Genomic DNA, 115,343 nt, shown 5'->3' on the forward strand with positions numbered 1-115,343 from the left:
GTCGGCACCTCTGGACAGTCTTGGATTGGGCGGCGGCGGGGAAGACTCGGAGTCGGATGACTCGCTTCCACCCGCGGATCCTGACACGCTGGACGACGATCCCATGTTGGACGAAACGGATTCGGCGTTGATGACGGGGATCGTGTTGCAGTCACCCGGGCTGATCGGAAACGAAACACAACTGCAAATCGATGTCAGTCGTTTGCCCAGTTTGGAACAGGGTTCGATCGATCCTGAGTTGGCGATCAACACGGGAGTGGAATTGCTCGACCGGCCCAGCGACATCAAGACGATCAGCTACTTCGTGCAGATGGCCGGTTCGTACGGCGTGCCGGATAAACTGTACACGCTGGCGGCGAGCGATGAAAACGCGGCGGCTGTCGCGGCGAATTCCGCAACCGCAGGGGGAGGTCTGGTCCGTCGCCAATTGGATCGAGCCATTGGTGTTCAAGCCCTTTCCACCGGCGGGTCTTCCCGGTTGGAGCAAACGGGCGAAGTGATTGCACCAGAAGTTGTCGCGATCCAGTTCGAATACTACGACGGAATCGATTGGCTGCCGCAATACAGCACCGATGAAACCGGATACTTGCCACTCGCAATTCGCGTGCGATTGCAGCTCGCGTCGCCATCGAATGCTGATCAGGCGACACCCAATCCGGTCACCAACAGTTTGGCCGCCAGCGAAGGCCGCGTGTTCACCCATGTGATCTACCTGCCAATGTCGTTCCCAGAGGATGGGGAAGCACTGTTGGAAGAACAGGAAGCAGCCAGCACCGCGGAGGCTCCCGATGTCGTGGCAGAATGAAAAGAGATCAACGGAGGGTTCTCCTCGTGACGCATCGCCCCGCCAGAAAGGCTTCTTTTTGGTGTTGGTGTTGATCGTCATCGCGGTGGCAACCATGGCGGTCTATTCGTTCACCGATCTGATGATTGCGGCTGACGAAACGGCTTATCTTGCAGGGGACATGACGCAGGCTCGCGCCACGGTGGACTCGGGCATTGAGTCGGTACGATTGACGTTGGCTCAAACGCCTGCCATTCGAGAAGACTCAGGTGGTGTGTTTAACAACCCCAACTTGTTTCAGGGGGTGCCCGTCACCGATGGAACTCAAGGCAACCCGACCAGCAACTTTACCGTCATCGCACCCGGGCTGACCGACATGGGAACCTTGGGGGGCATTCGATATGGATTGCAAAACGAGTCCGCACGGTTGAACGTCAATGCGTTGATCGTGTTGGAAGAGAACTCCGATGCGATCAACATGCTGAGTGGGCTCTCGGGAGGCAGCGTGGATGCCGGTGGGATCTTGGGCGACGTGACTGGCGAGAGTGAAGAAAGTGTTTCGACCGAAAACATCGCGGTGACGTTGTTGATGACCTTGCCCGGGATGGATGAGTCCATCGCGAATGCGATTTTGGATTGGCTTGATGAAGACACCGAGCCACGAGAGAACGGCGCGGAGGACGAATATTACACCGCTTTGGCGACTCCTTACGCTGCCGCCAATGGGCCACTGCAATCGGTGGAAGAATTGCTGCTCGTGCGTGGTGTCACGCCGCAGTTGTTGTTCGGTGCGGACACCAATCGCAACGGTGTTTTGGATGCCGACGAGCAACAACGGTTTTCGGCCAGCATTGACACGCCAGGGGTGTTGGGCTGGGCCAGTTATCTGACGGTGCATGGTGCTGAGGCCAACAAAACCATGGACGGGGACTTTCGCGTCAACATCAACCAAGACGACCTCGAAGTTCTTTACGACGAGCTCTTGGCGGCTTTGGGTGACGACGTGTTGGCGTCATTCATCGTTGCTTATCGGATGGCCGGTCAATCTTCGCTAACGGAAACGATGGTGGCGACCGCGTCGGCACAAGGATTGGCGGCCCAGGGCATCGAAGCCGATGACGCCGCCAACGCCTCACGCGAAGAAGAAGGCACGGTGCTACCTTGGTCCGTCGACGCGTTGGATCAGTTTGATTTGACGGCGGGAGCGGAGGTGGAATTCAACCAGTTGTTGGATTTGATCGATGCGAAGGTGAGTCTGCAGCAGAACGACGAAACGATCACCTACACCTCTCCTCTGATTGGCGATCCAGCCATCCTGGCGGAGTTTCTGCCGTTCTTAATGGATCAACTGACCACTCAAGATTCCGATGTTCTGCCGGGGCGGATCAATCTGAACGAGTGTCCCGCTGAACTTCTGATGGGGATCCCCCTGGTCGACGTGGACACGATGACCGCGATCCTGGACGCTCGGGCTCAAGCCGCGGTCGGTGGCACCACGGATCGCAATCACGAAACTTGGCCCCTGACGGAGGGTTTAGTCACTGTGGACCAAATGCGTGCGTTGCTTCCGTTGGTCACGGCTCGTGGCGACGTCTTCCGTGCTCAGGTCATCGGTTACCACACCGGCACCGGTTTGTCCGCGCGTGGGGAAGCGATCATTGACGCGACGACGCCCAATCCAAGGGTGGTTCACTACCGCGATCTGACGCATCTCGGTCGAGGCTTCGATCTGTCCGTCTTGGGCGGAAACATCGTGGCTCCCAACAACAACTAAGTAGACTATTGCACCATGACTAAAAAAGTAGCCGTCGATTGGGATGAACAGCAGATTCGGATTGTGGTCGGAGAGGTCTCCGGCAAACAAACCCGAATCGTGGACGCTGCGCTTCTGCCGATTCAAACCGCAGGTGTCGCAGCCACTCTGAAGTCTTGGATTGCCGAGCGCAAGCTGGAAAAGTCTGAGTGCTTGGTCGCAGTCGGACGCGATTCGGCGGAGCTGCGGCAGATGGAGTTTCCGCCGGTTCCTGACGAAGAGCTGCCGGACATGGTGCGGTTTCAAGCGGTGCGATCGTTTGCGTCGGCCGGCGACAGCGCGACGGTCGACTACTTGCCCACATCGCGTGACGAAAAAGGCGTTCGTGCCATCGTGTCGGCAACCGGAGCCAATCGTCTCGATCCAATTCGAAAGGTGGTCGAGACCTCGGGGATGACCGTCGGCCGCATCGCTCTGCGTCCGATCGCGGCTGCCGCGCTGTATCAAATCATGTTGCACGACTCAGTCGCCAACTCGACTCGTTCGACGTTGGCATTGATTGACTTGGTCGGTGACGAGGCGGAAATCGTCTTGTTCCGCGGACGCGATGTCGCGTTTGTTCGTTCCGTTCGCTTGCCTTCGCAATCACCGGCACGAGTCAATGCGCTCGCCGGTGAGTTGCGGCGAAGCATGATTGCTTGCGGTGCATCCGGTTCCCCTTGTGACATTGCAATTTGGGGAACCGAACATCGACATAAAGAAGAATTGGATCAAGTCGCGGATCGTTTGGATCAAGGGCAAGATAAACCGTCTGAAAAACGCTTGATCAATCCGTTGCAAATCGTCGATTGCGATTCGTCGGTGGAGCCTTCGGTTGGCGACACGGTCGGTCGGCTGGCGCCGCTGGTCGGTTTGCTGGTGGCCGATGCGTCGCATAGCGATCGGTTGATTGATTTTGAAAACCCACGCGAATACATTCCGCCCACGACCAACCGCGGAAAGCTGGCTGCGATGATCGGCGTGCCCGCCGCATTGGTGATTGGCGTCGGTTGGTTGTTCTGGAGTCAGTTGGCATCTCGTGATGCGGATATCGAAGCGTTGGAAAAGGCCAATGCTTCCCTTCGCGAACAAGTGAAGGTTGCCGACGTCAGTGTCACTCGCACGGAACGCATCGATCAGTTCCTGGATGCCGATGTGAACTGGTTGGAAGAAATCGAACGCTTGGCGGGCGCCTTGCCACCTTCGGAAGAATTGATCCTGCAGCAGATCTCTGCCAACGCGGACATTCGCCAAGGCGGAGGACGCATGGTGGTCGCCGGTTTGGTGACTTCGCCAGATGTCATCGATGAGATGGAAACGTCGCTTCGTGACGAAACGCATCGCGTGGTTGGTGATGGTGCCAGCCAGATCGAAACGGAAGACGCCTACCGCTGGCAAATTCGCGAAACGATTTCGGTGGAATCCAGCAGCGTTCGGGCCGATCGTTACGAACGCATTGCCAAAGCGTCGGAGGAAGCGAACGCGACGGACACTTCGGAAGGAACCGACGAAGCCGCCGAGGGAACTTCGGCCGAGCCCGCTTCGTCCGCAGCGGAGTCAGGAAAGCAGTCAGCAGTGCCCGGCCAAGAAGAGCAGGCTAACAAGCAATCGTCCGGTGGATCCACCGACGTTCAATCGGAGGTGTCGGCATGAGTCAACGCGAACGTTTTCTAGCGATGGCCGTGGGCGGCTTGTTCATTGTCGTCGCTTTCCAATGGGGGTTCAGCAAGTATCGAAGCGCGGTCAAGTTTCGCGACAATCGACTGGCGGGTCTGCAGAACGAAGCCGATCAACTGAACGAAAAAATGCTGGCGGGCGCGTACGCCGACCGGCAGATGGGCGAGTACATGGTGCGTTCGTTGCCGGGCAATCCAGAAAAAGCCAAAAGCACTTATCAATCGTGGTTGCTAGGCACCGTTCGCGAAGCGGGGTTGATGGATGCTGGCGTGGACCCGGTCAGTGATGCACCGGTTGGCGATCTCTATCATCGCTACGGTTTTCGCGTTTCTGGCAAAACGACTCTGAAGGGTTTGGTCGGTTTGCTGCATGACTTCTACGCTCGGGACTATTTGCATCGTGTGCGTGAACTCAGTTTCGGCCCCTCGCGAGCCGGTGATTTGAACTTGGTCATGACCATCGACGTGATCTCGCTTGCCAATGTCGGCGACGACGTTGCCACTCCGGAGGAAGATTCTTGGCGGATTGCCAAGTCATTGGACGAAGTCGAATCATCGATTCTGAATCGCAATTTCTTTGAGCCGCCAAACCAACCGCCTGTTTACTCGGGCGATGAAACACTGGTGGCTGTCAAAGGCGAGAAGACCGAAGTCAAAATCAAAGCCAATGATCCCGAAGGCACCGGCCTCACATTCGAAATGGAAGGCGAGCTTCCCGAGTGGGCAACTTTCGATCCGGCCTCCGGCACGTTCACGTTCAACGCGCCGGCGGATCCCGAGCAAGACGGCGACGAGGCCGCCGCCGAATCAACCAGTTCTGCTGAACCGTTGAAGGTCACCGTTCGCGTCTCTGATTCCGGTTACCCAAAACGTCAGATTGAAAAGACGTTGGCTGTGCGATTGCAAGACCCACCGCCGCCGGCTGCTCCGGATCCATTGCCACCGAAGTTTGACGATGCGACTCAGACTTATCTGACCGCATTGGTTCAAGGTCGTGATGATTGGACCGCTTGGATGAACGTTCGCACTCGCGGCGAGACGTTGAAATTGCAAGTGGGTGATTCGTTCGAAATCGGATCCAAGAAGGGCGTGGTGAAGTCCGTCTCCGCCCGAGTGGTCTTGTTGGAAATTGACGGCAAGCAGTTCGAGCTGCGACCGGCGGGCAAATTGTCGGAAGCGGTGGAGTTGGAGTCTCCGGAGCAGCCCAAGGCTGACGCGGCGACCGAAGAGTCGCCGAGCGAATCCGATGGTGATCCGGGGAAGGATGAAGCGTCTGAGGTTGAGCCCGCCGAAGAGGAAGCCGCGGAGAATCCGCCAGCGGAACCCGTGGCGGAGACCGCTGCGGAGGAGGATTCAACCGAGCCTTCCGAACAATCGGAAGAAACCGCCGCGGACGAACCGGCGCCGGCTTCCACGACCGCCGATTGAGAGCAGTTCGGATTGACAATGGAAAGATCGAGCGATACGCTCGGTGCATCACCAGGGAAATCGTTCGCCCGGGCCGATTCGGTCCGGGCTGTTTTTTTATCTTTTCATCTCCAATCGTCTCATCGCCATGAATCCGCAAGACATTTTGCGTTACGTCGATTCGCTGCACCGCGACAAAAACATCGACCCCGAGCTGTTGTTCCAGGCGATCGAGTCCGCTTTGCAAAGCGCTGCCAAAAAGCAATACGGCGAAGAGTCCGATGTGATTGTTTCGATCAGCCGTGACAACGGAGCGATTGCGGCCACATTGGCGGGCGAGCCCTTGGGCGATGACCAAATTGGACGGATTGGTGCCCAGACCGCAAAGCAGGTCATCATCCAAAAAGTTCGCGAAGCAGAACGTGATGCGTTGATGCTGGAGTACCGCGATCAAATCGGTGAGATCGTCAGTGGAATGATTGGTCGCGCCGATGGCGGCGTGGCAACGGTGAACCTGGGCAATGTCGAAGCCATCTTGCCTCGCAGTGAACAGATTCCCGGTGAAAGTCTGCACGCCAACGAACGCGTGCGAGCCATCGTGTTCGAAGTGCGTCCATCGGGCGGTAACCGCGTGCGAGTCGTACTTTCACGTACCCGACCTCAATTCGTTCAGCGTTTGTTTGAGCAAGAGATTCCCGAACTGAATGACGGCGTCATCGCGATCAAATCCATTTCGCGTGAACCCGGCTATCGCAGCAAGGTCGCCGTCAGCAGCGACGACCAACAAGTCGACCCGATCAGCGTCTGTGTTGGCTACCGCGGCAGCCGCATCAAAGCGGTTCGTGAGGAATTAGCCGGTGAACACATCGACGTGGTTCGCTACGACAACGATCCAGAAGTCTTGATTCCCAACGCGTTGCAGCCTGCTGAAGTGGATCAGGTGTTGTTGTGTGACATGATCGGTCGCGCGATTGTGTTGGTCCAAGAAGATCAACTGTCGCTGGCAATCGGTCGTCGCGGGCAAAACGTGCGACTGGCCAGCAAGCTTTGCGGTTGGGACATCGAGATCATGACCAACGCGGAACTTGAAGAGCAAATCGAACGTGCCGTTGGTGGATTCAGTCAGATTCCAGGCATCACAGAAGAGATCGCTCAGTCTTTGGTCGAGCAGGGATACCTGTCGTATGACGACCTGTCGGTGATCGAGCCCGATCTGTTCATGGAAATGAGCGGGTTGAGCGAAGAAGAAGTTGACCGGATCGTGGAGACCGCCGAAGCGAAGGCGGAAGAGGCTGAACAAGCGGCTGCCGAAGAGCGTCGTGTCCGACGTGATCAAGAAAAATCGGATCAAGCGGCTCCCGCGAAAGAACCGGCTGAAGGCAACGCCGGTGGCGAAAAGGCACCGTTGGAAGAAGCCGTTGCCGAGGCGACGGGCACAGAAGCTGCTGCTGAATCGGAAGAAGCCGCCGCTGAGGAGCAACCAGTGGCCGACGAAGCTCCCGAAGCGGAGTCAGAAGAAACAACCGCCGAGGTGGCTGAGTCCGAGCCCACCGAAACGGAGGTGGTCGCGGAGACGGCTGAGTCGTCCGAGGCCGATGTGAACAAGCAGGATGGTTGAGTGCAGCCGTTTTCAAAAAGCGACCTTGTACGCTATCCTACGTGGGACTGAGGCAAAGTTGGTCTTTGCCACTCGTCCTTGGGACAATTTGAACGCTATGAAATTCCCCGTTGTTTTCAGCGAGTTCGGTGGTGATCCACCCGCTGGCGGTAGCAACGATGGAGGTCTTTTTATGCGATTTTGATGAACGAAACCACGAAGCCGCAGCCGCAAGGAATTGCCAGCGGACTTCACCTATCGAATTTGACAGGATCCCGACCCAGTGCCAGTACGCATTTACGCGCTCGCCAAAGAACTGAATCTCGACAGCAAAGAACTCGTTGATGCGGTAAAAAAAGCCGGCATCACCGGCAAAGGTTCCGCGCTGGCCAGTCTCTCCGATGAAGAGGCCCAGCAAGTGCGAGGTCATCTCGCCGGTTCCGCTGCGAAATCCGAGTCCAAGCCAAAAGCGGCTCAGCCAACCATGGAAAAACCCGCGGCTCCCGTCGCCCCCGTCCGAGATCTGGGCGGAGCGGCCGGTCGAAAGCCCGCTGCAATCAACGTTGGCCGTTCTTCCAAACCAACCGAAGCCAGCGAAAAACCCGCTCCCGTTGCTCCTGTCCGCGATGGCGGGCGACCAACAGGAAAACCTGGGCCCATCGTCCGCACGCCGAAATTGGCTCCGGCTCCCGAGGCGAAGGCCCCGGAAGCACCGCCGGCTGATAACTCGCCCAAGCCCGAAGTTCGATTGCCCAAACCAGGTGGTCTGAGTGGCGTCACGCCCGGATCCAGTGGTCGAGGCATTGGCATGGGTGCCAAGGTGGACGACGGTTCGGGCACATCGGATTCACCCGCCAAGTCATCACCCGCGGCGAAATCGGATGCTGGGGAACGCAAGGCACCCAAGGCTCCATTGCAAGCCAAGCGGGAACCTGCCGCCAGCGACGACACCGCGTCCGGCAACGACGGCGGAAACAAAGGCGGCGGTTTGGCCAGTCGCATCGCGAATCGGATGGGGAACAATTCCTCCGGACGCGTCGTGCCCAATACGCCCGGGACACCGATCGCTCCTGTCCGAAGTGATTCCGCGATGGGCGGTTCTGGCGGAAAAATGCGGTCTTTGGATCGTTCGCGAAATCGCGGCGATGACGCTGGCAAAGGTGGCGACGCGGGCAAAGGCAAGAAGCGTGAGCCGCGAATCAAAGTCAACCTGGCTCAACTGCCCAACGCGCCAAGCAAGCCAGCCGCGCCGACCGGTGGTTCCGGACCGGCGGCTCAAAAACCCGATATCAAGCTGACCCGTGATGTGATCGAAGGTCACAAGCAGGGGATGAAAGCTCCGTTGGCTCGTTTGGAGCAGGACGAGGCAGAGAAAAAGCTACGCGGCAAAAAGGGCGCGGAGGGGACTGGCAGTCTGGCCGGTCGTGGTCGCCGAGTCGATGAAGAAGACGACAAGCCAAAGAAGAAGGGCTTGGCGGGGATGGCCAGCGCACGTGCCGAGCGGCAGCGTGGCGGTGGTGGTCGTCGAAACATTGGGATGGATCGGAACGATCGTCAGCAAGGTTTCCGACGGTCTCGCCCGCGAATCCGTCGCAAAGGCGTCAACACGGCGGCACCTCGGAAAGACAAGGTGCAGTTGGAATTGCCATGTACCGTTCGTAGTTTCTGCGAAGCCGCTGGGATCAGCGTTGCTGACGTGATGCGAACGCTGATGGGCATGGGCATGATGCTGAACATCAATGCGGAAATCGATTTTGAAACCGCTGAGTTGTTGGCCGCCGAGCACGATCTGGACATCGAGCTGAAAGCAGCGGAATCGCTCGAGCAAGAGTTAATCACCGAGATCGAAGAAGCTGAAGATGAACCCGATAGCTTGGTCGCTCGTCCGCCCGTGGTGACGTTCTTAGGTCACGTTGACCACGGCAAGACAAGCCTCTTGGACTACTTGATCGGCATCAACGTCGTCAAAGGCGAAGCCGGCGGGATCACCCAGCACATCCGTGCTTACAAAATCGAAAAAGACGGTCGCGCCGTCACCTTCGTCGACACGCCCGGTCACGAAGCATTCACCGAAATGCGCGCTCGCGGTGCCAACGTCACCGACATCGCCGTTTTGGTGGTCGCCGCTGACGACGGGATCATGCCTCAAACCGAGGAAGCCATCAGTCACGCAAAAGCGGCTGAAGTGCCGATCGTCGTGGCGATGAACAAGATCGACCTGGAAGGCGTCGACCCGAACCGCGTGATGACTCAATTGACCGAGCATCAGCTCACGCCAAGTGAATGGGGCGGTGACGTCGAAATCGTTCGTACCAGTGCCACGCAAGGCACCGGCATGGACGAATTGCTCGAAACGTTGCTGACCATTGCGGAACTGAACGAATACAGTGCGAACCCGAATCGTTCGGCTCTCGGGGTTTGCTTGGAAGCCGAACAACAGGGCGACCGCGGTGTGGTCGCGAAGTTGGTTGTTCAAAACGGCACCCTTCGCGTCGGTGACATCTTGGTTTGCGGTCCTGCTCACGGTCGCGTCCGTGCGATGCAAGACACGTTGACCGGCGAGTCGATCACCGAAGCCGGGCCGAGCACGCCTGTCAGCCTGATGGGTTTGGACACGCCTCCTGGTGCGGGCGACCGTTTCCACGTGCTGAAAGACATTTCGCAAGCGCGCGAAATCGCCAGTGCACGGGAAGGGGAATCCAGCCGCCAAAGCTTGTCGGGGATCACCACGAAGGTCAGCTTCGACTCGTTCCAAGAAATGCTGGAAGACGGCAAGTTGGGCGAATCCGAAGACCGCGTGAAGTTGAACCTGATCATTCGTGCGGATGCTCGCGGATCGTTGGAAGCCATCGACAAAGAGCTCAGCAAGTTCGACCATCCCGAAGTCGAAATTCGCGTGCTGCAGCGAAGCGTTGGTGGAATCACCCTCGCCGATGCGACCCTGGCCAGTGCTTCCGATGCCGTCATCTTGGGCTTCAACGTGATTCCCGATGACAAGGCTCGTGCCTTGGCGGAAGAACGCTCTGTCGAGATTCGACGTTACGACGTGATTTATAAGTTGACCGACGATATTCGTGCGTTGATCGAAGGACGTTTGAAACCCGAAGAACGCGTCGTCGAATTGGGACGTGCTTTGGTCAAACAAGTCTTCACGATCAGTCGCGTGGGAACAATCGCGGGTTGCTACGTTGCTCAAGGCAGCATTCAACGCAATTGTCGAATTCGCGTCAGTCGAGATGGTCGCGTCATTGGCGATTACCAACTGGACACGCTGCGTCGCATCAAAGAAGACGTGAAAGAAGTGCCTCGCGGCATGGAATGCGGTATTCGATTGCAGGGCTTCAATGACATCAAACAAGACGATGTCTTGGAAGCTTACAAGATCGAAGAAGTCGCACGTAAACTCGATTGATTGTCGAGTCGGAGACCGGCGACGCGTGTTGTTCATGCGTTGTCGGTTGCCCATCGCTGAAGCATTCAGCAAAACCATGGAGGCGAGTCGCTATGGCTCACCCCTTTTCAATTCTGTTGCGATTGCACCCTCCTCTTTTCTTTCGAAGTCTGTCCTTTGTCCAGTCGACGTTTGCTCAAAGCCGCCGAAGCGATCCGCGAAGTGGTCGCCAATGCGATCGTGACCGAAGTTCGCGACCCGCGTGTTCGCGACGTCACCGTGATTGGTGTCGAGGTTTCGCCCGACATGCGCGAGGCTAAGGTCAAGGTCAGCGTGATGGGGGACGACTCGCAAAAGCAATTGTCCCTTCGTGGCCTAAAGAACTCCGCCGGTTTCTTGCAAAGCAAAATCGCGAATCGGTTGGACACTCGATACACGCCCAAGTTGCGGTTCGAAGTCGACAAAGGCCAGGAGAATGCGATGACGGTCAGCGAGATTCTTGCCCAGATTCGGCGAGAAAAAGAAGACGCTACCGATGATCGTGACCAAAATGATTCAGGCGAAGAAGCCTCTCCCCACTCAAACGATTGATTACCGCATTTAGATGTCAGCCACCAACCGCGCGAAACTGATCACAAAGCTGCAAACAGCTTTGAAGAAACATTACGACGTGCCACCGGCCACCCCGTCACGTCCTCTGCTCGAGCATGCGCTGTACGCATGTCTGTTGGAGGATTGTCCTGCTGATTTGGCCGACGAAGGTTTGGCGAAGCTCGAGCAAGATTACTTTGACTGGAACGAAGTCCGTGTCACGACGGTGACTGAACTGGCCGGTGTGCTGTCCAGTCTGCCTGATGCCAACAAAGCGGCTCAGCGATTGAAGTCGATTCTGCAGGCGATTTTTGAAGAGTTCTACAGCTTTGATTTGGATCACTTGAAGAAGGAAAATCTCGGCAAAGCCGTCGCGAAATTCGAGGGCATGGAACCCATGACCCCGTTTGTGTTGAGTTACATCATCCAACACGGATTGGGCGGTCACTCGATTCCGATCGACTATTCGGCAATGGTGGTGATGTTGGTCACCGGCATCGCGAGCCAGTCGGAAGCGGCGGATGGTCGCGTTCCAGGACTCGAACGAGCGGTTCCCAAAAGCAAGGGTGTCGAGTTTGCCGCCTTGCTGCATCAACCCGCCGTGGCGTTGACGATCGATCCAAAGGACAAGAACGCTCGCAGTTTCCTAGAAGCCGTTGCCAAAGGCAGCTCCAAAGAACTCGACGAATGGTTGAGCAGCAAAGAAGCCGCGATCCAACGGGTCAAAGCTCGTAAGAAAGAAGAACGCGAAGCCGCCAAGCAAGAGGCGGAAGCCGAAGCGGCTGCGGAAGAAGCTCAGGCCAAGTCAGCCGTGTTGGTCAAACGCAGCGCCAAGAAAGGAAGTCGCACGACCAAACCCGCGGTTCCACAGAAGTCGGCGGCCGAACAGGCGGCCGAATCGAAAGCTCGTTTGGAAGCGGAAGCGAAAAAAGCCGAAGCCAAGGCAGCCGGAAGCAAGGCCAAGAAGAAGGCGACCAAATCCACCAGCGATACCGCTGCAAAGAAAGAGACTGCAACGCCAAAGAAGTCTTCCAAAACAGCATCGAAGTCTTCCACCACAACGAAGTCGGCTGGAAAGAAGTCCAGCAAGACCTCCGCTGCGAAGAAGGCTCCTGCAAAAAAGTCGAGCGGCAACGCCAAGGCGAGCACTGCGAAACCTGCCGCACCAAAGAAGGCAGCCAAAAAGAAAGCCGCCCCAAAGAAGTCCAGTTCGTCCGGAGCAAGCAGCTCGTCGGCTGGAAAGAAAGCGACCAATCGTAAATTGACCAAACGGAAACCTCGCTGATCTCAATCTTGCTCCCTGTCGACCTTGGGGAGTGAGTCTTTTGAGCCAGGAATCAATCCATATTGGAAGGACGACTCTGATGGCAGGTCATAGTAAATGGGCAAACATCCAGCACCGCAAAGGACGCGTCGACGCTCAGCGGGGCAAGATGTGGAGCAAGCTTAGCAAGGCAATCATTGTCTCTGCGAAGATGGGTGGCGGCGATCCTGCGTCAAACATCCGGCTACGCAAAGCCATTGATGACGCCAAAGCAGTTTCAATGCCCAAAGACAACATCGAACGTGCGATCAAACGTGGCACGGGCGAACTCGAAGGCGCCGCCGTGGAGGAGATCCTCTACGAAGGTTATGGCCCTGGCGGCGTTGCCGTGATGTGCTTGGCACTGACCGACAATCGCAACCGCACCGCACCTGAACTGCGAACGCTATTCGGAAAGCACGGCGGTGAACTTGGGAAAACCGGATGCGTGTCGTACCTGTTCGAACGCAAAGGCATCTTCGTCTTCGGTGAGGACGCGGACGAAGAAAAGGTCACTGAGTTGGCATTGGAGAACGGTGCCGAAGACGTTGAAGCGGATGACGATGGCAAACTGCAAGTCACCAGCAGCCCGGAATCCTTCGGCGATCTGGAAGTGGCGTTTGATGAAGCCGGCATGTCGCCCGAAGTCAGCGAGGTGACGCAAGTCCCATCGACGAACGTCGATTTGGACGAAAGCACCTCCGGCAAGGTGTTGTCCTTGTTGGAAGCACTGGACGACCACGACGACATTCAAACGGTCAGCACGAACGCGAATTTCCCATCGGAGACGGTCTCGGAATAAACTCCGGTCGCTCGAAATGACTTTCCCAACGACGCCAGCACTCCACCACGGATGCTGGCGTTTTCGCGTCTGGTGAAGCAGTCGTTTGCGACGTAGGGGGGTGGATGGCCGGGAAAAATGCGCCACTCAAGCTGGATCGTCATATTTGGCGGAACCTCGGTAAATCGCGCGGGTTAGACTACCAAGCGTCGCTGCGCTTCAAATATCGCGTGCTGGTCAGCCAGTGCAATCGATCATGCGAGTGAGCCGGAATATCGCTCCGCTGGTTTGCTAGCCCATTGTGTGATGTGATTCCTCGCCGCTCGGTCGCTTGGCGACGCGCTCGCGAGATGAAAGACGCTGATCGACGTGCTTGTTCCTCATCGGTTGAAGTTTTGATGCCCGGTTCACCATCTGAAACTCTGGTTTCCGAATCGAAAACGGAGACGGCTGATTTTTCTCGGCCAAACTCATCCTTCGAGGGTCAAACCGACCACTCTCGAACGGCTCCCAGCGAAGGACTGGCAAGTGGTGCCAAAGGCGACGCGCCAACTTCGATTTCGCGTCTTCGCTTCCTCGTCAATCTCGTGGTCTCCGTCTCAATTCTCGGTCTGTCGGTCTACGGGTACACATTCCTGGGGGAACGCACTCGACCTCAGCGGAAGAAGCCGCCGAAGTCACCGTTCACGGTTGTGTCGACGAGTGACCTGCGGGAGCATCGGGGGCCCGTTCAGATCGACGTTAACGGTGTCGTGGTTCCGTTACGCGAATTGAGGTTGGCGACGGAAGTCGCGGGGCGGGCAGTCGAACTTTCTCGTAATGTTCGGGCTGGTCGTTCGGTCGCTTCCGGCGAAGTGTTGCTGAAGTTGGATGCGACCGAATACGAGTTGGAAGTGAAGCGTTTGAAGGCTTTGTCCAAGCAGGAAGCCGCGGAGGAGGACGCTGTTCGAGTCTCGATTGAGAACACGCGTGAATTGCAAACGCTGGCCGAGAAGCAACTGGAAATCGCGAATCAAGAAACAAAACGTGTTCGTGCCTTGGTCGATCAACGAGCGGCGTCTGCTTCCGAAGTCGACACGGCGAGGCGAGCGGAGTTGGCCGCCAACGCCGAGCTGGTCACTCTGCAAAACCAATTGCGTGAACAGGCCGCTCAGCTGCAACTTGTCATTGAAAAACGCCAGTTGACGGGCGTCTTGCTTGAACGTGCAGAGCTCGATCTTTCACGATGTGTCGTGCGCTCGCCGATCGATGGCCGCGTGGTCTCATCCGCAGTTGAGGAACAGTCTTTTGTTCCAATGGGGACCACGTTTGTCACCGTCGAGGACACTTCCGCGGTCGAGGTTCGTGCCAGCTTGACCGCTGATCAAATGTTTTGGATCTGGAACAGCCGTTCCACCGCTGATGATCCCATTCTCGACAGCGGTGAATCCTTCGAAACGTCATCGCCGGAAGGCCGCGAGAGCGGAGTCACGGTTCCCGCAATCGTTTCGTGTGAACTGGGAAATGAGCGACATCGTTGGTCGGCCGTGTTTGAAAGGCTAGACGGTGTCGGGATCGATCCAAACACGCGAACTTATCCGTGTCTGTTCCGAGTCGAAGCTCCTTTGTCCAAGTCGGATTCCGATCTGGAGCGTCCGTTGACGCGAGGCATGTTTGTCAACGTTTCTATTGAAACAAATCCCAATCGAAAGCTGCTTCGTGTGTCGGAGACTGCGGTTCGGCCTGGGAATCGTTTGTGGTTGAGCTTGGAAGGCAAACTGCGGATCGTTCCCGTGTCCGTGGTCAGCCGCATTGGCGATGAAGTGGTGGTTCAAATGCAAATTGCACGTGAGCATTTGGATGCCTTCGCGGAAGCAAAGATCATCGTGTCACCGATCAGTGACCCCGTGGAGGGAATGCCCGTCGGCTCCGCGACGGATGCTGCTGGCAGTGGCAAACGCGACGATGGTGTGGCAACGAAATCTGCCGCGAAACAGGATTCTGCTTCAGTGAATCCATTGGGCATTGCATCGCAGGTGGCGGGATGAAGTCCTTGATTGCGTGGTCGGTCAAGAACTGGCAGGCCATGAATGTGATCATGGTGGGAGTCTTGTTGTTGGGCGCGTTCAGCCTGATGCGGTTGCGACGCGACTTCTGGCCTGACTTCGAGCTCTATGTGCTGTCTGTTTCGGTCGAGTATCCAGGGGCCAGCCCGGACGAGATCGAAGAAGGCATCTTGGAAAAGATTGAAGAGTCTGTTCGAACCGTGGACGGCATCGAAGAGATGACGTCGCTGGCTCGAGAGGGCATGGGCACCGTTACGTTGGAACTGGATCCCGATGCGACGCAAGCGGATGCACAACAAGTGCTGACGGAGGTGACGACCTTGATTGGGCAAATTCCCAGCTTTCCGGAGCTGGCGGAAAAGCCCGACATTCGAATGAACACCAATTTCGTGACGGCGATCCGTGTGGCGGTGATGGGGCCAAAGGTTGCGGAGGTGTCCGACTTGGTTGCGGAGGATGCCGCGGCGGTCAGCTCGGTTTCAAATTCGACCGAAGACAATTTGGTTTCTGCGACGCGGCAGAGCGGCGACGAAGCTCGATCCGAATCCGCGCTGGCGCTTCGTCGCGTCGCCGAACAAATTCGCGAAGAAATTTTGGCGTTGCCTTCGGTTTCGGTGGCGGATTTGGTCGGCACTCCGGATTACCAAATCGACATTGAGATCCCCGAAGAGACGCTTCGCAAATACAACTTGTCGCTGAAAAGTGTTGCGGAGATCGTACGTGCCAACAACGTCGAGTTGCCCGGAGGAACTCTGCGGGGACGCTCGCAAGAAGTTCTGTTGCGAGGGAGTGACAAGAGTTCCGTCGGTTCGGGAATCGAAGAGATACCGCTGGTGAGCCAAGCCGATGGCGTGGTGTTGACCGTCGGCGATCTCGGTCGCGTACGTGATGAGTTTTCCGTCGAAGGCAGCATCAATGAGGTCAATGGGCGTCCTGCCGTCTTGGTTTCCGTCGAAACCACCAGTGCGGATGATTTGATCCAAGTATCGCAAGAAGTTCGCGAATTTGTTGAGCGTGGGAGTGATGCGTTGCCGGAAGGCTATTCACTCATCGCCATGCGAGATCGGTCCACCAGCGTGAAGAACCGTCTTGATCTGCTGAGCAAGAACGCTTGGATGGGGCTGGCGTTGGTGTTCATCGTCCTGGCGTTGTTCTTGGAGATGAGATTGGCGTGGTGGGTGATGTTGGGAATCCCCATCTCGCTATTGGGGGCATGCATCTACATGCACTACGGTGGTCAAACATTGAACATGACTTCGATGTTTGCTTTTCTCATTGCGTTGGGGATCGTGGTCGACGATGCCATTGTGGTGGGGGAGAACATTTATGCTCACCGAGAAATGGGAAAGAGTTATCGTCAGGCTGCCATCGACGGTGCTTACGAAGTCATGCCGTCGGTGATCACGGCGATCTTGACGACGGTGATCGCGTTTGCACCGATCATGTACATGGAAGGGCGAATCAAACGTTTGACGGTGGTTCTGCCGATGTGCGTGGGAGCCATGTTGATCATCTCCATGTTCGAGAGTTTGACCATACTGCCGTCTCACCTCTCACACAAACGCAGTCGTTTTCTCGATGCCTTGGCTTACATTTTGATGCCGCTGCGTCCGCTGGGATGGTTGCTCGAAAAGGCGAACGGTGGGATGTCGCGGCTGTTGACGCAAGTGATCGATCGGATTTACACGCCGACGCTACGTTGGTCGCTGCGGAATCCGTCGATTGTGCTTTCAACATTGGCTGGTTTGTTGATCTTGTCCGTTGGTGTCGTCCGTTCCGGCATGGTGCCATTTTTGTTGTTGCCCAAGATTGATTTTGGCTTCATCACGGTTCAGGTGACCTATCCCGATGGGACGCCGGTCGAAATCACCAATGCTGCGACCAAGCGTTTGGAAGACGCGATTTGGCGAGTCAACGAACGATCGATTGACGAGGGGCTGACGGTCGATAGTGGAGGCTTTGTTCAGGCGGTTCAGCGGACGGTCGGGTCTTCGGGCGATGAGGTCGGGTCCAGTGTCGCCAGTCATGTCGGTGGGTTGTTCATTCAATTGAACGATATCGGGCAACGAACGGTGAGCAGCGACGACATCGTTCGAATGTGGCGTGAAGAGGCCGGGCGGTTTCCAGGGGCCGAAGCCGTCGCTTTCGGTGCGACGCCACGCGGACCGGCATCTCTGCCGATCGAGATGCGACTGATGGCGTCCGGCGAAAACTTAGACGACTTGGACGCCGCGATTGAACGCTGCAAAGCCAAGTTGGCCGAGTATCCCTATGTTTCCGACATCGCCACCGATACTCGGCAAGGAAAGTGGGAATATCGGATGCGAGTTCGTGACGATGCCAAAGCGATGGGTGTGTCGCTCGCGGATGTTGCCGGAACGGTGCGGGCATCGTACTACGGAGAAGAAGTGATGCGTCTTCAGCGTGGACGACATGAAGTCCCCTTGCGGGTTCGCTACCCGCGAGAAGAACGCAATACATTGGTGAGCTTTCACGACATTCGCGTGCGTGGCGACGATCGCATGGAGCGACCGCTAGACGAAATTGTCGAGGTGGACGTGCAACGCGGCTATTCTGAGATCAGTCGTGTCAATCAGATGCGTAGTATCGCGGTGGTGGCGGATGTCGATGAGACACGTGGCAACGCTTTCAACGTCGTTGCGGACCTGAAGAACAATTTTGTTCCTATTTTTCAACAAGAGTTTCCCGGTGTGCAGTTGCAATGGGGAGGCCAGCAGGAGCAAACCGACGAAACGGTGAACAGTCTCACCCTTGGATTCATGTTTGTCTTGGGGGCGATGTTCTTGTTGCTGACGATTCAGTTCAACTCCAGTTGGCAAGCCATTTTGATTCTTTCCATCATTCCCTTTGGCTTCATTGGTGCAATCCTGGGGCACATTGTGATGGACATTGATCTTACTCTGTTCAGTATCTTTGGGATCGTGGCTTTGGCGGGAGTCGTGGTGAACGATTCCATTGTGTTGGTTGACTTCATCAATCGCCGTGTTGCCGATGGACTACCGCTCGACGAAGCCATCATTGATGGGGGGCGCCGGCGGTTTCGTGCCGTGCTACTGACCTCGGTGACAACTTGCGCGGGAATGATGCCGATTCTGCTGGAGCGTTCCAAGGAGGCTCAGGTGGTCTCACCGATGGCGACCAGTCTCACGTTTGGATTGGCACTGAGCACTTTGGTGGTCCTGGTGCTGGCCCCCGTGATGTATCTGGTCATTGCGAAGATATCTCCGTCGGCGGATGGAAACGCCGTTGCGGAGTCATGATCGGAAGCAACGGATTGTCATGCGTCCAGTTCAATGCGGGCCCAGTTCAATTCGGGCCCAGTTCAATTCGGGCCCAGTTCAATGTGGGCCCAGTTCAATGCGGGCCCGGTGATGGACTGTTCCCATCCGGTCGATCCATTTTGCATCCAGTGTTGGGTGGTGGCCTGTTGTGTCGGCGGTCACGACCAGAAACATGTTCTTGATCGGTTCGCCCCACTGTAGATCTGGATGAGGCACATTGAGTGACGGGATCACGCGATCGTGCAGCGGGCTGATGATGAATTGATGCAGGTCATAGCCGATGCGTTGTTTCATCGGATATTTCAAATGGCGTGAGACGTGGATATCGCCTCCGATCAAAACAACGCCACCGATTTCGTGTTCGCCAATGAAGTCAAAGATCGCCTCTCGCTCGTGCGCGTAAGTTTGCCAGTCGTCCTTTTCTTGGTTCTGTTTGTCATCCCAAATCATACCGGTCGCCAGCAGCTTGAAAGACGCTGTGGACTCCTTCAGACCATCACAAAGCCACTGCCACTGATTTTTCCCGAGGCAGGTTGGTTTGTCGTCAGCGACCGGGCTGCGTTCTGTTTGTGAAAAGTAACGCGGGTCGATCATGAAAACCTCGACCGGTCCACGCCGAAATTTTGTGTAGACGCCGTGTTCACCGTCGCCGAACTGCTTCTGAGCTCGGTATTCGGTAAACGCCTGGCGGATCAGGTGTTTGTTGGAAACTTTCCCATCTGTATCGTTGCCACCGAAATCATGATCGTCCCAAGTGCCCCAAATCGGCGTGGATGCACCGAGCAGAGCGAGCGTGGGAATGGAAAGAAATTCACGATGCCGTTTTCGATTGATGGCGAGTTCGCTGTTGTCGATGTACGGCGTGTCACCGAGCAGCATCAAGCCGTCTGGATTGGTGGAGGCAATTCGCGTCCAAATGTCGAAGAACTCAGTGCTTGAGGCGCATGACCCCATGGCCAACACCGTCTTCGCTGCTCGGTCCGTTGGTGGAGCGGTGCGAAACGACTGCGCCGGCGATTCCGAGATCGTTTGCTCACGAGTGGAAATCACGTAGGTGTGATCCGTGTCGGCTTCAAGACCATCAAACTGCCATTTGATGCAGAGGTCGTTCGTCGGAGAGGCGGTGGCGGTCGCCGATTGAGTGGATTGGTTCTGGCGATTCGTGATGGTGACGGTGTAGTCGCCGGCCACACCAGGTCGGTACCAAATGATCGCCGTCTCATGGTCAACGTGACCCAGCATGGGGCCGACGGGTTCACCGGGGGATTCGTCCGCGTTGGCATGAGGTTGATTGCCAATCAACAGCGGGGGCGCCACAGCACCCAATGCGATTGCTTCACGACGATTCAATTCGAGATGGCGGGTGGGCTTCTTTGGGCAATTCAAACTCATTGGTTCGCTCTCGCTGTTGTCGTCCTCGGTCAAATGGCTCGGTGGAGTTTACTCGTCCAAGAAGTCGACAAAAGACCGCGTGCGTGGGCGCCGCATCTTTGTGAGCGACGAACTTTGTTGCATCCGACCCGCGAAAGGCACCGCATTTCACAGGTGGAATTACATGGTGACGCGGGGACCGGTTGAGCCGCAAACCGATTGGGGTTTGTGAATGTTTGTTGAAGAAGTCCACCTGAATGCAGCCAAGCATTGAACGAGCGCATTGGCGTGCCGCACTGCCGTCGAAGAATTGCAAGAGTCCATGCAATCGACACCGGTCCCGGTTTGATGCGAAAAGAGTCGCAAGCGGATGGAAAATGATGCCAACGGTGCGATGTTCGTTTGGCAACGAAACGGTGTCGCACGATTTGGATGCCGGTCACAACGTTCAGACCAGGTCTGTTATAGAATCGGCGTTCTTGCATCGCGACGTCATTGGTCGCGCCGTGGCGAGCGTTTTCCAACAAGACGACTTGGTTCTTGGGTCACGTGTTCTTGGTTCACGAGAGAAAAATGTTTGATTCGCTGCCTCAAATCCTTGCAATCGTCGGAGCTGGTCTGGTCACCGGGCTGCTGTTTGCATTTTCGAACTTCGTCATGCGAGCCTTGGCGGACTTGCCGATGGAGCAAGGAATGAGAGCGATGCAATTGATCAACGAACGAATCATCAATCCGGTGTTTGTTATCTTTTTCTTAGGAACGCCACTGGCTTGCGTGCTGCTGTTGTGGCAATCCATTCGAGAGATCGAACAAGTCGGAGCGATGTTAACGCTCGCCGGTGCCGTTCTTTATCTCTTGGGACCTTTGGGGATCACGATGACGAAGAACGTTCCCTTGAACAATCAACTTGCTGGGACTGACGCCTGCAACGCTGATCCAGTGTGGATCGACTATCAAAGAAGCTGGCAGTTTTGGAATCATGTACGCACCGTTGCGGGGACCCTTGCGATTTTGTTGTTATCAATGGGCTTGGTGGCGTAGCGAAGGCGACAAGCGATTTGGAGGAGACTCTTTTGATGCTCACTCGTGGAATCACTGCGTTGACGGCAGTTCTGTGTTCAGGTGTCCTGCGTGCGGTCTGTGCCATGCGAAAGTCAATGAATGACGTCGTGAAAGTGTGGTGCATTGTGCGTGACATGCTGTTCAGCCACGACGTACCTCGACGCGATCTTTGGCCACCGATTTCAGAGGACGAGTTCATTCGTCGGTGCTCGCCGGGAGTTGACCGTCAACGTGCACTTCGCGTTCGCAGGATTGTCTCAGAACAGCTCGGCGTCGATTACGACCGCGTCTATCCAGAGCAGCGATTCATCGAGGACTTGGGTTGCGATTGAAGGTGGCGATATTCCAGGTGCATCTCGCCAGGTTCATCACAACGAGTATCACGCATAAGCTAGATTTCATACTCACGCCTTCGATACCAATTGCTTTCGTCGCTCATCCGATCCGAAACTCGGTGCGTACGATATCAGCGAATCTCAATGGATCAAAAGTAGGTCCAGAGTTGCGAACGAAAGAGTGTGCCGCTTTGGCCTGCGACATATCCTGTCCGTGATTGCTGGGCCGGAGAATCATCGATGGTGGTCACATCGAACGTGAATCTGGCCGAACGTTCATTGAACAGATACCAGTTGGTTCCGACGGAAACTTCGTCACTGCTTCCAAACTCGCCATTCACAAGCGAACCCCGCACAAAGACTTCCAGCTTTTTGGGAATGACGAAAGCGGCTCCTTGAGCGAAGTAACCATGGTCGAACATGGAAGGCAATGCCGCGCCCGTGTTGCCCTCCAGGTTGTTCAACCAGCGTAGAAAAAGTTCTCCGCTGAAACTGAACCCGTTTTTCTTCATTCCAAGGTGTACCGAATAGAGCCAGAGATCAAACGCGTCCACGGTGATTCCGGGAGCCACCGCATTGGGTTCGATCAATCGGGTGCCGTCGCTCAAGCGGATCACCGTTTGTTCGGCTGCCGGTTCAGCGGTCCCGTTGCTTTCGTTTCGTGTTTGGGGCAGACCGTGTCCAATCCGGATCGCGAGCGACGGATGGTTCTCGAGATCAGAGAATCCCGGTCCAAATGCTTCCAGCGGCTCCCACCACCCAAACGCAGAGTAGGCGAAGTGGGTATCAAGCTCCGATGGCTGCAACGACAGAGTGTTGATGCCATTGCCTACGAACAACTGATAGCCAATGGTGTCAGTCAACTGTCCTTTGGCCCATATCCCCGCCGTGATCGAGGGTCGGAAAAAGGTGGTTGCCATCGTCCTGTCGGCTCCGAGTGTGTGGCGCGACGTTTCCAGCCATTCCCACGTGCCCGGCACTTTCCCGAGTCCCAAGTAAACGCGCAGTTGGTCGGACATTCGAAAGGAGATCCATCCCATCAGTAACTGAACGGGATCAGCCGTGACGGTGCTGTAGTCGATGTTGGTGTAGAAACCGAGGTCTTCATCGAAGGCATAGCCGGAAAAAATGAGTCTTCCCCGATTGATGTCGAAATCGTTGCGGTCCGCGATCTCGAGAAGATTCCCAGCCGCATCCGTGTAGGTGGATTGGGTTCGAGAAAAGCCTGTATGCCGGAATTGGTTGTGAAGATTGATCTTGAGCTCAAACGGCGATTGGCTCGCGTCGTGTGGACGCCATGTCCATCCGCCGTCGTAGACTGCATGGTGAGTCGAATGGGCCGGATGATTTGAGTAGATGGACCCGGGGCAACCAAACGACTCGTCGTTAAACACGTCGTGGCTCTCGCTCACCAAGATGGGAGCTGCCATGGCCGTCGATTCGACGATGGCCTCCAGTTCGCTGATGCGGTCCAATGCTTCTCTCAGGTCTTGCTGAGTGACTGCGTCGACTGGCTGGTTCGCGGTTGATTCAAATGGAGTTATCTGCAACTCGCGGTCGGAGTTTTCAGCGACCGCGTCAAGCATCGAGCACAACATGATCCAACCAATCATGCATGCGAAACTTCGGAGGATGATCGGGTGCCCTGACATACGCATCAAATCCATCCGCCTGAATGAGAATCAACTATTCTCGTCGTCGGATGTACGGGTCGTGTGACTTCAGTCGATCGCGAAAGATTTTCCGATTGGAATGTTCAGTTGGCTGCACGTACAAACTCGTTCCGCGATATCAATGGATAATTGCGAGAGAATAGTCGCGACGAATTTTGCCCCCTGGGCATGCAGCTCTTCGGCGAAATGCGAGGCTAGAATATTCGGCTGGCCAACTGGCTAGGCCGCCAGCGGTTTGGCCAGTTAGGAAACTGGCCAGTCAGTAAGGTCCCATGTGGCGAAACGACATCCTTCATTTGATGAGACATCTGCATGTCGCGTTTTAGTCGAAACATCTTGCGATGGACGCTCGTGCTGTTGACGCACGGATCTGTTGCTACGGCAAGAGTGAATGCAGACGATACGCTGCGTCAGGAAGAATCTCCGACTATCGCTCAAGCGGAGCTTCCAACCATTGTCAAACTCGAGGAACAGCTTCCGCGGTCACCGACCGTCGTCGATTTCCATGGTTATCAGCAGCGGGATTTTCGGTGGAAAGGTGTCAACTGCAAATTGGTTTGTCCGATCAGACCTGCCAAGGGAACACCTTGGGTATGGCGAGCTCGTTTTTGGGGACACGAACCTCAGTTTGACGTGGCGATGCTTCAACAAGGATGGCATGTCGTTTATTGCGATGTCGCTGACCTCTTCGGGTGTGATGATGCGGTGGAAAGGTGGAATCAGTTTTATGGTTTGAGCCAACGCATCGGATTGAATCCCAAGCCGCTATTGGAAGGAATGAGTCGTGGCGGGGTGATCGTCATGCGATGGGCATCGGTCAATCCTGCTTGCGTCAGCGGACTCTATGTCGACAACGCGGTGATGGACATTCGTTCGTGGCCAGGCGGCAAGGGCATTGGCGAAGGCTCGGCCGGTGCGTGGGGCAAGTGCTTGGAAGCCTATGAAATGACCGAGAGCGAGTCGGTGTCGATTGCAGATGGGCCGCTTGATCGTTTGCAAGCCCTGGCAAAAGCTGATGTACCGATCTACGCGTTGATCAACCTGGAAGACGTTGTCGTCCCGCCGGGCGAAAATAGCGAGAAGCTCGTGCAACGCTATCAAGACCTCGGCGGTCCATTCACGGTCCATCGCCGACGAGGCCTTGGTCATCACCCGCACTCACTCGAAGATCCAGCCCCTCTTGTCAACTTTGCAACACGAGCGTTTCGGGCAGCACAAAATCGTTCGCAACCCGCGCACGCAGATTGAGTTGATTCGTTTGGGCAAATCCTTTACTGATTCTTTTTGGATAGACCAAACCCTTTCGACGTGGTCGTTTCGCTCTTTCGCTTTCTTCGCACGATCTTCGTTTGCAATTCATTCGATTGCAGGCGTGGCAGGTCCACGTTTCCTGACGGCAAGGTAGCGTGAAAACTGGTGTTTTCCCGCGACGGGAAGGCGACGCAGTGACTGCCATAGGCCTTGTTTGACTTGGCTGGGCATGCGAGCCATTCGGCCTAGAATTCTTGCTTCTAGTGCCGTTGCTGGAGTCTGGCGTTGGACGGCTTGTCTACCTGAACAGCCGGAAAAAGAAGGCCACCGTCGCCCAACCGCGACCTTGATTCGATCCGGACACACTCCAGCGGCCTCTCAGGCCAGATCAATCAAATACCCCCGACAGGATTCGAACCTGTGACCTGCGCGTTAGGAATGCGCTGCTCTATCCAGCTGAGCTACGAGGGCGATTGGGTGGGTGTTGGTTTCAATTGAATACGCTGTCCAAGTCTACGTTGCGGTGTGGGCTGCGGGAAGATCGTCTTGGGCGAGCGAGTTTAGGGGAATCGCAGGGACGGGCGTGAAAGTTCGATGAGAGTTTCTTCGATCGAGATCACCGATTCAATTTCGAGGCTTCCATAGACCGAAGCTCCCGTGTGCACGACCAAGTTGTCTCGCAGTTTGGCAATGCCGTCGTGATGCGTGTGGCCACAAAGAACAGTGTGACGACGATCCGGTGACTCCGCGGCGGCGGTTTGCAACACCTCGCCGAGTTGTCCGCAGACGAAGAACGGGGCCCAATTGTCGTCCGTCGTTTTGCCTTCGTACCAACACGCTTCGCGAAATGGTGGGACGTGTGTGGCAATCAAAACTTGCGTGATGGTTGCCGGAAGATCACGAAGTTTTTGAGCGATGCGATCGGCGGCGGATTTGCCTTCCGCGATCAGCATGGATTGCCAGTGTTCGGGCGAGCTGGTTCGGAAGTCCTCGATCAGTTGAAAGTCATTCAACCGAACATTGGATCCGGCGTAGTCGCCAACGGTGGCGTCTCCCCAACCGTCATCGCCGATCAGCACCGTGGTGCGATTGAGCGAAACCGACTGATGGTCCGTGAGATAGGTCAGTTGCGGAACATCGCGGCTGAGAGCGATCAAGTCGCGACGCGTCGTCGCGATGGATTTGCCGTAGAAATCATGATTGCCGAGCACAAAGAGGATCGGGCGATCCAAAGACTCGGCCAAGCATCGAAGTTGATAGGCAACGTCGTCGCCTTCCGACAAATCGCCGGTGATCAAAACCGCGTCAGGATCGAGTTCTAGGAGTTTCTCGTTCCAGGCCTGCCAAACATCGAGTTTGGCGTGATCGAAGTGTGGGTCGGTGACCCAGGCGATTCGTCGGAAGTTCGATTTCAAGGAAACGTTGCCGCCTCAGGACAGAGTGGATGCTCAAGCGGTGGCGGCTGTACCGGCGGCTTCCGCCAGCGCGTCTGCCTTGTCGGTTTTTTCCCAAGTGAAGCCTTCACCGTCCCGACCGAAGTGACCACCGGCGGTGGTGTCGACGAAGACCGGACGACGCAGTTGCAGGTGTTCGATGATGCCACCGGGAGTCAACGGGAAGTGCTCGCGAACCAATTCGCAAAGCTTCGAGTCGTCGACTTTGCCGGTGCCTTCGGTGTCCACGTGAACGCTGACAGGCTCGGTCACGCCGATCGCGTATGCCAGTTGGACTTCGCAACGTTCAGCCAATCCCGAAGCCACGATGTTCTTCGCGACGTAGCGGGCCATGTAAGCCGCGCTGCGGTCGACTTTGGTGGAGTCTTTGCCGCTGAACGCACCACCACCGTGGCGGCCCCAGCCGCCGTAGGTGTCGACAATGATCTTACGGCCGGTCAGGCCGCAGTCACCGTGAGGGCCACCGATGATGAACTTGCCGGTGGGGTTGATGTGGTACTTGATGTCGCCTTTGTCCAGCTCAGCAGGAATCGATGGCTTGATCACGTTCTCGATGACGAACTTTTCGATTTCGTCATGCGAGACATCGGGACCGTGCTGAGCGCTCACGACCACGGCTTCGATACGAACCGGGCGATTGCCTTCGTATTCAACCGTGACTTGGCTTTTGTTGTCAGGTCGCAACCAGTCGACTTCTTTATTGAAGCGGGCTTCGGTGATGCGGTTGATGATGCGGTGCGAAAGTGCGATTGGCAGCGGCATCAATTCCGGTGTGTCTTTGCAGGCGTACCCAAACATCAGGCCTTGGTCGCCAGCGCCGATTTCTTTGCCGGAAGCTTCGTCCGAGTTGACGCCTTGCGCGATGTCGGGGCTCTGTGCATCCAAGCGAACTTGCACTTCACAGGTCTTGCCATCGATACCGATGTCTGGATCGTCGTATCCAACGGCCACGATGGTGTCGCGAACGATCTTTTCGTAGTCCACATCGGCTTGGCTGCTGATCTCACCGGCGACCACGGCCAAACCGGTGGTCACCAACGTTTCGCAAGCAACGCGGCTGGCGGGATCTTGTGCGAGCAAAGCGTCCAGGATGCTATCAGAGATTCGGTCGGCCAACTTATCTGGGTGGCCCATGCTGACCGATTCGCTGGTGAAAAGAAAACGACCTGATTCAATACTCACTACACTGATCTCCGGGGAAAAACGAAAACGATCGTAGTCGGATTTCATTACCTCCCACGACGTGCCCCATAGCGTAAGCACTGCCAGGGACGGCGCAAAGCGGCTTCTGGCAGCAGAAATCACGGAAAAAGCCACCCGATCCGTTCGGCGGCAGCCATGACATTCACACCCAACGACCCCGAAACAAATGAGGCAGCGTCCGGCTCGACGGCAGATTCTCCGTGGAGTCGGCCGGCGGTCTCGTACGGGCCGCTCTTGGCGTCGTTTGCGTTGCATTTGATGTTGATTGTGGGAGTGGTCGTGTGGGCTCAGTCGCGACCCTCGGCGGGGACAACCGTCGCACCAGAAACCAATGTTGGCGTGGTGATGGCGTACCGGTCACCCAAAGCGGCTCGCACGATCACGCGAGAATCGGTACTCGAGTCCAACGCCGCGACCGAAAGCCCAAACGACCGGCAGATCGACGAGCGTTCCAATGCCTCGCCATCGGATACTTCCGCGGCGACGAATCCATCTTCGATTCGAGATCAATCCGCCGTGGACCAGCGTCCTTCTGCGGCGTCGGCTCCACCCGCCGGCTTTGTGCCGCCGGTGGATTTGGCCGGTTTGTATGCCGAGATGACTCGTCGAGGTTCGAAGGCGGGCCAAGACGATGGGCGTGGCAAGGCAGCTCGCGGAATCGCCAATGCAACGGGCATCGAAGGTGTCTTGAACTTCGGTGACGGGCGAACCGCAGACGACCTTGGTGATGATGAATTGGTCCCCGGCGAGTCTCGAGCGGGGCAAGGTGCCGGGCAAACGACCACGTCCGTGTTTGGCGTGTCGGGTTCTGGCAGCACATTCGTCTATGTGTTTGACCACAGCGAGAGCATGTCAGCATCCGGTGGCAAGCCACTGCGAGCGGCCAAGGAAGAATTGATTCGCAGTTTGCGTTCGTTGAGTGAACGACAACAGTTTCAAATCATCTTTTACAACGATCGTCCCAAAGCGTTCTCACCGGACGGTCAGCGGATTGGTTTGGTGTTTGGTGAAGATGGAACTCGAAAACAAGCCGAAGCGTTTGTGGATCGAACCGTTGCGATTGGTGGGACCGAACATTTGTTGGCTTTGCGCATGGCGCTGCGTTTGGCTCCGGACGTGATCTTCTTTCTAACCGACGCTTCGATTCAAACGATGTCGGCCGATGAAATGGCGGATGTTCGACGCCGCGCCGAAGAAACTGGCACGGTGATCCACGCGATCCAGTTCGGAACGGGAGCTGAACCGGCCAACTCATTCATGAAAGAGATCGCACGGCAGAATGGTGGTGGTTATCGGTACTTGGACGTTGTGTCAGGCCGATAATGCTCGTTGCGAGCGAAGCAGCTCATCGCCAATTGGGACGGATTTCACCGGCGCCCGCTTCTTCAGCTTCCAATCGAGCTTTGGGGATCACGCGACGAAACTCCGAAGCGGCCCCGCGAATGGAAGCTCCCATGAGTAGCAATCCGAGTCGGACTTCTTCGCGTTTTCTCAGGGGAGCTTCGACGACACCCGGAGCCAGCGACTTCGCTTTGCCTCGCAGGAAGACCGTGACGTTGTTCAGGGCGTCGCCCAGCCGTTCCCCCGCATCGCCACCGACGACGATCGTGCCGCCCAAGGCGCCCGCGCCCGTGTCGTCACCGACGTTGCCTCGGACAAAGATACTGCCACCACGCATCGCCGCCCCGACTCGGTCACCCGCCGAACCGTAGACGGCCAGGGTGCCTCCGGTCATCGCGGTTCCCAATCCGCAACCCGCGTTGCCCGTGATCAGAACGACGCCTCGGTGCATGCCTTCGCCTGCGCCATGCCCGACGTTTCCGTCCAAGCGGAACTCAGCGTCACGGCAAAAGGCAAAGGCGTAGTCACCCAGGTCGCCGGTGCACTGAAAACGCAGAGGAAACGCACATCGCATCAATGCGGAGTTTTGCCCCGCCAGGCCTTTCAATTCGACCAAAGGCGGCGGTGCATCTTCATCAACCGAGCATGGGATTTCTTTCAGAGCGGCGTGCAGTTCCGCGTCCGACAGGTTGGTGATGTCGAGCTTGTGGTCGGGCGTTGTGGCTTCCTTCGTCACGTTCCGTTCACCATGGGATCAGAGTGAGGTTTGGGCTAACCGACAGATCGGTTCCCATCCAACGCGATTGCTCGCACGATTTGTTGTAGTCGGTCAGCCGCTTGGCCGCACACATCCAGGACTTCTTTATGATCGGCGGTTGCCGGTGCGTCCGGGAGAGCCAAATTGGTGACGACGGCAATGCCCAAAGTCCGAACACCCTTTGAAGCGGCCAGCAGCAGTTCGGGCACTGTGCTCATGCCGACCAAGTCCGCTCCCAAGCGTCGCATCATGCGGCATTCCGCTCGGGTTTCGTAATTCGGCCCCGTCACGGCCAAGTACATTCCGCGGTGCAGATCAAAGCTATTTTGCCTGGCAGTCTCTTTCGCGATGCGGTGGAGTTCCACATCACAAGTTTGCAACGAACGCCGAAAAGTTGGTACGCCAGCGCCAGTCAAGTCGGGCTGAGGCAACGCACCCAACTTGCCATGCAGCCAGCTGCTGTGATCGGACAATATCACCAGGTCGCCGACGCTGTAGCTAGGATTCAGTCCGCCTGCGGCACAGCTCACCAGCAGTCGATCCACCCCGACGCCGGCCATCAATGCGACGGGACGAGTCACGTCCGCAATCGCGTGACCCTCGTACGTGTGTAGTCGGCCGGCCATTGCCACGATGGGGCGTGACTCCAAAAAACCCACCAAAAATTCGCCGCGGTGTCCGGCCGCGGTTGAACCTGCCAGGCCCGGGATCTCTCTGTATGAGACGGTGACGGGGGATTCAATTGAGTCCGCCAACCCGCCCAAACCGCTGCCTAGAATCACTCCCAAAGGACGTGACGAAAAATCGTCGAGGATGGGGGCTCGCTTGCGAAGTTCCGCAATTTGGACTGATAGAAGCTCGTCGTTGTGGTTCGACGCACGATCGCCCGCGAAATCATCCGTCGACTCTTCGGCGGAGGAGGGTGCATTCGGCGTGGGATTCGAAGCGGCGAACGAGCGTGGCGAGGTGGTCAAAATCAGTTCGCAAATCGAAGTTCAGGGGGGATTGGTCAGCAAAGATTGCGCCCGATTGGTTTTGGGGTTCCCGATCCGGGCCACCTTTGCGATATTTCCGATCGAAATCTTGGCGTGTTTCGAAACGGATGTCCGGGCGAATCCCGGTTCTGCCAGTCTACACCCCCCAACAATTTTTGACGATTCGTCGGCCACCCTCCTGACCTCCCGGTATTTCTGCGACATCCATGTCAGAGGTGTCGACGGGCGCGTTCGGAAACGCCGCATTGGTCGAGCTTAGGTGAAGTATTATGAATTTGGAGAAAGTCAGAAACATTGGTATCAGTGCCCACATTGACTCGGGCAAGACCACTCTGAGCGAACGCATCCTGTATTACACCGGTCGAATTCACAAGATCGAAGACGTGCGGGGCGGCGGTGACGGCGCGACCATGGACCACATGGAACTGGAAAAAGAGCGTGGAATCACGATCACCAGTGCGGCGACCAGTGTTCAATATGACGGTCACCACATCAACTTGATCGACACCCCCGGCCACGTTGACTTCACCGTTGAAGTGGAACGTTCGCTGCGCGTCTTGGACGGTGCGGTTTTGGTGTTGTGCTCCGTTGGTGGTGTGCAATCGCAGTCGATCACGGTCGACCGCCAAATGAAGCGTTATCAAATTCCTCGCTTGGCGTTCATCAACAAGATGGACCGTACCGGTGCGAACCCACGTCGCGTGGTGGAGCAGCTGCGCGAGAAGTTGGGTGCGGACGCGTTCTTGGCTCAGATTCCAATCGGTGCCGAAGAGAACTTCCGCGGCGTGGTCGATCTGATCGAAATGGAAGCCTACACCTTCGAAGGCGACCAAGGCGAAAAGGTCGTCACCAGCGAAATCCCTGCCGACTTGAAAGACGAAGCCGAAGAAGCTCGCGTTGCCATGTTGGATTCGTTGTCCAACTACAGCGATGAGGTCATGGAACTGTTGCTCAGCGAAGAAGAAGTGCCAAAGGACATGATCTACAAGATCATGCGTGAGGCCGTTCTGGCTGGTGCAACACCGGTTTACATGGGAAGTGCGTTCAAGAACAAAGGGGTTCAGCCTCTGCTCGACGCAATCACTCAGTACCTACCGAGCCCGCTGGATCGTGAGATCAATGGTCGTGACCCTTCGGATGAAGAGAAACGAATTCCGCTGCTGCCCGATCCCGAAAAAACATTCGTTGGAATGGCTTTCAAAATCGTGGAAGACTCCTTTGGTCAGTTGACCTTCATGCGAATCTATCAAGGTTCGATCAAGAAGGGCGAAGGTTACGTCAACCAACGGAGTGGCAAGAAAGAGCGTTTCAGCCGCATCGTTCGCATGCACAGCGAAAAGCGTGAAGAAATCGATGAAGCGACGGCGGGTGACATCGTCGCTGTGGTCGGGATCGATTGTGCGTCCGGTGACACGTACGCTGACAGCCGTGACTTCTGCACGCTGGAATCAATGTTCGTTCCTGAGCCTGTGATCAAGATCGCTGTGACGCCACAGAACCGTGGTGATGGCGACAAGATGGGCAAGGCCTTGCAACGTTTCCGCAAGGAAGACCCCACTTTCCGTGTTGAAACTGACGAAGAAACCAACGAGATCTTGATCTCAGGGATGGGTGAGTTGCACTTGGAGGTTTACATCGAGCGCATTCGTCGTGAATACGGTGTGGACATCGAAGTCGGTGCACCGAAAGTTTCCTACCGCGAAAGTCCAACTCGCGAAATCGAGTTCAACTACAAGCACAAGAAACAAACCGGTGGTTCGGGTCAGTACGCTCACATCGTTGGCAAGCTGATCCCAATCGAATCGGACAGCGAAGACAGCTTCGAGTTCGAAGAGAAGATCGTCGGTGGACGTATTCCAAAGCAGTACATCCCTGCGGTTGAAAAAGGTTTCCGTGACATCCTTGGAAAAGGCCCCGTGGCCGAGTACCCCGTGGTGGGAACGCGAATCGAGTTGCTCGATGGTAGCTACCACGACGTTGACTCGAGCGAGAAGGCCTTCTACACCGCTGCACAAGGCTGTTTCCGCGAGTACTTCAAGCAAGCCGCACCGAAGTTGCTCGAACCAATTATGGCTGTCGAATTGGAAGTGCCAGAAGAATTCCAAGGGACCGTGACCGGTGACGTGATTCGTCGTCGTGGTTTGATGACCAGCAACGATACCAACGAAGGCATTTGCGTGATTCGCGCGGAAGTCCCGTTGGCCGAAACGTTTGGTTACGCAACCGACCTGCGAAGCATGACTCAAGGGCAAGGAACGTTCACGATGGAATTGGCCGCTTATCGCCAAACCCCATCGAACATCCAAGAAGACATTATCGCCGAACGCAAGAAAGAAGAAATGGCCGGCGCACGCTAGTCATCCACTTCTTGGCAAAACAACAAAACCACGTGAGTCACCTCGCGTGGTTTTTTTGTGCGCAAACAGTTTGCAGGATGCGAATCAATCCGGATGTGGGGACTTCACTCGCCGATGATTTTGATGAGGATTCGTTTGCGGCGGCGGCCGTCGAATTCGTAGTAGAAGATGTGTTCCCAGGGGCCGAGATGCAGTTCGCCGTCGGTGATGGCGACCACGACCTCGCGTCCCATGATCTGTCGTTTGTGGTGCGCGTCGGCGTTGTCTTCCCCGGTTCGATTGTGGAGGTAGCCGCCCGCCGAGGGATCGGTTCCCGCGTTGAACGGGACGAGGTCCTCCAACCAACGTTCGTAGTCGGCGTGAAGCCCGGACTCGTTGTCGTTGATGAAAACGCTGGCGGTGATGTGCATGGCGTTCACCAACACCAAACCGTCTTGCACGCCGCTCTCTAGGACGAGTTGTTCAACGTCTCGATGGATGGATACGATCCCGCGACGCTCGGGAACGTCCATCCAGAGTTCTTTCGTCAGCGTCTTCAATGTGAATTCTCCGTGAGAACTGAAGTGAAATATATGGTTGCTTCTTTGACTCACTCGTCAGATTGTTGGACGGCAACAACCATGCGAGTCGCAGATCGAGCGAGCGATTTTATGCGATGGTAGATTGGAATGCGATTCGCTACCCAGGTGGGAGCAATCGCCGGATAGGAGCGAGCCCCGGGCAGTTGCAAACGCCATCGTTCGTTCATTTGCCGAGTTGTATCGGTATAGCCTGCCTTCCAAGAGGACATCATTGCATGACATTTGAAAAACTGACGGCAGGCGTGCTCGCGGTAGGAGCGTTTCTTTGGGGAAACACTTCCTCTCACGCGGAGGAAGGTTCTGGTGCGCGTGCTCAGCCAGGCTTCGTTGATGCAACGGCGCGATTAGCTGAGATGGTTTTGAAGCGTGATGAGCATTTGCACTGGAACGTCACGTCACGGGGCAAATTCGCGGGTTGCGATTACGTCGTGGTCCATTTGGTTTCTCAGGTTTGGCAAGACGTCGCGTGGAAGCACACGCTGTACATCCTCCGTCCCGAGGACACTCCCTCGGACGAGTCCAAGGCACTGATGCTCATCGCGGGTGGTTCTTGGAAAACTGAATGGGGAGAAGACGGTCCGAATGAGCCAAGCATTCCACGCGAAGCGATGTTGCTGGCCAGCGTCGCCCAGGAAGTGAAAACACCAGTCGCCATTCTGAAGCAGGTTCCGTTTCAACCGATGTTGGATGGGTTGAAGGAGGATGCTTTGATTGCGCATACGTTCCAAAAGTTCATCGAAACTTCGGATCCCAATTGGCCGTTGCTCCCCGTGATGGCGAGAGCCGCGTCCACCGCGTTGGATGCGGTGGTTGATGTCAGCGAGTCCGAATGGAATTTAAATTTAGATGGATTCACGGTGACCGGCGCGAGCAAACGGGGCTGGACGACTTATCTGCTCGGGGCAACGGATCCTCGTGTCAAAGCCATCGCTCCGATGGTGATCGACATGCTGAATCTTCGTCAACAGATGGTTCATCAAGTGAACTCTTGGGGAGCCTATTCACCACAGATTGAGGACTACACGCGGAGAGGATTGCAACAAGCGATGGCCGGTCCAGATGGCAAAGCTCTGCTGGAGTTGGTGGATCCCTACGAGCACCGCCAAGCTTTGACGATGCCCAAGTTGATCTTGCTGGGGGCGAACGATCCGTATTGGCCAGCCGATGCCACTCAGCACTATTTCGATCAGCTTCCCGGTCCCAAACTGCTGCTAAACATTCCGAACAACAATCACGGATTGAGTGACATTCCGCGAATCGTTGGTGGTGTCTCGACGCTACATCGCTTTGTGCGTGACAACCGAGACATGCCGCAATGGGAAGTGAAAGCGGAACCGATCGCCAATGGCTTGCGACTTCGTGCCACGTGCGACGAAGTTCCATCCGAAGTCGCTTTTTGGCGAGCGGAGTCATCCACTCGTGATCTGCGTTCCGCCACTTGGGTTGCAACACCGGTGACACGAAACGTGGCTGGGGATTGGACGATTGATTTGACGGATACAAAAGACGGGAGCACCGGCGGCTTTCTGGAAGCTCGTTATGAGACCGGTGGGACCTTTCCGTTGTCAGCCACTTCTCAAATCTACGTCGTTGATTGAGCGAGATCGCGGCAAATGGGTGGATGACAATCGGAACGCTATGCCAGGATGTCCTTCACCACATGACCGTGAACGTTGGTCAGGCGACGTTCCAAACCGTTGTGGTAGTAGGTCAGGCGTTCGTGATCCAAGCCCATCAGGTGAAGCAGGCTCGCATTGAAGTCATACACCGTGGTGGGATTGACTGCCGCCTTGAATCCGAAGTCATCGCTTTCGCCGTAGCTGAAACCACGTTTGACACCGGCGCCCGTCAGGAAGCAAGTGAACGCGTCCGGGTTGTGATCGCGGCCTGACCCGTTGGATTGCAGGAACGGCATGCGTCCGAATTCGGTCGCCCAAACCACCAATGTGTTCTCAAGCAAACCTCTTTGTTTCAAATCCGCAATCAACGCCGCGGTGGGTTGGTCCATGATTTCGGCCTGCATCGCATGAGTTTCCGCGATGTTGGAATGGGAGTCCCAATTGGTGATACCGTTTCCGCCAGCGGGATCGCTGCCGTTGAAGAGTTGCACCACACGCACGCCTTTTTCAATCAAACGTCTCGCCAGGATGCAATTCTTTGCGTATTCGCCACGCAGTTCACTGCCGCCCTCCACACCGTATGCCTTCAGGGTGGCCGCAGTCTCGCCGGAAAGATCCATCACATCGGGAACGGAGGTTTGCATCTTTCCCGCAAGTTCATAACTGGCAATTCGGCCGGCGAGGTTGGCATCGCCGGGGTAACGTTCCAAGTGACCGGCATTTAAACGCTGCAGCAAGTCCACGGTGGCACGATCTTCCAAGGCGGAAAGATCGCGAGGACGGTGAAGGTTGTTGGGAGGATTCTTGGCATTGAAGTCCGTCCCCTGAAAAGCGGCGGGTAGGAAACCGTTGCCGAAGTTATTTTTGCCGCTTCGTGCTAGTCCACGTGGATCGTTGATCGCAACGAAGGCGGGCAGTTCCTGATTCTCCGTGCCTAGAGCGTAAGTCACCCAGGATCCGAACGATGGAAAGCCTTCCATCGTGAACCCGGTGTTCATGAAGTTCTCGCCCTGAGGGTGGGCACTGGTGTCCGTGCTGAGCGAATGCAGAAAGCAGAAGTCGTCGACTTGCTCGCCCAGGTGCGGCAGTAAGTCCGAAACCATCTTGCCGGATTCGCCCCGCGGTTTGAAATCCCAAAAGGGTTTGGCAATATTACCAGTGGGGCCTTCGAAGGTGACGGCGGGGATGCCCGGTGGTTTTTGGCCGTGCAGTTTGGTCAACGCTGGCTTGTAGTCGAATGTGTCAACATGACTCACCGCGCCCGGACAAAAAATCACCAACACCTGTTTCGCCGGCGCATCGAAGTGTTGGGGGCGTGGCAGGTACGGATTGTTGGGATCGATCTCTGGGCGAATCGGAGTCTTGCTTCCAGCGGTTCCGACGTTGGACGCTAGTAATCCGTCCGCATCCAGCAAGCTCGCCAAAGCCAAGCCGGCAGTCGACAGGCCCGCAGTCCCCAAAAAGTATCGGCGGTCCAGGAGTCGGCATCCTTGGGGCGAAAGGTTTTCTGCTTGAGACATGGTGGAAGGCCTCGAAAGGATGCGTATGGGAGTCTGCAGGTTGGTGTGGTGAGCAAGAGTCCGAGTATTCGGGCCTCACGAGCACCGTGCTAATTTGTCGGCAAAGCGGAAGTGATATTTGAATTCCGCACGTCTACGGAAGAAATGCCATTTCGTTGCTGTTGATCAACGCTCGACAGACAATGGGAAGTCCTCTTTGCCCCGCAACTGCGAGGCACTGCTGGCGTTCGTCATCTATGGGCGGTCGACCAAGTAACAAGTCAAAACATCGATCAATCGCATTCGCCATATCGCCGTGAGCGTCGTCTTGTGCTCGCTGCGCAATCAATTCAGATTGCTCAATGACGAAGTCGCTATTCATCAAGTTGAGTGCTTGAAGCGGCGTCGTTGAGACGGGACGTTTCGCTCGGACTTGTCCGCAGTCGGGAAAGTCGAATGCGGTGAACATTTGATCGTCGACCCGACGCATACGTTCCTGATAAAGCATTCTTCGCCATGTATCGTTGCCGTGATTGTCGACAACTTCCCACTGTGCGTAGGTCTTTTTCTCGTTGTGAATCCGATAACTACGACCGCCCAGCTTCAAATTCAGCTTGCCGGAAGCCAACAGGATCGAGTCGCGAATCACTTCGGCTTCCATGCGACGCGGCGGGAAACGCCATAGCAATGTCGAACCAGCATCCTTCGCGAGACCCTCCGCGTTTGGCGTGCTGGTTTGTTGAAACGCTTGCGACATCACGAGCATGCGGATCAGAGATTTGGTGGACCAGTTTGACGTTTGTTGGTTCTGCGGCGACATGAATCCAGCCGCCAACCAGTCGAGTAACTCCGGATGGGTCGGCGGTGCACCCGCACGTCCGAAATCAGAGGTGGTCGGGACGAGTCCACTGCCAAAGACGTGATGCCAAACGCGGTTGACCATCACGCGGGCCGTCAGCGGGTTTTGAGAAGACGTCAACCACTCCGCGAATTCTCTCCGGCGTTTAGGTCCCGGTGCGGATGAATCGAGATCGAGGGCTCCGTCGAATACAACCGGAGCTGATGGCATGACCTCATCACGTGGGCTTTCAGGGCTTCCTCGCAGAAGCACTCGCGTGACGACGGGATCGATGAACCGACCAACGAAGCTTGGCCGAGGGCCTTCTTCTGCAAGTTGATCAATGTTGTGCTGGATCTTCGTCAGGACCTGCTTTCGTTCCGGATGTTCCTTCAGCAGCTTGGTGTTCACTGCCCACGTGCCGGTCCAGGGCTGCCACTCACCGTCCTCGGTCAGCACGTCGACATCGAATTGGTATTTCGGAAGGTAAGGCTTCTTGGTGAGGTAATCCGTGTCGTAGAAGTACTCTCGGTTGCTGCTCAAACGCAGTCGATTGATGGTTTGAGGGCTGTCGAAGTCGTATCGGACCCAGGGGCGTTCTTCTTGTTTGTCGTCGACCTTGGCCCGCCAAGTCATGGTCCCGTATTCGCCGTCGTTCAGACGCTCGATGGGATTTCGGTTTTCGATACCTTCTTCGGGATAGCCGGAGACCCGCGTGCCGTTGGTCGCGGCTGCCAGGTTCACGTCCAAACCATTGATGCCGAGAACTTCTAGTTCGTCGAGCCCAACGTTTGGCATTTTGAATCGAATGCGAATGGCCCTCGTGGTGATTGGTTTGAAATGGAGTTCCCGGAAGGCTCCCCAGTTCTCTTCCCAGCCGCCGTCTGGACGAAGCAGTTGACGCTGCGCGTGAATTTGTTTCCACAGTTCCTGCCCACGTTGGCGAAGCGGGTGGTCGGCCGCATATTCGGGTTTTCGACTCCCAAACTCGACGTCTTGGAACACCGCCGTCATCGCATAGTAGTCTTGGATGGTGATCGGATCGAACTTGTGGTTGTGACATCGGGCACACCCCATCGTGACACCCATCACGGACGCGCCAACGGTCTGCATGATCTCGTCCATGCGGTCGGCGCGAGCTTGACGAATCGCCGTCGGTTCTCGACCAACGGTCGCCGCGGGAACATGGGGGCCGGCGACCAAAAAGCCAGTGGCTTCGCCAGCACCCATCGAATCGCCGGCGATCTGTTCTTGAACAAATTGATCGTACGGTTTGTCTTCATTGAACGAACGCACAACGTAGTCGCGGTAGACCCAGGCATTCTTTCGATACAGGTTGGCTTCGGAACCATTGGTCTCCGCCCAACGAATGACATCGAGCCAGTGTTGCGCCCAACGTTCACCGAAGTGCGGTGAGCCTAGCAGTCGGTCCACCGCCACTTCGTATGCCGACGCGGCATTCTGCTCGTAGTCCGACAAAAACTGCCGCATTTCGTCTGGGGTAGGCGGTAGGCCGGTAAGTGTGATCGAGACACGTCGCAATAAATCACGAGGTGCGGCTGGCTCGGAATAGTGCAGGCCAACTTGCTGCAACTTAGAAAGCAAGAACGCATCCACTGGTTGGACTTGAGCTGCGTGTTGGGGCGACACGTCGCTCGGTACAGCCGGACGCTGGACAGGTTGAAACGCCCAATGGTCATCGTCCAGTTCCACCGTCGTGTCCATTTGTCCCGGCCAGACGGCACCTTGCTCAATCCATTTCTTGAGCAACGCAATTTCCTCTTCGGGCAGAGCGTCGTCATCGGGCGGCATCCGCACACTGTCGTCGTCGTGTTGGATGACCTCCATCAGATAACTTTTCTCGGGATGCCCCGGAGTGATCGCAGCCAGTCCGGAATCACCACCGCGGAGCATGTGAGCGCGTTGGTCCAGTCGCAATCCTGACTCTTGTTCCTCTTCCCCATGACAATAGACGCAACGATCTTCAAAGATCGGGAAGATGTCGTTTTCAAAGTCGACTTCAGCACTCAGCGCACCGCCCGAAACCAGCACGAGCGCGATAAGTTGGATAGCAACGAAAGCCGATGCTTTCATCTCTAAGTTCATCGATAGGTAATTCATTGAACTGCCTCCCATCCGGCACGCCATTGCTTCAGGAGTTTGGCAACGAGTTCAGGACGATCCGCAGCGATGTTGACGGTCTCGCTGGGATCCACTTCATGATCGAACAATTCGATATCAATGGGTTCTGCATTGGGCTTCCGGTGATCAATCCAGACTACCAAGCGATACCGGTCGGTTCGCATCGTGTAACCCATCAGGTGTTCTTCAAACAGTTCGCGGTCCCAGCGGTCACCCTGCTGCTGGATGATGCGACTTTCGACTTCCTGGATCAACGGTCCGAACCAGGTTTCTCGCATTCCACGAGACAGCGGATTGGCCGCCCATTCTCGAAGTGCCGGGTTGGGATATTGGCTGAAGGCTGCTTCTTTCCAGCTTTGATTTGGGTCAATCATCAAGGGGACAAAGCTCTTGCCTTCGGCGTGTTCGGGAATCGGCAAGTCAGCCAGTTCGCAAAGTGTTGGGTAGATGTCAACTAACTCGACCAAAGCATCGGTGGTGACACCGCGAGCTTTCATCTTGGGAGCCCAGATCATCAGTGGCACGCGAGTCGCGATTTCATAGTTGGTCGCTTTGCCCCAGACGCCCATGTCGCCGAGGTGCCACCCGTGATCGCCCCAAACCACGATGACCGTGTTGTCCCGAATACCGGCTTCCTCCAGGGCGGAAACCAGCAAGCCGATTTGTGCGTCGACGTAACTGACCGAAGCCAAGTAAGCATGTTTCAATGTGCGAGCCAACTCGGGTGAAATCGGACCCGTCTTGGGAATGCCCGCTCGAGTTCGCAGTTCGAAGGATGCATGCAGCCCCATCGTGGCACCATTTTCGGGAGCGTCCGTTTCAGACGCCATCGGTATTTCCTCGGCTTGGTACATGTCCCAATACTTGCTCGGGGCACACCAGTTCAGGTGAGGCAGCTTGTAACCCATGGCGAGGAAGAATGGCTTGGACTCTTCTTGCGTCATTTCCTTCAGTGTTTCGATCGCAAGCCGAGTGTTGTATCCGTCCACGTAAGCGGTGTCGGGCACGTCGGCCTTCTCATAAGCGGGACCAGCGGCAAGGCCGCGGCGTGCTGCTTCCCCATATTTGGCCAACATGATTTTCATGTTGTTCGCTTTCATTTTGTTGTTCTCGGGCAACGCATACGGGCCGCGAGGACGCTGCACACCCGGCACCGATTTCGGTGGATTGCGGTTCCATGATCTTCCTTCATCCGTGTCGCCTTGGTGAAAGATTTTTCCGCAGTATGCCGCGTCGTACCCGTTGGCGATGAAGTGTTCAGGCAGCGTGAGGATGTTTGGCTGCAACTCGCGAAGCGAAACGTAGTTGTGATACAGCCCGGTGCTGTCCGGGCGAGCCCCGGTCATCAAACTCGCTCGCGAGGGCCGACAAATCGCTTGTTGGCAATAGGCACGATTGAAAAGCAACCCATCCGATGCCAAGGAGTCCAAGTGAGGTGTCTTGGCGATTGGGGATCCATAACACCCCAATTCCGGACGCAGATCGTCGACCGCGATGAAGAGAATGTTGGGGCGTTCCGCCGCAAAAGAATTGCAGGCGGGAATCACTGCAAAGCAGATTAGGAGGAGTGATCGAAGCATGGTGGGGATAGGTGGGGAGGGGATCGGCACAGAAGCGAGTCCTGTGTTGAAAGAGTCTTGCGCTAGCTGCTGAACGCGCGTCGGGCTTGCTGTCATGAAGGCAACATCTCAGTAACCGACGGGTTTCCCGGATTCGTAAAGCGTTTCGATTTCGTTTCCAGTCAACGCCGCGTTGTAAATCGACAACTCATCAAGGGTCCCGTCCAGGTTTCGAACGGCGAACCACGGTGTCTCACGAAACGGTTGCCCCCAATTTCCGATTTCAGCGGGACCAATCCGAAGGTCCTTGACCAGCAGTTCTTGTTCGATCTCAACTTCACTGACCAGTTGGCCGTTGATGTATTGTCGGACTTGTTTCGCGGACGGATCGTAGACTGAGACGAGGTGGAACCACTGCCCGCTCTTTGAGATGTCCCAAAAAGGCTCCGTCATGTAGACGCGATGCAAGCCTGCGTCTTTGACGACCCGTTGGTCTCGTTTGTTGTAGAACTCGATCTCGCGGGAATCATCCACCATGACGGAGAACATCAGTCGACCGTCATCGCGAATTTGCCAGTGCGGTTCGCCATTCTCATAACCGTCGCCCATGAACAATGCGTTGTAACGCTGTTGCAGATCATCGATCTTCACCCAGCACGCGAAGGTGAAGGCTTCGAACTGACCGTCGATTCGAGTGCGAATGCGAGCACCGGGCCGATCAAAATTGACTCCTTGCGAATGCTCGCCAAAGCGACCTTCCACAACTTGAGCTGGCCCCAGCAGCAAGCCATCCTGCGACGGATTGGACGTGGCGTCACTGAGAGTGCGGCCGTTCAAATGCGTCGAAAGTGAATAGTGGGCTATCAAACGTTCGTCGTTCTGCTTGGCTTGATTGGTTTCTCGCCAAGATCGGAAACGTTCGAAAGTGGCCGCTTCATCTCGCTTCAGCAAGTCCGAACTGGTGGCCAGACCTTCGATGGATTCTGACGAAGGGGCGCCCATCAACGTCCGACGTTCACCGGTCAGCAGATGCAGCCCGTCGTGGTCGCCGCCTCGCAACATGATTTCGCCGTCGACCACCTCCACCCGAGCTTGTTCCTCCGAAACATCCATGGTGAACTCGGTTCCAAGATCAATGACTTCGGAGTCAGCCGTCTTGATGCGAAAACCGCGCGCGGCTGGCGGCACGGTGGCACGCAGACGCCCTTGATCAACTCGCACCGACCAGTCGGATTCGATGTCAAGTTCTGCGGGACCCTCCACGATCAGCGTCGCACCGCAGAAAAAATCAATTTCCGCGAGTCCACTCTCCAAGCGAAGCGGGCCGTGACCGAGGACGTCACCCACTTTGGCACGTTGGTGGCCCTGACCCCAACGCACATCAAACGCACGACGAAGTGTTGCATGTCCCGCGATCAACGATTCATCTTCTGATCCGGAAGCTGTCGAGTCGGCAACGATGGGTGTCAGATTGGATTGTTGGTGCCCGATCCAATAAGCGATTCCGCTCACCAAGATCAGCGTGCTCGCAGCGATCATCAGCGATCTCGCCGCGAAAATTCCTGGCCATCGCATGAACGAAGCAGCAGGGGTGACGGTGGTCCCAACCGGTTCCGGCGTTGACGCGATTTCATGCAACGATTCCGAAAGGTTGACCGCCTTCAGGTATTCCGCGCGAGCTTCTTCGTCGGTTTCCAGCCGATCCTGCAAAGCGTCGAAGTCACCCTGCTCAATCGTTTGGTCGATGGTCTGATAAATCCACTTTCGAAGTTGATTATCCATGGCGAAGCTCCTTTTGAAGTTGCTTCTCGATGCAGCGTTGCAAACTTGTGCGGAGTGTATCCAGTTGATAATAAAGTCGTCTGGCTTGCTGCCCGGTTTCTTTTGCAATGGAAGCGACGGATTGTCCGGGTGAATGCACACTGAGAACCAATTTGCGTTGTGCGTCGCTCAACTTCGCGAGGCAACCGTCGACCGCCCGGCGTTCAGCTTCCCGTTGATCCAATTGGGACAATGCAGATGTTGCCAAAGCTTCGATCACTGATTCGCGGAACACCAACTTGTCGCGGCCTTGGTCGCGAAGCCAACTGAGTGCTTTGTAGCGAGCGATCACGCAAGCCCAACGCACGAATTCGTTCTCGTCTTCCGTCTGCGTGCCGGTGAACGAGTCGAACTTTCTCCAACACTCCAACGCCGTTTCTTGAACCACGTCGTCAGCCGCGTCGCGGTTGGGAAGCAGTGATCGAACGAAGCGACGGATCGCTTGGTCGTGACGCGAAAGCAAAGCTACAAAATCGTTGTAGTGTTGCTCTCGGTCGCTACCGTCGTTCGCTTTCATTGTTTGATTTTCTGCACCCATGATGTTGCTCCGCCTAGTTATTCCCTAAGCCCGTAGGATTCCAAACAAAACCCGGCTTACCGGCTGTAGAATTCACATGCGCCCAACGAAAAGCCAGCGGAACTCGCTGGCTGTCAGAGCAAATACCACATGAAATCGCTATGGGGCGAACGATTTCGCAGGGGGCATCTGATCCTGAACGTCCTGCCACTGCTGCAGGATTGCGGCCAGCTTCTCGGGGTGGGAGGTCGCCAAATCCGTGGATTCGCTCAGGTCATTGCCCAGGTGATAAAGCTGGGCTGCTTGGTTGCCGCGCGGTTGAACCAACTTCCAATCGCCGCTTCGAAAAGCTCTGGCACCTCGCGGCATTCGCCACCACAGACCGCGTTCGGGTGCCGCGACGGCACGCCCCAGCCAAGGCATGACGTCCACACCGTCGAGTTGGTCAGGAGTGCTCACGAATGACTCTTGCGTAGCCGACGCGGCAAGACGCAAAAAAGTTGCAGCGATGTCCAGGGACGAAACTGGTCGATCTTCCACCGCGTTTTCGGGGATTGATCCGGGCATGCTCCAGACCATCGGGACGCGAATACCACCTTCGAATAAGCTGCCTTTGCCGCCGCGCAGCGGTGCGTTGCTGCTGGTCAATTCTTCCGTCGGTCCACCGTTGTCGCTGAAGAACACGACCAGTGTTTCCCGGCGCAGTTCGTGCTGGTCGAGTGTTTTCATCAGTCTGCCGATCCCTCGATCCAAAGCAATCAACATTCCCGCGAAAATTCTTCGTTGCGGGTCACTGATATGGGCCATGGCATCGTGATCCTCGACGCGACTTTGCATGGGCGAATGCACAGCGTTGAAAGAAACGACCAAAGCGAATGGGGCATCCGCCATTGCTTGAATGTCATCGACTGCACGCTGAGTGATTTCGTCTGTTAGGTACTCCCACTTCTGTAGCGGTTGGTCACGTTCGAGGACTGGATTGTCCCGATCGTATTCCGGTTCGCTGATCCTTGCGTAGTTGCCAAGAATCGTCATTCCGGATTTGACCAGCTCGCCAGGATTCAACTGCTTGTCACGCAACATGGTCCAAACGTTGTGGTAGGGTGGCCCGGGGACGTAGTAATGGCCTTCGTGCAGAAAACCAAAGAAGCGATCAAATCCTTTTGCGGTGGGACGTTGTTCGGGGCGAGTTCCCAAATGCCATTTGCCCACCAACGATGTTTGGTATTGGAGTGTCTTTAGGTGCTGGATGAATGTTGGTTGAGACTTCGGCAGTCCAGCGTTGGGATGATTGTTGCGCGGGCCGGTGGGATTGAGGTCGTAACCAAATCTTGATTGGTACCTGCCCGACAGAAATCCCGCTCTTGATGGGCTGCAAAAGGAAGAGGTCACGTAACCACTGGTGCAACGCACTCCCGACTTCGCCAACGCATCGATTGCGGGGGTTGGAATTTCCTCGTTGCCCATCATGCCGGTTTCGCCGTAGCCAAGATCGTCGGCGACGATGACCAGAAGGTTGGGGAGGGATTCGGAAGCGGAGGACGAAGGTTGGCTGCAGCAAAACGCGAGCAACGCGAAGGCGGTGATCGCAGGCTGGCGGATATTTGGCCGAGCCAACAGTTGGTGAAGAAGCATGAGCAGGCGGGGGATGGAGGATGGGCCTTTCAGTTTAGTGCAAGCGAAACGTGAGAGTGGCGTTAAGCAAGACTTGTCGGGTGCTCCGTTTGTTGTGTGATGAAATCCTCCAATTTTCCGAGTGCGCACGAAAAAACCGGACGTCGTTTCCAACACCCGGTTCTTCAATTTTACTAGCTCAGAAGGTGATCACTCGCCTTCGTTGCTGCTGCTGGCGGAAGGGGCTGGCTCGCCATCGCCACCCAGCAGTGGGAACGACTCTTCCAATGCAGAAACAGGAGCTTGCGACAGTTCCTCCAGAGCTTCGCGGCGGTAGTTGACTTCCGATTCTTGGAAGATGCGGAAACCGGTACCGGCTGGGATCAAGTGACCCAGGATCACGTTCTCTTTCAGACCAACCAGCTTGTCGACCTTGCCCGCCAAAGCGGCTTCGGTGAGCACCTTGGTGGTTTCCTGGAACGAAGCGGCCGAGATAAACGAGTTCGACTGGACAGCAGCCTTGGTAATCCCCAGCAACTGCGTGCTGGCCGTCGCACTCTTGCAACGTTTGCCCTTGGCTGGTGTTCCGCCCATCGCTTCGACTTCGGCGTTGGTTTGCTCGAACGCTTCCTTTGGCACAATGGTGCCTTCGGTGTAATCGGTGTCACCAGGATTCGCGATCTTGATGCACTTCTGCAAGTCTTGGTTAGCTTTGCGGAAGTGGAAGCGGTCCATGACACTACCAGGCAACAAGTTGGTGTCACCGGCGTTTTCGATTTTCACTTTACGAAGCATGCGAGCGATGATGATTTCGCCGTGCTTGTCGTTGATTTCCACACGCTGGCTGCGATAGACCTGTTGGATTTCGTGCAACAAGTATTGCTGAACGGCTTCTTCCCCGGTGACACGTAGGATGTCGTGAGGGACCAAAGCACCGTCGACCAATGCTTGGCCAGCTTTCACGATGTCGCCGGTGTGCACCAAGAAGTGCTTTCCGTGTGGGACCAAGTGTTCGCGTTCGATGCCTGATTCGCTGCGAACGATGATCGTTCGTTTTCCGCGTTTGCGTTCGCTGAGGATTTCCACCTCACCGTCCACTTCCGCGATCACAGCAGGATCCTTCGGCTTCCGAGCTTCGAAAATCTCGGTCACACGAGGCAGACCACCGGTGATGTCCGAAACACCGCCCGTTTCACGCGGCATTTCAGCCAGCACTTTACCGGGGATGACGTCTTCGCCTTCCTTGACCGTGATCGTTGCACGTTCGGGCAAGTACTGAGCGTGCAAAGGTCGGCCGGATTCATCTTCGATGACCAACTGTGGGTGCAAGTCACCCTTGTGGTCGATGATCGTCATCCGAGTGTTGCCGCTGGCTTCGCGATCCAGTCGCATCGTTTCGCCTTCGACCACGTCTTCGAAGCGAATCTTACCGGTGACTTCCGACAAAATCGGAATCGAGTATGGGTTCCATTCGCAGAGAACTTGGCCGGCTTCGACCTTGTCGCCTTCTTTCACCATCAACATGGCACCGGTCGGAATGTCGAACGACTCGATTTCGCGACCACGTTCGTCGACCAACATGATTTGGCCGTTTCGCGTCAGCACGATGTCGCGACCTTCGGCGTTGGTCACAGCCTTCATGCGAGTCAAGCGAACTTCACCCGGACGACCGGTCTTGATGTCCGACTCTTCGACTTGCTTGCTCACCGAACCACCGATGTGGAACGTACGCATCGTCAACTGCGTACCAGGTTCACCGATCGATTGAGCGGCGATGATACCGACGGCCATGCCTTCTTCGACCATCGATCCGGTCGCCATATCCATGCCGTAGCAGCAACGGCAAACACCCAACGGTGCGTCGCAGGCCATCGGTGTGCGGACTTGGATCTTCTCCAGACCCATCGCTTCAATCTTACGAGCGATTTCCGGCGTGATCATCTGGTTGGCTTCCACGATCACTTCGTCGGTGACCGGGTTCACAATCGACTTCAAGCTGACACGACCATTGATCGATTCCGCCAGCGAGACTTCGACCTTCTCGCCACGATAGACGACACCCTTGGTGATACCTTGGGTGGTGCCGCAATCGTGCATGGTGACCACAACGTTTTGAGCAACGTCGGCCAGTTTACGAGTCAGGTAACCGGAGTCAGCCGTCTTCAACGCCGTGTCGGCCAAACCTTTGCGAGCACCGTGCGTGGACGAGAAGTACTCGAGCACCGACAGGCCTTCGCGGAAGTTTGCCTTAATCGGAGTTTCGATGATTTCGCCGGTTGGCTTCGCCATCAAACCACGCATCCCGGCGAGCTGGCGGATCTGCTCGATACCGCCCCGTGCACCAGAGTGCGACATCAAGAACACGGGGTTGATGTACCAACCGCCTTCGCGAACGTCGTTTTCCATTGCCGACATCATGTCCGCCGTGATGGCCTCACGAGCGTGGGTCCAAGCATCGAGAACCTGGTTGTATCGTTCCTTGCCCGTCATCAGACCGCGGTCATAAGCCTTTTTGTGCTTCATGACCTCTTTTTCAGCTTCTTTGATGAACTGTTGCTTAGTGTCCGGAGTCACCAAGTCATCGGTTGCGAATGACAGACCGCTGCGGGTCGATTCGCGGAAGCCGGCTTGCATCATGTCGTCGAGCAAGTGAATCGTGGCTTTTCGACCGAGACGCTGATAGCAGTCGCTGATCGATTTCGCCAAGTCACCGCTACGCATGGCACGGTTGTAGAAGTCCATCCCGACCGGCAGCATTTCGTTGAAGCGAACGCGACCCGGAGTGGTGTCGATGACGGCACCGTATTCGCCGCTGTCGTCGTCTGTTTTGAGACGTTGGAACTTGGGCAAACGAAGTTTGATGCGGGTATGCAGACCCACGATGCCTTGAGCCAACGCGTAGTCAACTTCTTCGTACGAGCTGAACGTCATGCCCTCGCCCTTTTGATCGGGCATTTCAACGGTCATGAAGTAGCAACCCATGACGATGTCCTGCGAAGGACTCATGATGGGCTTTCCGTTCGAAGGTGCAAACACGTTGTTCGTGCTCAACATCAACGTGTGGGCTTCCACCTGAGCTTCGATCGAAAGCGGCAAGTGGACGGCCATCTGGTCACCGTCGAAGTCAGCATTGAAACCTTTGCAGACCAACGGGTGCAGGTGGATCGCGTTGCCTTCGACCAAGGTGGGTTCGAACGCTTGGATCCCCATGCGGTGAAGCGTTGGAGCACGGTTGAGCAACACCGGGTGGTTGGTGATGACTTGCTCGAGGATATCCCAAACCTCTTCGTCTTTTCGCTCGAGCATCTTCTTCGCGGATTTGATGGTGTCCGCGTGGCCGAGTTCTTTCAGGCGACGAATGATGAACGGTTGGTACAGTTCCAACGCGATCTTCTTTGGCAAGCCGCATTGATGCAGTTTCAGGCGAGGGCCGACCACGATCACTGAACGTGCGGAATAGTCGACTCGTTTTCCGAGCAAGTTTTCGCGGAAACGACCCTGTTTTCCCTTGATCATGTCGGTCAAGGACTTCAGCGGACGGTTCGACGATCCGAGCACGGGACGCTTGCAACGGTTGTTGTCGAACAACGCATCGACCGACTGTTGCAGCATTCGCTTTTCGTTGCGAATGATGACCTCGGGGGCGTTCAAGTCGACCAACTTACGCAAGCGATTGTTGCGGTTGATGATCCGGCGATACAGGTCGTTCAAGTCCGAGGTTGCGAAGTTGCCGCTGTCCAACAGCACCAAAGGACGCAAGTCCGGAGGAATGACGGGGATCACGTCCAACACCATCCACTCGGGACGGTTGTCGCTGTCGCGAATCGACTCAACGATCTTGAGTCGGTTGATCAGGTCCTTTTTCTTTTGCTTGCTGCCGGTTTCCGCCAAGTCAACGCGAAGTTGCTCGGAAAGCGTGACCAAGTCCAACTTGTTCAGCAAATCGCGAACGGCTTCCGCACCCATGTCGGCTTGGAAGCTGCCGTTGCCGTATTGTTGACGAGCCGCGCGGTACTCCTCTTCGGTGAGAAGTTGCAGCATTTCCAGGTCGGTTTCCTTGGGATCCGTGACCACGTAATCCTGGAAGTAGATGACCTTTTCCAGCGAGCTGGTTTTCATCGCGAGCAGGTTGCCCAATCGCGATGGCATGGCTTTGAAGAACCAAATGTGCACGACTGGAGCGGCCAGTTCGATGTGGCCCATGCGTTTGCGACGAACGCGGCTGTGAGTGACTTTCACACCGCAACGATCGCAGATCATGCCCTTGTACTTCATCCCACGGTATTTACCGCAGGCGCATTCCCAGTCCTTTTCAGGTCCAAAGATGCGTTCGCAGAACAGACCGTCTTTTTCGGGACGGTAGGTTCGGTAGTTGATCGTTTCGGGTTTCTTGACCTCACCGAAGGACCAACTCTTGATGTCTTGCGGACGCGCCAACGAGATGCGGACGGAGGCGTAGTCGTTGATGCGATCGTAGTTGCTGGTTTCGCCAATGGACATTGTGGAAGCCTTTAGCTGTGAGCTAGTAGCTCAGCATCGTTTCCAAGTGAGAGGTGAATTGGAAAGCGATGTGAAGCGTTTGAGTGGGAAGGTTTCACGCGACGCTTGGTCGCTGGGGTCAGGCGTTGCCCGACTGTCAATTGTCTGCGGCGGCGACGATGCCACCCAAGCCGCGAAGGCTGCCTCGTGAGGAAGCAGCCGACGCAGGCCGATCTGATGAAGGTCAGATTGGCCGTTTCTCGAGTTGCATGTTGAGGGCCAGACCACGAATTTCGTTGGTCAACACGTCGAAGCTGGCTGGCGTGCCGGCTTCCAGAGTGTTTTCGCCTTTGACCATCGATTCGTAGATCTTGGTTCGCCCTTCAACATCGTCGGACTTCACCGTCAGCAGCTCTTGCAGGATGTAAGCGGCACCGTACGCCTCCAGTGCCCACACTTCCATTTCCCCGAAGCGTTGGCCGCCGAAGCGAGCTTTCCCGCCGAGAGGTTGCTGCGTGATCAACGAGTAAGGTCCGGTGCTTCGAGCGTGAACCTTGTCGTCCACCAAGTGGTGAAGTTTCAGCATGTAGATGTAACCAACCGTGGTTTCCTGCTCCATCGGTTCACCCGTGCGACCATCGGTCAAACGGATCTTCCCGTGGGCTGGCAAACCAGCTTCGGCCAAGCAGTCATTGATTTCGGATTCGCTGGCACCGTCAAAGATCGGCGTGATGGCTTGGAAGCCCAGTTTGGCTCCGGCCCATCCCAGGTGTGTTTCCAAAATCTGTCCCACGTTCATCCGGCTGGGAACGCCCAGCGGGTTGAGCATGATCTGAATCGGAGTTCCATCGGGCAGGAACGGCATGTCTTCGATCGGCAAGATCTTCGCGATCACACCCTTGTTCCCGTGACGACCAGCCATCTTGTCACCGACGGAGATCGTTCGTTTGGTAGCGATGTAAACCTTGACCATCTGCAACACGCCCGAGCGAAGTTCATCGCCCCGTTTCATGCTGTTCAGTTTGCGGTCACGCTCGTCGATCGCTTGTTCAACGTTTTGCCACTGGGTTTGGTGAACCTTTTCAGTCGCTTTGCGTTTCTCTTCATCTTCGATCTGTTCCAGCACGAGATCCATACGGAAGCTGGTCGCACGTTCGGCGACGAACTTCGGATCTTGTCCGTCGGCCAAAGGCGTTCCGGTGGAGTCCTTCAGCTTCATTCCGGCGGCTTCTTCCATGTCGCGAATCAGCGACTCGAAAGTGCTGGCGATTTCTTCGTTGCCTTCAGTCTCGTGCTGCTTCAGTTCTCGTTCGAACGCCTTTCGCTCTTCTTCGCCGAGGCTCATACGACGGCTGAACTTTTGCGTGTCAATCACGATGCCTTCGATGCCCGATGGGACTTCGAGTGAATCATTTTTGACGTCTTCACCGGCACGACCGAAGATCGCGTGCAGAAGCTTTTCTTCCGGCGTCAGTTCTGTCTTGCTCTTTGGCGAAACCTTGCCGACCAGGATGTCGCCAGGTTTGACATACGTACCGACTTGCACGATCCCGCTGTCGTCCAAGTTGCGGAGGGCTTTTTCGGAAACGTTTGGAATGTCGCGAGTGAATTCTTCGCGGCCCAATTTCGTTTCGCGAATTTCGACGTCGAAGTCTTCGATGTGGATCGAGGTGTACGTGTCATTTCGCACCAGCTCTTCGCTGATGATGATCGCATCCTCGTAGTTGAATCCGTCGAACGACATGAAGCCGACCAAGACGTTTCGGCCCAGAGCCAATTCGCCTTTCTGAGTCGCGGCACCGTCAGCAATGATCTGGCCTTTTTCGACCTTGTCGCCGACCGTGACGAGAGGCTTCTGGTTTTGGCAGGTTCGCTCGTTAAGGCCTTGGTACTTCTTCAGCGGGTAGTGATCGCTGCCGATTTCAATGCGAGTCGCGTCGGCAAAGGTGACTTTTCCGGCACGGCGAGCACGCACGACCATGGCACTGTTCTTGGCCACTTCGCGTTCCATGCCCGTTCCCACGATCGGTGGTTCGGTAACCAACAACGGCACGGCTTGCCGCTGCATGTTCGAACCCATCAAGGCACGGTTTGCATCATCGTGCTCAAGGAACGGAATCAGACCAGCCGAAACACCGACCATCTGAGCTGGAGCGACGTCCATGTAGGACACTTGCTCGGGCATGACGATTTCGAAATCGCTTCGGAAACGAGCGATCATGTTCGGGCCAGGAACCAAAGCGCCGTCTTTGACCTCGGTGTCGGCCGGTGCGACGTACGATTCGCCTTCTTCGTCCGCACGCAACCAAACGACTTCGTCGCTGACTTTCCCGTCGGCGACTTTGCGGTAAGGCGTGCAGAGGAAACCGTAATCATCAACGCCAGCATAGATTGCCAGCGAGCTGATCAGACCAATGTTCGTACCTTCAGGCGTTTCAATCGGGCAGATACGACCGTAGTGCGAAATGTGGACGTCGCGGACTTCGAAGCCCGCGCGTTTCCGGTTCAGACCACCCGGTCCGAGTGCCGACAGACGACGCTCGTGAGTCAATTGCGACAGTGGGTTCGTTTGGTCAACGACCTGTGAAAGTTCGCCGCGACCGAAGAAGAAATCGATCGCCGCGGAAACGCTCTTGGGGTTGATCAGCGAACGCGGGGTCATGTCCTGAGCGTCTTTCACGCTCATCCGTTCTTGGACCGTGCGACGCAGCTTCAGGAAGCCTTTGCGAAGCTCTTCGCTGGCCAGTTCGTCGATGGTGCGAAGACGACGATTGCCCAAGTGGTCAATGTCATCGATCTCGGCTCCGCTGTCCGCATCGAACAAATCGATCAGGTAGCGAATCGCGGCGATCATGTCATCAGGACGAAGGGTCATGACCGATTCGTCGACGCCCAAATCCAGTTTGCGGTTCAAACGGAAGCGACCGACTTTGCCCAAGCGATAACGGTTGTCATCGTAAAACTTCTCTTGGAACAGCGTGCGAGCTTTTTCCAGTTGAGGCGGGTTGCCGGGACGCAGACGTTGATAGATCCGCAGCAACGCTTCTTCGTGGCTGGCGGTATTGTCGTCAATCAGCGTGTTGAAGATCAACGGAACCTTGGGCAGGTCCATGGCTTCGATCGAGGTCACGCCGGCATTGGCGATGGTTTCGGACAGTTCCGTGGTGATTTTGTGACCGGCTTCGACGATGATTTCGCCGGCGCGTTCGTGGCCGCTTGGGTACACAACATCATCGACGGCGATCTTGTTTTCGATCTTGGTCGCGTCTTTGCCGCCGTTCACCTTGATGGTGCCGGTTTCGTAGAACGCCGACAGCAGATCCGCATCGGTGCTGTACTTTGGATCCATCGCACGCAGCAACATCGTGGCGGCGAATTTACCGCTTTGGTCGATGCGGACCGTCAACGCATCTTTTTTGGTCACGTTGACTTCGATCCATGATCCACGTTCGGGGATCACGCGGCACGAAGGAAGCTTGCGGTCGGTCGTGGTGTCTTGTTCCAAAACAAAGTCGACACCGGGGCTCCGGTGCAACTGCGACACGACAACACGCTCGGCACCGTTGATGATGAATTCACCACCACCCAGCATGATCGGCAAATCACCCAGGTAGACTTCTTCTTCGATCGGCTCTTCGCGATTCAAACGCAACCAGATCCGCAGCGGGCGACCGTAGGTCAGACGCAGCTGACGGCATTCTTGGATCGTGTAACGAGGTTTGCCCAGCTCGTAGTGCAGGTACTCCAGCGTGGTGTTCCCATCGTAACTGGCGATCGGGAAGATTTCCCTCAGGACACCCTCCAAACCTTGATCTTTGCGAGCATTGCTGGCCGAGTCTTCTTGCAAGAAGGCCGCGTAGGATACCGTCTGCAAAGCGGTCAGGTCAGGCAAATCGAACTGGCCCAAGCCGGTTCCGAATTTGCGAATCGAGGTGGGTTCGAGGCGACGCTGGGTCGTAGTTGCCATCGTGAGGGAGAGCTCCTTCGCGGGGAAGAACAAAATCATCGAAACGAACCGGAATCCGCCCACACATTGACTGAGGCTGGATTCGTCGGAACCGTTCCGCTGAGATGACGAAATTGGTTCGTGAGAACTTCGTCGATGAAGCGTCCGTGCGAGAAAAGCCCTGCCGGACCAGCTCTCTGAAAATTCGAGTGTTTCGAATTCTCAACCAGCGGTCATGCCCAAAATTGATTCGCCAAAGCGACGACTGAAACGAGAAACCGATTGCCAACAAACGAATCCGTTCGAGGACATTGGCTTCGCGAAAGAGCACCGCGATGAAAATAAGCGAAACGTAACTCGATGTTCACAAAAGACTTCGCGAAAATCAGTTACTTCAAGAATGGACGGAAAACAGAACCAGAAAGACGCGTCACGCAACACCAGGCCGAAGATCACGCCGGAAACTTTAACGATTGATCTTGCATCCGCAAAGGGCAACAAAACGAATTTTGGTCTGGTTTATGCTCTGCCGCGAAGCTGCACAAAACAATCGCTGCAATCGTTAGATGAAGGCGTTAGGCGGCTCACCATCTCGGCCCCAGAGGCTCACCAACCTGATTGTGGGCGGGGGCGACTCCAGCGAGCCGATTGAAGACCTGCGAAAGTCTGTTCTGGTTGCTGAGGAGGCAACTGCGAGCGTCCGCAGCCGGGCACATCGTGTACCCGGCCCGTGAAGCCGTCGTGAGCAATCATCCCCGTCCGCGAAAGTGCGATCGAGTCGCAAATTCCGCAAGACAAAGGGCAATTCATCAACGATGTCAGCCCGTGGCCGCAAGCTGACCGCGTCCGGCTCCACGCGAAGCGAACTCGCGGAGATGTGGCTAAGCCTACGTGCATCGCTGGGGCGGTCAACATCTGATTTGTCAATTTTGGACGGGCGAGATCGCTCCGCCAGAATCGTGATTTGTGGTGTCTAAATGACGACACGTGGCTAACCGGCGTCGCCGATTCGGTTTATGTCACCCATGTCCCCGAGCTTGCTTTGCTAGCAAAGGCGGTGTTCGCCCAAAAAAAGTGTTGGTGAAGTTCCTATAGACTTCTCGCCCGGCTTTCCTAGTCACGCTAGGTTGTTTGCTCTCTCAGGTTGCCGCCGAAGCACCGATTGGCCGGTTTGTGTTGGCGCCCGTGAGTCCTTCCCCACCACCCCGTGCGATCGTTTGTTGGAGTCCTCATGTCGTCCGCCGACCCGAATGGCAGTGCTGTTTCGTTTTCTGGTCCCGTTCACTTGGCGGTTGATTTGGGGGCGTCCAGTGGTCGCGTGATCGCTGGGGGGCTGAACGGGGATCGTTTGGAGCTGGCGGAAACCGGGCGTTTCGTCAATCGTCCGCTCAAGGTTCAGGACGCCATGCTGTGGAATCACCTGCAACTGTGGCAGGACATCCAGGACGGGCTTCGCGACGCGGCGTTGCGGGCCGATTCCGAATGGGCCGGCGCGTCGATTGCCTCCGTGGGCGTCGACACTTGGGGAGTGAGTTTTGGGTTCGTGGATGCCCACGATCAAATCGCGGCGCCCGTGTGGCACTACCGTGACGCCCGCCATCGCGGCATGGCGGACAAAATCTGCGAGATCGTTCCGAAGGACACGATTTTCGCGGAAACGGGCATGCAGTTCATGGATATCAACTCACTGTGTCAGTTGATCGCCGCTAAGCAGAACGGTGATTCGGTGTTTCAGACCGCGGAATCCTTTTTGATGATGGGCGATTTGTTTCACTGGCTGCTGTCTGGTGAACGTTCGATCGAAGCCAGCAATGCGTCCACGACTCAGTTGCTCAATCCCGCGACACAGGCTTGGTCGACCAAGCTGCTCGATGGTTTCGGACTGCCCCACAGTTGGTTCGCGGAGCCGACGGCCGCCGGGACCACGATTGGGACGGTTCAAAGTAGCGTCGCCGGAGAAACCGGTTTGCACGGCGTGCCCGTGATCTTGCCAGCGACCCATGACACAGCGTCGGCGGTGTTGGCGGTTCCGGCCGAAAACTTTGCTCCCGCGAAACCCGATTGGTGCTACATCTCGTCAGGCACGTGGTCGTTGATGGGCGTTGAGGTGCCGTCGCCCGTTGTCACACCGCTCTGTGCCGATTTGAATTTCACCAACGAAGGCGGAGTGCAGGGCAGCACGCGGTTGCTGCAGAACATCGGCGGTCTGTGGATCTATCAGCAGATCCGAGCCGCCCTGGATCGCCAGGGCAACGCGCCGTCCTGGCAAGAGATGACAGAAGCCGCCGCGTCGGCACCGGCATTTCAATTGTTGGTCAATCCCGATGATCCGGCCTTGGTGGCTCCGGACAATATGATTGATGCAATATGCGGGTTAGCCGGACGCACGGGCCAGAAAGTTCCCACCGACAACGGCGTCTTGTTCCGAGGCGCCTTGGAAGGACTGGCGTTGCGCTATCGAATGTGTCTGCAGCATTTGGAGTCGCTGACAGATTCGCGAATCGAGACCATTCATATTGTCGGTGGTGGTTCGCTCAATGCGTTGCTTTGCCAGATGACGGCGGATGCCTGCGGGCGTCGCGTGGTCGCTGGTCCGGTGGAGGCAACTGCAATTGGAAACATCCTGATGCAGATGATCGGGAGCGGTTCGCTGCATTCCATCGACGAGGCGCGGCAATTGGTACGGCATAGTTTTCCGACTCAAACGTACGAGCCTCAGCACACGGATCGCTGGGATGAACCCGCGGCCAAGTTCGCTACTTTTTTCGAATGAGTGACTGATGACAGCTTCGGACCCAATGACAACCGAGCAAGAAAAACTGGCGGCCCGCAAACAGGAGATTCGTACGGCCGCTCACGCTGCACGACGCGACCAGGCAGACAAAGATGGATTGAGCCAAACCATCACGGAAGCGGTCATGGGTTTGGACGCGTATCAATCGGCGGACTGCGTCATGTGGTACATCGACGTTCGTGCTGAGGTGCGCACGCGTCATGCCTTGCCGGCGGCGATCGAGAGCGGGAAGAAAATCATCATCCCGTTCTGCGTCGATGGTGAATTGGAATTGTTTCACCTGGAGTCGATGGAGGAACTTTCCGAAGGCATGTACAAGATTTTGGAGCCTCGTGAAGATTTGCGAGAGGTCGCGTCGAAACGAGTGACGGCCAAAGATTTGGATCTGATTTTGGTTCCTGGCGTCGGGTTCGATTCTCAAGGTGGGCGTACCGGTCACGGCAAAGGCTACTACGACAAGCTTCTCGAGAACGTGCGGCCGGATGCTCCGCTCGTCGCATTGGCATTTGAGTGTCAAATGTTCGACGAGATTCCGATGCAACCGCATGACATTTACATGGACATGGTGGTGACGGAAAAGCAGGTCTACCCAGGAAAGGGACGCTGATGTCAGTCGCCTCTGAACCGTTGCCATTGAATGAGTTGGTGGAAGACACCTACGCCGAAGGCTTTCGCAGTTTGTATGGCGAGGTGTTGATCACGGCTCGCGATCGTAAGTGGCTCGACCACGCGACCTCCGCCGCGACCGGGCACGCCAGCAGCACGATCTTGTGCGACTGCGAAGCCGGAGTTGCGGAGATCGTTTCGCCCGAGTCGACACCCGACGGTCGGATCGGTGCCGTGGTGCAGTTTCATGTTCCGCGGTTTCGGAAGGATCGACGCGAACATCTGGAAAAGGTGATGTTGGCTCGCATCAGCCAGAACGTGCTGACTTGTCCAACCGCTCGTTGTTTCAATCGCATTGATTCGGACGACTATTTCAAACTCGGTCGGAAAGTTGCGTTCTTTGGAGACCGTCATCAGTTCCGTGAGGAACGCTACGAACAAAAGGGGTGGGTGATTCCAATTCTTGGCGGTGAATTCTTCCTCTCGCGTCGTTTCGGAATGTCGGATGGCGTGATGGGTGGCAACCTTTGGTTCTTTGGACCCAACGAAGATGTTGCGATCGAAGCTGCGGAGCGAGCTGCCGAAGCCAGCGATTTGGTTCCCGGATGCATCACGACGTTTCCGGGAGGAATCGCGGCCAGTGGTTCCAAGGCGGGCAGCAGTTACGACTTCACCATCGCCAGCACCTACGCCGAGTTTTGTCCGACGCTGAAAGACAAGCTCGGGCAAAAATCGCGAGTGCCTGACGGTGTTCATTGCATCATGGAATTGATCCTGAATGGCGAAAGTTTGGATTGCTTGAAGGAAGGGACTCGTGCGGCGATTCATGCAGCCGCGAAAGTTCCTGGTTTGATCCGCATCAGCGCTGGCAACTATGGCGGTCGCTTGGGCAAGTCCTTCATACACTTGCACGAGTTATTGGATTGATCCGCATGGCTGAGTCGTCTGAATCAGTCGGCTAGCTGCGTCGTCGATCAACGTCCCGTTTCTTCTTGGCGTTTTCGCAATCCAAGCGAAATCGGCACGCCACGATCGTTAGGCTTTCCCGTGCATGGGTGGTTCCGTGCGTGAGAATGTTTGTCGTTCAGTAGTTGCCTTGCAATCGGAAAGGAGTGGCGATGTTGTGTTTGAATCGCATTCGGTTGGTGTGTGATGCGTCGGTGATCTGCTTGTTCGCCGTGCTGGTTGGTTTGAGTTGGATGCCCGGTGTTTCCATTGGACAGGACTCCGCCGGGCAGGACTCCACTGGGGTAGCCGAGGTAACCAATGAAACGGAGGCCGAGCAGAAGCCTCTGCGTGTCACTGATCTGTACGTGTTGGAACGGGATGCGAAGTTGTCTGAACAAATCGGGCAAAGCCCCGAACAACGGACCGCATTCTTGGTGGCGATGCAGCAATATCGAGATGTGGTGACGGCAGGTTTTCGAGCCAAATCCGGTGAGCAGATCGATCCCGCTGAGCAGCGGAAGAAGATGGAGGCGGCTCAGCAGAAGGTGTTGCAGTTGTTTGATGAAACTCAGCGGAGAAAGATTCAAGAGGCTGCCGCCGCCAAACGAGCGGAGTATGCCGAGCGGTTCTCAGCAACAAGGGTCTCCAACGAGGTCCGTCGTGAATTGAGCAGCATGCGGAACATTTCTTCCCAACTGTCGCGTGTGCAATCAGACCTGGACTTGCAGGAGAAGTTGGGGGTGAGCACGAAGCAACGTGTCGAGTTGAAGGAAGCCTATCAAAAGTACGTGAACGCATCGCTCGAAATGCATAAGTCAGACGCTGGGAGCAGTATGACTGGAACCCATGAGCTGCTTCGCGAACTGGTGATGGAATCGCAGCGAATGTGACGCCGGAACAATCCGAGCAGCTCACGATGCTGGTGCGTTTGGAACAGCTCAAACGCGAGTACGGAGACGAATTCGCGTCAATCAACGGACTGGCGGATGACTTCGGGTTGGACGATCAGGCGAAGGAAAAACTGAAGCGAAAGATTGAAGAGGTTCGCAAAGATTATTACGACGGTTGGATGAAGCTGAAGAAGAAATCCATGCAGGCGATCATCGATGAGTTGCCGCGAAAGCATCGCGAAGAAGTCGAAGAAGCCTTTCGAAAGTTCGTGGAAGAAGATCCGCGAGACAAACTGAATCGGTTTCGCCTGCCCATCCGTAGCCGGACGACGGCATCGGAAAAATGACGCCGTCTTGGGCCTTTCGCTCACGCTCCAAGTCGGTTCCGCCACGGATGGGTGGTGACGGTTGGGTAATTTGCGTTGAAGCGATGGTCTGGCTTCGGTGCGACACACTTCGTTCGATGGTTGGACGATAAGCCAACGACACAGCCGCCGTGCTGGCTAGGTTTCTTCCGCCATCGATTGGGGATTTCTTTCATGCCGTTTCTCTCCGGTAGCCTCTCCTTTGAACGTTTCCGTGTGAACCAATTTGAAGACGGCCCGTTTGGCCAGGAGCACTTGGAGCAAATGGCAGCTCACGTCGCTGGGCGAACGGAAACGGCGGCGGAGGAAAACGTGCACCTGGGATTTCTCGGCGGAGACCATCTGTTTGACCAAGACTTTGACATGGTCAAAAACATCATTGATGATGCGGTGCACTTTGGCGTCCGCATCGACACCAACCAAGTTCCTTCAGTGATCAAGAAGGCTTGGATGGCAATGGAGCTTGCAGCACTCAGCCGCGACAACCCCGGCGGGAAGCCAACGAAGTCACAAAAGAAAGAAGCCAAAGAAGCCGTTGAACAACGTTGCGAAGCGGAAGCCGCGACTGGCAAGTATCGCAAGTTCCAACAGCATTCGTTGCTGTGGGATTGCAGTCGAGACTTGCTCTACTACGGCGGCACCGCGGGGACGGGAAGCGGCCACTGTGTCGACTTATTGGAGAGCGTTTTCGGAATCGAATGCGGTCACATCAGTGCTGGTATCGTGGCCAAGGATTGGGCCAGCGAGAACGATCGCTATGCTGAGATGGACGATGTGATGCCCGCCAGCTTCGTAACCGGCGAAGCTTTCAGTGGTGTGGCTTGGGCCAACGAACACTCACAGGCACCCGACTTTCTGGGCAATGAGTTCCTTCTCTGGCTGTGGTGGATGTTGGAAACCGAGACCGACACGATCGAAATGTACGACGGCACCGAAGTCACGTTGATGCTGGCCAAGACTTTGTCGCTTGAGTGCCCGCTGGGTGATTCCGGCAAAGAGTCGATCTCAGCGGAATGTCCGGTCAAGTTGCCGGAGGCGATGCGAGCCATCCAAAGCGGCAAACTGCCTCGGAAGACTGGCATGACGCTGATTCGTGAAGGGCAGCAATTTGATCTGACATTGCAAGCCGAAACGTTTGGTATCAGCGGAGCGAAAATTCATCTCGATGAGGACGATGATGATTTCGGCCCAGAAGATCGCATCGAAGCCGTGCGAACGCTCAGCGACACGATTGATGGAATGTTCCACACGTTCTGTGACCGACGAACCAGCGAAGCCTGGGCCGCGGACCTGGACGGAATCCGCGGTTGGCTTTCACCGAGCCAGGCCGCTCGCAAATCAGCGGCCTGATCAGAACGAGTCGGCTTCGATGACCTCGTAGTTCGCCCGAGTCACCAATGCGTGGTAGACCTCCAGGTCGATGAACTGTGTCAGCATGCGGACGGATCCATCGCTCAACACGAATTGTGCACCCGAGGCGTGGTAGCTGCTGAAGTCTTCGAAGTGGCCCGCGTCACTGTTGGGAACGTGATCGGCGGCGCCAACAATTCGTGCGGCGGCGGCATTGGCTTCGGGGATCAACCCTTGCCAAATCGAGCCACCCAAACGACTGTTGCGTTCGCCGACCATCACGGTTTGGCTCAGGCCATCGAGCACGTCACGGAATCGGTGGCGACTGTTGCCGTAGAACAGCCCGTCGCCGTGGTACAGGTCATCATGTAAATCGAAGGTTCCGAAGACGCCGGCATAATTGCTCTTGGCGATTCGAAACAAGAACTCATCGCCATCATCCACGTTGTGACCGTGATCATGGTCGTCATCGTCATCGTGGTCATCGTCGCCATGATCATCATCGAGCGATGCGGGGGCGTAATCGTCATGGTCGTGGTGATGACCGGTGCCGTCTCCGTGAGCTTCAGCGATGAAGAACAGGTTTTCAAGCGTGTCGCTGGGGCAAATGTAACTGGAGATTGAAGCCTCGCGAGCTTGTTGGTTCTCGTCTTCTTCGATGGCCATTCCGAAACGGATGGTTTCGTAGACGTTGCTGGCTTCGATCTGTGGAGTGATCGCTGCTGCCCAGCCCCAGCCTGGTTCGTGATGGTCGATGTCATCGGCTAACCAACCGCTTGGCAATTGATTGAAGATGCCGTGGTAGTTGTGCAGGGCGATGCCAACTTGGTGCAGATTATTCTGGCAGGACATGCGCCGGGCGGCTTCGCGGGCGGCTTGTACTGCCGGTAGCAGAAGGCCAACAAGCACACCGATGATGGCGATGACCACCAATAGCTCAACCAGTGTGAATGCTCGGTGGGATCTGCGTGGACGGAACGGGACTACGGGCGCAGAACCTGCGCGGACGAAAGTAAACAGCATGAGAGGTGACCACAGGTTTGGGTGCATTGCGCACCCTGATGAAGACTTGGAATGGCGTGACGGTGTAATGCAGTTCACCATCCGCCCAGAATCGGCAGGCTCTATGCCAATGCCGGAGGGCCGCGTTTATGCGGACGCCAGCTATCTGCCGTGTCTTCTATTGGTGTGGAATCGACCTGTTCATCGCAAACGCAGCAAACTGCTTCGCTGCGAACGGGATTCGGGAGCGGGCTTTCGGCCATCGTGCGAGCGTTGCAAAGCACGCAGTGTTCGCCGCACCCATGGGCGTGGGCGTAATTACCCGAGATCCTTGGAGCATCCGCAGTGATCGCGAGCGATGATTTGCTGGGGTTCGTTGCTGCGTTTGTCTCGTCACCCGAATGCGAGCAGCATTCTGACACGCGAATCCCGGCTGTGGCGACTTCCTGTCCGCAATCCGCATGCAGCTCGGTGTCTGGACAGCTTTTTTCGCACGCATTGCCATGATGATGAGCGGCGGGCAGAAGCCAGCCACCTACCACGTAGGCGATCAAAGCGATGCGGCGAACCCAGAGTTCCACGCGAATTCAGGAGGTTGGAGAGGAAAATTGAAAGCTGGTTTTGGCCAGGCGAGTGTCTCGGCTAATACGGGCATTCAGCCACAATTACAAGTCAACTGGCTCGCATGTTCAATGCGAATTTCACTGAACCTACGAACGTCGTCGCTGTCGTTGCAAGCGATTCGCCGACGTTTTAGCGGTTTTTGAAGGTTAAGACAGCTTTTCTTCGCCAGATTTTTACCAATTCAGAGGTGCTTGCCAGGTGGACTTTGCGGTGGCGATGTCCGTTTCCAGCACCACTTTGTCGCCGTCTCGTACGACGAATTGATCGCCGTCCGTGATTGTTCCAAGTCGCGATAGGGATACTCCGGCGTCTTGGAAAAGCTGTTTCAGCTGGTCCGCGGATTCGGGAACACACTCAATCAAGAATCGGGTATTGGATTCGCTGAACAGGACTTCCGTCGCCGACAGTGCGGAGGCGGTCATCACGCCATCGTGCGAGAACTGTTCGCGAGCGACCTCGTCCAGCGAGATCTCCATCCCCAGTCCACCAGCAAGCGCCATTTCAACGGCGGCCACGGCCAATCCGCCTTCGCAGAGGTCGTGGCAGGACCGCACCAATCGCGATTGGATGGCTTGGTGTACCGTCGCGAAGGTTTTCTTCGCCAAATTCGCATCGACTTCTGGGACGGCACCGCCCGGTTCGTTTTCGACCAAACCGAAATGCGATCCGCCCAATTCGCGGTGCGTTTCGCCGACCAAGAAAACCACGTTCCCGGCTTCTTTCGCGTCCATCGTGATGGACTTGCTGACGTCGTCGATCTGTCCCATGGCACTGATCAACAAACTCGGCGGAATCGCGATGGTTTGCTTTTCGTTTTGGTCATCGAAGAAGCTGAACTCGTTGTTCAAGCTGTCCTTGCCGCTGACAAACGGTGTGCCCAGCGTGACCGCCATGTCTTGGCAAGCGATGGCGGCGCGAACGAGTGACCCCAGCGTTTCGGCTCGGTCGGTATAACCCCAGCAGAAGTTATCGAGGATGGCGATCTTCGATGGGTCAGCACCCACGGCGACCGCGTTTCGCATCGCCTCGTCAATCGCGGATGCCGCCATGTGATAGGTGTCAAAGTCACCGTAGTGCGGGTTCATGCCGCAGCTGATCACCAAGCCTCGACGGCTGGTCAGCTTCGGACGCACAACCGCGGCGTCGCCAGGACCATCGCACTGCGGGCCCACGAGCGGTTTGACGACGCTGCCCGCTTGGACTTCGTGATCGTATTGGCGGATCACCCAGTGCTTGCTGGCGACGTTGTAGCTGCCCAAGATCTTAAGCAACGTTTCGGTGTTGGCGGCTGCATCGCGATCCTCGATCGACAATGGCTTCGCGGCTGGCGGTTCGTAAACGGCGTCACGAATGACCGGTGGTCGCCCATCGTGCAAGAACGACATGGCAACGTCGCCAACGGTTTGGCCGTTGAAGGTCAATTGCAGGCGACCGGTCGGAACAAATCGTCCGATGGTGGCTGCTTCCACGCCTTCGCTTTCGCACAGATCACGCAGCTCGTCCCAATGTTCTTGCGGGACGGCCAAGACCATTCGTTCTTGAGCTTCGGAGATCCAGATTTCGGTGTAAGTCAAACCGTCGTACTTCAGCGGAGCTTTCTCGAGCCAAACCTCGGCACCAAGCTCTTCTCCCATTTCGCCAACGGCACTGCTGAATCCACCGGCACCGCAGTCCGTGACCGCGTTGTAGAGCCCGCGATCGCGAGCTTGCATCAGCACGTCGAGCACCATCTTTTCGGTGATCGCGTTGCCGATTTGGACCGCTCCGCCGGACAACGATTCGGATTCGCTGGTCAGTTCCGCACTGCTGAACGTTGCTCCGTGGATCCCATCGCGTCCGGTTCGTCCACCAATCGCAACGATCAAGTCGTTGGGTTTGACCTCTTTGTCTTCCATGCCAACCGGGATGATCCCGACGTTGCCGCAGTAGACCAACGGGTTGCCGAGATAACGCTCGTCGAAGTAGACCGCTCCGTTGACCGTGGGGATTCCCATGCGGTTGCCGTAATCACGAACGCCCGAGACCACGCCCTGGATCACACGCCGCGGGTGCAGCACACCTGGTGGCAAATCATCCGGTGACACGTCCGGCGGAGCGAAGCAGAACACGTCGGTGTTGCAAACCGGTTTGGCGCCCATGCCCGTTCCCATCGGGTCACGGATGACTCCGCCAATGCCCGTGTTGGCGCCGCCGTAGGGCTCCAGTGCCGACGGGTGATTGTGGGTTTCGACTTTGAAGCACACGTGGTCTTGTTCGTCAAACGTGACCACGCCGGCGTTGTCCTTGAAGACGCTGACGCACCAATCGTCATCCCCCAGCGATCGACGAATGGTTTGCGTGGCTTCAAAGATGGTCTCTTTCAGCATGTTGTTGTATTGGCGTTCATCACCGCCCGGAGTGCCGTCCGCACCGGGGCCCTTGTAATGAATCCGTCCTGCCAACGTTTTGTGGCTGCAGTGCTCGGACCAGGTTTGAGCGACCGACTCCAGTTCGATGTCAGTTGGGTCGCGGCCGAGTTCGACAAAGTGATCGCGAATGGTCTGCATTTCGACCAAGGTCAGGTACAACTGCCCTTCCTTGGAAAGTTTTTCAAGCCCCGCGTCGTCCAATTCGCGAATCGGTACGTGGACCAATTCGAATTCACCAGGTGAACCGACATCCAGTCGATCCATCTGCAACGGTCCCACCACGAACGCTTCGATGGAATCGTTGGACAACGCACGTCGGCAGATTGATTGCAGTTGGTCTTCGTCGGTGCCAGCGATCCAGAACTTGCGAAACGTTTTGACGGTGCCGGATTCGACCCCGCGGTCTGCAAGTGCACCTTCGGTACTGGCGGCCACCGGATCCATCACGCCGGGTTTGGGCATGACATGAACGAGGTGCGGTTCGGATTCGATGCCGCGTTCGGCCAACAGTTCCATCAGGGTCTCGGGTGGTTCCGACAGATCTGATTCGTCGCCCGTGGCGTCCTTTCCTGGTTGCCCGACCGTGACGGATTCCGTGATCGAATCGGCCAGCAGGGTCGATGCGATTTCGGAGGCGGAAGCGTGATCGATGTTGGCTTGGATCAGGTACCCTCGCGCGGCCGCGATCAAGAGGTCGTCGCCCAATCCAAGTTCGTGAATCTCACGGGCCGTTTGTTCGCCGAGTCGATCCACTTGACCAGGGGCGGGATGAATGTCGATTTGCCAAAGCGGCATGGTGCGAATTCGGGAAAGGAGGATGGAAACGGGGGGAATCGTTTGAGGACCGCCAGCAGCGGTGCGATGTTGGCTGTTAAGTCGGGGCGTCGAGCCGAATTTGTTTGGCTGTTTCCAGCCACGTTCGCAGGGCTTCGTCGTCGCCTTGGGTCACGATGGAATGCAGAGTGGACAAATCCGTTTGCGATTGCTGGATCGCGCCCAAGATCGCTTCGCGATTCTCGGACACGATGGCGGTCCACAGGTCAGCATCCCCAGCCGCCACGCGAGTCGTGTCCAACCAACCGGTGCCGACCAGCGACAACATGGATGGAGTGATTTGGCGTGCGGCCAGTGACGACAGCAAGTGTGGCAAATGAGACGTCAATGCCAAGGTGGCATCGTGTTCTTCCGCGGGCATCGTGACAATTCGCCCGCCGGTCGCACGCCAGAATGCGGTCGCTCGGTTCACGTGGTGCGGCAGTTCTTCTCCGCTGGGGGTCAACACGATCGGCTTGTCGTCAAAAAGCTCGGCCGACGCGTGTTCGGCGCCGCTCTTTTCGCTCCCCGCAATGGGGTGTGCCGGCACAAATTGTCTCGCCGCGGATGAACCCGCCAATTCACGAACCAATCCGCCTTTGGTGCTGCCGACGTCCGTTAGCGTCAGCTCTGGAAACTCGCCCGCAAGCGTTTGGGCCAGCGACGCGATCCGGTTGACTGGCGTGGCGATCACGGCCAAATCACAGCCATTCGCGGCGCCATCGGGAGTCTCGAAGACCTCATCGACGATGGATCGATCCAAAGCCAAGGCCCGAGTTTCAGGCGATCGGGCGCAGGCGGTCAGTCGCACCGACGGCCAACGTCTGCGAATCGACAGTGCCACACTTCCACCCAACAACCCCAAACCGATGATCGCAACTGATCGGCAGGAGGGCTCGGGCATGGGGCTGGATTCGATGGAGGCCAAAGGGCGTTTGCTGTGTATCGCTCGCCATCCGTAGCGTGAGTCGCTGGTCATTCGTAGCGAAAGTCGTCAAGACTTTCGGCGAGTCTGTTTGCAGACCGAAACTCTTGACGAGTTTCGCTACAGCAGATCTACAGCTGACCGAAACTCTTGACGAGTTTCGCTACAGACAATTTTTGCTACACGAGACTGGCGACGCGGCTGAATACGAGAGAGCAGAAGAATACCGCACAACCCCCGCCGTTCCCATCGGTGGCAATCGTACGATTTTGAAGGAAACGCCACGATCGGAGTTGGTTTGATCGGACGCCCTCACCTGATGGCTCGTCATTCGTACCGAAACTCGCTCGCCATTCGTAGCGAAAGTCGTTTGTCATTCGTAGCGAAAGTCGTCAAGACTTTCGGCGAGTCTGTTTGCAGACGGAATCTCTTGACGAGTTCCAATCAGATCTACAGTAGACCGAAACTCTTGACGATTTTCGCTACAGCAGACCGAAACTCTGGACGAGTTTCGCGACGAGTGGCTGTGCCGGCATGACGGCGCAGACGGTTTTTTGTCCGAATGATTCGCATTTCCGCGTGAAGTTCAGCGATCGTGTTGGATGTTGGCTAGGATGATTCTTCGAGACGAGGGAGCAGTTGGCTTGCGCCCCGTCTCGATCCCTCCCCATCATCCCACCTGAGACTCTTCCGTCGGAGAATGCCATGCTCGATCGGCAATGTTCCCGTTTTCTGTCTGGTGCTTTGTTGCTGTTCTTTGCCGCACCGGCACTGGCTGATGCAAATCCATCTGAACAAACGAAGTCACGCCCTCACATCGTGATGGCATTCGCGGACGATTGGGGATGCTACGCCAGCGCTTATGCAAAGCACTTTCCCGGCACCGCAAGCGAAGTCATTTCCACACCGAAGTTCGACTCGATCGCTCGCGACGGGGTGCTGTTCACCAATGCATTCGTCAGTGCGCCTTCCTGCACGCCTTGCCGAAGTTCTTTGATGTCGGGGCAACCTTTTTGGAGATGCGAGAAGGCGTCGATTCTGCTCGGTGCCGTCTGGGACTTTTCGCTGCCCGCGTACCCGCTGATGTTGGAAGAGTCTGGTTACCGAATTGGTCACACCTACAAAGTTTGGAGTCCAGGCAGTCCAGGCAACGCACCGTTTGGTGGAGCCAGAACCGCATCGAACAAAGCCGGTTCGAAATTCAACGGCTTCTCGCAGTTCGTGATGAGGGCCAAGGATCGCGATGCGGCCAAAGCCAAGTTGTTCGACGAAGTACGCCAAAACATTCGCAACTTCTTGGACGCCGACAATGATGGCAAGCTCGATGGTGACTCACCCGTTTGTTATTGGTTCGGTCCAACCAACACTCACCGCAAATGGATTGCGAAAAGTGGTGAACAACTTTGGGGAATCAACCCGGATGACTTGAAAGGCAAATTGCCCGCTTACTTACCCGACGTTCCCGAAATTCGCGAAGACTTCGCGGACTACTTGGGCGAAGCGATGGCGTTTGATGCCGCTTTGGTTGTCTTGGATGAAGAGCTGGAGCGTCTTGGCATCGCTGACAACACTCTGTTGGTGGTCAGCGGTGACCATGGCGTGCCGGGGATCTCACGCGGCAAATGCAATTTGTATGACTTCGGCACTCATGTTCCGCTGGCGGTTCGCTGGCCTGCTGGAATTCAACATGCGAATCGTGTCGTGACGGACTTTGTCTCGCTTCCTGAATTGGCGACCACGTTCTTGGAGGTCGCCGACGTCGAAGCCCCCGCGACGATGATCTCGCAGCCGATCACGCCTCTCTTGATGAGCGATCAATCCGGACGCGTTGACCCGAATCGAGATGCGGTCTTCACCGGACGTGAACGTCACGTTGCGATGGCACGCGAAGGAGCCAAGCCTTACCCACAGCGAGCCATCCAAACCGACGATTGGCTGTACATCATCAATTTCGAGCCCGATCGAACGCCTTTGGGGGACGGTCCCGCGATGGACGCGAGCGACGATCAATTCCCGTCCGAAGAGCTGCTTCGCGAAAACACCTTTGCGGCCTATCCGGATTTGGATGCGAGTCCCACCAAAGCCTTCGTGACGTTGAATCGCGAAAAATATCCTGAGGCATTTGACTTTATGGTTGGACGTCGCCCGAGAGTGGAATTGTACGACTTGAAAGCGGATCCAGACTGCTTGAACAATTTGGCAGGCAATTCAGATTACGCCGAGACAGAATCGCAACTGGATGAGCGATTGATCGGCGAACTGAAGCGAACCGGAGATCCTCGCATGAGCGAACCGGTCATGTTCGAACACGGTATGTTTGTGGAACCGGTCGGGCCCGGCAACAAAAAGAAGCAGAACGCCCGCAAGGCAAATTCGGGCAAAAAGACCAGCCCGGCGAAGAAGTCTTCTCCTCAAAAGTAGTGTCGCGAGCGAAACCCTATGAGAAATGCATTCCTGCCACTGGCTAGACACGTGCCTGTCAACTTGGTTTTGTTGTTGGGAATGATGGTGGTCAGTGGCGTTGGTTGTCGCAAGTCGACACCGGTGGATGAAGTCTCGGTGGGGGAAAGCGGGGTTGCCCTGACGGAACGAGCTGAATCGGAGGTCGACCTGGTTTGGCCTCAGTGGAGAGGCCCCAACTTGGATGGAACGATCGATGGTGCTGCTCCGCCCGCGAATTGGAACCCGGGGAGCGATGTCGCTTGGCAAGCGGATGTTCCCGGTCGCGGGCACAGCAGTCCGATTGTGATCGGCGAGCAAGTTGTTTTGGCCAGTGCCGACGAAGGCAAACAGCAACAAATGCTTTTGTCATACGATCGCAGCACGGGGGAGGAGAATTGGCGACGAGTCATCCACGAAGGTGGCTTTCCCGCGAATCGTGAGGTGCATCAAAAAGCGACCAACGCCAACACGACACCCGCTTGTGACGGCCAACGGATCCTCATCGCTTTTTTGAACCAAGGTCGGATCTTCGTCACGGCGGTGGATCTGCAAGGCGAAGTGATCTGGCAAACCGACATCGGAGCGTTCGCATCGAAGTTTGGTTATGCGCCTTCGCCGCTGTTCTATCAATCGTTTGTGATTGTCGCGGCCGACAACTTTGGGGGCGGATACATCGTCGCCTTGGATTCCGCGACGGGCGAGATTGCTTGGCGGCGTGCACGGGGCGACGCGAGTACCTATTCCAGCCCAATGATCGCCAATCTCGGTGGGATGGATCAGTTGTTGATCAGCGGTGGGGATCGGGTTGCCAGTTATGATCCGGCGACGGGCGAGCCTCGTTGGGAAACGCCGGCGATCGCGGAAGCGACTTGCGGGACAATTGTGACCGCCGGTGATCGGCTATTCGCTTCCGGAGGCTACCCCGACAAAGAGACCGCGTGCTTTTCCGCGACGGGTGAGTTGCTTTGGTCAGATCGCAACAAGCTATACGAGCCGTCGATGATCACCGACGGAGACTCCTTGTTCGGCGTGACTGACAACGGTGTGGCCATGTGTTGGTCAATCGAAGACGGGAGCGTGAAATGGCGTGAACGTCTGGGAGGCAATTTCAGTGCTTCGCCGGTCCTGGTGAATGATCAAATCTATGTGTCGGACTTGTCCGGAAATCACTACGTGTTCGCGGCGGATGGCGATGAATTTCGGCAGCTTGCAAAGAATCAATTGGGTTCCGATTGCTACGCCAGTCCCGCCGTCGCCGAGGGATCGCTGTTCCTTCGAATTGGCTTTGGCGAAGGAAGCTCTCGCCAGGAACGATTGGTCAAAATTTCGCCCAGTGATTGAATCGGTCACGTTTCGTCTGATCGATAGCTGCACCTGGTCATCCCTTTACATGCAACTCTAACTCTTCAAATCTCGATGCGAACGCCACTCCTCGCCTGTCTGTTTGCTCTCGGTTTCGTCACGAAGGCTTGGTCGGCGGAGCCCACCTCGCAAACGCCCAATGTGCTGTTCATCTATTTGGACGACTGTGGATGGCGAGACGCCGGGTTCATGGGATCGGACTTCTATGAGACACCGCACTTGGACGCGTTGGCAGAACGAGGCATGGTGTTCACGAACGCGTACTCCTGTGCCGCGAATTGTGCTCCGGCGAGAGCGAGTTTGCTGTCGGGGCAGTATTCGCCTCGTCATGAGATCTACAACGTCGGCACCGAACGCCGTGGGAATCCGAAGCATGGAAGCTTGATGCATGTGCCCGGCACCGACACATTGTCCACCGACATCCGCACGTGGGCTCATCAAGCCAAGGCGGCGGGTTACAAGACGGCCATGATTGGCAAGTGGCACCTCAGCGACGATCCATTGCCGTATGGTTTTGACGTGAACGTTGGCGGGACGCATTCGGGAAGTCCTCCGAAAGGTTATTTCCCACCGCACCCGAAGGCACCCGGGCTCGAAGATGCTTCGGAAGACGAGTACCTGACCGATCGGCTGAGTCAGGAGGCGATCCTGTTCATGCAGCAACACCGCGACGAGGCTTGGTTGTTGTATCTGTCACACTTTGCCGTGCACACGCCACTGCAAGCCAAGCCAGAATTGGTCGCGAAGTATCAAGCCAAGCAACCCGGGACGTTGCACGATCACGCGGTGATGGCGGCGATGATCGAAAGCGTCGATGACGGCGTCGGGCGAATGGTTGCAATACTCAAGGAATTCGGCCTCGAAGACAAAACCGCGATCGTCTTCACCAGCGACAACGGAGGTTACGGGCCGGCGACCTCGATGGATCCACTGCGAGGCTACAAAGGTACTTACTACGAAGGCGGTATCCGTGAGCCGTTTTTTGTGACTTGGCCGGGTGTGGTGGAAGCTGGCACGACGTGTGAGGTGCCGGTCATTGCGGCCGATCTGTACCCGACCTTTTGCGAGATGATGGGTGCTGCACTTCCGGCAAACCAGAAACTTGACGGCGTGAGCTTGGTACCCTTGTTGACTCAGGAATCGGGCATCGCTGATCGAGCCTTGTATTGGCACTTTCCCGCGTATCTCCAAAGTTATGCCCGGATCGATGGTCAACGTGATCCGCTTTATCGCAGTCGACCATGCAGCATCATTCGCGATGGTCGTTACAAATTGCACGAGTACTTCGAGGATGGCGGGCTGGAGCTGTATGACCTGGTGAGCGATCCCGGAGAAACGAACAATTTGGCGATTGAGAACCCACTCAAGACGCGACTGCTTCACAGCAAACTGGTGGCGTGGCGTAAGCAAACGAGCGCACCGGTGCCGACCGAGCCCAACCCAAACCACGATCCCGCCAAAGAGCAACAAGCGATCAAGAAAGCAACGAAAAAGTTCGCGGGCCGGTAGGTAGAAAATTGGCGGGGCGGCAAACTGTTTCGCCCTTTTTCAGATTGGATCTCTTGCTGAACGACTGCGTCATTCGATAATGATGAATCGGCGAGCAAACGCTAAATCGCCCCGTTTTTAGCGGACCGGCGCGAGCCGGCCGGTGCTTCGCCGGCGATTCTCAAACCTTCGAACCCCGTTCAATCGAACGGCGATCTCCATGTTCCCCTTTGCCGACTCCTATCAGAACGCCTTGGCTGTCATGCTGCCAAAAAGTGTGCGTTGGTCGGCGAAACAACTGCTGTGGGGCATGCTGCTGCTGGTCTGTGTCGGCCAGGGATTCCTCTCCGCTCAGTCCTACGAGCGAAGGGGGCACGATTGTCAAGTTGTTACACTCGATTCGGCCGACACAACACTGCCCAATCAATGGGTGAGCGGGCGCACCGCGTTCGCGCCCTGGGCGTTGCAGCGAGAACGGTGGGAGCCTTCGTCTCTGGATGCATCGCCTGCGTTGCAATGCGCTCATCGAGGGCTGATTGGCCAGTGTGCCGACCGCAATCCAGATGATGCATCCGTTCGCGGCCCGTCCCACCCAACTTTGGTCAGCACGCAGGTGCGATTGCAGATTTAGCAGATCAACGAGTTTGGTCCTTCTTCTGTTTTCTCACTATTCTTGTTGGAAAGAATCTGTATGCGTGCGCGCACCTCAAAACAATCCACTCACTCCAATCATCGAAGCACACAATCTACGAAGGCGTCTGCAAAGACTCCTATGCCTACGACGCTCCATCATGCGTACTCGTTGATCCAAAAAGGACGTTACGAAGATGCGGTGGCAAGTCTCAACTCGGCGGGTAAGTCGTATGAAGTCCGCAACGCACTGGGCGTTTGCCTGATGCGATTGGGACGAAGCGAAGCCGCTTTGGGCGTGTTCCGACAATTCGTGTTGGACGGCAACGGAGTCACTGATCGCGAAGGAGTACCGGAGCACTGCAAACGGAACTTCGCGACGGCTCTGTTGATGAACGGTTTGGCTGCTGGGGCCTGGAGCGTGTTGTCCCAATTGCAAGAGCGGCAACACCCTCGCCGCCTGGAAATGCTTTCGGCGATTCGCGAATGGGAAAAGACGTTGTCTTGGTGGCGATGGGGCGATTGGAAACTCAATCGGATCACCGCGTCTGATGTGACACTTACTTTGCCGTTCGAACTTGGTGAACTGGGCTTTCCAGTGCAGGGAGCGTCCGTGAAATCAGTTGACGAAACAGCAATGCTGCCGAAAATCGCGGTTTCAGCTTCGTCGTGTTGAGGCGGTTTCGTATCGCGTGAGCAATAAAAAAGCGAGGAGTGTGAGTGTTCACGCTCCTCGCTTTCATTGCGGTTGCCGTTTTTAAGAGATTGAAATCACATGTCGATCTCGTAGCCAACGCGACTTTCGCGTGACAGGAACGAGTTGGCTTCGTCATCGCCAACGATTTCGCGTTTGGCAGGATCCCAATTCAATTCACGACCCAACCGGATCGCGATGTTGGCCAAGTGGCAGGTTTCCAACATGCGGTTGTGCGACCAAACATCCGAGATCGGTTGCGTGCGTTTCCGCATGGCTTGGACAAAGTTGTCCGTGTGATTTTCAGCGACCGGTCCACCGTACACGTTTTCCACGGCGCCTTCGGGAAGTGGATTGGACTCCAGGTCCTCGACGGGTTTGCCAACGATCTTTCCTCGATTGACGAAGAAGCGGCCCTTGGTGCCTTCGAACAAAATTCCGTTGTCGCCTTCGCTGGTGATGACAAGTGGGATGTCGCCGGGCATGTTGGCGTGGATTTCAAATTTGGTTGGCGAGTTGTATTGGTCGGCAACCGTTGCGTGTCCGTCTTTGTAATCAACGGGTAAGGAATAGCTAACCGGGGTGATTTTGTTTGGTCCCGTTTCCGTGGCACCCAATGCCCAAGTCGCGATGTCGACGTGGTGGGCACCCCAGTCGTTCATCTGGCCTCCGGAGTACTCGTACCAATTTCGCCAAGCGTAGTGGCAGTTCGTGTAAAGAGGCACACCGCCGCCGTAGCCTTTTCGCATTTCCGGCAACGCGCGGTAGGGAACTTTGGGAGCCGGCCCGAGCCAGAAATCCCAATCGAGTCCTTCAGGAACGTCGATGGCGGGGATCACGGGTGAGCCAGTGGCACCATTGATTCCGCAAGTGACTTTCTTGATGTCACCGATGCGGCCTTCGCGAATCAGAGCGATGGCTTGAAGGAAACGCTGTTCGTTCTCGGTTCGCTGCATCGTGCCAACTTGGCAAACGCGACCGGTCTGCTTGACGATTTTTTCGATTAACTTGCCTTCATCAATCGTCAACGTCAGAGGTTTTTCGCAGTAGACGTCCTTACCCGCCAGCATGGCTTCGACGGCGATCTTGGTGTGCCAGTGATCGGGAGTCGCGATCATCACGGCGTCGATGTCTTTGCGTTCGAGCACCTTGCGGTAATCGGCGAAACCTTCGGGAGCTTTGCCTTGACGTTCCTTCACTTTGTTGATGTTCTCGCCCAAGACGTTCGCGTCAACGTCAGCGAGTGCGGCGAAGTCAGCGTACTTGAAGGACTTGGCGGTGATTGTCCAGCCTTGGTTACGAAGCCCGATCGTGGCGAAGACAGGGCGGTCGTTGGGGGAATCCTGGGCGCGTCCGAGGCTACTGGTTCCTGCAAAGTACCCGGCGGCTGTGGCGGCACCTGTCGTTTGAAGGAAGTGACGCCGAGACAGTTTTTGGCGAGCTGACATGAAAAACCTCGTGGGGATGACGACGTTGGGGTCGAAGGAAAAAAGCCAAGTTAGTCAAAAGGGGATTGAATTGGGCGAGCGACCGCTATTTGCCCAAGTCTTTGAATCGTTCGTAGGTCTGGTTCAGCGGATGAGCCTGCGTTTGCCCATCAATCATGTTGGCAGTCCATTCCGACAAACGACGGCCGAGCCGACGGCAAGCTTCTTGCACACGTTCTTCGTCGGGACCGCCGGCCGAGATCGCGCCGTAGTGCGCTGAAAATTTGACCCCGGTGTAATCCGTCAGTCCGAAAACCAGGAATCCGTAGTTGATCAAAATCGACATCAGGGCCATGCAGGTCCATTCTTGGCCGCCGCCCCAGGCACCTGCCGATGTGAAAACGCAGCCGATTTTGCCGTCGCGTTTGCCCCAATTTTCAATGGGTTGTTCATCCCACCATCGCTTCATTTGCCAACTGACAGTTCCGTAATTCGTGGGGCAACCGAGGGCGAGCCCGTCACACCAATCCAGGTCCGTGTGATCGGCTTCGTCAATGTGCCGCAACCGAACCTCAGCATCAGTGAGTTGCTTGGCACCTTCGGCAACCAACTCCGCCATCCGCCGCGTATTCTGGGTGTTGGTGTGGTAGAGAACCAGGACTTTGGGCATCGGCCGGGAATTGGATGTCGGGTGAGCGAGCGGGCGAGTCGCGAAATCTTTGCTGGAGTCAGAAAACTCCAAAGGAAACCGGTTTCACGTTGTGCCAGTTTACTGCAGGATCCACCCGCCTTGTAGCCCGAAAGACGCAATCGGTCAGATGGCGATCCGATCAGTCGGGGCAGACCGAGCCAGGCCGGGGCAGAACGAGCCAGGCCGGGGCAGAACGAGCCAGGCTGGGCAGACCGAGCCGGGTCGGGGCAAGCGTGTGGCGGCGAGAAATGAAGCTTCCACACGCCGGAACGCTGCTTCCATTTGCCCCAGACCATCGGATCGAGTTCGTGGCTATTTCGCTGGCTGAGCGAAAACGCGATTGGGAATTTGCAACGCGATGGTTGTCGCGTAGCTGGTGAATTCGTAGTCCCTGCTCTTTTCGTCCATCGCCGTGTGATGAGCCGCGATCAGATAGCGGGTTGCTTTCGACGGAGTGAACGACACCGTCCCGTCGGTGCCTGTGGTGAATTCGTGGTCGGGATCTGTGTCACCCGTCAGAGTTTCGCCCTCGGGAATGAATGCGACCAGTGCGTTTGCCAAAGGTTCCCCGTTGTGCAGCACGGTGATAGTGATGGGTTGACCAACCTCGATGTCCGTCACTGGACACTGATGGAGCACCAATTCGAATGGCAAGCCGGCGGGTGTGGAATGACTGTGCGAATCAATTGAGATGTTGTCCAGCGTTGGGCTGCAGATAACAAATGCTTTGGAGGTTCGGATGCTTCGGATCGACTTGCCATGATTCATGACTCGATCCAGTTTTTGAACGAAGAGATGCACGCCCGGTTCATCCAGAGTCACTGGCGTGGTCCAGTAGCCCTGCTTTTCAGCCGAGGCGGATGTGTAGAGATCTGGTTTAAGGTCAACGTGTTTGCCTGAGGGGCTGATCCAGTCCATCGATGTCCAGTCCAGCATCAGCAAACCAGCCAACTTGAAGTCGCGATGGTGATTGCCGTGATTGCCAAGACGCAAGTCGACGTGAGCCACTTCGCCCGTCCGGACGATCGGCGAGTTGGTTTGGATCCAAGTGTCGTGGGCGGACACGTTTAGCGTGAGGCAGCAAGAAAATGCGAAGGCGGCCAAAAACAATGTTTTCAACATGGTGTATTCGTATGTGAAGGGTTGGTGCTTTAGGTATGCAGTGTTCGTAATCAGAAAGATTCCAGGATCTCACGGCCATTTCGCGTACCGAGAGCGCGCCAGGTTTCCAGGTCAATGCTTTCGGTGACGAAGCCAACGCTTCCGTCACAGCGTGACACGTGGACTCCTCCGGGGTGATTGCTGCGCGTCGCGAACACACCCCAGCCACAACTGGCCATGTCGGGAATCAGGCTTTGTGGCGGATGGTAGTGCGAGTAACCCGTCCAATATTCGCGGCCGTTGATCCAGCCAGCTCCGCGTTGACCGGACCAGCCGCGATGCAGACCGCTGGATCGAACGTAGGCTTCCATCGCGTTAGGGTCTTCCGGCAAGAAGAAACCAGAGAACCCAGGGGTGCTGGGCGGCATCGATCGGCTGATGAAAGCACACCTAACATTCATCATGACCCGTTTGCGAAGATGATTCTCCGTTGGCTCGGACGGCGATTGTTCGGGGCTTCCCAACAAGTGTTCGGCAAAAGCGGCTGTGTTGCTCAATCCGTCCAAGATCGACTCGAATCCAACTTTGGCATTGATCCAGTGAATGCCATCAGTCTTGATTCGCGAATCGTAGAGGGTGCCGACGCCCGTGCCGAAATTCATGCCGTAGGTCGTGGCGGAATAGGCCTGAGTCGGGCCACTGCCTGAGAGCGTGGTGACGAAGTAGGTTCGATCGTGGTCCTCACTGGGACACGTCAACATGGGAATCGGGGTCTTCGCCGCGGTGTCGTGTGGTGCGACCAAAGTCCCGGGGCAACAGCCAACATTCAGCGGACGATCAAAGTGGATCATGTCCAGCATGTTGCCTTGCTCGTAGAACGGTGCCATCTGAGCGAACACCGAAAAATTGCCAGCAGTGCTGCTGCCGTTGGTGTAGTTGGTTGGAAGCAATCGGTGAGTGCTTTCGTAGTTGTGCATCGCCAGCGTGATTTGCTTCAAGTTGTTGCTGCATTGCATGCGTCGAGCCGCTTCGCGAGCGGCTTGAACCGTGGGGAGCAGTAATCCGACAAGGACGCCGATGATGGCAATGACCACCAGCAATTCCACCAAGGTGAAACCTCGATGCCGGGTGGGGTGATTGGAATGTGTCATGTGTTGTGAAGATTGTGTGCGGGAGATTATTGAGCGAGTGATCGGGCGCAACGGCGCCACACGAAACGGGATGACGTACCGCCAGCGGTTTCGTGAGACTCGTCGAATCACGACTGGTCGCACGAATGAAGGCTGGAAGGCGTTTGCAGGGAATCGCTATCAAGCCATGCGGATTCAGCCGCCGTGACGTCCCATCTCGCTATCGAAAGCAGCGAGGTCGCTCCCGCGTCAGCGATGAAGACCACACTTTTGTGAGGAGCGAGCCTTCGTGCACCAACGCGGCAGCGGTGTTCTCTGGGCTTGGTCGTCGCGCATGAATCGCGTGATCGACGGGCACAGCAACGAGCCGATTGCAAACGTTTGAAAGAGACGCAGTGAACACAGGACGGCGAACGTCAGATGTGAACTTGCGATTCAAGTTGGCTCGTTAGGGAACCGGTGGTTCCGGACAGAGGCTCATCGCAACCGCGTGTTCGTCTGACAGTGTCAGGCGAAACAACAAGGGCGGATCGATGGCGTTCCATTGGAAAGAAGAGAAGTCGACAACGCTGCTCGCGAGAAGACTCCACACCAAATCGATGCCATGACATTTCGCGGCATCTTGCAAACGCACCCAGCGTGTTGGATGAGTCGCGTTGTCCGCTGCATCGCAGCTCTTCTTCTCACCGCAAGTGCCGCAGCAAGAGGTTGGCTTCGTGTCACAAGCCTTTTTCGCGGAGTGAGCCGCCATGCTTTGCATCAGCGACGCGAAGTTATCCGGCGGGCCATCGGAATCGGGGCCGCAGCAACCGCCACCAGTCGAGCGGGTGTTTTGCGTTTTCGAGACGGATGCGTCGAGGGGTGGCTGTCGAGACGCCTCCACACGAGCGACCAGAAATTCGGGCGGCATCACATCATGTTCTGCGGCCCAGGCGAGTTTTTCCTTGTCCGTGTGACAGCAACATTTATCCCAGCAATGGGCAGCGGTGGAACAACCGCAGGAGCACGATTCGCAAGGGAACCGGCCGGTTTTTTCAGGCCGAGGAGCGGTGAGGGGCAGTCCAATCATGCCACACCCCAGCACCAACAGCAGCGTCAAACAGACGCCACGTTGTAGCAGGGGAAATCGATTGGATCGAAAGAAAAACAAAACGGCAGGAAGCCTGAATGCGTGCCAAAAACGGCTCGCTCCTCACAACCGAAAGCCTAAACGAGGAACGCCGAGGGGGCAATTCCCAAGGGATCGAATCGCATGCGGTGAGTTGCCGCGATCTTTGGGGCGTGGTTTTGGTGGCGAGGTTTTTGTGGCGTGGTTTGGTGGCGTGGTTTGGTGGCGTGGTTTGGTGGCGTGGTTTGGTGGCGTGGTTTGGTGGTGTGGTTTGGTGGTGTGGTGTGGTGTGGTGTGGTTTGGTGTGGTTTGGTGTGGTGTGGTTTGGTGTGGTGTGGTTTGGTGTGGTGTGGTGTGGTTTGGTGTGGTTTGGTGTGGTTTGGTTTGGTTTGGTTTGGTGTGGTTTGGTTTGGTTTGGTTTGGTGTGGTTTGGTTTGGTTTGGTTTGGTTTGGTTTGGTTTGGTTTGGTTTGGTTTGGTTTGGTTTGGTTTGGTTTGGTTTGGTTTGGTTTGGTTTGGTTTGGTTTGGTAGCGCCAAGCCAGACGCCGGCCCCTCCGGGGCGATGTTGTGTTTTTTGGCGAACGGTTCTCGGGGCTTCCGCCCCGAGCTCTCGACGTAGACTCCTCCGGAGTCATTTCATTCGCCTCGGAGGGGCGATCGTTGGAAGCTCGGGGCGGAAGCCCCGAGAATCATGGATCCCCCGCGTGATCACGCCCCGGAGGGGGCCGTCGTACTGCTACACTCGAACGTTTTCGCTAGCACTGAACCAAGGTGGCTTTCGATGGCGTTCACCAACTTGCGTGTTCACTTCGTTTGGAGCACCAAAGATCGCAAACCTTGGATTCGAGATTCTTTACGGGAGGACCTCTACGCTTACATCGGCGGTATCCTTCGCAAACGCAAACACTCCCTCCTTGCCGCGGGTGGCATCGAAGACCATGTTCATCTCTTGGTCGCGATACACCAATCTCAATCAATTGCCGATTGCGTCCGTGACGTGAAGTCGAACACAAGCAGTTGGGTGCAGGATCGATTCCCGGACCTCAAGGCGTTTCAGTGGTAAAACAAATACGGTGCGTTCTCCGTCAGTGAATCTTCGATTGCAAGCGTGAAGGCATACATCGCCAACCAAAAAGAACACCACAAGAAGTTGACCTTCCAGGATGAGTTCAAGGCGATGTTGCAACGGCACAACATTCAATTCGATCTACGGTATGTATTCGAATGAATTGAAATGCTTTGGACATCCGAATCCTCGACGGCCCCATCCGGGGCGAGTTATCGCGGGTTACAATTCTCGGGGCTTCCGCCCCGAGCTACGAACGATCGCCCCTCCGAGGCGGTTACTCCGTGCAGACCAGATTGAAGCCATGACTCCGGAGGAGTCTGCGTCGGTAGCTCGGGGCGGAAGCCCCGAGACGAGACAGGTTGGCGGGAAACCAGTCGCGAATGGAACGCGTGCGACGCGTGATCACGCCCCGGACGGGGCGGTCGTGTCCTGATCGCTCAGACGAATGTCAATCGGCGACTTGGGATGTCTTCTTTCTCCGTCGACTTGGTCGTTGGAACGTCGTCGTTGGCAAACCAATTGGCGTTGCCGCTTTCGTAGAGCATTTCACCCTCCGTGGTCGCGTCGGCTTCGCAACTCCAAGCGTGATACAACAACGAGGCGGAGGTCTTGAGATTGAAGTCCGACTTCGCGGCAGGTGGCGTGATTAGATAAAGCCCTTGTCGCGCGCGAGTCATGGCCACGTACAGCAAACACAACGCCTCGGTCAAACGCGAAGCCACTGAGCCGCCAAAAACCTTCTGCCAGCGTTTTGGTAGGAAGTGCCATTGGGCCTCGCCAACAAAGCGGCTCAATCCACGAGCAGGTTGTCCGATTTCAGGTATGTCGGCCAAGCATTGAGGCGGACGTCCCACCAGGGATTTGTGCAGTTCCGGTAGGAACACCGCGTCGAACTCCAGTCCCTTGGATTGGTGAACGGTCATCACGCGGACCTTGGCGGCTCGGGGACGTTGCACCCGTTTTTCGTGCACCAGTTCGACAAAGTCGCGAAGTCGGCTCTCGGCGGTGTGCTGATACAGCGTTGAAAGCTCGATCAATTGTTCCAGCCGAACCGTTTCCCGTTCGTCAGAATGCTGCATCAAAGACTTGGCAAGGAACAGAATTGTTTTCGCGAGCCCTTGGTTCTCAATGCGAGAACGCAGTTCGTCGGCGGCTTGTTCCGGGCCGTCCTTGTCACCCAACGGCAAAACGTATTGCAACGGACTGTGAGCGATGTGCAATCGCCAACGACCATCGCCCGGATGTTCGCACATCAACAATGCCGACAGAATCCATCGCACGGCGACCGAGTCAACCAGCGGGTTACCACCTTCCGCACTGACGTCCACGTTGAGGTGTTCCAGCCGGTTGATCAGCGAGCCCACCGTCCCATTGGTTCGGGTGAGCACACCGATCGTCAAGTGAGGTGCCTCGTGATGCAGTTCACTGATCTGTTTGGCGACGTCATCCAGCAAAGCGTCCGCGATTTCGGCCGCCGAAGGCTTCTTCGGTTTGCCGGACTCCTCATTCGTTTCGCTCCGAAGCCTCAGCGTCGCGGTGCGAAACTGAACGTAGCCAGGCAACTCTTTCGCGGCGGTGTGTTTGGGAAAACGTCCAGCGAACTGCTTGAGTGATTTCGCTTCGTAGAGTGATTTGTCGGCGGGGTTGGGCGGATCCGGGGCGTCGGCCATCGGGTGGCGTTTCAAGTTTTGGAACGCTTGAGTGACGGAATCCAAAACCACCGCGCTGCTGCGATAGCTTTCATCTTGTTGCTTCGAAATCACACCGGCAATTTGCTGGTCGACGGCGTCAAAGATCTCCGCGACACCACCTCGCCAACCGTAGATCGCTTGTTTGTTATCCCCGACGCAAAAGAATGATTTGGACCGTTTGGGATCGATGACGTTCGAGGTTGATTGAGACGCATCGTTGGTCACCGCTTCCGCCAACAACCTCAGCACTTGCCATTGAACGGGCGACGTGTCCTGAAATTCGTCCAGCAGCAAGTGATCGATCGAGGCGTCCAAGCGGTCTTGGACGGTGGCGTTGTCGAGCTGAGTGAACACATCCGCCAAACGAACCGCGATGTCGTCAAAGGCAAACGCACGCTGGGTTTGTTTGACCAGATGAATCAGTGTGTCGTAGTGTTCGACGACCGTTCCCGTCGCATGGTTTTGACTGCGTAGCAACGACAGTGATTCGTGTTTAGCGATCTCGTAAAGCAAGTCGAAATCAGTTGACAAACCATCGGGGAACTTGCTGCGTCCGAACTTGACCTCTTCGCCGGTGAGTCGAGCTTTGGAGATGTTTTTGATCAGCGTCGCATCAACGAGAGGAGAAAAGTCGCGCATCTCCAGGCTATCGGCGGCTGATTCCAATGCTTTGACGAGCGTCTTCTGCGGTGGTTTGGCCAGTCGGAACATGCCGGCCACGCGAGTGATTTCGGCTGAGTCAGGAAGTTCCGGAACGGAGAGTTGGTCCCAGCGTTCTGAGTCGGATTGTCGAGACAGGTGGTAGGTATTTTCCACCACATCGATCAGCTCGCGAGCGATGTTGCGTTTGACATCTCCACGACTGAGCATCGAAATCAAGGTTTCAGTTTCGGATGGATTCAGCGATTCGATCAGGTTGCCAATCGCGACTTGTCGCAGCCATATTTCTTCGACTTCATCCGTGAGTCGCCAACCAGGCGGAAGGTCCAATTCGAACGGCAAGGCTCGCGCAAGTTGTGAGAACAAACTGTCCAGCGTGCAGATGCGAACTCGGTGGATGTTGCGAAGCAGGCGGTGAAACAGTTGACCGCAGACATGTTGTGGCAGACCTTCAATTCCGACTTGTTGTCGCAACGCTTGCAGAGCTTTCTCGCTCGGGTCAATCGCGGCGTTGCCCAACGTGATCAGCACCCGTTCCAAAATTTCGCCCGCCGCTTTCCGCGTGAACGTGGTCGCCAAAATCGTTTCCGGCGACGCTCCCGTCAGCAAGATTTTGAGCAATCTGGCCGTGAGTTGATACGTCTTTCCGGTCCCGGCGGACGCTCGGACAAGCGTGGGTTCGAAAGCCTCTCGCAGCGTGGTGGGCGACTCGACGACGTAGTCCCAATCGTCGGGCGCCGCGTCTTCGAATTCGTGTTCCGATTCGTCGAGGACGCTGGCGTGCAATTGAGCGTTGATGTCGTCGAACGACTCGCCTGTGTCGTCCGATTCGTAAAACGGGTTGTCGTCAAACAAAGGATGTTCGGATGAATGGCTCATTCGAAAGACTCCTCCTCATCCATGGGGACAAACACGCGTTGATTCATCATCATTTCGTAATCATCGAACTCAACCCCCTCCGGATTGGGTTCGAAATGACAAGCTCGAATTTCGCGAACGCAGTGATGAATCAATTCGTCAGCGGCGGCGAATTGTGAATCGCTGAATTCAGCCAAATTGATTTGCGTTTCGGTGTCTTTTTCCGCGACATTGAAATAACCCAAGTCGACTTGATCTGGCGACGCATCGATCCCAAGGTCGGGGATGAAGCGTCGATAAAGCGGCAGTTGCAAGTCGACCCACTGCGTCGAGCCGTCCGGCTGTTTCTTGAGGTGTTTCTTTTCCGGATGATAACCGTGCGTCTTGTAGTCCAAGATTGCCCATCGACCGGTTTCGGGATGATGATCGATGCGATCAAAGCGTCCGCGAAGTCCCGTGAACTCGCCGTCCAGCAAGATGCCTGTTGGTTTCTTTGGGTTGCCTTTCTCGTCGACCTTCTTTTCGTCAACGGATGCTTCCACGGCATGGATCTTCCATCCCGCGGCGGCACGTTCCGCTTGTCGCAGGGCAACGGTCTTCAATCGGCGTTGGGCCTGGCGGACTTGCAGCTTAACGGTGGTCGAGGTGTTATCGCCGAAATAAATCGCCGCGAATTGATGCAGCTCGGCAAGCAGAGCTTCCTCGACGCGTTTGGGATCGGTCTCGTTGGCAAAATCGCTCTCGCCAAAATTCTCGAGCGCACCGTGAACCAAATCCCCAAACTGGTTGGCGGCCAATTCCAAGGGGGAATCGTCCAGTGGACGCAACTTCAAAACGTGTCGTAGATAAAAGCGATAGGGACAAGCCAAGTACGCCGAGAACGCGGTCACGCTCAACGTTTGGATCGTGCGTCCCGGTTCCGGTGGCGGCGGCGAGTAAAAGCGTTCGATGTCAACGGGGGGTTGCGCCGAAGCGGACTTTGGCTGAGCCGGTTCGATACGAATCTTCGGTCGCGGTTGAGTCAGAACGTCGCAAACCAAACGGGCAGAGTCCTCTGGCGAGGCCGCCGAAAGAAGACGCGATGGTGGCGTTGGGGAGCCATCGGCCGAGTGAGCACCGACGATGAAGCGAACGGATTCTCGCGATGAAAGCAGTTGCTGCATCGCATGCACGTCGCGGGCGTAGCGACGTTGGTTGGCTGATTGGTGCAGCGTCGATCGAAGCTTTTTGGGCAGAAACGGATCGCCGGATTGAGCTTCGGGAACAAACGGATGATTCAGACCACAAACGACCAACGCCGGTGAGTCGTCCAGTGCCAAGTCCAGCCATCCCAGGATCTCGACTTGGGACTTCATTCGCTCATCCACCCAACGCACCTCGCGAATTCGCGAGGCGAGCATCTCCATCGCAACGGAACCTTCAACGGGCTCGTCCAGTGATGGGCTCAAATCCGCAAATCGGTTCAGGAGACGAAAGACGGCCTGCAGGGCACGGTGAGTACGGGAAAGCGATTGGGGGTCGGGTGATGTTGTTGCGTCATCGCTGACCGATTCCGAATCGTCTTCTGCCTGCGAACTTAGCAGCAGTTGCTGGCCGACGTCGCCGTGCAACGTGGCAAGAACGCCTTGCACAACGACGCTCCAATCTCGAATCGGTTTGGGGGCCGATGCCAGCAACGGTTGCAGCCAATGATCCAGCACGTCGCGGATTTCAGTTGCGATTCGAGATTGAGGGACCTTTTCCGGCAGCGGTTCGTCGACGGAACGAGGAAACGCGGACGACAGCAATTGATCGAGCTGACGCAGCCATTGCAGCGACGTCGGTTCGTTCGACAAGCGATTGCTGACAAACGCGGTGACATCGGCATGTCGAACGAGCGCCGCCAATGAACGCCAGGTGCGACGTTGAAGGTACGTCACCACCAAATGCATCAAGCGACCAATCGCGGTTTGGCCGACTCGGTGTCCCAAATGGCGATGCGTTTCAACATTGAGCAATTCACATCGGTTTTCGATGGGATCGACTTGGGATTCGTCTGTGACGCCGATGGTGATTTGATCGGTCCGGTAGGACTGGCCAAATTCAGCCAGCGTTTCCACGATCGCCGCGGTTTGGTCGGAAATCTCGCCCGCGGGAATCAAGTGGCTGGGTTCATACGGCAAATGATGGGATTGCCACTGCGCGGAAACCAAGTTGCCATAGCGATCGAATCGATGACCTTCCGATTCCGGTGCCGCGACCAATGCGGTCACGGATGATTGAACTTGGTTCAGCATCCGCACCAACAGTTTGGACATGTCGGTGGTGCCAACCAAAACGATCGATCGGTTGGTGCGGCATGCCCGTTGTCGAATCGCTTCCAGTTCGGCTTCGTTGGGATCCGTTTTGCCAGCGGACTGAAGTTCCGCCTGGTATTGCTGCATCAATCGCAGGAACAATTGCCAACGCCGCGTTTCGGTTTTGCCATCGCAAAGACCGAGCACATCCGTGTAGGTCAAACCTTCCGCGGCGATGGAGTTGTGCAATCGTCGCATCGTACCGCCCAGTTCCAACCACGCGTCCGCCGCGTCGGAGGCGGGCGGTGTGGCAACCAATGCCGAAAGGTCCTCCGGGGCGGTTGATGAGAGGACTCGGGCCCAAGCCAAGGTTTGTTCAAAATCGAGAGCTGTGTCGCGAGATTCGTACAAACGCGACGGCAGATCACCGACGGTGACCATTCGCGGGAGTTGCAGTCGGACGCCAGCGGAGACCGCTTCTTCCTGCAAAAGCTCTCGCATCCGATCGATGGCGCGACGCGAAGGAAACACCAAATCGACTTGCGACAGGTCCCAGGTTGGTTTGCTTTTGAAGTTGTCTTTCAGCCAGTGCTCTTTCAACCACGCGGCGGTCGAGGCGAGCAGCGGACGGTTCCATCCCAGAAAGATTGTTTGCGGCATGCGGTCGGTTCGAGAAAAACGCGAGAAGGTCGACAGACGATGCGTCCATGAAGCGGTCTCCGAGACCACTCACGCCGGAGTCACTCCGCGTCCGGTTTTTCGCGGACCCAGACTTCGTCGTTTTCAACTTTGACGTCGAAACAGTCGACTTTGGTTCGCGGGTTGTCTTCCCAGGTGCCGTCTTTGATGCAGAAACGCCACGCGTGCCAAGGACAGGTCACGGATTCGCCTTCCACATGGCCTTCTGCCAAGGAGGCGCCCATGTGCGGGCAAAGATCATCGATGGCGTACCACTCGTCCCCTTTTTTGAAGACAGCCACCATACGGCCATCGACTGGGACGGCTTTGCCAACGTTGTCTTCAAAGTCGGATACTTTCCCGACGCTTTCGTAGTCGCTCATGGTTTTGCTTTGGTTGGTAGATCGCGAGTCTTGATGCGGCGTCTGATTTTGGCCGGTTGCATCGCAGATTGCGTCAATTTATCGGACTCGAGTCGAAACCCCAATGAGGTTGAGGATGACTCCGGCGGCATGATTCGCTTTAATGGGACGGTCCGGCCTAGGATGGCTCACCCTCGAATTTGCGACTTGTATTTGGCTCTGTTTGTATGATTCATCACGAACTGCGACGAAAACTGGAATCTCGCGTTTTGCCCCACGTGCAAACGCCGGCTCAGTACGTTGGCGGGGAACGAAATATCGTCGTCAAGGATCATCGCAATCTTCGCGGGAAATTGGCGATTGGATTTCCTGATGCCTACACGATCGGGATGAGTCATCACGGGTTGCAGGTTCTGTACTCGATGATCAACCGCCGTGACGATTGGTGTGCCGAGCGAGTCTTCACGCCGTGGCCAGACATGGAGGCCAAACTTCGCGAGCACGACCTGCCGCTATACACGCTGGAAACGTTCACGCCGCTCAGCGAATTTGACGTGATCGGACTATCGCTGCAGTATGAAATCAGTTCGCCCAACGTTTTGACGATGGTCGATTTGGGTGGCTTGCCACTGGACGCGGTCGATCGGACCATGGCAGATCCGTTGTTGGTCGCGGGTGGCCCCTGCTGTCAAAACCCCGAGCCGATGGCCGACGTGTTTGACGTGATGGTGACGGGTGATGGCGAGCCTGCTCTGCCGGAGATTTGTGATCTCTGGATTCAGCTTCGCGAAGAATATCGTCGTCCGGATGGGACTTACGCCAGTGGCGAAGAAGGTCGAGCCCAACGCGAGGAGGCTCTTTCTCGCGTGGCTCAGCAATTGCCGTTCGCCTATGTGCCGCGATTTTATGTACCGCACTACGGCGAGAACGATCGCATCGAGTCAATCTCACGCACCCGCGATGACGTGCCGGAAACGATCGCCCCCAGCGTGATCAGCGATTTGGATGGCATTCCGTTGCCGACCAAACCCATCGTTCCCTACGTCAATTGCGTGCACGACCGAATTGCGATTGAGATCATGCGTGGGTGTCCGCACCTTTGTCGGTTCTGTCAAAGCACGGTGATCAAGCGACCGCTGCGAATTCGCGAGGTGGACACGATTGTGGAAGCCGCTTTGGAAAGCTACCGCAGCACAGGCTTCAACGAGATCAGCATCCTTTCGCTCTCCAGCAGCGACTACCCGCACTTTGAACAATTGGTGCGTCGCCTTCACGAAGTCTTTGTGCCTTTGGATGTCAACATCAGCGTGCCAAGCCTGCGTGTGAACGATCAGTTGCGAACGTTGCCCGAGTTGCTCGGGAGCACGCGACGCAAATCGTTGACGTTGGCCCCCGAAGTGGCTCGTGATGACATGCGTGAGCAAATTCGCAAGAAGATCAAAAACAGCGATTTGATCGAAGGTTGCCGGGCGGCCTTCCAGAATGGGTTTGAAAGCGTGAAGCTGTATTTCATGTGCGGCTTGCCCGGTGAGCGTCCTGTCGACTTGGATGGCATTGTGGATTTGGCGGAGACCATTTCCACGGTCGGAAAAGAGGTCAACGGTCGTTACGCCCGCGTGACCGCCAGCGTTTCAAACTTTGTGCCGAAGTCTCATACGCCGTATCAGTGGAATGGCATGCAGTCGCGTGAGTATTTTCATTGGGCTCACAATTATCTGTGGAAACGTCGCAAGATCCGCAGCGTGAATATCAAATGCCACGATGTAGAAACGAGTCTGCTGGAGGGCGTTATCAGCCGGGGCGACCGGCGAACTGGAAAAGCAATCCGTTTGGCGTGGGAACGCGGGGCTCGCATGGACGGGTGGACCGAACACTTGGATGCGGAGCGTTGGTGGCAGGCGATCGAGGACGCGGGAATCGATGTGCAACATCAAGTCCATGACAAGTATGAAATGATGGCCAAGCTTCCGTGGGATCACGTCAATGTGAAGTTCGGGCGAACTTACTTGGAAAAGGAACAGTCTCGAGCCACAATTCAGTTGGCCGACATGGCGAACGCGACGTAGCGACCTGTCAACTCATCTCGTTTCTGTTTGTTCTTCCATTTCGCGACATGAGTCTCGCATGACACTTCGAGTTCTTTGTTTCAGTGATCTGCATCGCAACCACATCGCGGCGCGTCAGTTGGTGAAGATGGCGGACGAAGCCGATCTGGTTTTGGGTGCCGGTGACTTTGCCAATCGACACGAAGGCCTGTCGGACACACTGGATGTCCTGTGTGCGATCACCACGCCGACCGTGCTTGTTCCCGGCAACGGAGAGACGGTCGAAGAACTTCGTGACGCGACGAAGGAGTGGAAAGCCGCGACGGTTTTGCATGGTGAAGGCTGCGACATTGAGCTGAAAGGAAAAGCGGTTCCGATCTGGGGAGTTGGCGGCGGCATCCCGGTCACGCCGTTTGGTGCCTGGAGCTATGACTTCGACGAGGAACAGGCTCGGGAGATGCTGGCCGATTGTCCTGAAAACGCAATTTTGATCACGCATTCGCCCGCGTTGGACACGGTCGACAAAGACAGCACGGGACGTGTTCGAGGCAGCCGAACCATTCGCGAAGTGATCTTGGAAAAGAAACCACGTTTCGCCGTCTGTGGTCACATCCACGATGACTGGGAAAGCCAGGTGACTCTCGGTTCCACGCCCGTGTTGAATGCGGGCCCCAACGGCGTTTTCGCGGACGTTCCAGAGTAAAACGTTTGTCCCATACGTTTACGGACGTTTCATAGTAGAACGTTTGTCCCAAACGTTTGCGTGCCCAACGTCGTCGAACCACGCTGAACGGACGCGATTGAATCTAGAATCGAGACAACGACGCAACCCTTTGGGCTTCGGCTGAAGGAACCGTTTGGGACAACGGTTCGACTCTGATTTTCAGCAGCGAAGCTTCTCTACGTCGCTTTCACAATCTTCTTGTACGCTCGGCCCTCATTTTGGTCGATGCGTTCGGGGCGGCCTTTGTGCAGATAGACCAATTTCCGGTGATCGATGCCCATCAGGTGCAACACCGTCGAATGGATGTCGTGCACGTGCAGGCGATCTTCCACCGCGTGCAACCCCAGGTCGTCCGTGGTTCCGTAGGCTTGACCGCCTTGAACGCCACCGCCCGCCATCCACATCGTGAATCCGGTTGGGTTGTGGTCGCGACCGTCACCTTTTTCACTCATTGGTGTGCGTCCAAATTCGCCGCCCCAAACGATGAGCGTTTCGTCGAGTAGGCCGCGCTGTTTAAGGTCTTGGATCAAGCCCGCGACGGGGAGATCCATTCCGCCGCACATGCGGGTGTGATTGGATTCAATTTTGGCGTGTGCGTCCCATTTACTGCCCGCCCCGTGATAACACTGAACGAACCGGACACCTCGCTCGACCAACCGCCGCGCCATCAAGAGTTGTCGGCCGTAGTCCTCCGTCTCCTTTTGATCCAGGCCATAAAGCTTCTTCGTCGCTTCGGTTTCCTGGGACAGGTCGACCGCTTCGGGGGCATGCGACTGCATTTGGTACGCCAGTTCGAAACTCCGGATGCGGGCTTCGAGTTCGCTGTTGTCGGCACGCTCCACCGCATGGGCGGCATTCAGTTGCGACAAGAAATCCAACGCTGCGCGTTGTTGCGTTCCTTCGATGTGTTGGGGGCGATCCAGGTTGGTAAACGGGGATCCGGAACGCTGCATCGTCGTTCCCTGGTACACCGCAGGCATGAAACCCGCGCCCCAGTTGCGTGCTCCGTTGATGACGCGTCCTTTGCCTTCCTGCATCACAACAAACGCGGGCAGGTTTTCGTTTTCGGTGCCTAGGCCATAGGTGACCCAACTACCGAGCGATGGTCGGCCGGCAAATTGGCTGCCCGTGTTCATTTGGCAAATGCCGCCGGAATGGTTGATCCCGTTGGTCCAGACCGAACGAATCACTGCTAGTTCGTCGGCCATCTTGGCTGTGTGTGGAAGCCAGTCTGAAACCCACAATCCGCCTTCGCCGTGTTGCGCCCATTTCCGCTGAGTCGGCAAGATTGGCGAATCAAACTCGCCCATCGCCGTCAGCACCCGACCGAAGCTTTCGGGGATCGGTTTGCCCGCCAATTTGTTCAGATCGGGCTTGGGGTCAAAGGTGTCGAGATGGCTGGGTCCACCATCCATGAACAAAAAAATGACACTCTTTGCTTTGGCAGGATGATGCGTCAGTTTGGTCGCCAAGGGCGAGGGGGCTTCCGACGATGGGCCTGCGATCGCGAGTTCCGGTAGCAGGCTGGCCAACGCCAGCGAACCGAATCCGCCGCCGCACTGCAGCAGCATCTGCCGCCGCGAGCGAGCTTGATGGGAAAGGCCGGCGGAGTTCGAGAGTTTTTCAGTCGACATAGATCATCTCGCTCGAACAAAGGTAAGCGTGGAGCAGGGCCAGTCTTGCTTTGGTTGTGTCGTCTTGTGACTTGCCCGAGGATGATTGCTCTGGCGCATTGTCGGGGTAACTCAACATGAATTGGGCGGCCCGTTGGTGGTCCTGTGGGCCGGCATCGCGATGAAAGAGTTGCTGATGAACCGCTTGGATCATGTCGTGCAAGGATGTGTCATGATGCTGTGCCTCCAACCGCTTGGCTCGATCGTGCACCCATTTGTTGTTCATCAACATCAGGGCTTGTGGCGACGTGGTTGTTCTGTGTCGTTTGCCTTGGCTGCGAACACGATCGGGAAAATCGAACGCGGCCAAGAATGGATCCAGTCGATTGCGCTTTACGTTCTTGTAGATGGCTCGTTTTTCCGGCCCGAGTTCATCGCACGCCGCCAACATGGCGTCGTGGATTTCTTCGCCGGACAGCCGTCGAGGATTCATTCGCCACAGCAAGACGTTCTGCGGGTCGACGGAATCAATGTGTTCGTCTTTCAAGCGAGTCGACGATTGTCGATAGGTTGCCGACATCAGAATGCGTCGATGCAGCTTCTTCAAACTCCAACCATCCTCGATGAAACGTGTTGCCAACCAATCCAGCAACTCAGGATGAGATGGCGGCGTGCCCAGCCGACCGAAGTCGCTGGCGGTTTCCACCAAGCCGCGACCGAAATGCTGCTGCCAGACACGATTGACGATCACCCGAGCTGTCAACGGGTTCTGGGGATCGGTGATCCAAGCGGCCAGAGTGGATCGACGGCCCGTGGACTGAAGTGCCGTGGGAACCGCCACGATATCAGCGGGTTCCGGATCTAAGATTGTGGGGTAGCCAGGCTCAATCGGAGGGCCATCGTGATCGGGGATCCGCGTCGGCGGCGAATCGGTGCCCACATCGCCGGCCACAAACGGCAGCGTCGGTAGAGGCTTGGGCTTGAGATGAGCCAGTTCAGCGAGTTGACCTCGAAGATGTTGTCGTTCGGTTTCCGTCTCGCCGTCCATCCACTCCGATAGTTTGTCGGGATGGAGGTCAAATTGGTTGGACGCCAAGGAAGCGATTTGATGTTCGTACAGAGTGCGGTCGCGACGGCGGCGACCGATCATCGATTGAATTTCCTCGGTGAATTTGTCGACGCCCTCGCGTGTTGCGTGAGCGAGCAAAACCGGTGTTTCAATTTCATGCAGTCGAGACCGGATGGTTTCGGTGGCTTCTTCCCATGCATGCAATTGACGCAGGTGTTCTTCCCGCGTTGGCACATCCGCGACGGGCATGTCCTCGCGAGGCAAGAGCGGCGTGAAGAAAGCCTTCATTGCGAAAAAGTCACGCTGAAGTAGCGGGTCGAACTTGTGATCGTGACACTTCGCGCACTTCAAACCTTGCGCCAAGAAAACATCCGCGGTTGTTTCGGTGACATCGCTAAGGATCTCTTGCCATTGGCCTTCCACGTCACGCTGGTTCCATTCATAGATCCAATGACGCAGATACATCGTGCCAATCAATGCATCGCGATTGCCCGGATCGATTTCATCGCCCGCCAGTTGTTCACGAACGAAGCGATCGTACGGCTTGTCGTCATTGAATGAACGAATGACGTAGTCGCGGTACAGATGAGCATGAGGCCGTGCATGGTCGGCGTTGTACCCATCGGAGTCCGCGTAACGCACCAAGTCCAACCAAAATCTGGCTTGGTGTTCACCGTATTCTGGGTGTCCCAACAAGGAGTCAATCTGTGCGGCGTACCAGTCGCCTTGCGGTTGTGCGTTGGGCGAAGCGTCACAAGGCGGAAGTCCAGTCAGGGCGAAGTGGACTCGTCGTTGCAGTCGATCGGGCGTCGCTTCGGCTGACGGAGTCAATTCGTTTTCGGTCAGACGAGCGAAAACGAAATGGTCAATTTCGTTGCGACACCAACCCGCGTCCTCGACTTTGGGAACTTCGGGATCGCTGATGGGCTGATAGCACCACCACTCGCGATCGTCCTCACTGATGGTGGGAGTGGGAGTCAGAACGACGCGATCAGGCCACGGTGCCCCGGCGGCGATCCATTTTGCAATTCCCGACACGGTTGGGTCATCGAGCTGGCCGCTGGGTGGCATTTCGAATGATTCGAAACGCAACGCTTCGATCAGCAAGCTCTCGTCGGGAGCCTCACGAACAATCGCCGGGCCGGAGTCGCCTCCCGCGAGCAGTCCTTCCAACGTGGTGAGCTTCAGTCCACCTTCCTGTTCGGTTTCACCGTGGCACTGGATGCAGTGTTTGACCAGCGTCGGTCGGACGTGGACTTCGAACAAATCACGTTCAGCCGGCGAGGAGGCTGCGACCACACCGGGGCCGATCATCAAACATGCGGCCAAATAACCGCAAAACTGGATGAGTCGGAATGGAATCACGTGCATGAACCTCGGCAGGCACCGCCCTGTCACGTGCGAGTCGCACGTCCTCGCATCGGTTGCGGAGCGATGCGATGAGAGGAACGGCAGTGGGGGAAGGAGGTGGGATTGGCAAATCGTTTTTCGCCGGTGGGGATGCAACTAGTCTATCGAGTTTGGACGCGACTTTGTGAGGTTCCGCTGAAAAAAGTTGTGGATAGCAACATGGTCAAGTTGGGCTGATTTCACTCCTGGCGAAGAGCGTCGATCGAAGCTTGTAATTGCTGTGCCTCGACCTCGGTCTTCCCAAGAGGCGCTGAGGGATAATGTTTTTCCCGCGTGTATCCGATGTAATTCATCCATCCTTTCCACCTGAGTTTGTGTTTTTGATCAATCAACGAAAACATCGGATCGGCTTGAACATCAGCCAGCGATCGATTCAGCGGTGGTAGCCCCAGGCCTGATGCAATGGTTTGTGCCATCACCCAGTGTCCGTCCATTCCCGGGTGCACATGATCGCGCGAAAATGGCTGCTCTCGTTGCTTTCGTGCTTTTTTCATTGGCGTGTGCAAGTCGATGACCTCGACGCCGTCCAACTGCAGCGACGATTCCCAGCTTGCGAACTCAGCTAGCACGACGTCATAGTCGACTTCTTTCTGACGGGTGAGATCGTCATAGATCGGAGGTGTGACGAGGTAGATTTGTTTGACACCCGCTTTTTGGCTTTGCCGGATGAAAGACAACATGCCGTTCTGGAACGCGTCCATTCGTTCTTGGTTGAGCGGTTGGTAGATGCCGTCGTTCATGCCGTAACAGGCAATGATGACATCGGGCTTCACGCGATCCAGCAATCGTTCCAGTCGTTCCAGCAAACACGGTCGCGGAAACCGCCCGCCCGCATGACCATCTTCACTGAGTCCGGAAACCGTCTCGCTGCCCAGTCCCAAAGGATAAATATCGAAGTCACGGTCGGGGTATTGCTTCTGCAGTTGATACGACAGGAGGGAAACGTAGTGTCCGGCTTGCGTGATGGAGTCACCAACCACTGCGATTCGAGCGCCAGACAGCACGTCGATGGCTTCCTGTGCGGATGAATGGTTGGTCACCCAGCCCAATGACAGGAGCAGCGTTGCGAGGAGTGTTGCAACGCCGCGACGAGTGAGTGAACGTGGTGACATCTTGTTTGTGTCGGAGTTAGGCATGGTGAAGATCAACGTGCTGGGGAGCTTGTTCGTAGGGTCAGTTCCAATGTTGAGCGATCTTGTTTCGCAGGAATTCGGCGCTTCGCTGAAGTTGTTCAATTCCGTCGACACCGTCTTCGATGCTGATCCAAGAATCAAAACCTTTCGAATGTAATTCAGCAAAGATGGCATCGTAGTCGTTCAGCCCTTTGCCGATTTCGCCGTGACTCAGGCGACTGGCGTAACCCACGGAACCACTTTCTTCTGATCGTAGATCGTCCAGTGTTCCTTCCGTCAGAAAGCGATCACTCGCGTGCATTGTCACGACTCGGTCGGAGACACGCTTCAATAGTTCCAATGGATCATCGCCGGCAAGGAATGCGTTGCTGGGGTCGTAGTTCACGCCAAAGTTGGGATGGTTGATCGCGTCAACCAATTGGCAGAACACCGGCATTTGCTGAGCAAACTCGGGGTATTCCCAAAAGTCGTCTTTGTAATGGTTCTCCAGAATCAACGTGATGTCTCGCTCGGCTGCATACGGCAAGCAATCGTGAATGCAGTCGGCCGCGAGCTGCTTACCCTGGTCGATGGTCAGTTCAGGTCTTCGCTGACCACTGAGTACCCGGCAATAGGTGCCTCCCAAGGCATGTGTCATTTCGATCCAACGCTTTTGTTGCTCAACCTGTTTTTCCCGAAACGATGGATCGGGGTGAGTGAAGTCGGGCGAGCAGCACAGCATGGGAATCACCATGCCGCGATCCTCGACCTGCTGACGCAACGACGGCCAGTTGGCTGAATCCCTGAGTTCTAAAAAGCCAGCGTAGAATTCCAGTCCCGCGACGTCCAATGTTTGAGCAAGGTCAAACCATTCGCTCAGTCTCATCGTGCCGTCTTTGCATAAGGCGGTCATGTAGGCTTTGGGAAAGGCTGCAAGTTGGGGCATGGCTGGTGGGAATGGTGATGGTTGAACAAGAGATTTGGTTGAACAAGAGATTGATGAGCAGCGATTTTTTGTGGGCTAGATCGGAGTCAGGATGGACTTGACCACTTCACCGCGATGCATTTTTTCGAACGCGGTTTGCCATTGGTCGAGCGGCCAGACTCCACCGATGATCGGCTTCACGTCCAGTTGGCCGCTGGCGAGCAAAGCCAAAACGCGTTCCCAGATGGGCCAGTTGTGGCTGAAGCTGCCTTGAAGGGTGACGTTCTTTTGAACGAGAGGATCCAGGTTGTATCCGAGGGGTTGTGGGCCCCAGCCGACTTTGCTGATCCAACCGGCCGGGCGGACGATGCGCAGGGCAATTTCGAGCGTGGCACTGGAACCCGCGGCGTCGATCACGCCATCGCAGCCCAGTCCATCGCGATGGTGGGCCCAAGCGGTCGGATCACCAACGACTCCGTGGCAACCATAGTTGTCGGACGCGATCCACAATCGATGTTGGTCCGCTTCCAGACCCACCAAGGCCACCTCGGCGCCACACAGTCGCGCCATCGCAGCGCACAAGATTCCAATGGTTCCTGGTCCCAGAACGATCACGCGATCGCCGGGTTCGATTCGGGCGTTGCGAACCACGGCGTTGTAAGCCACGCAGCATGGCTCCGTCAGGCATGCGTGTTCAAAACTCAGGCCGTTTGGAACCGCATGCAAGATTCTCGATGGCACGCGAACGAATCGTGTCATGGCACCATCGACCCCATAGCCGAAACCCTTTCGCGTCGGATCCAAGTTGTAGAGGCCACGACGGGTCATGGGATTGTTGACGTCAATGATGGCGGCGGTTTCACTGACCACGCGATCGCCTTCCTGCCAGCCTTGCACGTTGGAGCCGACGCCAACCACCGTGCCGCCGAATTCGTGACCCAAGACCACGGGGTAATTCACCGGCCAAGAATGGTCCGCCGTCCATTGGTGTAAATCGCTGCCGCAGACTCCGACATGTGACACTTCCAACAAGACATCCTCCGCACCGATTTCCGGGCGACTCACTTCGCGAATCTCGACAGAACCGGCTTCGGGAGCGTAGTTCACCACCGCGGCGGATTGCATGGAAGTTGCCTGTTGCTTGATGGAATGAAAAGAGTTGGAACGACCGATAATTAAAGGGCATGCTGTCAAGACAGTTCGTCCTCGGCTACGTAACTTCTTGCGCGTGCACGGCGTCACAGATCATTTGCAAGGAGGATTCCAGATCACCGTCGGCGGTGCGAAACGCGTCGGCGTCGATGGTCAGCGGTGCACCCAACACGACCAACGGCGCCCCGTACTTGGGACAAGCGATGGCTTGCTCGATCGACAAACCTCCGACGGCTTGGACAGGAACCTCGACCGCCTGAGCCACATCCCGCAATTGATCGAGCGGACTGGGCATGCGATTGCCGCGAGCCGCGATGCCTCGACGTTCGTCGTATCCAATGTGGTGAATGACAAAGTTGCAACCGAGGTCTTCCAGTCGCTTGGCACCGGCGACCATGTCTTCGCTGACCATGTTGTCGCCCATGACTTGGCAACCAAAGTCGGCACCCGCTTTCACAACGCAGCGAATGGTTTCTTCATGAGCCCGGGCCATCACGACGACGTGGGTCGCACCGGCATTGGCCATCATCTCGGCCTCCAGGTACCCGCCATCCATGGTTTTAAGGTCCGCCACGATGGGCGTGCCCGGAAAGGCATCGCGAAGTTTGCGAACACCATGCAAGCCTTCGGCCAAAATCAGTGGCGTTCCCGCTTCCAACCAGTCGACACCGGCTCGCATGGCCAGTTCAGCGGTTTGAAGTGCCTCGTCAATGTTGGTGAGGTCCAACGAGATCTGGACGATGGGACGCATGTTGCGAATTCGATCGGAAGGAGGGCGAGTTCAGGCGGGAGGCCTGAATTGTATCGCATTCCGAATCAGCACATGGTGGTCATGTTCGGTGGCGGGAACCAGCCATGATCTGCTAGTTGGAGATTGGTTGTCCCGTTGCGTCGACGAGCGGTGGTTCGGCGACTCCGGTCATGGTGTCAGCGATTCGTTTTTGCAAAGCTTCGATGGCGAGTTTGTCTTGGTCGGTCGTGTTGTCTGGATCGATGGGAATCTCTTCCAGCGGTCGCTTCGTCAACCGAAACGCCCGTCCATCACGGAAGACCTTGTGGGTTCGATTGAGTGCAAACACCTCGCGGGCGAATTGCGATTTGTCTTCGCCGGGACGAGGGTCGTACCAAAAGAAGAGGGACTCTTTTTTCTCTCCGGTCTGGCCGAATAACTCAGGGGCGAAGCTGACACCGTCCATGGTTGGGTCGCCCATGATCTTGCCACGCGTGACTTTGCCGCCCGCGAGTTCCACCAGCGTCGGGAAGAAGTCGGAAGCGTCGATCAGCGAATCGCTGACGCCGGCTTTGATGTGTACTGGCCAAGACACGATCAAAGGAACGTGAATCCCAGTTTGCTTCGTCAATCCTTTTCCGCCCTGCACCGCCCTGCCGTCATCCATTTGCGACACGACATCCAGGTGTGTTCCGTTGTCGCTGTAGAAGATCACAATGGTGTTTTCACGAAGTTGATTTTCGCGAAGACCATCCAGCAGACGCCCCACCGCCATGTCCATGTACTGGACCATGTCCGGGAAGTATTCGAGTTTCTCCGTCACCGGTTGCGTCGGATCCCATTCATCGTTGATTGGCGTCGGCACGAACGGCCAGTGCGGCAACGCCATCGGGTAGTAAACAAAGGCAGGTTCGTCGCGGTCTTGTTTGAGGAAGTCGATGGTTTTGTCGACCCAGATGTCTTCACCAAACGCACCGTCGTAGGTTTTGAGTTCACCGCCCTGCCCTGCTCTGCCTTCCAGCATCGTTGGGTTGGCGTATCGCGAGCCTTTGTCTTCCGTGTGCAATGCGTGGAACAAAGCGTACTCGTCAAAGCCAGTGTCTTTGGGATGCATGCCTGTTCCGCGTCGCTTGTCAGCGCCGGGGTAGCCGGGTGGATCGTAGGACTGCAGTTGCCACTTCCCAAAGATGCCGGTCGCGTATCCTTCCTCTTTCATGCGATGGCCAAATGTCTTCGCGTCGGTCGGCAAAATGCCAAAGTACTTCCAGTTGCGATGGTTGTACTTGCCCGTCATCAGTTGAACGCGAGTCGGCGTGCAAAGCGGTTGGGCATAGGCATGGGTAAAACGCATGCCTTCGCTGGCGAGCTGATCCAAAACCGGTGTCTTGTAGGAAGTGCCGCCGTAGCATCCCAGTCCTTCGATGCCGATATCGTCGGCCATGATCAAGACGATGTTTGGGCGCGTCTCTTCCGCGAAAGAAGAAGAAGTCAGTGAGATGAGTGCAAGTGCCGCGACGGCGAGAAAACGCATGGAGTGACCGATGTGTTCGTGGGCAGAGAAAATTTCAGTCGATGGCCCAGCGGCCAGCCCGCAGATTAGTCACTGCTGAGGCGGTGGTGGCAATTGGAGAGTTTGCGGAGTGGAGGACAAGGCGTGCTGGTAGTGTTTGAGCAAACTGCGAACAGATTGAAATTCAGGACGCGCGGCGAGCGATGCAAATTGCGGGTCGTTGGCGACTTGATCGTAGTGAGCGATGGTTTCGGCGAGCGCCGCGGGAGTCGGGGCTTGGCTGGCATTCGCGGTCAGCGGGAGTGCCAGGAAACCCGTCCAGTTTTGATCCAGCAGCTTGAATAGCTCGGGCGCCATTTCGAGCAATTGATCGTGAATCGCCGCCGCGCGTCCGGCACTGAATTGCTGGGCCATTTGAGTTTGCGGGTTGGGTGGATCCACTTTCACCGCCGCACCGGCGTAGTTGGCGATGGCCTGAGTCAATTGTGCGGCTGAGGCGGGCACGATGACCGGTTGCCCGGGGCCGGGGCTCTTGTAGTACGAACCCGTCGCCACCGGATCCACTCGGACAACGGATCCATCGATGGACACGCCAGCAAACAACCCTCGGCTGCGTGAGTACGTGTAGATCTCCGCCTGAAGTTGACCATCGGTTGCCACCGCGGCTTGCCGACCGACCGGACCAGCCGCTGCGGACGCGTCACCGCCCAACGTCAGCTTGCCGGACAAAATGCCTTGCACACTACGAGCCGTTTTGAAGACCAGGATGATGTCGGAAGCTTGCACACCGACTTGCCATCCCACGTTGCCACCGGTCAGCGAAATGAAGACGGGAGCGTGCCAGGTGCCGTCTGGATCGCGAATGAAAAGCAGTCCTTTGCCGTGCCGCGCACCGACGATGAAGCTGCCTTTGATCACGTTGGGAACGATGGCAACGCCATGGCAATCCTGAAGCAATTGTGCCGGAACTTGGCTGAGCGGAGTCGACATGGTTTCGCTCAGAACCATGCTGGCGGCTTGGATGGTCTGTTCCTCCGCGATTTGGCCAAACGCTTTGGGTGTCACCAACAAAGTCACAAAGAACGCACACAGCAACACTTGGCGTTTGAAAATCGAGAAAACCATCCTGGAGACTCCGTGCGAGAAAATATCGAGGTTTGCAACTGGTGTGAGACCAAACGGTTGAGGGCACATGTCAATTGGTTTTTCGCTTTTGGGAACAACGCGAATCAGGTGCCGTCTTTGGTCATTGTGGCTTGCGAGGATGGTTCAGGCCACAGTGCATCCTGACAATCGCTTCCGTGCCTCGTTCCAGCCATTTTTGCGGGTACGGTTTGCCAACGTTGAGTGAATTTCGGAACGACCGGCGAAACGCGGACGTCATGGACCGTTCTCGTTCTGTGTAGACTTTCGGTGGCTTGTTCATGAGTGTGCGGACCGCCCGGCTCTGAGCAATTGTGGCCTCCACTCCCCTGCCCCCGCGACGAGCTGGTTCCCGTTGCTCGTCCGCCCTGCCCCGCCCAAGGAAATTGAACGATGAGACTTCGTTTGAGTTGGTTGTTTTTAATTTGCGTGTGTTCTGTTCAGCCTGCTTGGACGCAGGAAAAAGCTGCTGGGACTATTGCCGATGCTGATCCTGAAATGCGGGCTTCGCAAACGGTCGAAGACGGCGTCGCATGGTTCGACGTGATGGATTGGGAGGTGGAAGGTCGGATTCTGCCCAGCCATGAACGCCAGCGTTGGTTTGATCGCTTTCCGCAATCCGCCGATGGCAAAGTCACGAAGAACGTTTGGAATCTCAGTCGTCACTCCTCGGGCATGATGGTTCGATTTCGCACGGACGCGACGGAGTTGCACGTTGACTATGAATTGATGAGCGATCGGTTGGCGATGCCGCACATGCCAGCGACGGGAGTCAGCGGCGTGGACTTCTATGCTCGTGATGAAAACGGCGATTGGCGGTGGGTGCAGGTGACTCGGCCGTCGTCCTCTCATGTGAAGACGAAAGTCATTGATGGTCTGAAACCTGGCCTACGCGAATACGCGGCATACCTGCCGCTTTATAACGGCGTTGAGTCAATGAAAATTGGCGTGCCGGAGGGAACATCACTTAAGCCCTTGCCCGCTCGATCCAAGCCGATTGTGTTCTATGGGACCAGCATCACGCATGGTGCGTGTGCGAGCCGCCCGGGGATGGTTCACACTGCGATCTTAGGACGCCGGTTCGATCAGCCGGTGGTCAACCTTGGGTTTTCCGGCAATGGACGCATGGATGAGTCGGTGGGGGATTATCTGGTGCAATTGGACGCCGCCGTCTACGTCATCGATTGTTTGCCGAACATGCACGCTGAAATGGTTCGCGAAAAGTGTCAGCCGTTGGTTCGGCAATTGCGAGCTGCGAAACCGGGCACGCCGATTGTCCTGGTCGAGGATCGTCGCAACACCAACAGTTGGATCTTGCCAGCCCGAGATGCTCATCACACCGCGAATCATCAGGCTCTACGCGAAGCGTATGAAGCGTTGGTGAGCGATGGTGTGACCGGATTGCACTACAATTCCGGGCGATGAGCTTTATGGAACCGACGGCGACGGTGCGACCGATGGTTCTCACGCGAGCGATTTGGGCTTCATGCGACAGGCGGAAGTATTCATGCCCGTGCTTCGAAAAGCCATGCTTACCAAATGAGTTGAGACGCCACGGTCAATCCGAGGAATCCCAGGTCGTCGTCCATCGGTGAGTCTCCGTTGAGGCCACCGTCGGTGCCGGTGAAGACTCCCGTCGGGTTTGGTCCGCCAACACCGTTGTAGTGTTGAGCTTCCATGGCGACGGACACATTGAAATGGTCGGTCAAAACCAGCCGCAGACCGAGTTGCATCTCCGCATTGGCGACCAGTGAATCGGCCGAATCATCGCCCGGTCGCAGGTCGATGTCGCCAATGGTTTGACGCAGATTGCCGAGTGGCGACAGGCTGTCAATCGCGGAGAATTTACGAGAGCCGAATAGCATTGATCCACGGAGATTCGCAAAAAGCTGAATCTTCTCGACTGGAAGAACATGGTTGATTTGCAGAGCCATCGTGGGGCCCATGCCGCGAAATTCGGAATGTCCGTGGATGGTGCCTTCGTCTGTGGACGCGAAGTAGTTTTGAGCGACCTTTGCGTAGCGGACTCCAGCATAGAAATCCATTGGCTTGGCCAATCGTCGCTGCAGTTCCCAGTCGATGACGTCGGTCCGAATCCCGCTGACAAATTTGCCTTCGTTGATGAACGCAAGTCCGGTCAGGATGTCGCCGTTTTCGATGAAGTATCCCGCGGTGCCTTCGTTGCCGGTTGGGATCAATCCGTTGGCATCGTTGGCGACCAAGCTGTTGCTGTGACGGAACTCCCAGAACCGGACTCGCCAGCCGAGTGTTTCAGCCGCCGCTTCGCGTCCGAACTGAATCCGTGGGCTGTGTTCGATCAGCCAAGGGAATCCGACGTGGGAGAAGCCGTCGTCCGTTTGAACAATGATCGCGGTGCTGTTGCTTTGGGTCGGTTGGACCAAGACGCTTTCAAAGGTCGCGAATAGCCGGCCGTCCTGAGAGCGAGCGGGAAGGCTCGTGCGCGGGTGTGGCTTTGCCAGGCGTTGCGATTCCAATTCGTTGATCCGCATCTGCAGTTCAGCGAAGCGAGACTCCACGTCGATGGGCTGGATCTCGGAGAAGCCAACCGGTGCTGCCTCGCTTTGGAAATCCGGGGAATCGAACTGCGGAAGGTCCGCCAAGCTCTCTGGGAACTCGTCCTGTGCGTCCAATGATTGGACGCAGCCAATCAAGAGCAGCAGCACACAAATGGCGTGGGAAACGTGGGCTCTTAGCAGCCGTCGCAACGGAGTCGGTGGGGCATGGCGAAACACGGCGGCGTTGCTCTCTGTGCGGGCACGCGGCGACCATCGGTGGGGGCGATGAACGGTCGGTGGGGCGGTTCGGTTTGTCGTAAGGTGTTCTCATAGCAGGATTTGATGCGAGGGCGAAAGGTTGAAATCATTTTGATTCAAACTTCTGTGAAACGCGCGAAACTGGGTGGAAACCGAATCGTGATCTCACTAAATGTGAAACTCACAGAAACCGCCTTCAGCAAGCCGATTTTCGTCGGGCCAAGGAATGGCCTGAAGTAGATGGAACGCCTCTTCGCGCGAGTGATCAACGTCGACGCTCGATTGTGATGTGTGAAGTGGTCAAGGATCAGACGGCCCGGTTGAGATTGAATCGGGCAACCCGAATGGAATTGAGATGCAGCTTTGAATATCGAACATCTATTGGCACAGCTTCGTCGGCGATCGTCGCGAGTTTCGAAACGCGGGACGGCAAGGTCGGTTCGTTCAAAGAGCCAGGCGGTACGCGTGCGTCGTCGACCAGCTCGAGTCGAGTTCTTGGAAGACCGCCGGCTGTTGGCCAGCGATGTGGCGTTGTCGGGAAACACGTTGATTGTCTCGGGCGACGATGTGGACGCCAACCAATATGTAATCCAGGTCGTTGATTCCGGTGGCAACGACGCGTTTCAAATCGGAAGCAACGTCGCAATCACTGAGAACGATGCTGCGCTGACAGATACCGATTCAGATCCCAACCAAGTCACGGTGGACATCGGTTCAATTTCGCGGCTCGATGTGTTGGGGGGCAACCAAAGCAATGTTTTCGAAGTCGGCCAAGCTGCTGGGCAAAACATTCGGTTGATTGGCGAAGGGGGCACGGACTCGTACCGTTTGCTCAACCAATTTGGGACGGTGGACATTGACGACGCGAATGGTTCGTTGGATCTGTCCTCGTTGAGCTCTTGGACGACGGAGGTTTCCGGCGGTGTCGCCACCGTGCAAGCGAACTCGGGTGCGAGCGTCGCAACGGTGGCCAATGCGAGTTCCTTTGAATTGACGCCCAACGTGTTGTCTGCCAGCGGTGCCACGGATGCTGTGAACCAAGGACTCAGCGAGCTTGCTCAACTCGGCGACGAATTGGTTTCGGCCGGCAACTTGTCTGACAACCAATCCATGTTGGATGGTCGATCCGTGGGAGACTATTTGCCACTGGGGGACATTCTAAGAGAGAAGATCGCGTCACCCGTCGCGGACTATCTGGCATCGCCTTCAACCGCCGACGGGAACTTGCTGGGGTTGCTGAACGCGTTGGATTCGGTGAGCGGTGTCAGTTCGCTCGCAGATGCTTTGTTGATGTTTGACGTGGTTGTCGATGCCACCAGCACGGGAACGCGGACAACGTTGGATCTGGCGATCACGGCTGAGTTGACTCATTCTGAAGTTCAATTTGGTTTGCCGGACGACTTGTTGAGTTTGAACGACGCGTTGGAAACCAGTCTGGGCGTGTCGCAGTGGTCCGGGGAATTGACCACCGGCTTCACTTGGGACTTGCAAATCGGTTGGGACGCGGCTTCGACGGCGTACTTCTTTGTCGATTTCGTTGATGATTTGGAAGTCACCGCTGGCATTGACGAAACGGCCGCTGAAGTGGAACTCAACGCCGGTTTGCTTGGGCTGAATGTCGGAGCCCATGGTCCATCGAATGCCGCCAGCACCCTCACGTTTGATTTTCAAACCAGCCTGGGTGTCAGCGGTCTGGCGGGCCTGGACGGGCAGAACGGTGGAGCGGCCGATGGCATGGTTCGCACCATCGAACTCCAAGCCGCGGATCGCTTGGATTTACTCTCGGACGATCCCTCCCCGATGGCGCAGGTCGACGCGAATCTTTATGCGGTTGCGGGTGGTATCTCGGGCATCACGGACGATCAAGCCGCTCACATTCAGTGGAGCGACGATCTGTACGATTCGTCGCCAACGCTGACTCAGAATGTGACATCACTCGGCATTGATCCGTTCTTCTATTCCGATGCGACCACGTTGTTGCAGATGACGGAACAGTTTTCGATCTTCTTGGACACGTTGTCGGCGAAGACGATCGATGGAAGCGTTGTTCCGCTGACGGCGGGGCTGACACTCGGCGACGTGGTGGACGTCTCGACGGTTTATGAAACGTTGGTTGTTGAACCCGTTCGATTGCCTCAATATCTGACGTCGACGCTGCTAACCGACGTCACTTCAGGAGACCCGCTTGGAACGAGTGGCGATGCGGCAGCGGATTTGGTGCTGCAACTCCGCGACGGGAGCACCTACGCGATCGATCTGGACGCGGGGAACCCAACGACCTTGGGTCAAGTCACCCAAACGATCGTCAGTGCCGTCGGCAACGCGAGCAAACTGATTCGCGTGAACGATTCGCAGAACGGAGTCACGCTTGTCGATTTGACATCGGGCGACGAGAAATTTCAGTTCACCGCCAGGACTAATTCCGAGGGCGAAGACTTCGAGGTCGTCGGAAACCTTGGGTTGGACGCGGTCGCGGTGCAACGCGACGCGGTTGGTGATTCAGCGGAAGAATGGGTGATCGACGTGGCTCCGGTTCACGGCCCCGCATTTGCCACCATCCAAACATTTGCTTCGCTAGTCAATGCGCAAACCGCCGGCGTCGTGTCGGGACTGGCCTACGACCCCGACGCGGCGGGTGGGCCAAAGTTGTTGTTCGAGATTGCTGTCGATCACGCGTTGCCGAACGTCGACGGCAATGCCATGTCGTTGCTCGATTTGGGTGATCTGCAGCAAATTGATTTGTCCGCAGGAACCGTCGATGTCTCCGACGCGCGGTTGGGAATGCAGTTTCCGTTTGAGTTGTTGCTGACGGAAGTTGGTCGCGACGTCGAAAGCACCACCCCCATCGCCGAATTGAACGGTGGACGAGGTGTTTCGGTCACGCAATATTCAGATGGTTCCGTCGCCGATCTGGACATTCGGGTTGGGAATGGAACTCGTTTTTCAGTCGATTTGGATCTTGGGATCGGCGCGAAATCTCTTTCCGAGTTTGGGATTACAAACGGTGTCGGGAGTGATTTGACGGTCACGCTGCGTGATGGAACATCGTTCCAAGTGGAACTGTCCGACGTTGTTGCATCCACCGACAATGTCGCCAGCAATCTGGCCGAGTTGATGGAGTTGATTCAGGCGGCCGCCGAAGATGCTGGGGCAACTGATGCTGACTTCGATGCGACCGTCGATGTCGCTCGGTCAAGTTTGCGTCTGACAGACAAGACATCTGGCGAGGGGGCATTCGCGATCTCCGGACGTGTGGCCGACGCGCTGGCAATGGGGCCCTCATCCATGGTGGAAGTTGATGGGGCCGATGCACATCGGTTTGAGAAACCGATTGGGACGTTGGGTGATCTCGTCATTCAAATTACTGACCAGGCTCAAGCAGCAGGATTGACTCTGCCCGATCCGATGAATCCCGGCGTGGCTTGGGACTTTGACGTTCGGTTGATCGGGGCCGGAATTGAGATCGTTGACAAGACCAGCCTAGAAAGTGTGATCACGGGAGCGGTCCAAGCGAATCCAGCAAACGATCAATTGCAGACGGCGGGATTGTTCGTCGGACAAGACTTGCAGTTCCGCGCGGTCACCATCACGGAAGGCACTGGATCGGGGCAGACACGAATCATCACGTCGAACACCAACGATGTGTTGAGTTTGAGCCAACCTTGGGATGTACGACCCGATGCGACATCCAGGTTCGAAGTCGAGAACGGGTTGTTTGTGAACGCCGCGAATCGATCCGCGGCGGTGTTTGGGTTGGGGTTGAGCAACGCTCAACGCGATGACGGGGCCGAGCGAACGGTTGGCGGTGCGCCACTGCACGGCGACACGCCAAGTCGACGTTTGAAGCTGGCCAGTGCGGACGCCCCACACCTTCGGCTGACCATGGACCTCGACGAGGGCACGGCGGGAACCGGCATCGCACTTTACGGGCCGTTGGAGGTGGTTGTCTCCGGTGCGACGATTCAGAACGGAGCCTATCAAACCGAATTGACCTTGCGTGAGAAAACGCTGGATCGGCTGAACGCGGGATTGGAAAATCCGTCGAGCATGTTGTTGCAAGGTGTGGTGGCATCCGAGTCCTCGTTTGCGATCGATTTGCAAGTCGGTGCGGACCCAGTGGTCCCGATCAACGGCGTTGTTGGCACGACTCCGCTGGAAGCAAACATCGACAATCTGTTCGATGTGCAGGCCGGCGACGAAATCATTGTTCCAACGCTGAGCAACGACGATGCCGTGCGATCGCTGTTGCAATCCTTGTCGAGCATGACGACCGATGACTTCTTGAGTTCATTGGACTCCGTCAGTGACTATCTGTTTGAATTGCAGACTCAGTCCAAGCTGGCTGAGTCGTTGCCAGGGTTGCCGAGATCAATCGGCACGATGTTTGGCTTTGGTGAGAAGTTTGAGAAACGTTTGGACGAAGTGCGGGACTTGCCGATCTCGACTTTGCAGCAATTGCACGCCGCACTGAACGATACAACCCAAAAGACAGCTCAGACGCTCGCCGGTGATCTGGCAACTCAACTGAGCTTCGACGAAGCAGCCGCTCTGTTGACGTTCGATTTGGCGTACCAATTGGACGCGATTCAACCTTCGTTGCCGTTGACGTTGGATTTGACGTCGCTTGGTGATGACTTGAACGATGATGGCGACAATTTGCAACAACTCGGGCTGCGGCAGGTTGCCGCCGTGGTGGATTCGTCAGCCGCCAGTTTGCTAGACGTGAACGCGGAGGGTGAAGTTCATGTGTCGATGGGAATCGATCTTTCGGATCCCCAATCGCCGGTGACTGAACTGCTTTCCGATTCAAATCCAAACGAAGGCACGTGGGCTGAGTTCACCGTACAGGCTGACTCTGGCGAATCGATGAACTTCCCGGCGGTGCTGGGTAGCATGGCGGTCGGAGTGGTGGGCGGCCAGTTCACGTTGGCGAAAGATGCTGCGGCGGCGACGTTGGAGCCCGTTGAGTATCAGGCAAAACTGCATAGCGACGTGAATGTTGCGACAGCGCTTGAGCATGCGGCACTTCCAAATCGAACCACGGTGAATGTGGATGGTGAAGCGTCCGCCAGCTTTGAGTTGGTTCTTCCGGAAACGGTCATTCCGGCCGATGCACCGGCGGGTGTGTCGCCGAATTTGTCCGTAATCATCACCGACCTGAATGACATCGCGGCGGGCAATCCGTCACGCAGTTCCACCGTGTCAACGAACATGTCGGGCGTGTCCGGTCAGTGGCCGACGTTTGAAACACTGAGCCAGAACTTTTCGTTGACGGACTCGATGGAAGGCTTCCAGCTCGGCGTGCAGCGACTGTTCCGAGGTTTGGACGATGTGTTCGATACGGCACTGCTCGGACAAGATTTGCCGCTGGTGGGCAAGCAGCTAGCGGATGCCGCCGATTTTCTGGATCAGATGGGCGATGCCGTCTACGCCAACCTGGAGCAATTGCCTCGATCGGGAATCACGTTGGACTCCGTGCATTTGGCGCTGTTCGATGCGTTTGGACCGGGCGGATTCGGTTGGTTGCAAGACAGTCCCCTGCCCTCCAACCCAGACACGTTCGTCAACATCGACGACATCGCGGTGACCCGCGAAACGATTGTGACCGCGAGTGGGCGGGAACTGGTCACCGGCGTCGAGTACCAAATGGATCTGGAAATGGATCCAGCGAGTTTGCAGTTCCCGATCGATTTGGATCTGCTCTTGCCAGGGTTGGGATTGACCACGGATGCGCTGGCCGATGTCAAGTTCGGCTTCAAAATGCCGTTGATTGTCGGTGTCAGCGTGCTCGATGGCGTGTACCTCGATGTGGCATCGGACGAAGACTTCGAAATCAGTTTGGACATCTCACTTCCGAGTCATGTTGCTAATCTGTCAGGCAGCCCGCAATTAACTTGGCACAACACAGAGTCATCTTTGCCGAGAATCACGCGTGACGCCGGCAATTGGATAATGGATGGGTTCCAGGTCGGGCAGATCATCGAAGTCAGTGGGACCCAAAATCCAGCGGGCAACGACGGTCGGTTTGTCATCGCTGCGATCGATGCGACTGGCACCGAAATCACGCTCGCTGCAACCGATACATCCTTGAGCTCATCGGATCAGACGACCGATCGCGTGGTGCCGGAAGGCCCGACCAGTGGCGTGCAAATTCAGGTCACAACCGTTTCGATGGTTGGTGGGCCGTCGCTGACATTCGACAATGCCAGCCACAGTATTGCTCGTTCGAGTGGAAGTTGGCTGGCCGATGGTTTTCGAGCTGGGGACCGCATCACGGTGAACCAGACTCATACCAATGATGGTTCGTATGTCATCGCCGCGATTGATGCCACTGGACGAACGCTGGCATTGGAAGGCCTTGCACCAGGCAGTGGTTCATTGAACAACGCGTCCGGCGTGAGCAACGCGCGAGTTCACTCCGATCAACGACATGGTTTCGATGCAGAGATGGGAGTGCTTCCCTATCGCATTTGGGACGCAACGCCCGGTCAGTCCGAATTCACCGGAACCTTTGTCGTCGACCTGCATGATCCGAATGTGATTGCGGGTGCCCCACGGTTGTCCGTGAACGATTTGGACTCGCAGCCCGAGCTTCCGATTGCGCCTCGCGGTGGTTTCGCATCGGCTCCGTTGCCTGAGTTGCTATCGATCCACGAAGGCATGGGTGTGGGCGAAGCCATCGTGATGCATGACCTTGCCATTCAATTGGAAACCAACCTGCCCCGCACCGCGGCGTTCCCACCGTTTCGAACACAATTGGATGTCACCGGATGGGATTGGCAACTGAGCGATTCGTTGTTGACGCGGACTGTTCCTGAAAGCGTTGCATTCAACGACGTGCAATTCGAGCTGGTAGGTTTTGTTCGCGATTTTCTGGGGCCGACGCTGACGCGATTGCGAGCCGCGCTGGACCCAATGGACGGCGTCATCGACTTCTTGACCAGCGAAGCGATGCCCATTCTGTCCGCATTGTTCGGCCGGACCTCGTATGCTTCGGCACCAGGAGTCTTTGGCGGACGAACCGAAGCCGGTGACTTTGCCGGCGCGGCGGACGTGATTCGAAAGTTGGTCGATGGCGGCACCCCATCGCACACCGGGTTCACCAATTACCTCGATCTCATCGGATTGGTCAGCTCCAAGCGGCATCTCACCGCAATCAATGAGTTGGTGGGGGAACACTGGATCGATTTGGGACGCTTTGTCATTGATTCCAACGAGGCAACGGATCGTCGTGCCACGGTCGAGTCCATTTACAACGAAGCGCTCAACGCCGAACGCAATAAAGGTGATTTCGACGATAAACCGTTCCGCTTGAGCGGGAGTCCGGAGTTGGTGTTTGCCACGGGAGATCATTCGATCGAACGTCGCAACTTTGAACTCAACCATCGAACGCTGACATTTGGAGCGGCTTTGGGTGGAGGTGTTTCCATTATCAGTGATGTGCCTTGGACGAACTACGGGGTAGGCGGCGGTTTCACGATCACGATCGAGGGATTGACCGGAGCCAACGCGTCTTTCAACGGCGACTACTTGGTGTATTCGGTCAGCGGCAACACCGCGCTGGCGACCCATGACGGTTTTCATTCCACGTCTGGTCCGATGGTGGTTCCGCGCACGCTGATCAACGCGTCGACATGGCATGAAGAAGGGTTCCAGAGTGGTCAAACCATTCGCATCGATGGTGGTCAAAACGCGGGGACCTATGTGGTTCAAACGGTATCGGCAACGAAGCTCGCGGTTGTGTCGACGCTGACCGCCAACGAGTCGTTGCAGTCGCCAGCGGAAGTGGACGTGCGTGTTCAAAACTCCGTCGGCGATTATTCCGGATCCATCGAAGGTCAGATCGGAGCGGTTCTCGACAACCCGTTTTCGTCGGCTCAGAAAGCCGCCACGAGTTACTTGATGACTCAAACGCTGCCGGGGCGAGGCATTGGTTACGGCATGGGATTGTTGGGCGGCGTGGTGAGGGAAGCATTCAGTCCGATCGACAGCAGCTTGCGGGGCTTCGATCCGATTGAGTTGCCAATTCTCAGCGAAGCCTTTGGGTTGCTGATGGGCGATACCACGTTCGGCAATCACACGGCGTCGGACAGCCAATTGATGAGCTACAGCACGCCCGAATTGCAATTCACGCTGTATCAAGACTTTCCGCTGGACAAGAAGACATTCTTCTGCGAGGTGCCATTTGGGTCGGCATTCGCCAGTTCCGGGATTTGTGATGTCGTTAGCAGCGGCTCACCCACGCCGTTCATCTCGGTCTCGTTCGAGGCCCGCATGGACTACGGCGTTGCCTTTGACACAACCGGATTGCAACTCTATCGCGATTCAGCAAATCCCGATGCGATTGTCGAGGGTTTTTACTTCGACGACACCGATGGGGTCGACCTGAATCCATCGTTGATTGGTGGCAACGAAAGCGGACCCATTGGGACATCCTATGGCGTGACAGATGTTCCTCAATCTCGGATCTTGGGCGGGATCGGCGTGGGCGTGTTCCGCAAATTTGGAACTGGATTGGGAAGCTTGAAGGTGGGGGTCGAAATGTCCTTTCACACCGGTCAAGACCTGAATTTTCACGACCCCGATGGTGATGGTCGAATTCGTTCCAGCGAGTTCGACGTGCTGACACAGTCCGTGGTTGATGCCAATGGCATGTTGACGTTTGCGGATTCTGAGAATGCTTTTGACAAGAGCGTGCGAATTGAAGTTCGCGGCGATGCGTTTTTGAAGATCAAAGCGTTGTTCATCACCGTGATTGATGTGCGAGTCAACATCTTCACGTTTGGTTTCAACATCCCGTTGGAAGACAAGGCGTTCGATGCGCCGAACTTGGCAACGCTTACCGGTGGCACGCTTCGACTGCACGTTGGCGATGCGGACTCGGGAACTCGTGGTTATCGAACCAGCGACCCCAATGAAGTCATTTATGTCGGCTACAACCCGTCGACCAACCAGATTGTTGTTTCAGGTTTTGGCTCGCAATCGGAGCGTTTTTCCGCGTCGCAAATCAGTCTGATCGAAGCCTCGGCAGGCAATGGCAATGACAGGTTGATCGTCAGTCACTCCGTGAATCGACGAGTCTCGTTTGATGGTGGTGCGGGAAACGACGTGCTGTTGGGCGGTAGTGGTCCAGACGAATTGATAGGTGGTCTCGGAAACGATGTGATCAACGGACGACTCGGGAACGATTCAATCTGGGGCGACTTGAAAGTGCCCGGCGGTGGCGGGTTGGATTGGCTGTTTGGCGGTGACGGGCGAGACACCATTTACGGTGGACCCGGCGCGGACGTCATTCGCGGTTGGCGAGACGATGATGATCTGCATGGGGGCGACGGAGACGATTTGATCGACGGAGGATCCGGAAATGATTCGTTGCGCGGTGACGACGGGATCGATTTCCTTTTCGGCAACATCGGTCACGACATGATCGTCGGAGGTGCCCGCGACGATCGATTGGAAGGTGGTCCCGGACAAGACCGGTTGGAAGGCGAGTCCGGTGAAGACAGCCTGCACGGCGGATTGGGCAACGACTCGCTGGACGGCGGACCTGGCAACGATTCGTTGTATGGATTGAACCACAACGACCAGCTCCACGGCGGTTCGGGCGAAGACTTTTTGGATGGTGGACTCGGGAGCGATGTCGCGCTAGGTGGCGATGGTGCCGACCGAATCTATTCGCGAGATGGGAACGATCGCCTCGATGGACAGGACGGCGACGATACGTTCAAAGTTTTCTTTGTTCGCGGCAAAGTGAATTCGTTGCTTTCGATCTTGGACACCGGCACGACTGGAGTCGATGTCTTCGACGCGATTGGGACCGTTGATCCGGATCAGTTCTTGCTGCGGGCCAGCGTCAGCGGCACTAACGCATTCGTTGCGGTGCTGACGGATCCTGATCACTCCTCGGATCAACCTGCTTACAACCCATCCGTTCAGCGAGTGAACTATTTGGGCGTGGAACGCATCCTTGTCCAAGGTGGTTTGGGTGACGATCAATTCGCCGTCGACGACACGGCGGCGGAAGTGACCATCGACGGCGGCGACGGTGACGATGCCTTCCAAGTCGGCCAGTTGTTCCGCTCGCAACGGACGAAGGTCGAGGCCAATGTTTCGGTGGATGACGTGTTCGCCACGATCGAAACCACGCGAGGGTTTTTGTCCAACGGAATCAGTCAGCCGATGACGATCAGCGGCGGACTGGGGAATGACCACTTTGTCGTGTTCCACAACCAAGCCGTGCTGACATTGAACGGCAACGAAGGGGACGATGGGTTTGAGGTCCGCGCGTTTGCCTTGGTCGGTTCGCGGGAACCCGAGCGTGCTCGCACTGACATCACAGGCGGTGCCGGCGCGGACTTGGTGCAATACGCCGTCAATGCCCCGGTCAACATCGACGGTGGGGACGGCTTTGATACGCTGACGGTCATTGGAACCGAGTTTGGAGACGACTTTGTCATCACGGAAGATGGCGTCTACGGTGCCGGTTTGACGATTGATTTCACCAACATTGAATCGTTGCGAGTCGACGCTGCTGAGGGGAATGATCGGTTCTACGTCAAAAGCACCAGCGAGAAATTTCTGACGGAACTCTTTGGTGGACTGGGGGATGACACATTCAATCTGTCCGGTGACACGCCGCCCGTTGTCAGCAACGACTTGAAGGGACACAGCGGCATTGTCACCAACAACATGTCGTACAGCAGTGATCTGCGCTACGAGGATTTGAAACTGCACGGGGTTTCCTCAAACGTTGCGGACAACGAAGAGCCCTTTGTCGTGATTCGTACCTCCAATGGTTCGACCATTGTGGGCGAAGCTGGCTCCGTTGATGCGAGCGTGGTGGACTTTTACGAAGTCGTACTGACTCAGCCGCCCATGAGTGGATTTGATGTTTGGGTGTATGCACTCGCGCCGCTGCCCAGCACGTCGCAGCGTGAGTTGGGGGTGTTGGCGTTCCGGCTGAGTAGCGTTGCACCGGGAGCCGTGAAGAAGGAGGACGGATCCGCCGTCACGCTGAAGTTCACCTCTGACAACTGGTACATTCCGCAACGCGTTGATGTGTTGGCTGATGACGAAGTTCAACAAGACACCGGCCGATTGTTCACACGCGAAGAACTGTCGCAGGCTGACACTTTCACCTACGACGACGCGGCGTTTGAGGGCAAGCGATCGGCGGTGATCAACCACATCGTCAGCTCAACCGCGACCACGATCTCCGGCACGCCCAAGGCTCTGTTTGATTCGCCAACGATTACGATCGACACGAATTTGCCGTTCTACGAATTTGTCGGTGAAACGATCACGGTCACATCGGCGGATGGACTTTCGACGCAATCACGGCGCATCGTGGATGCTCGTTTGGTCGGTGGGAAGATGCAATTGACCGTCGATCGGTCTTGGTTGGCAGGTGCGAACCAACCTGACGCCACCAGCACTTACTCGATTGCGCTGGCGTCCAGTACTGAAACTGGTCACCCAGTTCAAGTTCGCAACACGACCTTCACCGTGGAGGACCCCAGCGACCCGGCGAACCCGTTGATCGCCAGTCCCATCGATTTTCTCGGTCGTCAGATCACGATCGTTGACGGTGCCGGTGTGGGGCAAAGTCGGTTCATCACGGGAGCTTCGAAAGTCGTCAATTTCGCAGCCAGCGCGAAGCAAGTGGACCGTGATCACCCCAAAACGTTCGCGATCAATTTGTCCTCGGGTGGTCAGGCCGTGGTGCCAACTTCGGGCGGTGTGCTGAATCTGTATTTCCTGGCAGATTTGGATTACGTGACGGAAACGATGACGATCAGCTTGGATGGAGTTCCGCTGGAAGTGTTGTATGACGACTTCTCCGGCCGACAGTACCAATCGCTGTACGCGTCGATCCCGCTTTCGCAAGCTCAGTTGCAAACGGCGTTGACGGATGGACGGTTGGAATTGCAGTTCACGCCTTCACAAGACGTCAACGATCTCGACCAGTTCTACGACGCTCAGTCGAGAGTGTCGTTTGATTTACAGTTCCAAATCGACGCCGCCAACCCTCACTTAATTGCGGGGACCGGCGGCGAAGTGCAGTTCACATTGGACCGAGGTTGGAGTCTGACCGACCCGCCGTCACAACAAAGCCAGTACCAAATCCAGATCGATGACTCGTTGGTGGGACGATTGTCGGCCGTGAACGAGTCACCCGTTGGCTTGCCGGTCGATCCAGCCTTTCCTCCGGAGCTCGACACGCGAACCACCTTCACTGACCACGAAGCCGATTTTGAATCCGGGTTCGGGGCAGAGGGATTGCGCGGCGCAACGATCGAAATCGTCGGTGGTCCCGGTGCCGGGCAGAGACGTTTGATTTTGGGGACGGTTGATACCACCACGTTGATCCTGAACGGTGACTGGCGAACGGACCCGGTGGTCGGCGAAAGTCTCTACCGAATTGCTCGCTTTGATGGGTTGGCGGTTTCAAGTGTTGGTGTCGAAATCAACGACAATGACGAAGCCGGATTGGTGGTCGATGAGACCCATGGATTGGATCAATCGCTGTCGGCCGATGCCGTTGCTGACACCAACACGGTGACGGCGGTGATCGAAGGCGGTGACGGCGATCACTTGGGCGAACGCGATGTGGTGCGAGTCAAGCTGACTCGGCAACCGACATCCAACGTGACCTTGCGTTTGGTCTACGATCTCGTGCAACTGGGCCTGCAAACCGTCGCTGGAGTCCCCATCGCCTCCAATGCGTTGACGTTCACTCCAGGCAACTGGGACGTGGATCAAGAAGTGATGGTCGTCGGGTTGGTTGACCAGATTCGGGAAGGGTTCCACGTCAGCCAGATCAAATTGGAACTCGATTCAGGCGACGTTGACCAGGAATTGGTCCAGGTGGACCGATTCAACATTCCGAGCAATGCGGCGGTCGAGTTCGTTGGGTTGAGTGAACGGCCCACACGAATCAGCAGCGTTCAGTACAAGGGCCAAACACTGCAGCCCAAGGAAGACAACGTTGTGGCCGGGACAATTTCAAAACCCGTCTTCGCCGTGATCAGCAACAAAATCGTGTTCTTCGCTGGAAACGAAGTGACGAAGGTTTCCGGTAACGATCTGACCGTGACCTACACGTACTTGAAATCTGGGTTCGACGCCGCGTTCACCCAACCGGTCTTGGTTCGAATCGATGATGCCGATGCACCGACCGTGCTGGTGCGAGAAACCGGTGGATCCACGGACGTGGTCGAAGGAGCGACCCGCTTCATGGTGCTTCATTTCGATGGCGATGAATTTGCAGCCAGTGCTTTGGTGGGGCAAGACGTATCGGTGACGGACGGAACCGGAGCGGGCCAATCCGCGACGGTGATCTCAAGTGATGGCAATCAGATCACACTGGATACGGTGTGGACAACGCCGCCGGATGAAACGAGTGAGTTGAACCTGATGACGGCGAGCGGAACCGTGCAGCGTTTCGTGACGAAGGTTGATTCGAGCTCGTGGTCGGACGACCAATACGAAGTCGTGCTAACAGCGCCTCCCGTGGACGATGTTTCTGCTGGTCGACGCGTGGTCGAGATTTTGGTGACTCCCGAGATTACTAAGACAAGCCGAACCGGCGGCGTGCGTACGGATGCTCGCCAGGTCACACTTCGCAATCTCGACGGTTTGGATCCCTCACGCGTTCGCGT

The 115,343-nt window shown here is 56.3% G+C and carries 67 protein-coding genes, 1 tRNA gene and 2 pseudogenes (2 of these 70 only partly in view); 34 read left to right on the top strand and 36 right to left on the bottom strand.

Going from position 1 to position 115,343, the window contains the following annotated elements; translation table 11 throughout:
- The 11 genes from LOC70_RS20515 to LOC70_RS20565 all read left to right on the top strand — a co-directional run.
- A protein-coding gene (locus LOC70_RS20515) for a prepilin-type cleavage/methylation domain-containing protein (protein WP_315857321.1) crosses the window boundary here: on the top strand, positions 1–805 show its 3' portion. The gene continues 212 nt to the left of window position 1, outside the view; the window shows 805 of its 1,017 coding nt (coding positions 213–1,017); the start codon falls outside the window, past its left edge; the stop codon is at positions 803–805.
- The gene (locus tag LOC70_RS20520) at positions 789–2,558 is read left to right on the top strand and encodes a type II secretion system minor pseudopilin (protein ID WP_230255838.1); all 1,770 of its coding nucleotides are present in this window, start codon (positions 789–791) and stop codon (positions 2,556–2,558) included. The genes LOC70_RS20515 and LOC70_RS20520 overlap by 17 nt, the downstream gene beginning before the upstream one ends.
- 15 nt (positions 2,559–2,573) lie before the next feature.
- Positions 2,574–4,229, top strand: coding sequence for a hypothetical protein (locus LOC70_RS20525; RefSeq protein WP_230255839.1), 1,656 nt, complete (start codon positions 2,574–2,576; stop codon positions 4,227–4,229).
- Positions 4,226–5,680: a hypothetical protein gene (locus LOC70_RS20530; protein WP_230255840.1), complete on the top strand. Its 1,455-nt coding sequence runs from the start codon at positions 4,226–4,228 to the stop codon at positions 5,678–5,680. Before LOC70_RS20525 ends, LOC70_RS20530 begins: the two co-directional genes overlap by 4 nt.
- Before the next feature lie 127 nt (positions 5,681–5,807).
- Positions 5,808–7,277, top strand: a complete 1,470-nt coding sequence (gene nusA, locus LOC70_RS20535) for a transcription termination factor NusA (RefSeq protein ID WP_230255841.1) — start codon at positions 5,808–5,810, stop codon at positions 7,275–7,277.
- A gap of 262 nt (positions 7,278–7,539) precedes the next feature.
- Entirely contained in the window at positions 7,540–10,668 is a 3,129-nt protein-coding gene (infB, locus tag LOC70_RS24535) for a translation initiation factor IF-2 (protein ID WP_230255842.1), read from the top strand.
- A gap of 156 nt (positions 10,669–10,824) precedes the next feature.
- Entirely contained in the window at positions 10,825–11,238 is a 414-nt protein-coding gene (gene rbfA, locus LOC70_RS20545; RefSeq protein WP_230255843.1) for a 30S ribosome-binding factor RbfA, read from the top strand.
- A 13-nt stretch (positions 11,239–11,251) separates the two neighbouring features.
- Positions 11,252–12,523, top strand: coding sequence for a hypothetical protein (locus LOC70_RS20550; protein ID WP_230255844.1), 1,272 nt, complete (start codon positions 11,252–11,254; stop codon positions 12,521–12,523).
- 79 nt (positions 12,524–12,602) lie between these two features.
- Positions 12,603–13,343, top strand: a complete 741-nt coding sequence (locus tag LOC70_RS20555; RefSeq protein WP_230255845.1) for a YebC/PmpR family DNA-binding transcriptional regulator — start codon at positions 12,603–12,605, stop codon at positions 13,341–13,343.
- Positions 13,344–13,720: 377 nt separating this feature from the next.
- The gene (locus LOC70_RS20560) at positions 13,721–15,349 is read left to right on the top strand and encodes an efflux RND transporter periplasmic adaptor subunit (protein WP_230255846.1); all 1,629 of its coding nucleotides are present in this window, start codon (positions 13,721–13,723) and stop codon (positions 15,347–15,349) included.
- A complete protein-coding gene (locus tag LOC70_RS20565; RefSeq protein ID WP_230255847.1) occupies positions 15,346–18,648 on the top strand; it encodes an efflux RND transporter permease subunit in 3,303 nt (1,100 codons plus the stop codon). Before LOC70_RS20560 ends, LOC70_RS20565 begins: the two co-directional genes overlap by 4 nt.
- Positions 18,649–18,726: 78 nt before the next feature.
- Here the strand turns inward: LOC70_RS20565 and LOC70_RS20570 are convergent, their stop codons facing one another.
- Positions 18,727–20,061, bottom strand: a complete 1,335-nt coding sequence (locus LOC70_RS20570; RefSeq protein WP_230255848.1) for an alkaline phosphatase D family protein — start codon at positions 20,059–20,061, stop codon at positions 18,727–18,729.
- A gap of 552 nt (positions 20,062–20,613) precedes the next feature.
- Here LOC70_RS20570 and LOC70_RS20575 point away from each other — a divergent pair.
- The gene (locus LOC70_RS20575) at positions 20,614–21,081 is read left to right on the top strand and encodes an anthrone oxygenase family protein (RefSeq protein ID WP_230255849.1); all 468 of its coding nucleotides are present in this window, start codon (positions 20,614–20,616) and stop codon (positions 21,079–21,081) included.
- 35 nt (positions 21,082–21,116) lie between these two features.
- On the top strand, positions 21,117–21,434 hold the full coding sequence (locus tag LOC70_RS20580) for a hypothetical protein (RefSeq protein ID WP_230255850.1): 318 nt from the start codon (positions 21,117–21,119) through the stop codon (positions 21,432–21,434).
- Between the two features lie 152 nt (positions 21,435–21,586).
- Here LOC70_RS20580 and LOC70_RS20585 read toward each other — a convergent pair whose 3' ends face one another.
- A complete protein-coding gene (locus LOC70_RS20585; protein ID WP_230255851.1) occupies positions 21,587–23,050 on the bottom strand; it encodes a porin in 1,464 nt (487 codons plus the stop codon).
- Positions 23,051–23,422: 372 nt separating this feature from the next.
- On the opposite strand from LOC70_RS20585, the gene LOC70_RS20590 reads away from it, so the two are divergent.
- A complete protein-coding gene (locus LOC70_RS20590) occupies positions 23,423–24,358 on the top strand; it encodes an alpha/beta fold hydrolase (RefSeq protein ID WP_230255852.1) in 936 nt (311 codons plus the stop codon).
- Positions 24,359–24,758: 400 nt separating this feature from the next.
- Here LOC70_RS20590 and LOC70_RS20595 read toward each other — a convergent pair.
- From LOC70_RS20595 to metK, 3 genes are all read right to left on the bottom strand, one after another.
- Positions 24,759–24,832 (bottom strand) — tRNA-Arg (locus LOC70_RS20595).
- Positions 24,833–24,921: 89 nt separating this feature from the next.
- Positions 24,922–25,776, bottom strand: a complete 855-nt coding sequence (locus LOC70_RS20600; protein ID WP_230255853.1) for a metallophosphoesterase family protein — start codon at positions 25,774–25,776, stop codon at positions 24,922–24,924.
- A 33-nt stretch (positions 25,777–25,809) separates the two neighbouring features.
- A complete protein-coding gene (gene metK, locus LOC70_RS20605; RefSeq protein ID WP_315857289.1) occupies positions 25,810–26,997 on the bottom strand; it encodes a methionine adenosyltransferase in 1,188 nt (395 codons plus the stop codon).
- Positions 26,998–27,153: 156 nt separating this feature from the next.
- Between metK and LOC70_RS20610 the strand changes: the two genes are divergently transcribed.
- On the top strand, positions 27,154–28,341 hold the full coding sequence (locus LOC70_RS20610) for a hypothetical protein (RefSeq protein WP_230255854.1): 1,188 nt from the start codon (positions 27,154–27,156) through the stop codon (positions 28,339–28,341).
- A 22-nt stretch (positions 28,342–28,363) separates the two neighbouring features.
- On the opposite strand, the gene LOC70_RS20615 is transcribed toward LOC70_RS20610, so the two are convergent.
- Positions 28,364–29,095, bottom strand: a complete 732-nt coding sequence (locus LOC70_RS20615) for a tributyrin esterase (RefSeq protein ID WP_230255855.1) — start codon at positions 29,093–29,095, stop codon at positions 28,364–28,366.
- Positions 29,096–29,130: 35 nt separating this feature from the next.
- Positions 29,131–30,090 (bottom strand): purine-nucleoside phosphorylase, encoded by a 960-nt coding sequence (locus LOC70_RS20620; RefSeq protein ID WP_230255856.1) that lies wholly within the window; start codon positions 30,088–30,090, stop codon positions 29,131–29,133.
- A gap of 290 nt (positions 30,091–30,380) precedes the next feature.
- Between LOC70_RS20620 and fusA the strand changes: the two genes are divergently transcribed.
- Positions 30,381–32,468, top strand: coding sequence for an elongation factor G (gene fusA, locus LOC70_RS20625; protein ID WP_230255857.1), 2,088 nt, complete (start codon positions 30,381–30,383; stop codon positions 32,466–32,468).
- A 104-nt stretch (positions 32,469–32,572) separates the two neighbouring features.
- Here fusA and LOC70_RS20630 read toward each other — a convergent pair whose 3' ends face one another.
- Positions 32,573–32,980 (bottom strand): secondary thiamine-phosphate synthase enzyme YjbQ, encoded by a 408-nt coding sequence (locus LOC70_RS20630; protein WP_230255858.1) that lies wholly within the window; start codon positions 32,978–32,980, stop codon positions 32,573–32,575.
- Positions 32,981–33,264: 284 nt separating this feature from the next.
- Between LOC70_RS20630 and LOC70_RS20635 the strand changes: the two genes are divergently transcribed.
- On the top strand, positions 33,265–34,647 hold the full coding sequence (locus LOC70_RS20635) for a PhoPQ-activated pathogenicity-related family protein (RefSeq protein WP_230255859.1): 1,383 nt from the start codon (positions 33,265–33,267) through the stop codon (positions 34,645–34,647).
- A gap of 38 nt (positions 34,648–34,685) precedes the next feature.
- Here the strand turns inward: LOC70_RS20635 and LOC70_RS20640 are convergent, their stop codons facing one another.
- The 8 genes from LOC70_RS20640 to rpoB all read right to left on the bottom strand — a co-directional run bounded on the left by LOC70_RS20640 (position 34,686) and on the right by rpoB (position 53,104).
- Complete coding sequence (locus tag LOC70_RS20640; protein WP_230255860.1) at positions 34,686–36,188, bottom strand: DUF1501 domain-containing protein; 1,503 nt, start codon at positions 36,186–36,188, stop codon at positions 34,686–34,688.
- Between the two features lie 133 nt (positions 36,189–36,321).
- Complete coding sequence (locus tag LOC70_RS20645; protein WP_230255861.1) at positions 36,322–39,126, bottom strand: PSD1 and planctomycete cytochrome C domain-containing protein; 2,805 nt, start codon at positions 39,124–39,126, stop codon at positions 36,322–36,324.
- Positions 39,123–40,727, bottom strand: coding sequence for a sulfatase (locus tag LOC70_RS20650; protein WP_230255862.1), 1,605 nt, complete (start codon positions 40,725–40,727; stop codon positions 39,123–39,125). The genes LOC70_RS20645 and LOC70_RS20650 overlap by 4 nt, the downstream gene beginning before the upstream one ends.
- Before the next feature lie 108 nt (positions 40,728–40,835).
- A complete protein-coding gene (locus LOC70_RS20655) occupies positions 40,836–42,488 on the bottom strand; it encodes a LamG-like jellyroll fold domain-containing protein (protein ID WP_230255863.1) in 1,653 nt (550 codons plus the stop codon).
- Positions 42,481–43,044 carry a sigma-70 family RNA polymerase sigma factor gene (locus LOC70_RS20660; protein WP_230255864.1) on the bottom strand — a complete coding sequence of 188 codons (564 nt, stop codon included), beginning with the start codon at positions 43,042–43,044 and terminating at the stop codon, positions 42,481–42,483. Before LOC70_RS20660 ends, LOC70_RS20655 begins: the two co-directional genes overlap by 8 nt.
- A 159-nt stretch (positions 43,045–43,203) precedes the next feature.
- The gene (locus tag LOC70_RS20665) at positions 43,204–44,679 is read right to left on the bottom strand and encodes a sulfatase-like hydrolase/transferase (RefSeq protein ID WP_230255865.1); all 1,476 of its coding nucleotides are present in this window, start codon (positions 44,677–44,679) and stop codon (positions 43,204–43,206) included.
- Between the two features lie 189 nt (positions 44,680–44,868).
- Positions 44,869–49,158 carry a DNA-directed RNA polymerase subunit beta' gene (gene rpoC / locus LOC70_RS20670; protein WP_230255866.1) on the bottom strand — a complete coding sequence of 1,430 codons (4,290 nt, stop codon included), beginning with the start codon at positions 49,156–49,158 and terminating at the stop codon, positions 44,869–44,871.
- 223 nt (positions 49,159–49,381) lie between these two features.
- Entirely contained in the window at positions 49,382–53,104 is a 3,723-nt protein-coding gene (gene rpoB / locus LOC70_RS20675; RefSeq protein ID WP_230255867.1) for a DNA-directed RNA polymerase subunit beta, read from the bottom strand.
- 1,210 nt (positions 53,105–54,314) lie between these two features.
- Between rpoB and LOC70_RS20680 the strand changes: the two genes are divergently transcribed.
- From LOC70_RS20680 to LOC70_RS20705, 6 genes are all read left to right on the top strand, one after another.
- Complete coding sequence (locus LOC70_RS20680) at positions 54,315–55,856, top strand: rhamnulokinase (protein ID WP_230255868.1); 1,542 nt, start codon at positions 54,315–54,317, stop codon at positions 55,854–55,856.
- A 7-nt stretch (positions 55,857–55,863) separates the two neighbouring features.
- Positions 55,864–56,484 (top strand): 5-formyltetrahydrofolate cyclo-ligase, encoded by a 621-nt coding sequence (locus LOC70_RS20685; protein WP_230255869.1) that lies wholly within the window; start codon positions 55,864–55,866, stop codon positions 56,482–56,484.
- On the top strand, positions 56,484–57,410 hold the full coding sequence (gene fhcD / locus LOC70_RS20690; RefSeq protein ID WP_230255870.1) for a formylmethanofuran--tetrahydromethanopterin N-formyltransferase: 927 nt from the start codon (positions 56,484–56,486) through the stop codon (positions 57,408–57,410). Before LOC70_RS20685 ends, fhcD begins: the two co-directional genes overlap by 1 nt.
- Positions 57,411–57,601: 191 nt before the next feature.
- A complete protein-coding gene (locus tag LOC70_RS20695; protein WP_230255871.1) occupies positions 57,602–58,321 on the top strand; it encodes a hypothetical protein in 720 nt (239 codons plus the stop codon).
- Positions 58,318–58,668 (top strand): hypothetical protein, encoded by a 351-nt coding sequence (locus LOC70_RS20700; RefSeq protein WP_230255872.1) that lies wholly within the window; start codon positions 58,318–58,320, stop codon positions 58,666–58,668. Before LOC70_RS20695 ends, LOC70_RS20700 begins: the two co-directional genes overlap by 4 nt.
- A gap of 192 nt (positions 58,669–58,860) precedes the next feature.
- Complete coding sequence (locus LOC70_RS20705; protein WP_230255873.1) at positions 58,861–60,036, top strand: hypothetical protein; 1,176 nt, start codon at positions 58,861–58,863, stop codon at positions 60,034–60,036.
- On the opposite strand, the gene LOC70_RS20710 is transcribed toward LOC70_RS20705, so the two are convergent.
- The 3 genes from LOC70_RS20710 to LOC70_RS20720 form a co-directional block, all read right to left on the bottom strand.
- The gene (locus tag LOC70_RS20710; protein WP_230255874.1) at positions 60,037–61,059 is read right to left on the bottom strand and encodes a DUF1559 domain-containing protein; all 1,023 of its coding nucleotides are present in this window, start codon (positions 61,057–61,059) and stop codon (positions 60,037–60,039) included.
- Positions 61,060–61,835: 776 nt separating this feature from the next.
- Positions 61,836–64,865, bottom strand: a complete 3,030-nt coding sequence (purL, locus tag LOC70_RS20715; protein WP_230255875.1) for a phosphoribosylformylglycinamidine synthase subunit PurL — start codon at positions 64,863–64,865, stop codon at positions 61,836–61,838.
- A gap of 76 nt (positions 64,866–64,941) precedes the next feature.
- Complete coding sequence (locus LOC70_RS20720) at positions 64,942–65,787, bottom strand: prephenate dehydrogenase (protein WP_230255876.1); 846 nt, start codon at positions 65,785–65,787, stop codon at positions 64,942–64,944.
- Positions 65,788–66,513: 726 nt separating this feature from the next.
- On the opposite strand from LOC70_RS20720, the gene LOC70_RS20725 reads away from it, so the two are divergent.
- The 5 genes from LOC70_RS20725 (at position 66,514) to LOC70_RS20745 (ending at position 72,406) form a co-directional block, all read left to right on the top strand.
- The gene (locus LOC70_RS20725; RefSeq protein ID WP_230255877.1) at positions 66,514–68,229 is read left to right on the top strand and encodes a sulfatase family protein; all 1,716 of its coding nucleotides are present in this window, start codon (positions 66,514–66,516) and stop codon (positions 68,227–68,229) included.
- A gap of 84 nt (positions 68,230–68,313) precedes the next feature.
- The gene (locus LOC70_RS20730; RefSeq protein ID WP_390889096.1) at positions 68,314–69,591 is read left to right on the top strand and encodes an outer membrane protein assembly factor BamB family protein; all 1,278 of its coding nucleotides are present in this window, start codon (positions 68,314–68,316) and stop codon (positions 69,589–69,591) included.
- A 75-nt stretch (positions 69,592–69,666) separates the two neighbouring features.
- On the top strand, positions 69,667–71,121 hold the full coding sequence (locus LOC70_RS20735) for a sulfatase (RefSeq protein WP_230255879.1): 1,455 nt from the start codon (positions 69,667–69,669) through the stop codon (positions 71,119–71,121).
- Between the two features lie 199 nt (positions 71,122–71,320).
- The gene (locus LOC70_RS20740; RefSeq protein WP_230255880.1) at positions 71,321–71,731 is read left to right on the top strand and encodes a hypothetical protein; all 411 of its coding nucleotides are present in this window, start codon (positions 71,321–71,323) and stop codon (positions 71,729–71,731) included.
- A gap of 141 nt (positions 71,732–71,872) precedes the next feature.
- Positions 71,873–72,406, top strand: coding sequence for a tetratricopeptide repeat protein (locus LOC70_RS20745; RefSeq protein WP_230255881.1), 534 nt, complete (start codon positions 71,873–71,875; stop codon positions 72,404–72,406).
- A 95-nt stretch (positions 72,407–72,501) separates the two neighbouring features.
- Here the strand turns inward: LOC70_RS20745 and LOC70_RS20750 are convergent, their stop codons facing one another.
- From LOC70_RS20750 to LOC70_RS20770, 5 genes are all read right to left on the bottom strand, one after another.
- The gene (locus LOC70_RS20750; protein WP_230255882.1) at positions 72,502–73,872 is read right to left on the bottom strand and encodes a Gfo/Idh/MocA family oxidoreductase; all 1,371 of its coding nucleotides are present in this window, start codon (positions 73,870–73,872) and stop codon (positions 72,502–72,504) included.
- An 85-nt stretch (positions 73,873–73,957) separates the two neighbouring features.
- Positions 73,958–74,521, bottom strand: coding sequence for a flavodoxin family protein (locus LOC70_RS20755; protein ID WP_230255883.1), 564 nt, complete (start codon positions 74,519–74,521; stop codon positions 73,958–73,960).
- Positions 74,522–74,854: 333 nt separating this feature from the next.
- On the bottom strand, positions 74,855–75,664 hold the full coding sequence (locus LOC70_RS20760) for a DUF4198 domain-containing protein (protein WP_230255884.1): 810 nt from the start codon (positions 75,662–75,664) through the stop codon (positions 74,855–74,857).
- 50 nt (positions 75,665–75,714) lie between these two features.
- Positions 75,715–76,794 (bottom strand): DUF1559 domain-containing protein, encoded by a 1,080-nt coding sequence (locus LOC70_RS20765; RefSeq protein ID WP_230255885.1) that lies wholly within the window; start codon positions 76,792–76,794, stop codon positions 75,715–75,717.
- Between the two features lie 427 nt (positions 76,795–77,221).
- Entirely contained in the window at positions 77,222–77,683 is a 462-nt protein-coding gene (locus LOC70_RS20770) for a hypothetical protein (protein ID WP_230255886.1), read from the bottom strand.
- Positions 77,684–78,082: 399 nt separating this feature from the next.
- Between LOC70_RS20770 and LOC70_RS20775 the strand changes: the two genes are divergently transcribed.
- Positions 78,083–78,412 carry a hypothetical protein gene (locus tag LOC70_RS20775; protein WP_230255887.1) on the top strand — a complete coding sequence of 110 codons (330 nt, stop codon included), beginning with the start codon at positions 78,083–78,085 and terminating at the stop codon, positions 78,410–78,412.
- 250 nt (positions 78,413–78,662) lie between these two features.
- Positions 78,663–79,109, top strand: a pseudogene (gene tnpA / locus LOC70_RS24665) (IS200/IS605 family transposase).
- 278 nt (positions 79,110–79,387) lie between these two features.
- Here the strand turns inward: tnpA and LOC70_RS20790 are convergent.
- The 3 genes from LOC70_RS20790 to nirD all read right to left on the bottom strand — a co-directional run bounded on the left by LOC70_RS20790 (position 79,388) and on the right by nirD (position 85,496).
- On the bottom strand, positions 79,388–82,180 hold the full coding sequence (locus LOC70_RS20790) for a UvrD-helicase domain-containing protein (RefSeq protein WP_230255890.1): 2,793 nt from the start codon (positions 82,178–82,180) through the stop codon (positions 79,388–79,390).
- A complete protein-coding gene (locus LOC70_RS20795) occupies positions 82,177–85,095 on the bottom strand; it encodes a PD-(D/E)XK nuclease family protein (RefSeq protein WP_230255891.1) in 2,919 nt (972 codons plus the stop codon). The genes LOC70_RS20790 and LOC70_RS20795 overlap by 4 nt, the downstream gene beginning before the upstream one ends.
- A gap of 80 nt (positions 85,096–85,175) precedes the next feature.
- Positions 85,176–85,496, bottom strand: a complete 321-nt coding sequence (gene nirD / locus LOC70_RS20800) for a nitrite reductase small subunit NirD (protein WP_230255892.1) — start codon at positions 85,494–85,496, stop codon at positions 85,176–85,178.
- A gap of 206 nt (positions 85,497–85,702) precedes the next feature.
- On the opposite strand from nirD, the gene LOC70_RS20805 reads away from it, so the two are divergent.
- Together LOC70_RS20805 and LOC70_RS20810 are read left to right on the top strand one after the other, a co-directional pair.
- Complete coding sequence (locus tag LOC70_RS20805) at positions 85,703–87,541, top strand: TIGR03960 family B12-binding radical SAM protein (RefSeq protein WP_230255893.1); 1,839 nt, start codon at positions 85,703–85,705, stop codon at positions 87,539–87,541.
- Positions 87,542–87,599: 58 nt separating this feature from the next.
- Positions 87,600–88,223, top strand: coding sequence for a metallophosphoesterase family protein (locus LOC70_RS20810; protein ID WP_230255894.1), 624 nt, complete (start codon positions 87,600–87,602; stop codon positions 88,221–88,223).
- A gap of 197 nt (positions 88,224–88,420) precedes the next feature.
- Here LOC70_RS20810 and LOC70_RS20815 read toward each other — a convergent pair whose 3' ends face one another.
- From LOC70_RS20815 to LOC70_RS20850, 8 genes are all read right to left on the bottom strand, one after another.
- Positions 88,421–89,815 carry a DUF1501 domain-containing protein gene (locus LOC70_RS20815; RefSeq protein ID WP_390889097.1) on the bottom strand — a complete coding sequence of 465 codons (1,395 nt, stop codon included), beginning with the start codon at positions 89,813–89,815 and terminating at the stop codon, positions 88,421–88,423.
- A 52-nt stretch (positions 89,816–89,867) separates the two neighbouring features.
- Positions 89,868–92,297: a PSD1 and planctomycete cytochrome C domain-containing protein gene (locus tag LOC70_RS20820; RefSeq protein WP_390889064.1), complete on the bottom strand. Its 2,430-nt coding sequence runs from the start codon at positions 92,295–92,297 to the stop codon at positions 89,868–89,870.
- Positions 92,298–92,515: 218 nt separating this feature from the next.
- On the bottom strand, positions 92,516–93,448 hold the full coding sequence (locus LOC70_RS20825; protein ID WP_230255897.1) for an SGNH/GDSL hydrolase family protein: 933 nt from the start codon (positions 93,446–93,448) through the stop codon (positions 92,516–92,518).
- Positions 93,449–93,509: 61 nt separating this feature from the next.
- The gene (locus tag LOC70_RS20830) at positions 93,510–94,394 is read right to left on the bottom strand and encodes a sugar phosphate isomerase/epimerase family protein (RefSeq protein WP_315857290.1); all 885 of its coding nucleotides are present in this window, start codon (positions 94,392–94,394) and stop codon (positions 93,510–93,512) included.
- A gap of 75 nt (positions 94,395–94,469) precedes the next feature.
- Positions 94,470–95,498 carry a zinc-binding dehydrogenase gene (locus LOC70_RS20835; protein WP_230255899.1) on the bottom strand — a complete coding sequence of 343 codons (1,029 nt, stop codon included), beginning with the start codon at positions 95,496–95,498 and terminating at the stop codon, positions 94,470–94,472.
- 85 nt (positions 95,499–95,583) lie between these two features.
- Positions 95,584–96,276 (bottom strand): orotidine 5'-phosphate decarboxylase / HUMPS family protein, encoded by a 693-nt coding sequence (locus LOC70_RS20840; RefSeq protein WP_230255900.1) that lies wholly within the window; start codon positions 96,274–96,276, stop codon positions 95,584–95,586.
- 112 nt (positions 96,277–96,388) lie between these two features.
- On the bottom strand, positions 96,389–97,786 hold the full coding sequence (locus LOC70_RS20845; protein WP_230255901.1) for a sulfatase-like hydrolase/transferase: 1,398 nt from the start codon (positions 97,784–97,786) through the stop codon (positions 96,389–96,391).
- Between the two features lie 69 nt (positions 97,787–97,855).
- Positions 97,856–98,890 carry a lipid-binding SYLF domain-containing protein gene (locus LOC70_RS20850; protein ID WP_230255902.1) on the bottom strand — a complete coding sequence of 345 codons (1,035 nt, stop codon included), beginning with the start codon at positions 98,888–98,890 and terminating at the stop codon, positions 97,856–97,858.
- Positions 98,891–99,301: 411 nt separating this feature from the next.
- Between LOC70_RS20850 and LOC70_RS20855 the strand changes: the two are divergent.
- A pseudogene (locus LOC70_RS20855) lies at positions 99,302–100,451 on the top strand (SGNH/GDSL hydrolase family protein).
- Here LOC70_RS20855 and LOC70_RS24545 read toward each other — a convergent pair.
- Positions 100,441–101,661, bottom strand: coding sequence for an Lpg1974 family pore-forming outer membrane protein (locus LOC70_RS24545; RefSeq protein ID WP_230255903.1), 1,221 nt, complete (start codon positions 101,659–101,661; stop codon positions 100,441–100,443). The pseudogene LOC70_RS20855 and the gene LOC70_RS24545 sit on opposite strands and share 11 nt — an antisense overlap.
- Positions 101,662–102,147: 486 nt before the next feature.
- On the opposite strand from LOC70_RS24545, the gene LOC70_RS20865 reads away from it, so the two are divergent.
- On the top strand, positions 102,148–115,343 hold the 5' portion of the coding sequence (locus LOC70_RS20865) for a hypothetical protein (protein WP_230256228.1). Its footprint extends 6,712 nt past the window's final position; the window shows 13,196 of its 19,908 coding nt (coding positions 1–13,196); the start codon lies at positions 102,148–102,150; its stop codon lies beyond the right edge, outside the window.

Origin of the sequence: Rhodopirellula halodulae, assembly GCF_020966775.1 — a bacterium.
Classification (GTDB): domain Bacteria; phylum Planctomycetota; class Planctomycetia; order Pirellulales; family Pirellulaceae; genus Rhodopirellula; species Rhodopirellula halodulae.

What these genes read in the sequence shown, in the direction of transcription:
- LOC70_RS20840 (WP_230255900.1), bottom strand. Translation starts at nt 96,276, where the DNA reads ATGCGTCCCATCGTCCAGATCTCGTTGGACCTCACCAACATTGACGAG.
- rpoB (WP_230255867.1), bottom strand. Translation starts at nt 53,104, where the DNA reads ATGGCAACTACGACCCAGCGTCGCCTCGAACCCACCTCGATTCGCAAA.
- LOC70_RS20645 (WP_230255861.1), bottom strand. Translation starts at nt 39,126, where the DNA reads ATGAATTACCTATCGATGAACTTAGAGATGAAAGCATCGGCTTTCGTT.
- LOC70_RS20705 (WP_230255873.1), top strand. Translation starts at nt 58,861, where the DNA reads ATGCCGTTTCTCTCCGGTAGCCTCTCCTTTGAACGTTTCCGTGTGAAC.
- LOC70_RS20795 (WP_230255891.1), bottom strand. Translation starts at nt 85,095, where the DNA reads ATGCCGCAAACAATCTTTCTGGGATGGAACCGTCCGCTGCTCGCCTCG.
- LOC70_RS20640 (WP_230255860.1), bottom strand. Translation starts at nt 36,188, where the DNA reads ATGTCTCAAGCAGAAAACCTTTCGCCCCAAGGATGCCGACTCCTGGAC.
- LOC70_RS20720 (WP_230255876.1), bottom strand. Translation starts at nt 65,787, where the DNA reads ATGCCCGAGCCCTCCTGCCGATCAGTTGCGATCATCGGTTTGGGGTTG.
- LOC70_RS20565 (WP_230255847.1), top strand. Translation starts at nt 15,346, where the DNA reads ATGAAGTCCTTGATTGCGTGGTCGGTCAAGAACTGGCAGGCCATGAAT.
- LOC70_RS20825 (WP_230255897.1), bottom strand. Translation starts at nt 93,448, where the DNA reads ATGTCACCACGTTCACTCACTCGTCGCGGCGTTGCAACACTCCTCGCA.
- LOC70_RS20680 (WP_230255868.1), top strand. Translation starts at nt 54,315, where the DNA reads ATGTCGTCCGCCGACCCGAATGGCAGTGCTGTTTCGTTTTCTGGTCCC.
- LOC70_RS20550 (WP_230255844.1), top strand. Translation starts at nt 11,252, where the DNA reads ATGTCAGCCACCAACCGCGCGAAACTGATCACAAAGCTGCAAACAGCT.
- LOC70_RS20610 (WP_230255854.1), top strand. Translation starts at nt 27,154, where the DNA reads ATGACATTCACACCCAACGACCCCGAAACAAATGAGGCAGCGTCCGGC.
- LOC70_RS20850 (WP_230255902.1), bottom strand. Translation starts at nt 98,890, where the DNA reads ATGGTTTTCTCGATTTTCAAACGCCAAGTGTTGCTGTGTGCGTTCTTT.
- LOC70_RS20635 (WP_230255859.1), top strand. Translation starts at nt 33,265, where the DNA reads ATGACATTTGAAAAACTGACGGCAGGCGTGCTCGCGGTAGGAGCGTTT.
- LOC70_RS20665 (WP_230255865.1), bottom strand. Translation starts at nt 44,679, where the DNA reads ATGCTTCTTCACCAACTGTTGGCTCGGCCAAATATCCGCCAGCCTGCG.
- LOC70_RS20575 (WP_230255849.1), top strand. Translation starts at nt 20,614, where the DNA reads ATGTTTGATTCGCTGCCTCAAATCCTTGCAATCGTCGGAGCTGGTCTG.
- LOC70_RS20685 (WP_230255869.1), top strand. Translation starts at nt 55,864, where the DNA reads ATGACAGCTTCGGACCCAATGACAACCGAGCAAGAAAAACTGGCGGCC.
- LOC70_RS20810 (WP_230255894.1), top strand. Translation starts at nt 87,600, where the DNA reads ATGACACTTCGAGTTCTTTGTTTCAGTGATCTGCATCGCAACCACATC.
- LOC70_RS20695 (WP_230255871.1), top strand. Translation starts at nt 57,602, where the DNA reads ATGTTGTGTTTGAATCGCATTCGGTTGGTGTGTGATGCGTCGGTGATC.
- LOC70_RS20585 (WP_230255851.1), bottom strand. Translation starts at nt 23,050, where the DNA reads ATGATTGGTTGGATCATGTTGTGCTCGATGCTTGACGCGGTCGCTGAA.
- LOC70_RS20835 (WP_230255899.1), bottom strand. Translation starts at nt 95,498, where the DNA reads ATGCAATCCGCCGCGGTGGTGAACTACGCTCCCGAAGCCGGTTCTGTC.
- LOC70_RS20730 (WP_390889096.1), top strand. Translation starts at nt 68,314, where the DNA reads ATGGTGGTCAGTGGCGTTGGTTGTCGCAAGTCGACACCGGTGGATGAA.
- LOC70_RS20725 (WP_230255877.1), top strand. Translation starts at nt 66,514, where the DNA reads ATGCTCGATCGGCAATGTTCCCGTTTTCTGTCTGGTGCTTTGTTGCTG.
- LOC70_RS20655 (WP_230255863.1), bottom strand. Translation starts at nt 42,488, where the DNA reads ATGGATAATCAACTTCGAAAGTGGATTTATCAGACCATCGACCAAACG.
- LOC70_RS20760 (WP_230255884.1), bottom strand. Translation starts at nt 75,664, where the DNA reads ATGTTGAAAACATTGTTTTTGGCCGCCTTCGCATTTTCTTGCTGCCTC.
- LOC70_RS20740 (WP_230255880.1), top strand. Translation starts at nt 71,321, where the DNA reads ATGTTCCCCTTTGCCGACTCCTATCAGAACGCCTTGGCTGTCATGCTG.
- fhcD (WP_230255870.1), top strand. Translation starts at nt 56,484, where the DNA reads ATGTCAGTCGCCTCTGAACCGTTGCCATTGAATGAGTTGGTGGAAGAC.
- LOC70_RS20755 (WP_230255883.1), bottom strand. Translation starts at nt 74,521, where the DNA reads ATGCCCAAAGTCCTGGTTCTCTACCACACCAACACCCAGAATACGCGG.
- nusA (WP_230255841.1), top strand. Translation starts at nt 5,808, where the DNA reads ATGAATCCGCAAGACATTTTGCGTTACGTCGATTCGCTGCACCGCGAC.
- LOC70_RS20790 (WP_230255890.1), bottom strand. Translation starts at nt 82,180, where the DNA reads ATGAGCCATTCATCCGAACATCCTTTGTTTGACGACAACCCGTTTTAC.
- rpoC (WP_230255866.1), bottom strand. Translation starts at nt 49,158, where the DNA reads ATGTCCATTGGCGAAACCAGCAACTACGATCGCATCAACGACTACGCC.
- LOC70_RS20770 (WP_230255886.1), bottom strand. Translation starts at nt 77,683, where the DNA reads ATGCCGCCCGAATTTCTGGTCGCTCGTGTGGAGGCGTCTCGACAGCCA.
- LOC70_RS20525 (WP_230255839.1), top strand. Translation starts at nt 2,574, where the DNA reads ATGACTAAAAAAGTAGCCGTCGATTGGGATGAACAGCAGATTCGGATT.
- LOC70_RS20590 (WP_230255852.1), top strand. Translation starts at nt 23,423, where the DNA reads ATGTCGCGTTTTAGTCGAAACATCTTGCGATGGACGCTCGTGCTGTTG.
- LOC70_RS20735 (WP_230255879.1), top strand. Translation starts at nt 69,667, where the DNA reads ATGCGAACGCCACTCCTCGCCTGTCTGTTTGCTCTCGGTTTCGTCACG.
- LOC70_RS20815 (WP_390889097.1), bottom strand. Translation starts at nt 89,815, where the DNA reads ATGCTGCTGCAGTGCGGCGGCGGATTCGGTTCGCTGGCGTTGGCCAGC.
- LOC70_RS20530 (WP_230255840.1), top strand. Translation starts at nt 4,226, where the DNA reads ATGAGTCAACGCGAACGTTTTCTAGCGATGGCCGTGGGCGGCTTGTTC.
- LOC70_RS20820 (WP_390889064.1), bottom strand. Translation starts at nt 92,297, where the DNA reads ATGCACGTGATTCCATTCCGACTCATCCAGTTTTGCGGTTATTTGGCC.
- LOC70_RS20570 (WP_230255848.1), bottom strand. Translation starts at nt 20,061, where the DNA reads ATGAGTTTGAATTGCCCAAAGAAGCCCACCCGCCATCTCGAATTGAAT.
- fusA (WP_230255857.1), top strand. Translation starts at nt 30,381, where the DNA reads ATGAATTTGGAGAAAGTCAGAAACATTGGTATCAGTGCCCACATTGAC.
- purL (WP_230255875.1), bottom strand. Translation starts at nt 64,865, where the DNA reads ATGCCGCTTTGGCAAATCGACATTCATCCCGCCCCTGGTCAAGTGGAT.
- LOC70_RS20805 (WP_230255893.1), top strand. Translation starts at nt 85,703, where the DNA reads ATGATTCATCACGAACTGCGACGAAAACTGGAATCTCGCGTTTTGCCC.
- LOC70_RS20745 (WP_230255881.1), top strand. Translation starts at nt 71,873, where the DNA reads ATGCCTACGACGCTCCATCATGCGTACTCGTTGATCCAAAAAGGACGT.
- LOC70_RS20520 (WP_230255838.1), top strand. Translation starts at nt 789, where the DNA reads ATGTCGTGGCAGAATGAAAAGAGATCAACGGAGGGTTCTCCTCGTGAC.
- LOC70_RS20765 (WP_230255885.1), bottom strand. Translation starts at nt 76,794, where the DNA reads ATGACACATTCCAATCACCCCACCCGGCATCGAGGTTTCACCTTGGTG.
- LOC70_RS20555 (WP_230255845.1), top strand. Translation starts at nt 12,603, where the DNA reads ATGGCAGGTCATAGTAAATGGGCAAACATCCAGCACCGCAAAGGACGC.
- LOC70_RS20560 (WP_230255846.1), top strand. Translation starts at nt 13,721, where the DNA reads ATGCCCGGTTCACCATCTGAAACTCTGGTTTCCGAATCGAAAACGGAG.
- LOC70_RS20750 (WP_230255882.1), bottom strand. Translation starts at nt 73,872, where the DNA reads ATGTCAGCTCGCCAAAAACTGTCTCGGCGTCACTTCCTTCAAACGACA.
- LOC70_RS20660 (WP_230255864.1), bottom strand. Translation starts at nt 43,044, where the DNA reads ATGAAAGCGAACGACGGTAGCGACCGAGAGCAACACTACAACGATTTT.
- LOC70_RS20845 (WP_230255901.1), bottom strand. Translation starts at nt 97,786, where the DNA reads ATGCGTTTTCTCGCCGTCGCGGCACTTGCACTCATCTCACTGACTTCT.
- LOC70_RS20580 (WP_230255850.1), top strand. Translation starts at nt 21,117, where the DNA reads ATGCTCACTCGTGGAATCACTGCGTTGACGGCAGTTCTGTGTTCAGGT.
- LOC70_RS20630 (WP_230255858.1), bottom strand. Translation starts at nt 32,980, where the DNA reads ATGGACGTTCCCGAGCGTCGCGGGATCGTATCCATCCATCGAGACGTT.
- nirD (WP_230255892.1), bottom strand. Translation starts at nt 85,496, where the DNA reads ATGAGCGACTACGAAAGCGTCGGGAAAGTATCCGACTTTGAAGACAAC.
- LOC70_RS20830 (WP_315857290.1), bottom strand. Translation starts at nt 94,394, where the DNA reads ATGCCCCAACTTGCAGCCTTTCCCAAAGCCTACATGACCGCCTTATGC.
- LOC70_RS20650 (WP_230255862.1), bottom strand. Translation starts at nt 40,727, where the DNA reads ATGCTTCGATCACTCCTCCTAATCTGCTTTGCAGTGATTCCCGCCTGC.
- LOC70_RS20710 (WP_230255874.1), bottom strand. Translation starts at nt 61,059, where the DNA reads ATGCTGTTTACTTTCGTCCGCGCAGGTTCTGCGCCCGTAGTCCCGTTC.